Annotated in this window: 85 protein-coding genes and 1 tRNA gene (2 of these 86 cut by a window edge); 39 read left to right on the forward strand and 47 right to left on the reverse strand. The window is 51.5% G+C overall.

All coding sequences use genetic code 11. The features are described 5' to 3' along the window. Positions 1-913 carry the 5' portion of an L-glutamate gamma-semialdehyde dehydrogenase gene (pruA, locus tag BN8_RS27210; protein ID WP_009285165.1) on the reverse strand. It extends 719 nt beyond the left edge of the window, so 913 of the gene's 1,632 nt are visible here — the first part of the coding sequence; it begins with the start codon at positions 911-913; the stop codon falls past the left edge of the window. A gap of 137 nt (positions 914-1,050) precedes the next feature. Between pruA and thrC the strand changes: the two genes are divergently transcribed. After that, on the forward strand, positions 1,051-2,361 hold the full coding sequence (gene thrC / locus BN8_RS27215; RefSeq protein WP_040006589.1) for a threonine synthase: 1,311 nt from the start codon (positions 1,051-1,053) through the stop codon (positions 2,359-2,361). Positions 2,362-2,414: 53 nt separating this feature from the next. On the opposite strand, the gene BN8_RS27220 is transcribed toward thrC, so the two are convergent. From BN8_RS27220 to BN8_RS27240, 5 genes are all read right to left on the reverse strand, one after another. Continuing rightward, positions 2,415-4,223: a tetratricopeptide repeat protein gene (locus BN8_RS27220; RefSeq protein ID WP_009285167.1), complete on the reverse strand. Its 1,809-nt coding sequence runs from the start codon at positions 4,221-4,223 to the stop codon at positions 2,415-2,417. A gap of 487 nt (positions 4,224-4,710) precedes the next feature. Then, entirely contained in the window at positions 4,711-5,586 is an 876-nt protein-coding gene (locus tag BN8_RS27225; RefSeq protein WP_009285168.1) for a class I SAM-dependent methyltransferase, read from the reverse strand. A gap of 32 nt (positions 5,587-5,618) precedes the next feature. Further along, positions 5,619-7,478, reverse strand: coding sequence for a tRNA uridine-5-carboxymethylaminomethyl(34) synthesis enzyme MnmG (gene mnmG, locus BN8_RS27230; protein ID WP_009285169.1), 1,860 nt, complete (start codon positions 7,476-7,478; stop codon positions 5,619-5,621). An 84-nt stretch (positions 7,479-7,562) separates the two neighbouring features. After that, positions 7,563-10,865, reverse strand: a complete 3,303-nt coding sequence (locus BN8_RS27235; RefSeq protein WP_009285170.1) for a DUF4175 family protein — start codon at positions 10,863-10,865, stop codon at positions 7,563-7,565. Between the two features lie 27 nt (positions 10,866-10,892). Beyond that, entirely contained in the window at positions 10,893-11,237 is a 345-nt protein-coding gene (locus tag BN8_RS27240) for a hypothetical protein (RefSeq protein WP_009285171.1), read from the reverse strand. 63 nt (positions 11,238-11,300) lie between these two features. Between BN8_RS27240 and BN8_RS27245 the strand changes: the two genes are divergently transcribed. Continuing rightward, positions 11,301-12,008, forward strand: a complete 708-nt coding sequence (locus BN8_RS27245; RefSeq protein WP_009285172.1) for a ComF family protein — start codon at positions 11,301-11,303, stop codon at positions 12,006-12,008. A 36-nt stretch (positions 12,009-12,044) separates the two neighbouring features. On the opposite strand, the gene BN8_RS27250 is transcribed toward BN8_RS27245, so the two are convergent. The 8 genes from BN8_RS27250 to pdhA form a co-directional block, all read right to left on the reverse strand. Then, the gene (locus tag BN8_RS27250; RefSeq protein WP_009285173.1) at positions 12,045-13,352 is read right to left on the reverse strand and encodes an SUMF1/EgtB/PvdO family nonheme iron enzyme; all 1,308 of its coding nucleotides are present in this window, start codon (positions 13,350-13,352) and stop codon (positions 12,045-12,047) included. Between the two features lie 36 nt (positions 13,353-13,388). Next, the gene (gene mfd / locus BN8_RS27255) at positions 13,389-16,739 is read right to left on the reverse strand and encodes a transcription-repair coupling factor (RefSeq protein ID WP_009285174.1); all 3,351 of its coding nucleotides are present in this window, start codon (positions 16,737-16,739) and stop codon (positions 13,389-13,391) included. Between the two features lie 123 nt (positions 16,740-16,862). Beyond that, a complete protein-coding gene (locus tag BN8_RS27260) occupies positions 16,863-17,297 on the reverse strand; it encodes a barstar family protein (protein ID WP_009285175.1) in 435 nt (144 codons plus the stop codon). Then, positions 17,297-17,767, reverse strand: coding sequence for a guanyl-specific ribonuclease (locus tag BN8_RS27265; protein ID WP_009285176.1), 471 nt, complete (start codon positions 17,765-17,767; stop codon positions 17,297-17,299). The genes BN8_RS27260 and BN8_RS27265 overlap by 1 nt, the downstream gene beginning before the upstream one ends. 76 nt (positions 17,768-17,843) lie before the next feature. Further along, positions 17,844-18,140: a muconolactone Delta-isomerase family protein gene (locus tag BN8_RS27270; protein WP_009285177.1), complete on the reverse strand. Its 297-nt coding sequence runs from the start codon at positions 18,138-18,140 to the stop codon at positions 17,844-17,846. 31 nt (positions 18,141-18,171) lie between these two features. Then, positions 18,172-18,813: an alpha/beta hydrolase gene (locus BN8_RS27275; protein WP_040006593.1), complete on the reverse strand. Its 642-nt coding sequence runs from the start codon at positions 18,811-18,813 to the stop codon at positions 18,172-18,174. A gap of 99 nt (positions 18,814-18,912) precedes the next feature. Then, on the reverse strand, positions 18,913-19,851 hold the full coding sequence (locus BN8_RS27280) for a ring-cleaving dioxygenase (RefSeq protein WP_009285179.1): 939 nt from the start codon (positions 19,849-19,851) through the stop codon (positions 18,913-18,915). Between the two features lie 148 nt (positions 19,852-19,999). Further along, positions 20,000-21,043 (reverse strand): pyruvate dehydrogenase (acetyl-transferring) E1 component subunit alpha, encoded by a 1,044-nt coding sequence (gene pdhA / locus BN8_RS27285; protein WP_009285180.1) that lies wholly within the window; start codon positions 21,041-21,043, stop codon positions 20,000-20,002. 227 nt (positions 21,044-21,270) lie between these two features. Here pdhA and recF point away from each other — a divergent pair, with 227 nt between their 5' ends. Beyond that, positions 21,271-22,371, forward strand: coding sequence for a DNA replication/repair protein RecF (gene recF / locus BN8_RS27290; RefSeq protein WP_009285181.1), 1,101 nt, complete (start codon positions 21,271-21,273; stop codon positions 22,369-22,371). Positions 22,372-22,445: 74 nt separating this feature from the next. Here recF and BN8_RS27295 read toward each other — a convergent pair whose 3' ends face one another. From BN8_RS27295 to BN8_RS27305, 3 genes are read right to left on the reverse strand one after another with little or no spacing between them, the layout of a single operon-like run. Continuing rightward, positions 22,446-23,975: a D-apionate lactonase family protein gene (locus tag BN8_RS27295; protein WP_009285182.1), complete on the reverse strand. Its 1,530-nt coding sequence runs from the start codon at positions 23,973-23,975 to the stop codon at positions 22,446-22,448. A gap of 44 nt (positions 23,976-24,019) precedes the next feature. After that, complete coding sequence (locus BN8_RS27300; protein ID WP_009285183.1) at positions 24,020-25,486, reverse strand: sugar ABC transporter ATP-binding protein; 1,467 nt, start codon at positions 25,484-25,486, stop codon at positions 24,020-24,022. Between the two features lie 3 nt (positions 25,487-25,489). Beyond that, on the reverse strand, positions 25,490-26,530 hold the full coding sequence (locus BN8_RS27305) for a Gfo/Idh/MocA family protein (protein ID WP_009285184.1): 1,041 nt from the start codon (positions 26,528-26,530) through the stop codon (positions 25,490-25,492). A gap of 95 nt (positions 26,531-26,625) precedes the next feature. On the opposite strand from BN8_RS27305, the gene BN8_RS27310 reads away from it, so the two are divergent. The 16 genes from BN8_RS27310 (at position 26,626) to BN8_RS33035 (ending at position 44,317) form a co-directional block, all read left to right on the forward strand. Next, positions 26,626-27,630, forward strand: coding sequence for a winged helix-turn-helix domain-containing protein (locus BN8_RS27310; protein ID WP_040006596.1), 1,005 nt, complete (start codon positions 26,626-26,628; stop codon positions 27,628-27,630). 80 nt (positions 27,631-27,710) lie between these two features. Then, positions 27,711-28,502, forward strand: coding sequence for a sugar phosphate isomerase/epimerase family protein (locus tag BN8_RS27315; RefSeq protein WP_192579092.1), 792 nt, complete (start codon positions 27,711-27,713; stop codon positions 28,500-28,502). Further along, entirely contained in the window at positions 28,502-29,335 is an 834-nt protein-coding gene (locus BN8_RS27320) for a phosphogluconate dehydrogenase C-terminal domain-containing protein (RefSeq protein ID WP_009285187.1), read from the forward strand. The genes BN8_RS27315 and BN8_RS27320 overlap by 1 nt, the downstream gene beginning before the upstream one ends. Positions 29,336-29,408: 73 nt before the next feature. Beyond that, positions 29,409-30,815, forward strand: a complete 1,407-nt coding sequence (locus BN8_RS27325; RefSeq protein WP_009285188.1) for a glycoside hydrolase family 140 protein — start codon at positions 29,409-29,411, stop codon at positions 30,813-30,815. Position 30,816: 1 nt separating this feature from the next. Further along, entirely contained in the window at positions 30,817-31,764 is a 948-nt protein-coding gene (locus BN8_RS27330; protein ID WP_009285189.1) for an ABC transporter permease, read from the forward strand. 14 nt (positions 31,765-31,778) lie between these two features. Continuing rightward, complete coding sequence (locus BN8_RS27335; RefSeq protein ID WP_009285190.1) at positions 31,779-32,786, forward strand: substrate-binding domain-containing protein; 1,008 nt, start codon at positions 31,779-31,781, stop codon at positions 32,784-32,786. 171 nt (positions 32,787-32,957) lie between these two features. Further along, positions 32,958-33,590 carry a TetR/AcrR family transcriptional regulator gene (locus BN8_RS27340; RefSeq protein ID WP_009285191.1) on the forward strand — a complete coding sequence of 211 codons (633 nt, stop codon included), beginning with the start codon at positions 32,958-32,960 and terminating at the stop codon, positions 33,588-33,590. Further along, complete coding sequence (locus BN8_RS27345; RefSeq protein WP_009285192.1) at positions 33,587-35,245, forward strand: TolC family protein; 1,659 nt, start codon at positions 33,587-33,589, stop codon at positions 35,243-35,245. Before BN8_RS27340 ends, BN8_RS27345 begins: the two co-directional genes overlap by 4 nt. 23 nt (positions 35,246-35,268) lie before the next feature. Beyond that, positions 35,269-36,384, forward strand: a complete 1,116-nt coding sequence (locus BN8_RS27350; RefSeq protein ID WP_009285193.1) for an efflux RND transporter periplasmic adaptor subunit — start codon at positions 35,269-35,271, stop codon at positions 36,382-36,384. Positions 36,385-36,472: 88 nt separating this feature from the next. Further along, entirely contained in the window at positions 36,473-39,910 is a 3,438-nt protein-coding gene (locus BN8_RS27355) for an efflux RND transporter permease subunit (RefSeq protein ID WP_040006936.1), read from the forward strand. A gap of 103 nt (positions 39,911-40,013) precedes the next feature. Continuing rightward, the gene (locus BN8_RS27360; protein ID WP_040006598.1) at positions 40,014-40,433 is read left to right on the forward strand and encodes an element excision factor XisH family protein; all 420 of its coding nucleotides are present in this window, start codon (positions 40,014-40,016) and stop codon (positions 40,431-40,433) included. 1 nt (position 40,434) lies between these two features. After that, positions 40,435-40,779 (forward strand): XisI protein, encoded by a 345-nt coding sequence (locus tag BN8_RS27365; RefSeq protein ID WP_009285196.1) that lies wholly within the window; start codon positions 40,435-40,437, stop codon positions 40,777-40,779. Between the two features lie 282 nt (positions 40,780-41,061). Continuing rightward, a complete protein-coding gene (locus BN8_RS27370; RefSeq protein WP_009285198.1) occupies positions 41,062-42,342 on the forward strand; it encodes a metallophosphoesterase in 1,281 nt (426 codons plus the stop codon). A gap of 60 nt (positions 42,343-42,402) precedes the next feature. Then, the gene (locus BN8_RS27375) at positions 42,403-42,870 is read left to right on the forward strand and encodes a hypothetical protein (protein WP_009285199.1); all 468 of its coding nucleotides are present in this window, start codon (positions 42,403-42,405) and stop codon (positions 42,868-42,870) included. Between the two features lie 107 nt (positions 42,871-42,977). Then, the gene (locus BN8_RS27380; RefSeq protein WP_009285200.1) at positions 42,978-43,835 is read left to right on the forward strand and encodes a dienelactone hydrolase family protein; all 858 of its coding nucleotides are present in this window, start codon (positions 42,978-42,980) and stop codon (positions 43,833-43,835) included. Between the two features lie 161 nt (positions 43,836-43,996). Then, a complete protein-coding gene (locus BN8_RS33035; RefSeq protein WP_040006600.1) occupies positions 43,997-44,317 on the forward strand; it encodes a hypothetical protein in 321 nt (106 codons plus the stop codon). A gap of 75 nt (positions 44,318-44,392) precedes the next feature. Here BN8_RS33035 and BN8_RS27390 read toward each other — a convergent pair whose 3' ends face one another. After that, a complete protein-coding gene (locus BN8_RS27390; RefSeq protein ID WP_040006601.1) occupies positions 44,393-46,777 on the reverse strand; it encodes an alpha-L-rhamnosidase-related protein in 2,385 nt (794 codons plus the stop codon). 226 nt (positions 46,778-47,003) lie between these two features. On the opposite strand from BN8_RS27390, the gene BN8_RS27395 reads away from it, so the two are divergent. The 5 genes from BN8_RS27395 (at position 47,004) to BN8_RS27415 (ending at position 58,204) form a co-directional block, all read left to right on the forward strand. Continuing rightward, complete coding sequence (locus BN8_RS27395; RefSeq protein WP_192579093.1) at positions 47,004-50,207, forward strand: SusC/RagA family TonB-linked outer membrane protein; 3,204 nt, start codon at positions 47,004-47,006, stop codon at positions 50,205-50,207. A gap of 18 nt (positions 50,208-50,225) precedes the next feature. Beyond that, positions 50,226-51,833, forward strand: a complete 1,608-nt coding sequence (locus BN8_RS27400) for a RagB/SusD family nutrient uptake outer membrane protein (RefSeq protein WP_009285203.1) — start codon at positions 50,226-50,228, stop codon at positions 51,831-51,833. A 384-nt stretch (positions 51,834-52,217) separates the two neighbouring features. Next, the gene (locus tag BN8_RS27405; protein ID WP_009285204.1) at positions 52,218-53,243 is read left to right on the forward strand and encodes a GntR family transcriptional regulator; all 1,026 of its coding nucleotides are present in this window, start codon (positions 52,218-52,220) and stop codon (positions 53,241-53,243) included. A gap of 12 nt (positions 53,244-53,255) precedes the next feature. Continuing rightward, entirely contained in the window at positions 53,256-56,756 is a 3,501-nt protein-coding gene (locus BN8_RS27410) for a CRTAC1 family protein (RefSeq protein ID WP_009285205.1), read from the forward strand. Continuing rightward, positions 56,753-58,204 carry a glycosyl hydrolase family 28 protein gene (locus BN8_RS27415; RefSeq protein WP_009285206.1) on the forward strand — a complete coding sequence of 484 codons (1,452 nt, stop codon included), beginning with the start codon at positions 56,753-56,755 and terminating at the stop codon, positions 58,202-58,204. Before BN8_RS27410 ends, BN8_RS27415 begins: the two co-directional genes overlap by 4 nt. A 37-nt stretch (positions 58,205-58,241) precedes the next feature. Here the strand turns inward: BN8_RS27415 and BN8_RS27420 are convergent, their stop codons facing one another. After that, the gene (locus BN8_RS27420; protein WP_009285207.1) at positions 58,242-62,405 is read right to left on the reverse strand and encodes a hybrid sensor histidine kinase/response regulator transcription factor; all 4,164 of its coding nucleotides are present in this window, start codon (positions 62,403-62,405) and stop codon (positions 58,242-58,244) included. 203 nt (positions 62,406-62,608) lie between these two features. On the opposite strand from BN8_RS27420, the gene BN8_RS27425 reads away from it, so the two are divergent. The 4 genes from BN8_RS27425 to typA all read left to right on the forward strand — a co-directional run bounded on the left by BN8_RS27425 (position 62,609) and on the right by typA (position 66,204). Next, the gene (locus BN8_RS27425; RefSeq protein WP_009285208.1) at positions 62,609-63,076 is read left to right on the forward strand and encodes a YDG/SRA domain-containing protein; all 468 of its coding nucleotides are present in this window, start codon (positions 62,609-62,611) and stop codon (positions 63,074-63,076) included. Positions 63,077-63,141: 65 nt separating this feature from the next. Beyond that, positions 63,142-63,804 (forward strand): nucleoside deaminase, encoded by a 663-nt coding sequence (locus tag BN8_RS27430; RefSeq protein WP_192579094.1) that lies wholly within the window; start codon positions 63,142-63,144, stop codon positions 63,802-63,804. Between the two features lie 155 nt (positions 63,805-63,959). Further along, positions 63,960-64,172, forward strand: coding sequence for a hypothetical protein (locus tag BN8_RS27435; RefSeq protein ID WP_009285210.1), 213 nt, complete (start codon positions 63,960-63,962; stop codon positions 64,170-64,172). A 217-nt stretch (positions 64,173-64,389) separates the two neighbouring features. Next, positions 64,390-66,204 (forward strand): translational GTPase TypA, encoded by a 1,815-nt coding sequence (gene typA, locus BN8_RS27440; RefSeq protein WP_009285211.1) that lies wholly within the window; start codon positions 64,390-64,392, stop codon positions 66,202-66,204. A 53-nt stretch (positions 66,205-66,257) separates the two neighbouring features. On the opposite strand, the gene BN8_RS27445 is transcribed toward typA, so the two are convergent. The 10 genes from BN8_RS27445 to BN8_RS27490 form a co-directional block, all read right to left on the reverse strand. Continuing rightward, a complete protein-coding gene (locus tag BN8_RS27445; RefSeq protein WP_192579095.1) occupies positions 66,258-66,452 on the reverse strand; it encodes a hypothetical protein in 195 nt (64 codons plus the stop codon). Positions 66,453-66,649: 197 nt separating this feature from the next. Further along, positions 66,650-67,252, reverse strand: coding sequence for a hypothetical protein (locus BN8_RS27450; RefSeq protein ID WP_009285213.1), 603 nt, complete (start codon positions 67,250-67,252; stop codon positions 66,650-66,652). A gap of 5 nt (positions 67,253-67,257) precedes the next feature. Continuing rightward, on the reverse strand, positions 67,258-68,550 hold the full coding sequence (locus BN8_RS27455) for an LVIVD repeat-containing protein (protein WP_009285214.1): 1,293 nt from the start codon (positions 68,548-68,550) through the stop codon (positions 67,258-67,260). Between the two features lie 137 nt (positions 68,551-68,687). Further along, positions 68,688-69,122, reverse strand: coding sequence for a hypothetical protein (locus BN8_RS27460; protein WP_009285216.1), 435 nt, complete (start codon positions 69,120-69,122; stop codon positions 68,688-68,690). Between the two features lie 2 nt (positions 69,123-69,124). Further along, positions 69,125-69,574, reverse strand: a complete 450-nt coding sequence (locus BN8_RS27465; protein ID WP_083882535.1) for an META domain-containing protein — start codon at positions 69,572-69,574, stop codon at positions 69,125-69,127. A gap of 10 nt (positions 69,575-69,584) precedes the next feature. Then, complete coding sequence (locus tag BN8_RS27470; protein ID WP_009285218.1) at positions 69,585-70,025, reverse strand: META domain-containing protein; 441 nt, start codon at positions 70,023-70,025, stop codon at positions 69,585-69,587. Then, complete coding sequence (locus tag BN8_RS27475) at positions 70,022-71,263, reverse strand: serpin family protein (RefSeq protein ID WP_009285219.1); 1,242 nt, start codon at positions 71,261-71,263, stop codon at positions 70,022-70,024. The genes BN8_RS27470 and BN8_RS27475 overlap by 4 nt, the downstream gene beginning before the upstream one ends. 53 nt (positions 71,264-71,316) lie before the next feature. Next, complete coding sequence (locus BN8_RS27480; RefSeq protein WP_040006938.1) at positions 71,317-71,781, reverse strand: hypothetical protein; 465 nt, start codon at positions 71,779-71,781, stop codon at positions 71,317-71,319. 11 nt (positions 71,782-71,792) lie between these two features. After that, positions 71,793-73,508 (reverse strand): anti-sigma factor, encoded by a 1,716-nt coding sequence (locus tag BN8_RS27485; protein WP_009285221.1) that lies wholly within the window; start codon positions 73,506-73,508, stop codon positions 71,793-71,795. Further along, positions 73,495-74,046, reverse strand: a complete 552-nt coding sequence (locus BN8_RS27490; protein ID WP_009285222.1) for an RNA polymerase sigma factor — start codon at positions 74,044-74,046, stop codon at positions 73,495-73,497. The genes BN8_RS27485 and BN8_RS27490 overlap by 14 nt, the downstream gene beginning before the upstream one ends. 163 nt (positions 74,047-74,209) lie before the next feature. Between BN8_RS27490 and BN8_RS27495 the strand changes: the two genes are divergently transcribed. From BN8_RS27495 to BN8_RS27505, 3 genes are all read left to right on the forward strand, one after another. Next, a complete protein-coding gene (locus BN8_RS27495; RefSeq protein WP_040006940.1) occupies positions 74,210-75,067 on the forward strand; it encodes a sugar phosphate isomerase/epimerase family protein in 858 nt (285 codons plus the stop codon). Between the two features lie 26 nt (positions 75,068-75,093). Next, positions 75,094-78,087, forward strand: coding sequence for a PVC-type heme-binding CxxCH protein (locus BN8_RS27500; protein ID WP_009285224.1), 2,994 nt, complete (start codon positions 75,094-75,096; stop codon positions 78,085-78,087). 190 nt (positions 78,088-78,277) lie between these two features. Next, complete coding sequence (locus BN8_RS27505; RefSeq protein WP_009285225.1) at positions 78,278-84,361, forward strand: alpha-2-macroglobulin family protein; 6,084 nt, start codon at positions 78,278-78,280, stop codon at positions 84,359-84,361. A 68-nt stretch (positions 84,362-84,429) separates the two neighbouring features. Here BN8_RS27505 and BN8_RS27510 read toward each other — a convergent pair whose 3' ends face one another. The 16 genes from BN8_RS27510 to BN8_RS27585 form a co-directional block, all read right to left on the reverse strand. Then, positions 84,430-84,768, reverse strand: coding sequence for a phage holin family protein (locus BN8_RS27510; RefSeq protein ID WP_009285227.1), 339 nt, complete (start codon positions 84,766-84,768; stop codon positions 84,430-84,432). Positions 84,769-84,836: 68 nt separating this feature from the next. Next, positions 84,837-85,445 carry a bifunctional phosphoribosyl-AMP cyclohydrolase/phosphoribosyl-ATP diphosphatase HisIE gene (hisIE, locus tag BN8_RS27515; RefSeq protein ID WP_009285228.1) on the reverse strand — a complete coding sequence of 203 codons (609 nt, stop codon included), beginning with the start codon at positions 85,443-85,445 and terminating at the stop codon, positions 84,837-84,839. 27 nt (positions 85,446-85,472) lie between these two features. Then, positions 85,473-86,282, reverse strand: a complete 810-nt coding sequence (gene trpA, locus BN8_RS27520) for a tryptophan synthase subunit alpha (RefSeq protein WP_009285229.1) — start codon at positions 86,280-86,282, stop codon at positions 85,473-85,475. A 75-nt stretch (positions 86,283-86,357) separates the two neighbouring features. Then, complete coding sequence (gene trpB / locus BN8_RS27525; RefSeq protein WP_009285230.1) at positions 86,358-87,560, reverse strand: tryptophan synthase subunit beta; 1,203 nt, start codon at positions 87,558-87,560, stop codon at positions 86,358-86,360. After that, positions 87,560-88,204, reverse strand: coding sequence for a phosphoribosylanthranilate isomerase (locus tag BN8_RS27530; RefSeq protein ID WP_009285231.1), 645 nt, complete (start codon positions 88,202-88,204; stop codon positions 87,560-87,562). Before BN8_RS27530 ends, trpB begins: the two co-directional genes overlap by 1 nt. Then, complete coding sequence (trpC, locus tag BN8_RS27535) at positions 88,201-89,025, reverse strand: indole-3-glycerol phosphate synthase TrpC (protein WP_009285232.1); 825 nt, start codon at positions 89,023-89,025, stop codon at positions 88,201-88,203. The genes BN8_RS27530 and trpC overlap by 4 nt, the downstream gene beginning before the upstream one ends. A gap of 77 nt (positions 89,026-89,102) precedes the next feature. Further along, positions 89,103-90,089 (reverse strand): anthranilate phosphoribosyltransferase, encoded by a 987-nt coding sequence (gene trpD, locus BN8_RS27540; RefSeq protein ID WP_009285233.1) that lies wholly within the window; start codon positions 90,087-90,089, stop codon positions 89,103-89,105. A gap of 66 nt (positions 90,090-90,155) precedes the next feature. After that, positions 90,156-90,722: an anthranilate synthase component II gene (locus BN8_RS27545; protein WP_009285234.1), complete on the reverse strand. Its 567-nt coding sequence runs from the start codon at positions 90,720-90,722 to the stop codon at positions 90,156-90,158. An 89-nt stretch (positions 90,723-90,811) separates the two neighbouring features. Then, positions 90,812-92,254, reverse strand: coding sequence for an anthranilate synthase component I family protein (locus BN8_RS27550; RefSeq protein ID WP_009285235.1), 1,443 nt, complete (start codon positions 92,252-92,254; stop codon positions 90,812-90,814). A gap of 287 nt (positions 92,255-92,541) precedes the next feature. Next, a tRNA-Pro gene (locus BN8_RS27555) sits at positions 92,542-92,615 on the reverse strand. Positions 92,616-92,658: 43 nt separating this feature from the next. Next, positions 92,659-93,444, reverse strand: a complete 786-nt coding sequence (locus BN8_RS27560) for an alpha/beta fold hydrolase (protein ID WP_009285236.1) — start codon at positions 93,442-93,444, stop codon at positions 92,659-92,661. A gap of 32 nt (positions 93,445-93,476) precedes the next feature. Continuing rightward, complete coding sequence (locus BN8_RS27565; protein WP_009285237.1) at positions 93,477-94,817, reverse strand: family 1 glycosylhydrolase; 1,341 nt, start codon at positions 94,815-94,817, stop codon at positions 93,477-93,479. Positions 94,818-94,931: 114 nt separating this feature from the next. Then, the gene (locus BN8_RS27570) at positions 94,932-96,500 is read right to left on the reverse strand and encodes a GMC family oxidoreductase (protein WP_009285238.1); all 1,569 of its coding nucleotides are present in this window, start codon (positions 96,498-96,500) and stop codon (positions 94,932-94,934) included. A gap of 49 nt (positions 96,501-96,549) precedes the next feature. Next, positions 96,550-97,149, reverse strand: a complete 600-nt coding sequence (locus BN8_RS27575) for a gluconate 2-dehydrogenase subunit 3 family protein (protein WP_009285239.1) — start codon at positions 97,147-97,149, stop codon at positions 96,550-96,552. Positions 97,150-97,228: 79 nt separating this feature from the next. Further along, positions 97,229-98,092: a glucose 1-dehydrogenase gene (locus BN8_RS27580; RefSeq protein ID WP_040006942.1), complete on the reverse strand. Its 864-nt coding sequence runs from the start codon at positions 98,090-98,092 to the stop codon at positions 97,229-97,231. Between the two features lie 184 nt (positions 98,093-98,276). Then, on the reverse strand, positions 98,277-100,187 hold the full coding sequence (locus BN8_RS27585) for a RecQ family ATP-dependent DNA helicase (RefSeq protein ID WP_083882536.1): 1,911 nt from the start codon (positions 100,185-100,187) through the stop codon (positions 98,277-98,279). A 94-nt stretch (positions 100,188-100,281) separates the two neighbouring features. Here BN8_RS27585 and msrB point away from each other — a divergent pair, with 94 nt between their 5' ends. The 3 genes from msrB to BN8_RS27600 all read left to right on the forward strand — a co-directional run bounded on the left by msrB (position 100,282) and on the right by BN8_RS27600 (position 104,782). After that, positions 100,282-100,689, forward strand: a complete 408-nt coding sequence (gene msrB / locus BN8_RS27590) for a peptide-methionine (R)-S-oxide reductase MsrB (protein ID WP_009285242.1) — start codon at positions 100,282-100,284, stop codon at positions 100,687-100,689. A gap of 115 nt (positions 100,690-100,804) precedes the next feature. Further along, positions 100,805-103,432: a T9SS type A sorting domain-containing protein gene (locus BN8_RS27595; protein ID WP_009285243.1), complete on the forward strand. Its 2,628-nt coding sequence runs from the start codon at positions 100,805-100,807 to the stop codon at positions 103,430-103,432. A gap of 78 nt (positions 103,433-103,510) precedes the next feature. Next, on the forward strand, positions 103,511-104,782 hold the full coding sequence (locus BN8_RS27600) for a D-alanyl-D-alanine carboxypeptidase/D-alanyl-D-alanine-endopeptidase (RefSeq protein WP_009285244.1): 1,272 nt from the start codon (positions 103,511-103,513) through the stop codon (positions 104,780-104,782). On the opposite strand, the gene BN8_RS27605 is transcribed toward BN8_RS27600, so the two are convergent. After that, positions 104,767-106,107 carry an APC family permease gene (locus BN8_RS27605; RefSeq protein ID WP_009285245.1) on the reverse strand — a complete coding sequence of 447 codons (1,341 nt, stop codon included), beginning with the start codon at positions 106,105-106,107 and terminating at the stop codon, positions 104,767-104,769. The two genes, BN8_RS27600 and BN8_RS27605, sit on opposite strands and share 16 nt — an antisense overlap. 117 nt (positions 106,108-106,224) lie before the next feature. Here BN8_RS27605 and crcB point away from each other — a divergent pair, with 117 nt between their 5' ends. From crcB to BN8_RS27630, 5 genes are all read left to right on the forward strand, one after another. Then, positions 106,225-106,614: a fluoride efflux transporter CrcB gene (crcB, locus tag BN8_RS27610; RefSeq protein ID WP_040006948.1), complete on the forward strand. Its 390-nt coding sequence runs from the start codon at positions 106,225-106,227 to the stop codon at positions 106,612-106,614. A gap of 85 nt (positions 106,615-106,699) precedes the next feature. Then, positions 106,700-108,130, forward strand: coding sequence for a M14 family zinc carboxypeptidase (locus tag BN8_RS27615; protein ID WP_009285247.1), 1,431 nt, complete (start codon positions 106,700-106,702; stop codon positions 108,128-108,130). Between the two features lie 216 nt (positions 108,131-108,346). Beyond that, positions 108,347-111,235, forward strand: a complete 2,889-nt coding sequence (locus BN8_RS27620; protein ID WP_009285248.1) for a TonB-dependent receptor — start codon at positions 108,347-108,349, stop codon at positions 111,233-111,235. A 38-nt stretch (positions 111,236-111,273) separates the two neighbouring features. Further along, positions 111,274-112,974, forward strand: coding sequence for an IPT/TIG domain-containing protein (locus BN8_RS27625; RefSeq protein WP_009285249.1), 1,701 nt, complete (start codon positions 111,274-111,276; stop codon positions 112,972-112,974). Between the two features lie 453 nt (positions 112,975-113,427). Further along, positions 113,428-113,922 (forward strand): RrF2 family transcriptional regulator, encoded by a 495-nt coding sequence (locus BN8_RS27630; protein ID WP_009285250.1) that lies wholly within the window; start codon positions 113,428-113,430, stop codon positions 113,920-113,922. An 86-nt stretch (positions 113,923-114,008) separates the two neighbouring features. On the opposite strand, the gene BN8_RS27635 is transcribed toward BN8_RS27630, so the two are convergent. Beyond that, positions 114,009-115,343, reverse strand: partial view of a DUF4301 family protein gene (locus BN8_RS27635; protein ID WP_009285251.1) — the 3' portion only. The gene runs 192 nt beyond the window's last position; the window shows 1,335 of its 1,527 coding nt (coding positions 193-1,527); the start codon falls outside the window, past its right edge; its stop codon occupies positions 114,009-114,011.

Consider the following 115,343-nt stretch of genomic DNA (forward strand, 5'->3'; position numbering starts at 1 on the left):
ATTCATGAACAACTACAAAGTCTTTTCCACCAGTTTCGCCGACGATACGTGGATAACTTTTGTATTTGTGAATATTTTCTCCGATCGTCTTCCAAATTTGTTGGAAGACTTTTGTACTTCCTGTAAAATGAATACCTCCGAACTCCGGATGGTTGAAAATGCGGTCTCCTGCTACGGGACCGTCTACATAAATTAGATTTATAACTCCATCTGGCAGGCCTGCTTCTTTTAGCACTCGCATAATCACGTTTGCGGAAAACACCTGCGTGTAGGCCGGTTTCCACACAACTGTGTTACCCATCATGGCTGGCGCTGTCGGTAGGTTTCCGGCAATAGCTGTGAAGTTGAATGGAGTTAGCGCAAAGACAAACCCTTCTAATGGCCGATATTCCAGTCTATTCCACACGCCGGGAGATGAATTTGGCTGCTGCTGATAGATTTCGGTCATGTAATGAACATTGAACCTTAGAAAATCGATCAGCTCACAAGCGGAGTCAATTTCTGCCTGGTAAGCGTTTTTAGACTGCCCTAGCATCGTTGCAGCGTTTATTTGCGCTCTATACGGACCTGCAATCAAATCGGCTGCTTTGAGAAATATACTGGCGCGGTGCTCCCAACTCATGTTTGCCCAAGCTTCTTTTGCCTCTAAGGCTGCTTTTATAGCATGGTCGATGTGTTCAGCGCTTCCTTCATAAAAATAGCCTAAAGTATGCTGATGGTCATGAGGAGGGGCTATCCGTAGTTTTTGTTCTGTTCTCACTTCCTGATCGCCAATGTACATGGGGACATCCGTTTCTACGGATCGGAAGTTGGCCAACGCTTGTTTTAAGGCTATTCGCTCGGGGGAACCAGCTCTGTATTCCTTTACTGGTTCGTTTACTGGCGTTGGTACGCTGAAAAAGCCAAATGACATAATGAAGTGTTTTGTTCATACAAAGTTACGGATTGACTATTTTATCCACTAATCCACATTTGTTTTCCACATTTCATTCGCTTTTCGGCAGGATACACGTTTGATTTTCCGAACTTTGTATTTCTATCTCTTTGTATATGCGCTTTTATAGTACTAATAATCCACAGGTAACTGTATCTGCTGAACAGGCTTTGTTTCATAGCATGCCAGCGGATAAAGGTCTTTACATGCCTGCTTCCCTACCTTCTTTAGGCTCTTCCTTTTTTGACGACATTGCAAATCAATCGCTGGCCGATATTGGTTTTGCGATAAGCCATGCACTTTTCAAGGGTGAAATTCCAAAATTGGCTTTAGAAGAACTAACTCATCAAGCATTTCCTTTCGAAACCCCGGTTGTAGAACTGGAAGAAGGCCGCTTAGGGATTCTTGAACTATTTCATGGTCCTTCGCTTGCGTTCAAAGATGTTGGTGCCCGCTACATGGCCGCTCTGATGTCGTATTTTGCGCGAAACACAGACAAAGAAGTGAATATTCTGGTGGCAACCTCGGGCGATACTGGTGGAGCCGTAGCTATGGGATTCCATAACGTACCGGGTATTCGCGTTTCTATTTTGTACCCGAGTGGCCGGGTTAGCGATTTGCAGGAAAAGCAATTGACCACCCTAGGTGGAAATGTGCAGGCTTTTGAAGTGCAAGGTTCATTCGATGATTGCCAGGCACTAGTTAAGCAAGCGTTTGTGGATAAAGAGTTGAATCAACACTTGTCGCTTTCTTCTGCTAACTCTATTAACATCTTTCGGCTGATTCCTCAGAGCTTTTACTACGTAAGCGCTTATGGACAGGTACGTTCCTGTGGAAAACCTGTTGTTTTTTCCACACCAAGTGGAAATTTTGGGAATTTGAGCGCCGGCGTGCTTGCTCAACGAATGGGCTTACCCATTGATCATTTTGTTGCTGCTACGAATCTCAATCGTGTTGTCCCAACCTACCTACAAACGGGCAGTTTTGATCCACAGGCATCAGTTGCCACCATTTCAAACGCGATGGATGTAGGTAACCCAAGCAACTTCGTACGCCTTACTCACTTGTTTGGTGATTCATTTGATCAGTTAAAGCAAAATGTATCTGGGTACTATTTTGATGATGAGGAAACGAGGGCGGGTATGAAAGAAGTTTTCGGTCAATTCAATTATGTTGCGTGCCCTCACACGGCCATAGGTATTCTTGGCCTTCAGCGCTACCTGAATAGCATTACAAAGGACGCTGTTGGGGTAGCCCTTGCCACTGCTCACCCTTCAAAATTTAAGCCGTTAGTTGAAGAGGTGATCGGCCAATCGATTGACGTACCAGAACGTTTGGCTAGTTTAGCTTCCCTTCCAAAGCACAGTACCGTCATTCCAGCCAGCTATTCGGCGTTTAAAGAATCCTTATTACAAACAGCGTTGTAACTAAAAAGCCAGCTCTGAAGCTGGCTTTTTAGTTACAATACATTCTGAATTCTCTAATTGACTGTGTCTCCTCTCAATGTTCTGAAGCGTTTTCGTGCTTCTGCCCCATAGATACTTCCCGGGTATTGCGTCAACACCTTCTGGTAGGCGTCCATTGCAGCAGTCTTATCTTTCAGTCGCTCCTCGTAAATCTTTCCCTGAGTGAACTGTGCATCATCGCCCAGGATATCATAAGGGTATGTGGCTGTTATCTTCTTTAAATCGTCAAGTGCTTCTGCGTTTTTTCCTTGTTTCAAAAACGTATTGGCTCTTAACCATAAGATCTCGTCGGCCAAGCTGTGTCCTTCGAAGGTTTTCAACATTTGATTAAGCTTTTCCACAGCTTCATCTGTTTTGTTCTGAAAAAGCAATAAATCAATGGACGCATATTCCCGCATTGCGGCCTCTGTACTATCCATTCCTGTGTTATCTACAATCAGCAGGCTTAGTGATTCTGCATCATTGGCAATTTCCCTGGACGTAGCAAGCTTGAGAATATCCAGCAACTCCTTTGATAATGTGAACTCACCTTTGTAGTAATGCAGCTTGGCATTCTTCAGTTTTGCTTCATAGCCAAGCAGTTCCTCTTTTTGCGACTTTTCTACCTGAGAATATAACAAAGTCGATTCCCATGGCTCCCCTTTAAGAAGAAAAATATCACCTTTGTCCAGCTTACACCGATCAATGAAGTTTTTATCCGCTTTTCCAAGCTCTACAGCCAGATCCAAAACCGTTAAGGCCGTATCCTTACTGTCTAGGTAATAGGCGTACAGATTTGCCGTGCTACGTAAAGCCTCCAAGGTTTTGTTGTTTGTACCTATTTCCTGTAGCATCTTCTGGTAGTCGCTGATCAGCTTACGTATTTCAAGCTTATCGACAGGAAATGTGTTTTTAACCTGTTCTTCACGGGCGTTTATTACCAACCGTCGGGCAAATGGATAGAGCTGGCCTTGTGGATAAGTCGTTACAATGTATTCGAATGCCTCGGCTGCCGTTTTATATTCTTTGTTATTCAACGCCACCATACCTAGGTCATACACCCTACCCCCGTTTAGTTTCAATCGCTTATCCGTAGCTTTTTCCTGTAGCAGGGCCCGACTGAATTTCTGTTTCTGAATGAAGTACCAAATCAATAGTTCGTTGTAAGCCAATTCGCCCGGCTCAGCCTGAATCTTTGTATATAATGCTTTTTCGATTAATGGTTCGTCTTTTGTGTTCAGATACCCCTGAAGTGACGCTAGAACAGACTCTTTCTTATCTGACTGCTTACTTGTGATGATGGCTTCGTCTATGGCTTTTTCTGTTTGGCCAGTCGCTCTATACAATGCCATTAGTTCGCTGCTGTACGAACCAGGTTCTTTGCTTACGTCCCTGGCTTGCTCCAGTGATCGAATTGCCCAGCGGTTCTCTCCTATCTCACCAAAGGCATCGGCAAGCTTCTCCAGCTTAGGGACTGATGACTTACTCGATTGCAGCGCCTGTGTATATTGATTTTTTGCCTGCGTTGTATCGCCCTGCTGGCTAGCTAGCTGTCCAGACAACAAAGCGTAGTAAGCCCGATTCGCTTCGTCGGCCTTTTCCTGTTTCCGCAGGTACTTAAGTGCCTCCTCGGCTTTGTTGCTTTTTTGCAAGCTATACACGTAGCGCGAAAGCCGCAGCCAATTGACCTCTGTTTTCAGCAGCTTACCGTATTCGTTCGCTGACTTTTCGAATTCGCCCGCCTTGAAATACTCATCTGCAAGGGTTGCCCCACTTTGTGCGTAACTCTGCCCCAAGAACGTTAGCCACGTCAACAGAGTTATGATCGTTGCTCTATTAATCATTTTATAATTAATGTCTTTAAAAGAAACGTTATTATAATCATTAAGGATGTGGAAATGTGAACAATTATGTTGTCCACTTATCTTTTGACATAATGTGGACAAAAACTTAGTTTTATCAACAACCCTTCACTTGGTTATCCACCTGTAAAATGTTATTGCTTAGCTAATTAACATTTTTTCCACAGTATTGTGTTAATCACGCTGTGGGATTGTGAGTAAATCTTGCCCACATTATGTACTATGGAAATTGTGTTACGTTTTTATTCATAACGTCCAGTTTATTCTACAATTTCAGGCCGCTAACTGTCTAATGTTAATAACCTTACTAGTAGTCAACATTGGTCATTACTCTTGTTCACGTGTTTTCCACTTACAATGATTAGTTATTCACATTGTTATGCACAAAGTTTTTTCACTTTTTTTATTTAGGATTGACCTTTTACCCAGATGAAGAATTGCCCCGGACCAATGAGCATTTTTCATTCACTTATTGAAAAACATAAATGAGACTGGAGTAGTCACCTGATCTCATTGCTTTGCTGTTAGACTGTACTCCAATTTTGACACTCGCTACGTAGTTAGGAGTACCAGATTGATAACGGGTGCTTAAGAGTGCTATATAAAAAGCATCAAAGAGCATTGGCTTTTTATCAACTAAACGAAACCCGTGTTTATTGAATAGCGACTCAATCGTTTTTGGCGTGAAGTGATATAAGTGTCTGGGTAAATCATATGCAGCCCAGAATTGACCAAAATACTGAGCATCGTATGAGTTAGAATTTGGTACGGCTATTACTAAGCTTCCGTTTTTAGTAAGTAATGATTTAAGCTCATCAATTGTTTGGTTCAGTTCAGAAACATGTTCTAAAACATGCCACATTGTAATAATGTCGAAGGTTGGCTTAATCTCCAGTTCGTTCAAGGAGGGTTTTATTACGTTACCCAGTTTTTGAACAGCAATGGCTCTTGCATCCTGATCTGGCTCAGTGCCACTCACCTGCCAGTCACCTTGCTTACACGTATTTAGAAAAGCCCCAGTACCACAACCTACGTCAAGAATGTGGCCGGGTTTTCCATGTAATTTATTAATTAAGGAGAGTTTTGTGCGAAGGGTATAATTTCTAACGAGCCGATATGCTGAATTTATGAGGCCGGCCCCGGTATCATTATGGGAAACGTAGTCGGCAGATTTGTAATATTTCCCAACAACTTCAGCCTCAGGTCTTGGGTTTGTAAACCTGAATCCACACTGTTTACACTGCTGAATGTTGAATGGCTCAGTACTGACTAAATAATCGGTACAAGTCAGAAATGGCTCAAATTGCCCGGTTTCACAAACCGGACATTGTGTTAGTGTCTCCAAAACTTTGCGTTAAACTATAGGGTCGGTACTGATTACCGACCCATGTAGACGAGTAAGATAGAAATGTCAGATGGGCTTACCCCGCTGATACGTGAAGCCTGACCAATGGTCGCTGGCTTCAAGCGCTTTAATTTTTCCCGGCCTTCAAACGATAACGCTTTAAGACGGTCGTAGTCGAATGCTTGATTTATCTCCAGCTCTTCCAGCCGATTAAGTTTTTCTGCGTTCAGCTTTTCCCGGCCTATGTAATCTTCGTACTTAATTTCAATTACTGCCTGCTCAAGCACTTCTTTGCTTATATCTGAGGAAGCACTGACAGTACTTAATAAGTACTGTACGTCATGCTGATCTATTTCCGGCCGTTTTACAATAGAATATAGGCTGGCTTTTTCGCGAATTACCGCGCTACCTTTTTCAGAAAGCCATGAATTGATGTCTTCTGGTTTAAGCTTCACAGACTTTACTGTACTCAGTAACGCAGCAATGTTATCGCGCTTTTGTTGCATTTTTTCATAACGTTCAGGTGATGCTAACCCGATTTCGTAGCCTTTTTCAGTAAGTCTAAGATCAGCATTATCCTGACGAAGCAGGGTCCTGTATTCAGCGCGTGAGGTAAACATTCGGTACGGTTCTTCTGTACCTTTCGTAATCAAATCATCTACGAGGACGCCCATATAAGCTTCTGATCGCTTGATCACGAAGTTTTCCTGCTCATTGATTACCCGATGTGCGTTGATTCCTGCTATTAATCCCTGGCAAGCCGCTTCCTCATACCCTGTTGTTCCGTTGATCTGTCCTGCAAAAAATAGGTTATTGATCAATTGCGTTTCCAGCGTGTGTTTCAGTTGCGTGGGCGGAAAGTAATCATACTCCACAGCGTAGCCAGGGCGGAACATGCGAACATTCTCGAAACCTGGAATACGTCTTAACGCATCATATTGAACATTCTCCGGCAATGATGTAGAAAACCCGTTCACATAAACTTCAACGGTGTCCCAACCTTCTGGCTCAACAAAAATCTGGTGACGATCTTTATCGGCAAATCTGTTGATTTTATCTTCAATTGACGGGCAGTATCGAGGGCCAAGTCCTTTAATACGTCCCGTAAACATTGGAGATTTTTCAAATCCCGTACGCAGAATATCATGGACATCGTCGCTGGTGTACGTAATCCAGCAGCTACGTTGTTTTGATAAAACAGGAGTGTTTAGGTAGGAGAACTTTCCTGGACTTTCATCACCCGGCTGTTCTTCCATTGCATCGTAAGTTAAGCTTCGGCCATCAACTCGGGGAGGAGTGCCCGTTTTCATACGACCTGCTTCAAAGCCTAAAGTGACCAGTTGTTCGGTCAAACCAGTCGATGCGCGTTCGGCTGTTCGTCCACCTCCAAACACTTTTTCGCCGATGAACATCTGGCCGTTTAAAAACGTACCGTTTGTTAAAACCACGGCTTTTGCGGTGAAGGTTATTCCTAATGAAGTTTTTACTCCTATCGCATGTCTGTCCTTGACAAGTACTTCCTGAACTGTATCTTGCCAGAAATCGATGTTGGAGTTTGATTCAAGTGTTTTGCGCCATTCCCAGGCAAAGAGATTACGATCGCTTTGGCATCTGGGGCTCCACATCGCCGGACCTTTTGAGCGATTCAGCATGCGAAATTGAATCATGCTTTTGTCGCTGATAATGCCCGACATTCCACCCAAGGCATCGATCTCCCGAACAATTTGCCCTTTTGCAACTCCACCCATTGCCGGATTACAGGACATTTGGGCGATGGTTTGCATGTTCATTGTAATGAGCAGGACTTTTGAGCCCATTGTTGCGGCAGCATGTGCTGCTTCACAACCGGCATGTCCTGCCCCTACCACAATCACATCGTAACTTGAATGCATTTTTGTGTTTTTTGTAAAATGTTTCACGTGGAAACTTTTACAAAAATGCTGAAAGTCGATGAAAAGTTCAGATACTGAGCCCTATCATTTACTGACTTTCTGCAAATACTGGTTCGCTTCTTTTTTATAAAACGAATTATAATTTGGGCTAACTGAACGGAGCACTTCAACCTGCTTAACCTTTTGCATCGTACCAGCAGAGTCGAAAAACGACGGTGTACTACGTTTTGTTGACTTAGCAGTTTCAGCTTGACGTTTTGGATCTTCTTCCTGTTGTTTTAGTGCTTTTTCAGATTCCAGCAATCGGGTAAGAATCTCGTTCTGCCGGTTAATGGTGTTTTGGTTGACACGTTTGTTGACCAAATCTGTTTCTGTCTCATCCATCTTTTCCATTAACTCCTGGACCTGCTTCTCCTGTTGCTTCCCGGCTTCAGTTCCTTTTGAATTATCCTGGAGCTTTTTCAGCATATTCCGAATCATGGCCTGTTCAGCAGCAAGGCGAGACAATTCTTCAGATAGGCCCCTACCCGATTTGCCGCTCTGTTGTAATTGTTTCATCTGAGCATTGAGCTGTTTCTGCATCTCGCCCATACCCTCTGATTGTTTACCTTTACTTCCACCCTTACCAGCGCCGGGCATTGCCATTGCATTCATCTGCTGCTGCATTTGCTTCAAAACGTCACTAAGCATAAGGGCAAGGTTGTTAATAGAAGTCATGGCAAATTGCTGTTTTGATGCTGCCATACTCAGCCGTCGCTCTTTAAGTTGCTGAACACTTTCATCCATATACGATTTCATGTTCGTTAATTCGCGAGTAACGAATGACTGAATTTGAACAACGCGGCTTGCCAGCGCATTCAGGCTATCTTCAATTACTTTGGCATCATCCTGAAGTTTTAGTTGCTCCTGCGATAGTTTTGTAACACGTGGATCCTGAAGGCTCATACCCTTAAACTCCTTCATGACACGCTCCTGACCAAAGGAGAGAGTGATTAAGTTTTCAAGCAAATTGCGAAGGTCATCCATGTTTTCCTGCATTTCCTGCATCTCGGCTGATTGCATGGATTCCTTTAAAGCTTTACTCATGCTACGCATCGACTTGGATGTTTTGCTTTGAGATGAAGCTGCTTTTTTGTTCTGCTTTTGCTTCATCTGCTGCATAGCCTGCTCCATCTGCTGCTCAATCTCTTTCTGAAGATTTTCCTGATTATCGGGTTTATTCAGTTCATCTTTTTCAGCTTGTTGTTCAAGTTCTTTAAGCTGCTCCTGCGTATTCTTGAAATCTTCCTGAGCTTTCTCCTGTTGCTTTTGCTGCTCTTCAGAATTGACGTCTTTGCTGTTATTTTTTTCAGCCTGTTCCTCCTGCTGCTGAGCCTGCTTTTCTAAGTTTTCTGCTACATTGTTCACTTTCTGCTCAAGCTGCATCTGCTTAAACAACTTTAAAGCCCGCTCTAAATCACGCTCCAGATTACGTTCTTTGCGACTGAGCTTGTTAAGAAGTTCAGATGCTTTCTCATCCTGTTTGCGCTCAAGCATCTGCTTCAACTGCTCGTACAATTGCTTAGACTCAGGGTCCATCAGCTCATTGAACAGCTTCTGAAGTTGTTCAAGCTTATCCTGCAAGGCTTGATTTTGCTCAGCAAAACGCTGCTGAGTATCGTTTGTCTTTTGAAATTGTTCCTGTAGCTTCTGCACTTCCTTCAACAGTTCGTCGCGCTTCTGCAATACGTCCTGGAGCTGTTTCTTGTCCTGGAAGTCGGAGGATTTTTTGGTACGAAGCCGGTTCTCCATGGCGTTCAATTCCTTCTTGATCGCCTGAGTTTTGTTAAGGGCGTTGTCAATCTGTTGTTCGGTTTGCTCGGCCGATTTATCGACCTGCTCCTGAATCTCCTTGTTGGACGGAATGACAAAGTTCAACTGATTAGATCGGCTTGATTTAGGACCGCTAACGCCGTCGTTATCCCAAACCTGAACGTAGTATTCGAGCCGGTCTTCCTGGCCAAGTTTTAAGCTATCAAGCGACCAATTGTACACGAAATTCTGTGACGTAGTAGTGCGATTGAGAGGAATATCGCGTGAGTACAAAGGCGACTGCTTACCATTGCGATTCACACGGTAGTTCAGTTTCATGCGCGTGAAACCGTAGTCATCAGAGACAAGACCCGACAGAGATATGTAGTTGTACGTAACCGTATCCTGAACCCGATCGACCGAAATCTGAGGGTAACGATCCGGAATTACCTGTGCATTGTATTGGATAGAGGATGGCGAAGCAACCTGACCATTTTTAAGTGACACCGTATACGTAGCATTCTGCATCAGTCGACGGTTTACGGCAAAGCTGTTTTCTTCGACCTGTCGGGCCAGAACGGGAGCCGGATCATTGTTGAAACGGAGGGTTAACGAATCAGTATGGTCGGCTATAAATTTCCAGTGAACGACCGTACCCTGAGGAACAAGCAGGTTTCCAACGTTCGACAGTTCCTCAGATGGTTTGTTGAGATAAGCGGGATAATCTAGCCGTACGTCGAAGGAAAGCACCGCCGGCCGATCAATCAGGTTTACGCGGTACGACGACGATTGGAAGCCGGATGCTTCCAGGTAAAAGTCCAGATCACGCTGAAGATTGTCAAACGTATACTGAAACTTGTCGCCAATCTGATCCAGTTTAAAGCGTGTTCCATTAGCCACAACGTATACTGCCTGCGGAATTGCTTCGCCGGTAAGCTTTACGGAGAGTGGGAAATCCTCATTCCGGAAAGCTTTCAATGCCTTATTCTCAACAACAAACTGGAAGGGTGCTTCCTCTACAAACTCCTCATTGTAATTGACAATACGGTTTGACGACTTTGTAAAAAAGGCGGGATTGAGAATTAAAATAACCAGGATCAATGCCAGCGGAGGAATGGCATATTTTAATAGCTGGCGGTTCCGGCTTATTTGGATGGCATTGGCGAACCGATTGATCAGAAGTTGCTGCGACCGCTGATTTAAACTGGCCTGAAGCAGATCACTCTGTTGGGCAGTGATACGTTGAAGTTGTAAGGTGTTTAACAACTTATCCCCTACTTCGGGAAAAAATGTACCGATCTGACGGGCTGCCTCATCGTTTGTGAGTGGCCTGCTCAGCCCGTAAAGACTTAGAAGTGGCCGAAAAATTAGAAAATAGAAGCCAGCCATAACGGTAAGGAGGAAGCCGAAAAACAGAGCTCCCCGCCCAACAGAATTAAAGCGGCCGACAAATTCGGCGGTGTTGATTAGCAAGTAAAGGCTGCCAGCCAAGGCGACAAAAAACAAACTACCTTTCACCAACTGATTTAGATAGTATCGTTTCTTATATTCTTCAATGCGTTGCAGCAATACGTCGTATGAGTTCTGCGAATGCATAAAACCAGTTAGTTTCAGTTTGAATGATTAAACCAATTCAGATTCAAAATAACGGATGATGTGTTCCTTCAAAAGGTCTTCCTGCTCCAGCAAATCGCCGTGAGGAACTGGTTTTGAAAGGGTCCATTGTGGCCAGCCGTCTTTGTCATACCCATCAAACGTATAGTAGCCCGATTGACTAAGAACACGGCAGACGGCCAAATGCATTAAATCCTGTTTTTGCTCTTTACTAAAGCGCTTGGGTCCTTTACCCAGTTCCTGCACACCAATCAGAAAGAGAACCGCATTAAGATCGCCAGGACGTTTTCCGATCAGTGTTTGAAGCCGGTCAAGCAGTTGATCCCATGCTTCATCAGTTGTTTTTTCCTCCACGCGCTACAACACATTTATCTTCTCTCTAAATTACAAACTTTTACCTTTAAACGAACATCAGCCATGTTTCGGTTTGTCCGATCTGTCATCACAGATTTTGCTGATCTGCTTTTTCCTACGTTGTGTCTTAGCTGTAATCAGCCGCTGGGGGACAACGAACGGATTTTGTGTACGGATTGCCGGATAAACCTACCAGAAACAGGTCAGCATCAGGAATCTAACAGCCAAGTATTGAATAAGTTTGCCGGGAAAGTACCCATACAGTTCGCGGCTTCTTATCTCTACTACACTAAAGGGGGAACAGTTCAAAAATTAATCCACCACATCAAGTATAAAGGCAAAAAAGAAGCGGCTAAAGAAATAGCTAACTGGTACGGTTACCAGCTTAAAGACAAGAGTAATTGGCTAAACGTTGCAGACCTGATCGTTGGTGTTCCACTGCATAAGAACCGCCAGCGACAGCGAGGCTATAATCAAGCCGATTGGATAGCTGAAGGGCTTTCTGAATCACTGGAAATTCCCTTCCGGACCGACGTGCTGATCCGTACTAAATTTCTCAGTTCGCAGACGCGTAAGAACCGGATTGAGCGGTGGGAGAATGTGAGTTCTGTATTTGCCGTTCAGAACACAGATGTTGTTAAGGACAAACACGTCGTTGTCGTGGACGATGTCTTAACAACCGGCGCTACGGTAGAAGCCTGTGCTGCCGAATTACTGAAAGCCGGTTGTAAGTCAGTTGGTATATTAACGATTGCGGCCACCCATCGCTGAGTGGCCGCATCGTCGATTACGTTTATGTCAGGTATGTTACCGGTTCCGGCCTACGCCGATCATGGCGCAACGGAAGCCGATCATAGCCGTAGCAGAATCCTGATCCAGGAACCGGCGCGTTCCGGGCGCTAACCAGTATGATACGTCATTCCACGAACCGCCTTTGTAGACGCGCAGCCGGTCGTCGATAAGCGACTGGTTACTCTTCTTGTCGTAGTTTTTCGCGTCGTCCAGATACCCATTCCGGCGAATTGGGTTCAGATCATTTACATCCTGATAAGACAGCGGACGATATACGTCATACACCCATTCGTTTACGTTACCCGCCATGTTATACAGACCGAAATCGTTGGCTGGATATTTATAAATTTCAGTGGTGATGATTGCTCCGTCGTTTGAACGACCAGCGATACCGGCGTAGTCACCACGGCCCCGCTTGAAGTTAGCAAGCATTTGGCCTTGTTTACGACCTTTGCGTGAGTTACGTACTGACGAGCCATCCCACGGATAGATCCGCTGGTTAATCTGATTCTCGTCCATGTACTGCGTTCCAATCAGCGCTTTAGCTGCGTATTCCCACTCGGCTTCTGTCGGCAGGCGATAGTCAGGCAATACCAGACCGCTTTCCAGGCTTGGGCGAGGAGGAGCAGCCGCTGCAATGGGATTTCCGGCCGAATCGGTAGCCGCTACTTCGGCACCACCAGCTTCAGCCAGAGCTGGGTCCTCACGCTTCGACTTACGTTTCAACGAGAAGCCACCTCCTTTTTTCTTGCCCTCTGAACCACCCTTTCGAGCCAGCTCGTTGTTGACCGCATTAGTCCGCCAGATAGCGTAGTCATTGGCCTGCACCCACGATACACCAACCACCGGATAATACCGGAAAGCCGGGTAACGGAGGTACTGCGTTACGTATGAGTCATTGAATGATAATGGGTTAGCCCATACAGTTGTATCCGGTAAGGCAGCACGTACCACCTCTTCAGATGAATCACGCTGAATGGCGTTCAGATACTCGAGGTAGTGGATGTTGGCAATTTCCGTCTCGTCCATGTAGAACGACTGAATACTCACCGTGCGCTCCCGGTTGTCGCGGGTGTTCATCACATCCTCTTCCAGCGCTCCCATCGTAAACCGACCGCCTTCAATGAAGACGAGGTTTGGACCACCATTCTGCCCCGCAAATTTCTTTACCTGATAACCATCTTTCTGGTTGTAAGCAATACCCGTCGCCGTACTCTTCTTACCTGGCTTCACGCTGGTTGGGTGCTTGGACTTACAGGATGCCAGAGCCGCCACCGCCAGCAACACATAAGCCGCTCGTTGCAGGTGATTCTTTTTAATCATTGCGCTATTTGTGTAAATCGTAGTAACAAAGTTGGTTTAATCAGTTAAAGCACCCAAAACATCATTCAACTGGTCGACCGTAGTCACATCGTTGTGCGTAAAAACAGGCCGGTTTTTTGACTCTTTCAACGAACATTTAGACGGGTTTCGCTTAATGTAGTCAATTACCTTGCCAAACTGATCGGACGTAAAGAATGCATCGTTCCCGTTAGAAACGAAGTATCCTTTCAGGATATTATTCTTTAACGTCAGTTTTTCAAGGTATAATCGCTCAGCTTTCCAACGAACGTTGACCATCTTGATGAGGTTTTCGACTTCTTCGGGCATGGGACCAAAGCGGTCCTGTACTTCCTGCCTAAACGCCTGAAGCTCTTCGTTGTTCTGAATACTGTCTAAGCGGGTATATAGCGCCAGCCGTTCTGATATGTTCGATACGTATTTTTCCGGAATGAGAACCGGTAGATCGGTTTCAATCTGGGTATCGGGCAACGAGGGTTTCAAATCGCCGACGTTAGGTTCAAACAGGTCTTTGAACTCGTTTTCTCTCAACTCCTGAACGGCTTCGTCGAGCACTTTGTGATACATCTCGAAGCCAAGGTCGTTAATGAAACCACTCTGTTCAGCGCCCAGCAGATTTCCCGCCCCGCGAATATCGAGGTCGCGCATGGCAATTTTAAAACCTTCTCCCAAATCAGAGAAATCTTCCAGGGTTTGCAGGCGTTTGCGGGCGTCGGCAGTCAGCACTGAAGGCGGTGGGGTTAACAGATAACAAAACGCTTTCCGGTTGGAACGCCCTACCCTACCCCGCATCTGGTGCAAATCGGAGAGGCCAAAGAAGTGCGCCTGATTGATAATAATCGTATTGGCATTCGGTATGTCCAAACCCGATTCAATGATGTTCGTTGATACCAATACGTCGTAGTCGCCTTCAATGAATCGGGTCATGACCCGCTCAAGCTTTTCGCCCTCCATCTGGCCATGCGCAACACCAATCCGGGCTTCCGGAACCAGACGCATGATCAGGTTGCCAATGGACTCAATGTCGTTGACTCGGTTATGCACAAAAAACACCTGACCTCCCCGACGTATTTCAAAGCTGATGGCGTCGCGAACAATTGCCTCATTAAAGGCGTGAACTTCGGTTGTTACGGGCTGGCGATTAGGCGGTGGCGTTGCGATCACTGAAAGGTCGCGGGCACCCATGAGCGAGAAGTGCAGTGTTCGTGGGATGGGTGTAGCGGTCAGCGTCAGTACGTCCACTTCTACACGCATTTCCTTTAACCGATCTTTCGTTTTTACGCCAAACTTCTGCTCCTCATCAATAATTAACAAGCCCAGATCTTTAAACTTAACGTCTTTATTAACAATTCGATGAGTGCCAATCAGAATGCCAACTTCACCGGAGGTGACCCCTTTCAGCGTATCCCGAATTTGCGCAGTCGACCGGAAGCGGTTAATGTATTCAATACGTACCGGAAAATCGGCCATACGCTCTTTGAACGTATTGTAATGCTGCATGGCAAGGATGGTCGTTGGCACTAGAACGGCAACCTGCTTATTGTCCGTAACGGCTTTAAAGGCCGCCCGGATGGCAATCTCAGTTTTGCCAAAACCAACGTCACCGCAAACAAGCCGGTCCATTGGGTGCGGCCGTTCCATGTCGTCTTTAACATCGTTGGTAGCTTTAGCCTGATCGGGCGTATCTTCATAAAGGAACGACGATTCAAGCTCAGCCTGCAGGAAACTATCGCGGCTATACGCAAAACCTGGCGCATTCCGGCGTTTGGCGTATAGGGCAATCAACTCGCGGGCAATGTCCTTGACCTGCTTGCGAATCTTCGACTTTTTCTGCTCCCATTCCTGCGAACCAAGTTTGCTCATGGTCGGCGGACCACCCTCCTTGCCACTGTACTTTGCGATCTTGTGCAGACTGTGGATACTGACGAGCAGAATGTCATTATCGCGGTAGATCAACCGGATGGCTTCCTGCTCATTGCCGCCTACCTCAACCTTTTCCAGCCCCGCAAACCGACCGATTCCATGATCAACGTGCGTGACGTAGTCGCCCGGCTGAAGCGTCTTCAGCTCCCGGAGTGTAAGGGCTTTCGACTTGGAAAATTTGTCCTGAACGCGGTACTTGTAGTAGCGGTCAAAGATCTGGTGGTCGGTGAAGCATGCAATTTTGAGGGCTTCGTCGATGAAGCCCTCCCGTAAGCCAATGTTCATCGGCTGAAACTTCACAAACGGGTCAAGTTCTTCAAAGATGGTTCGTAGCCGTTCGAGCTGTTTGAAAGATTCGGCCGCGATAATATTCGTAAAACCTTTCGACTGGTTTTCGCCCAACGTATCGACCAGCCGCTTGAAATCCTTGTTGAACGACGGTTGCGGCTTAGCGATGTATTGCTGTCGGCCTTCGGTTTTAAAGTAAAATTTTCGACCAAATTCGACCGTCCGAAAATCCTTTAACCGGTTAAGAAAAGACCGGCGGGTTTCGAACAGTTCATTGGGATCAGAAACGACCTGGATACCTCCACTGCCGGCCAGCACAGACGCAAAACTTTGCTCGGCTTTCTCGAAGCACTTTTCTATAATTTCAAGTGAGAAATCAACGTCTTTCAGCCAGATAGTCGTGCTGTCGGGCAGAAAGTCCAGAAACGGTTCCCGGGTTTCTTCAATCAACTTGGTCTGGATATTCGGAATGATGTTGATGAAGTCGACCGGATCGGTCGAAAGCTGAGATTCCGGGTTAAACTTCCGGATGCTTTCTACCTCATCGCCGAACAGATCGATCCGGAACGGAAACTCACTGGCAAACGAAAATACGTCGATGATTCCCCCCCGAACCGAAAACTGACCCGCTTCGTATACAAAATCAGTTTTCTCAAAATCATAATTCTGAAGTAATTCGGAGACGAAGTTGGTATCGAGCCGATCGCCAACCCGCACTGTCAACGTATTGGCTTGCAGCGATCGTTTGTTGATTACTTTCTCAGACAGCGCTTCCGGATACGTTACCATCAGTAAGCCGTCTTTAGGCGCTGGATTCAGTCTGTTCAGGACTTCGGCCCGCATCAGTACGTTAGCATTCTCGACTTCCTCGTATTGATACGGCTTTTTGTACGACATCGGAAAAAGCAGTACTTCGCGGCCGAGCAAATTCTGAAGGTCATTAAAGAAATAGGCTGCTTCTTCGCGGTCGGTCAGTACGTAGAGATGGTTGCCTCCTACTGACCTGAATATGGCCGAAGCAAGCACTGCATCCAGGCTACCAGCCAGGCCTTTAATCTGAAGGCGCTGCGACTCGGCTGATTGCCGGCTGAATGGCTCAGCCAGTAATTTGATAAAGCTATCGTCGGCATAAAGACCGACTAATTCGTCCGGTTTCAAGCAAAATCAGGTTGTAAAGAGTAAACACGAAAAGCCGCTGAGAGTAATTTCTCAACGGCACGATGAAGTAACAGCGGTCAGGGCGAATTTGTTGCAGTGTGGGCCGGTCTAATTAGGCCACAATTAAAGTTGGTCAAATTCTATGTTTTCTTTTTCGAGCAGGGTCCTGATCCGGGGGCTATCCTCAAAGACAAGCACCAGCTCTTTTTTGTCGGCCAGATCATCATCGTCGTCTGCCCATTTCCAGTCCTCGGCCGTTGCATCCAGAATGTTCAGCACACTACTGAGTTTGGCTGGGTCACGTTCTTTACTAATCAAGTCGACCGTATTCGTAAAGTAAAGAACGATCCGATCGTCTTCGAGCCATTGAAGATCATTGAGCGCATCGTTAAGTGCATCAAGGTTAAAACCAAACGTAGGAAACTCAAGTAGTTCAGCAATTTCCTCGTAAAACTGCCGTAAAGTAACGGCTTTCTGGCCGTCGATATGAGCGATAAAGTAATCAGCAAAGCGCGCTTCGAGCTGGCTTTCAGATGTTGATAAGAATACGTTTGGCATTAGTCAATTTCAATGAAAGTGTTGTAATGATCACGCGTATAGTAAGCCCGGCCGTCGGAGCCGGTAACCAGCCGTTCGGCTCCCCGGTTTTGGCCCCGAACCTTCGGGTTCACATCCCATTCCTGGTAATTGATCCGACTGCCTGACAGATCCTGCCGGGGCAGATGACCTTCGAAGTTGCCAAACCGCCGGCCGCCTACATACCCATCAGGAGCGCGGCCGTGCTGACGAACGTAATTCAGTACGTCGTAAACTTTTCTGGGTATTCGGGACGACCGCGCTTTTGGCTGAGTTTTCTGGTGGCGCGAATCATACCGGTTTAGCCGCTGGCTATGCCGATTAGAATGTTGCGTTTGGCTAACTTCCTGCGTAGGACGACGTTCGTCGTTGCTGCGGCAACTACTCCCCGTCAGAAGGGCTGTTACTAAAAGAAACAGGTAGCCAAAACGGCGAAGGAATTGAGCGGCCATAGCGATTGTAGTTCGACGGCCAAAAATACGGAAAGGTATATCCAACAAAAAAGCCCCGCGAACGAGGCTTTCAAGCTTAATTCAATGAAAAAAGCGGAATTCGCGCTGCAACCATATTATGGAACATGAGTTCAGTGATGGCCGGGCTCATGAAGTCGATCAGCGGAAATTCCGAGATGGCTTCCATAACCTCAAGCTCTGAATCAGCTTTGCAGATGCACCAAAGCTTCTGCCGATCAATTGAGAGCGAATATGACAGTATAATTCCCTTCTCCATGAGTTCCTCCACTTTAAGCCGCTGGGCCGGAATCCGGTTTGCAAACCCTTCGTCCATTGTGTCAGGGAGATCAAATTCAACCATGTATTGGCTCATAAGCGATGTTGTTAAGCGTGGACCGCATACGCTACTGGTTCAATGACGTACCGGCTATCAGCAAGTTAACAACGTTTAACTCATCTTCGTTGATTGTGTGCGCGAAATTTGGATATAATTTAGCCGTTACGTCGGCACCCATTGTCCGAAATACTTGCTCTGATTCTAAAACGCGTTCTTTCGGAACATGCGAGTCAACATCACTGCACCCCAGGAAAATTGGCGTATTGCTGAAGGAGCCTTCATAGTTGCGGGGGGTATTCGGAGGACCGATCAGGCCACCACTAAGTCCAAAAACACCGCCGTATTCCATCGCATTCCGGGCAACAAATTCAAGCATCAGACAAGCGCCCTGCGAAAACCCAAACCAGTATATCTGGGGCAGCTTAAAATTATAATCAGACTGAAGCCGTCCGCGAAGGCTGGTCAATACCTGTAAGGCTGACGACAGATACGGTTCGTTCTCCTGCATGGGCCTGAGAAACGAATAGGGGTACCACGTGTTGTTGTGGGCTTCGGGAGCTACGAACGCAAAGTCTTCGTCATTAATGTATTCAGATAATGACAGAATATCGCGCGCTGACCCTCCCCTACCGTGGACCATCACCATCACCTTAGACGCTTCTTCCAGCGGCTTTCCGGCTGTTACTATGTTGTTGGGATTGTGTATCATAGCGTTTGTTAGTAACCGCAAAGACGCCAGGATTACGCAAAGGGCGCAAGAATAACTTAGCGAACTCTGCGTTTACTTAGCGTCTTTGCGGTTCACAAATTATTTAACTTGTATAACCGGTAACTCAGCTTCAATTTTAGCCCGGCGGGGTTCGTACCACTCCGGCAGTTTCAGATGCGTTCCTAATTCCGAAACCGGTTCATCAACCGCAAATCCCGGCGGGTTGGTGGCTACTTCAAACAAAATGCCACCCGGCTCGCGGAAGTATATGCTGTGGAAATAGTTTCGGTCCTGCACTGGCGTTACGTGATAACCTGCTTCTAACAGCTTCTCGTGGATTGATAGCTGCGTTTCGTCAGTATCGGTCGAGAAGGCGACGTGGTGAACTGAACCAGCGCCCTGCAACGACCGGACACCGTTTGGCTCGTACAATACGTCGACGAAGTTACCGGGGCCACCTTTCCCTGCTTTAAAGCGGAAGCGACCCTCTTCTTCAGCTACCAGGGTATGGTCCATCAATTCGGTCAGCAGCTTCACCGTCCGATCCGGATTTGACTCATTCAACGTAACCGTGTGGAATCCCCGAACGGCGTACTCAACCGGGATTTTAGTGTTGTCCCAGCCCGCCCGTTGATCCTCATCATTAAAGACCAGTTCAATACCCATACCGTCGAAATCCTCGAAGCGCAGGTACGATTCATTATACCGTTTGTATGGACCGGCATAAGGAATGTTGTATTGGTGAAGGCGATCCATCCAGTAACTCATCGCAGCGGTTGGTACCGAAAACGCTGTGTATGTCAACTGGCCTGGTCCTTTGCGCCCCCGTGGCAGTTGCCCGTACGGGAAAAACGTCAGGATGGTGCCGGGAGAGCCGGTTTCATCACCATAGTACAGGTGATAGACATCAGGGGCGTCGAAGTTGATTGTCTTTTTAACCAGACGCAGCCCTAAAATGTCAGTATAATAATCAACGTTACGCTGAGCATCACCAGCTAATGTCGTTACATGGTGCAGTCCGTTAATCAGAGTTTCCATATGCGTTTAAGCAGGATTAAAGGTGAAAAGTTTTAATTGTTATTACATTTAATGTATATACAATTAATCGGCTCAGTTAGTTCAAAAATAAATGCCTGAGGTAAATACCCCAGGCATTTTCTAAAATCGGATTTCATGTAAGAAATTACTATTCAGTAAGATAAGGATAGTCTTTCTGAACATATACATCCTTAAAGGCTTCTTCTGGAGAAGGATACGGCGATTCCTCCGCAAACTTAACGGATTCATCAATGATGCTTTTTATCTTCTGATCAATGGCAGTTAATTCATCTTCCGAAGCAATACCCAGCTCGAGAATGTGTGCTTTCACCTGCTCAATTGGATCACGTTGCTTGTATTGCTCAACTTCTTCTTTCGTCCGGTATTTTTGCGGATCGGACATCGAGTGACCACGATACCGGTACGTACGGAACTCAAGGTAAGTCGGCCCTTCGCCGGCGCGTGCACGTTCGGCAGCCCGGGTAACCGCTTCATAAACAGCCTCAACATCCATAGCGTCGACCGGCTCAGAAGGCATGTCATACGCTTCGCCAAGGGTGTACAGATCGGTAACGTTCGAGGTACGGGCTACTGATGTTCCCATGGCGTACCCGTTGTTTTCAACCACGAAGATTACGGGTAGTTTCCACAGCATCGCCATGTTGAAAGCCTCGTGGAAAGCGCCTTGCCGTACGGCCCCATCACCCATGAAGCAAATGCAGAGATTCTGCGTCTTGTTATACTTTTCAGCAAAGGCAATGCCGGCACCCAGGGGAATCTGTCCACCTACGATACCGTGACCACCCATGAAGTTGACCGACTTATCGAAAATGTGCATAGAACCGCCCTTACCCTTCGACGAGCCGGTTTGCTTAGCAAACAACTCAGCCATAACGGCTTTCGGGTCAGACCCCAGTGCGAGTGGGATGCCGTGGTCGCGGTAGGCAGTAATCCACTTATCATCTTTTGTCAGGGCAGAGCAGGCTCCTGATGAAGCAGCTTCCTGACCAATGTAGAGATGGCAAAAGCCACGAATTTTTTGTTGTCCGTAAAGCTGGCCGGCCTTTTCTTCAAACTTCCGCTGCAATTGCATGGACTCATACCAGTACATGTACCGCTCTTTTGGATGCTGGGTTTTGGCTGCCACTGGCTTGTTATTAGTTTGTTTTGCTTTCTCTTTGACGCTTGCCATGAGGAGTGAGTTCTGTAAAATCAGCAATCGTTTTAGTCGGTCTACTAACCTAACAAACCGACCGTATCTTTGTTGCCAACTGAAGCAGTTTGTCGTTTGTCGTTTAAAATTTGTGGTTAACTGTGCCGAAAGCAGTGAGATGACTAACTACAAATCCCGAACGACAAACGACAAACTAAATATTGACGGCCGCGAAATTACGCAATATCGCGTTAAGCACCACACGTATGCACCTTGAAAAGCTGAGCCTTACCAATTTTAAAAATTACGAGGATGGACGGTTTACGTTCGGGCGACAGGTTAATGTGATTGTGGGGCCGAACGGCAGCGGCAAAACAAATCTGCTCGATGCGGTTTACTTTCTCTCATTAAGCAAAAGTGCGTTTCAGACGCAGGATGCCCTCAGTATTCAGCACGATTCAGATTACTTCATCATAGACGGTATTTTCGACGAAAATGAAGGCTCGGCACACGAACGACACGTGCAGATTACGATCAGCCTGCAACGGGGGCAGCGGAAGGTCCTGATGGCCGATAAAAAGCCGTATGAGCGGGTAAGTGAGCACATTGGCCGGTTCCCGGTTGTACTGGTGGCCCCAAATGATACCGATCTGGTCCGTGAGCATAGCGAGGATCGACGACAGTTCTTCGATGGCGTCCTATCGCAACTGGATTCAGATTACCTGCGCGATTACCTGATGTATCAGCAAGTGTTGAAACAGCGTAACAGCGTTCTTAAACTTTTTGCGGAACGTCGCCAGGTTGATCATGAACTGCTGGATACCTACGACGAACCACTGCTGGCCATCGGGCAACGCATATTTGAACGTCGGCAGCGGTTCGTAACCGAATTTTTGCCGCAGTTCCAAAGTCATTACACGTACCTGAGCGACGCCCGTGAGACCGTAAACATCGTCTACGAATCTGACGCTGGTAAGCTGGGGTTTGCGGATATGTTCCAACAGAACCGGTCGCGGGATGTACTGCTGCAACGTACAACAATGGGCGTTCACCGGGATGATTATGAGTTTCAGATTGACGGTGTCGCCCTCAAACGATTCGGCTCGCAGGGGCAGCAGAAAACGTTCGTGATTGCGCTTAAGCTTGGGCAGTTTGAGCAGATCCTTGCTGAGAAAAATAGTAAGCCAATTCTGTTGCTGGACGATATTTTCGACAAGCTCGATGACCGCCGAATTGGTAAGCTGGTCGAGTTAATGGAGCGCCAGACCTTCGGCCAGACGTTTATCACCGACGCCCGGCCCGAGCGTACGGAAGAGCTACTCAGGGCGATCAATGCTGATGTTAAATTCTTTCGGGTTGGGGAGTAATCAACCACACCAAACGTCTGACCGCAGGTCTGACGCAATCTCTTGCTGACAGCCGAATACCGTCTGACCGCAGGTCAGACGGCCGGGTCAGGCTGGTAGCTTCGGAATACCTCAAACACCGGATATATCTCTTCCTCATTCAGGAGTCCCCGCGGTCCATGCGTCTCAAAATAGGTGATTGAGGTGGCGCCCGCCTTGCTCAAGGCCTCTAAGCTCCGACGGGTCCATTCTGCATTGAAGTCGGTTTTGTGTCGTGAATCAGTGGGTGGTATCCCCCGCCCTATACCTGACGTTGCACTGGAATTAAAGCGGGGAAGCAGCGTGATGGGGGAAATGTGCACCGGCTTGCCACCCGATACATGTCTGGCAGAATGTACTGCATCCGCCTGGGCTGCTACGTTCTCCATCAATGTTTGATCGTCGAAGGCGTGGACTTGTGGGTTGACAGCGAACGTAACGAAATCCACCTGGTCGTAATTGAAGCGCTTGCGATTGAATTCTGCAAAATTAGCATCGGTGCCGCCCCCCAATTTAACGTCGGGGAGGTATTCCCGGAAAATCGGTACGACCTGAGCCAGGAGGCTGTCTGATGTTGTCCATGTACCTGATTCAAACAGTAAAACTGAAAAGACCGAGGCTCCCTGCTTCTGTAGGAAGGCAATAAGCTGTTGCACGTTAATTGCGGGTTCTGAACCGAAAATCAAAGCGAGTTCTAATGGTGTTCCGAGCGCTTTTGCATCCAGTAGGGCAGTGGTCAGGTTGATCGGCCATTGGTCATCCGTGAAGAGTACATCAACGCGCAGATGAGATAGATTTAGTGGTAGCAACTGCTCAACCTCAATAGACGACAACGGAGCCCCATCAGCGCGATAGCCTAATCCAATACGTGGTTTTGTAGGATGCTGTTCAGTTGTTGTGCCAGCTTGAGACGTTAAACTCCAGAAAGATGATGCGGTACTCAAGTCAACGGGCTGGAACGTAACACGCTGACGTATTTCAGTGCCAGCCAGCACTTCGGCGGGGAAAGGGCGTTCGAGCGGAGTACTGTACGTTTTGAAAGAAGCGTCGGTCCAGTTACGCTGGTCTTCCGTTTCAAATACATCGCCTTCAAAGTCAAGTTGCAAGCGATGGCCGGCTGTTGTCTCCCAGGTCATCGTCCTGATATTGAAAAACGGTTGATGCGGGCTGATGTGATTCGGGAAGGTAGCTTCTATTTGCTGGCCGTCCGGGCTGCCAATGACACAGGGCTGACCTGCTACGCCTTCGATTGGATGCAATACACAAATTCCGACTCGATTGCGCCAGAACGTATTGAGCGCTTTTCCGTAAAAATCAAACGTAATGCTTCCGTCGGCAGATCCTTTTATCTGAACATTGCCCGCCATCTGAATCCCTAAATCATCCACCCGCCACTCGTATTGTACAGAGAAAGAATCGTTTTCGTTGACAATCGTCTGGTCTGACAAAACGATTTGGGCTGTTTGCCAGTCGCGGTCGCGCAGGGCGAAATACACCATCCGCAGAACCTCCTGGCCTTTGGCCGTAAGCGTACGAAGAAAACCGTTTTGATACGTTACCTGAATGGGACCGGCAGTCAGCAGCATAGCATAAGAGTTATTGGACGGACAAATATGAAAACGATCGCCCGTTAATGAGTAGCCAGCGCCATAATTTGTTCTTCTGTGGCCTCGGAGCCACTCAGTTCTCCACTTAAACGACCCTCGCGGATAACCAGAATCCGGTCCGAAAGCGCCAGCAACTCGGGAAGTTCGCTGGAGATGAGCAGAACGCCTTTGCCTTGTTCGGCTACTTGTCTGAGCAGGTCATAAATCTCGGCTTTTGCTCCAACATCAACGCCGTGCGTCGGTTCATCCACAATCAATACGTCCGGATTCGTCCGTAGCCAGCGGGCCAGCACAACCTTCTGCTGATTGCCCCCGCTGAGGTTGGCAATCCTTTCCGTAATGGTCGGTGTTCGAATAGTCAGGGCTTTTCGATACTCCTCGGCAAGGGTACGGCCAGCGTCGGCATCGTACCAGCCTGTTTTATTCGTTGGCGGGTCGGTAGCCAGCAGGTTATCAGCCACAGATCGATCTGCGAAAATGCCCAGCGTTTTGCGTTCTTCGGGCAGGTAGCCAATCCCCAGTTTAATGGCGTCGGCGGGGTGTTCAACGTTTATTATCGTACCGTTTAACTCAATGGTGCCGCTGTGAGCCCGGTCAGCTCCAAAAATGGTCCGGGCAATCTCCGTTCGTCCAGCGCCTACCAGTCCCGCTAAGCCCAAAATTTCGCCCCGGTGCAGTTGGAAACTGATCTCATCGAAGCCAAACCCCGATAGATTTTCGACGGCAAGCAGCACCTCGTCGGTTGCAGACGAAGTAGTATACGTATTGATGATATCGCGCCCTACCATGTGCCGGATTAGTTGATCCGACGTGATGTCGGACACGCGCCATGTACCCTGATAACGTCCGTCTTTCAGTACCGAGACGCGGTCGGCAATGGCAAAGATTTCGTTCAGGCGGTGCGAGATATAAACGATGGCTTTCCCGGCCGCTTTTAGTTGACGAATCAGTTGAAACAGTGTCTGTGTTTCACGCTCAGTAATGGAAGCCGTGGGCTCGTCTAACAGCAGAATGTCCGGGTTTTGTGACAACGCTTTGGCAATCTCAACCATCTGTTTCTGCCCCGGCGACAGTCGGCTGACGGGCGTTTCTGGCCGGATGCTTGTCAGATTCAACTGCTGCAATAGTGAGCGGGCGGCTTCGTTCAGCGCCCGGTAGTTAACCATGCCCCAGCGGTTATGCGGTTGCCGGTTGGCGAATATATTTTCGGCCACCGATAGGCCGTCGACCAGACTCAACTGCTGATAAACGATGGCTAAACCAAGTTCAGTTGCGTGAGCAGGGCCGGATATCATGATGGGCTTGCCATTCAGGTTAATAGTACCTCCGTTGGGCTGCAAATTCCCTGTCAGGATATTAAGCAGGGTACTTTTTCCAGCCCCGTTTTCGCCACAAAGCGCATGAATCTCGCCCGGTTGAACTTCAAACGATACGCCATCCAGTGCTTTCACACCGGGAAACTGCTTGCTGATGTTGACGAGTTGGAGCATACCTCAGAAGTGAATCACTATGTTTTGGGCCGCTGAATCATACGCTGCATACACCAGTTCTACCGTCTTCAGATTGTCTTCACCGGTTGTTTCGGCTTTCTCCTTACCTTGTAAATCGCTCAGCAGATTGCGATTACAATCAACGATGGAGGAATGTACAACTGCGTAGTCAGGGTCTGCCCAGGAGTACATTGGTGGTTTGGCAACATACCGTTCGGTTTTGCGCTGTCCGTCTGCACCTCGCGTAGTCGTTTTGATAACAAAATCGTTGGTCAGCACCACAGAGCCAAATTCACCTTCTACGCTGACTAACGTTTGTGGAAATGCTTCTTTTTCAAGTAGGGATGCATACGACATCTCGGCATAACACGTAACACCGCTGCTCATTTTCATCAAAACGTTCGCTACGTCTTCGCCTTTGATTTTTGGATTAACCCGCGCGGTCTGGCAGTACAGTGATTGGGCTTCACCAAATAGAAACCGGCAGATATCCAGAATATGCGAGCCAATATCGGTAAGAATAAACTGATCGAGTTCGGCCAGAAACGGCTGGTTGTCGAACACCGGGAAAGCTGAACAAAACGTAACGCGTGCTTTGAACGGTCGGCCTATGATGCCTGAATCGAGTACAGATTTTAATTCGCGAATAGGCGTTTGCCACCGAAAGTTCTCGTGGATGTAGAAGCGTACCCCAGCACCCCGGCAGGTCCTGACCATCTGTCGGGCGGCATCCCGGCTGGGACCCATCGGTTTTTGGCAGATCACGTCGAGGCCTCGTCTGGCGGCTTTTTCGGTGAATAACGGGTGGGTGTCTACGTCGGTAATGATGTCTACAAAATCAAGTTCGTTAGCGTGGCGGTCCAGCAGCTCATCAACATCGTCGTACACGTTTGGGATGCCAAATTGCTGCGCTACCGATTCGGCTCGTTGCCAGGTTCGGTTATAGCAGGCTACGAGTTCTATGCCAGCCAACTCCTTCCAGGCGGCTATCTGATACGTTGACCAAAACCCCGTACCGATCACTGCAAACTTTAAATTTTGCATCTTCTTGCTAAATAATTACTAAAAGTTGTAGCTTCGCATAACTCTACTGTACTCTACTGTAATGCATGTAAACAAATATACTGATTTTTGATCTCGTGATACAGATTGACACGATAACAAACACGCCAAAATACCGACAAATCATTGATGCGGTCGTGGGCGCTATCGAAAGTGGAACGATGGTGCACGGGCAGCAACTACCGTCAATCACCGAATTGTCTGACAGTCAGCAGATCGCACGGGTAACCGTTGCCAAGGCCTACGAAGAGCTTCGGCAGCGGGGTGTCATCATAGCTCAGCATGGCAAAGGCTTTTATGTTGCCTCTACTGAAGTGCGAACGGCGTTGAATGTGTTCGTTCTGTTCGATACGCTAAATGCTTACAAGGAAACACTCTACTATGCGTTCAAAGCGTCGCTACCGGCAGATACGGCGTTCAGCGTTTTCTTTCATCATTACAATCGGGAGGTTTTCGACAGCCTGATTCGCAACAACGTAGGGCGGTATAACTACTACGTGGTGATGCCCCATTTCAACGAGGACGTATCGGAAACGGTAGGCCAGATACCAGCTGACAAACTGCTGGTTATTGACCAGAGTATTCCAACGTTGAAGGGAGACTACGCAGCCGTTTATCAACCGTTCGAGCAGGATGTTTACAACGCGTTGGTGGCTGGCCTTGATCGCATCCGCCATTACCATCGGTTAACCCTGGTTCTTGCCGAAGATCAGTTTCAGTACGTACCCCGGGGCATTGTTAACGGCTTCAAACGGTTTGGTCGCGATTATCATGTACCCTGTAGTGTGGTCGAAAGCTATACCGACGAATTGGTATGGCCGGGAGAAGCGTATCTACTCTTTGCCGACCTGGACCTGGTCCGCTTTGTCAAGCAGGTGAACCAACGCAGCTGGAAACTGGGCGACGATATTGGACTCATCTCTTACGACGATACGCCGATGAAGGAAATCCTGGAAGGAGGTATTACGGTCATTTCAACGGATTTTGCCGAGATGGGCCGGACCGCCGGTCAACTCATTTCAGAACGATCTCGGGTGCAGGTTGCGAATCCGGGAGGCTTGATTTTGCGCAAATCACTATGAGTGGCCGTATGAAACTGGGAATTAGCACATATACGTTTCCATGGGCTATTGGAATACACGGGTACGAGCCAACAAAGCCTATGACTGCACTGGATGTTATTATCCGAGCAAAATCAATGGGAGTTCAAGCTGTTCAGTATGGCGACAATTTACCGTTACACTTACTGACAGATGCCGAATGGCAAGTGCTTAGACAACAAGCTAAGCTTAACAATATCGAAATACAAGTGGGAATGCGAGGGCTGACTCCTAACCAGCTTAAAACGTACATCAAATTAGCTTGGGAAGCTCAGTCACCTTTTATACGAGTCGTGATTGACGACGGTGACTACAAACCATCTGCCGACGAGGTAATCGATATTATACGTGACAAGCTGCCAATTCTTAAAGCTGCTAATGTCATATTGGCTATTGAGAATCACGACCGTTTCAAAGCCGCAGAGTTATGGAGGATAGCTTCTGAAACTAGTCTGGATTGGGTAGGCTTTTGCGTTGATACGACCAATTCTTTTGGGGCAGGTGAAAGCGTTTGGGATGTTTTGTCTGCCTTAAATCACGCTTCAGTCGTCAATTTACATATCAAAGATTTCAGGGTTGATCGAGTAAAACACAAGATGGGTTTCCGTATAGAAGGCTGTGAACCTGGAACCGGCATGCTTCAACTAGATGAATTACTATTAAGTCTATCTAATTTTTCCAAGGGGAGTGACTTTAGCTCATTCAAGCTAAATAAGCGTGAGTACCCTATTAGGTTAACTCTTGAGCAGTGGCCTCCATTCATAAACACAATTGGCGAAACTGTAGCAACAGAATCAGTCTGGGCTGAAAAAGGAATCAAATGGATTAATGAAACACTAACAAAGTTATTCTAATGACCAAGATTGCATTAATCGGGGCGGGTGGCAAAATGGGCTGCCGCCTGACCGACAACTTTCTGAAATCGCCGGCGTATGACCTGGCATACCTGGAAGTAAGTCAGCAGGGCATTGAAAACCTTCGGCAACGGGGTGTTTCGGTGAGCGAGCAAGCCGAATCCGTCGCCGATGCTGACGTAGTGATTCTGGCGGTTCCGGACGTAGCGATCGGCAAGATCTCGGAAGACATCATTCCGCAGATGAAACCAAACTCATTGGTCATGACCCTCGACCCCGCTGCTCCGCTTGATGGCGTCATTGCGCACCGCGACGATCTGGGGTATGTTATTGCTCACCCCTGCCATCCCTCGGTGTTCAACTGGGAGCCGACTGAGCAGGCCTTCCGTGATTTCTACGGGGGGATTTCGGCGAAGCAGTCAATCGTCGTAGCCTTGATGCACGGCACCGAAGAGCACTACGTCCTCGGTGAGAAAGTGGCGCAGGACATGTATGCACCCATCAAAGACACGCACCGGATCACGCTCGAACAGATGGCGATTCTGGAACCGGCGATGGTGGAAACGCTGGCTCAGACCTGTATGGAAGTTGTAAAAGAAGGCTACGACCGTATCGTTGAACTGGGCGTTCCTGAAGCAGCCGCCCGCGATTTCGTACTGGGTCATCTGCGCATTCAGATTGCGGTACTGTTCAAGGAAGTTAACGGTACGTTCTCCGATGCGGCTTACAAGATCAGTAAGCGGGCTAAGCCCATCTTGTTCAAAGACAACTGGAAGGGCATCTTCGAGATGGACGACATCCGCGAGCAGGTGAAAGATATTACAACAAAATAAACCGCGTCTATCAACGGGTGATTTTGACGGACTGTCGTTACGGTCGCCGATTGATAGAAAACAGACCCTTAACATGAAAAAACACATTCTTTTAGCTGGGTTCCTGGTCTTACATGGCTGGGCAATGGCGCAGAAGCCTTTTGCGCATGGGCCGTTGAAAGTATCGGACAATAAGCGTTACCTGGTGCACCAGGACGGTACGCCCTTCTTTTACCTGGGTGATACGGCCTGGGAGTTGTTCCACCGGACCAACCGCGAAGAAGCTGATCGGTATCTAAAACGCCGGGCGGAGCAGGGGTTTACCGTTATCCAGGCGGTGGCGCTGGCTGAGCTTGATGGTTTAAATGATCCTAACGCAAACGGAGATAAACCTCTGCTTAATAATGATCCAACGACACCCAATGAAGCGTATTTCAAACACGTTGATTACATCATTGACAAAGCGGCTGAATACGGTCTGGTCATTGGTTTATTGCCGACCTGGGGCGATAAGGTCTTTAAAGATCGTTGGGGAAAAGGCCCGGAGGTGTTTACCCTGCAAAATGCGCGTACGTACGGCAGATACCTGGGCAACCGGTACAAAAACCGCCAGAATATTATCTGGGTCATGGGCGGAGACCGTATTCCCCGCGATGGTTCGCAGGACGTGGCTATCTGGCGGACAATGGCCGAAGGAGTTCAGGAAGGCGTTGGAGGGGCTGATAAAGCCCTGATGAGTTTTCACCCGCAACCAAACTCGCTGGAAGATGGTGGCTCGTCGAAGTGGTTCCATCAGAACAGTTGGCTGGATTTCAACATGCTCCAGAACGGCCACTGCCGCGATACGCCCACGCACGACAAAATTGCCTTTGTGTATAACAACCGGACGCCGATCAAGCCGGTGATGGATGCCGAACCGATCTACGAAGATCATCCGGTTTGCTTCAACGCCAAGGATTTGGGTACGTCGAACGCGTACGATGTCCGGAAGTACGCCTATCTGGATTTATTCGCTGGGGCCCACGGCCATACCTATGGCTGCCACGACATCTGGCAGATGTACGCGCCCGGCCGCGAACCGATTAATGGCCCACATATGGCGTGGTTTGATGCGCTGGAGTTACCGGGTGCTAATCAGATGAAGTTCGTTCGGAAACTGATCGAGTCCCGGCCAATCCTGGATCGGGTTCCTGATCAGTCGTTGATTGTTGAAAACAATTACCCGACCGCCGAGCGTATCCAGGCTACACGTGGGAAGGACTATGCGTTTGTGTACTCTTCAGCCGGAAAGCCGTTTACAGTCAACATGGGTAAAATTTCGGGTGGTCAGGTAACAGCCTACTGGTTCGATCCGCGTAAGGGTGAGGTAAAGCAGGCCGGCTCGTTCACGAATAAAGGGCAGCAAAAGTTTGCGCCACCAGCGGCCGGTTACGGTCAGGACTGGGTACTCATCCTCGACGATGCCGCCAAACAGTATCCGATGCTTACGATGAATCCGTAACATGGCAAAGCTGCTGCAAGATCGCGTATATACACTGGCCATAACGATCGTGTTGGTAGGGATTGGGGCTGCGGTTGTTTTCCCGCAAACCTTCCCGACGTTTGGCAACATGAGCCAGGTCGTACTTAACCTGTCCATTGATACCATTGTGGCCGTGGGCATGATGTTGCTGCTTGTTACCGGCGTGTTTGACCTGTCGGTTGGTTCCGTGGTAGCGTTCTCGGGCGGATTGGCGGCTTACCTCATGTTTTTCTGGAACTGGCCGGTGCCGCTGGCCATCCTGACGGCGGTAGGCGCGTCAACGCTTATTGGTGCTGTCAATGGTTACCTGATCGCCTACCAGGGAATCAATCCCATGATTCAGACCCTGGCCATGATGGGCATCGTTCGTGGGGGCGCACTGATGGTTAGCGGCTCTGGTATTCAGAACCTCCCCTACTGGTTTGGAGCCATCGGGCAGTCGCGGTTGTTGGGTGTACAAATGCCGGTGTGGTATATGCTCCTGGTTGTTGCGGTGTTTTCATTCCTGATGGATAAGTCGGTGTTCTTCCGACGTTATTACTACATCGGTGGCAACGAACGGGCGGCAGATCTGTCGGGCATTCGTGTCAAACGAATGAAGTTGTATGGCTTTATGCTAACAGCAACCCTGGCCGGTATCGCCGGAATCCTGCTGGCGTCGCGGTTAGGGGCTGCCTTATCAACATCCGGTCGGGGGCTGGAACTACGCGTGATCACGGCCGCGATTTTAGGCGGGGCAAGTCTGACCGGTGGTCATGGACGTATCATCGGTGCGTTGCTGGGAGCTGTGTTTATGGGCCTGGTCAGCAATATCATGATTCTGGCGCGGGTATCGGGCTACTGGCAGGAAATCATTTTAGGCCTGATTTTGATCACGGCCGTCTGGACGGACCTGCTGGTACAACGGCGCAGCCGTTTGCGGGCGTAGCTAATGGTGCGACAATGAAAAAGACGATTCTCTCTTTCCTATTGCTTTTAACCGCCTGCGAGCTGCCACCCCGTCAGGCGCAGACCAACACAGCCCTGCGGACCATGGAGGCCACCACCACCGAAGGTCGCACAAATGAAGAATACGTAATGGTTACTACGGCCGTAACTATGCCGATGTACGTCAACCATGACCAGGCGACGTTCAAGCGATGGGGTCAGGAGCGGGGCGTTAAGGTGTCGATTCTTGGCCCGGCGGAGTGGGATGTCCCGGCACAAATCAATACCATTGAAGAAGTGATCGGGACCCGGCCTGCTGGCCTGCTCATCAACGGTACCGACCCCGCCATTGCTCCCGTGATTAACAAAGCCGTTGCTGCCGGAATCCCAACGGTCGTGTATGACTCGGATATTCCAAATTCAAACCGTCACGCTTTTCTGGGCACCGATTGGTACGAAATCGGCAAGATGCAGGGCGAAGAAATGGCCCGGCTACTGAATGGTAAAGGCAAGGTTGCCTACATGGGTATTCTGGGACTGACCAATATGGAAGATGGTTTTCGGGGCCTGCTTGACGTATTCAAGAAATACCCGGGTATTGAGGTAATCGGTAAGTACGACGACAAAGCCAATGTGGAGGAAGCTGCGCGTATTACATCCGACCTGTTGGCCGCTCACCCCGATCTGGCCGGTTTATGCGGCTTCGACTCCAATTCCGGCCCCGGAATGGCACTATCCGTTCGGGAAGCGGGCAAAGCCGGTAAGGTTAAAATAACAACCGTCGACTGGGAACCCGAGCATTTGCAGTTGGTCAGGAACGGCGTCATTCAGATGCTGGCTGGTCAGAAACGTGAGCTTTTTACCTGGTACGGTGCGCAGTTCCTTTACGACATGGTTCATCAGACTAACAGGCTGTCTGCCAACGATGCTAAAGCCGGATTGACGAACGTACCCTATGAGATTAATACGGGGTTGATTAAAATCACAAAGGATAATGTGGATGAGTTTTTGAACAAGAAGTGATCGTAGCAGCCATACTAAAATCAGGCCCGGCAACCTCGCGGTTCGTCGGGCTTTTTTGTGGGTTCGCACCTGATTTCGGGCCGTTCGTCATTTAACAGAAAATAAACCGGAAACTGAGAACTATCTTTGAGTTTCCAGAGTTCACCTCGTAAAAGTTCTATTTCCCGATAAATGAAAGAGCGCATACTGGCCGAGGCTGAGCAGTTATTCTGGAAGTACGGAGTGCGATCGGTAACGATGGAAGACATCGCCCGGCGATTGGGTATATCCAAGAAAACTATATACCAACACTTTAGCGACAAAGAAGAAATTCTTCAGCAGGTTATTGCTGGAAATATTAATGAAAGTGAGACGAAAGCGGAATGCTTAACGACTCACGCAACCAATCCGGTCGAAGAAATTCTGATGGTGCTGGATATGATGCGGAAGAAAAGTGTCAAGGTGAATCCCAACTTTCTGATCGATATCCAACGGCATTATCCCGATGCATTTGCGCTGTACAAACAGCACAAAGAACAATACATAAGACGCTCTATCCTTGAAAATATACAAAAAGGTATTGATCAAGGACTATATAGGAGTGACATTAACCCATCAATTCTGGCGCGTCTTCGCGTCGAGCAAATTGAATGGGCGTTCAACAACGATTTTTTCCCCACCGACGAATACGATATGCTCGAAGTGCAGCACGAACTCATGCACCATTTCGTGCGGGGCATACTCACCGAAAAAGGCTTTGCCGTTTACAATCAATACCTCAATCAATTCAAACACGAAGTAGAACGAGTACAACCTAACGCATGAAAACAACTCGTACATTCCAGATTGCCGCGTTTTGGCTGTTGTCTGGCTGGCTGGGTGTGTGGGCACAGGTGCCTACGCAACCCTCCGTTGGCCAACAACCAACCGGAGCCGCGGCCAGCGGTCAGCAACCCGGCGCACAGCAGCCCGCCGGAACAGGGTCGGTAGTGGCGCAGCCCGGCACCACACCCGGCACCGGCGTTAACGTACCGTCGCAGCCTGGCTCAAACGTAACGACGGGTTCGCCCTCCCTGACATCCCCAGAAGGACCTGTGAACCTTCAGCCGGGCGTAATCTCGACGTTTAATTCTGGTTTGGGACCGGCACCTACGGGCTTGAAGCCGGGCAATCAGGCTGGTAACGGAAAGCGGTTCACGTTGCAGGAAGCAATTGATTTTGCTATCGAGACGAATGTAAACGTGCGCAATGGTAAACTTGACGCCGTAAGTGCAGAAGCCCGTATTCGCGAGATTAAGGCATCCGCTCTGCCGCAAATTGCGGGGAGTGCCTCGTTAACGGATAACCTGATTATCCAGCGAGCGTTTTTGCCAGCCGTTTTTTTCGATCAGAACGCACCGCCCGATGCTCCAGCCATTCCTGTTCAGTTTGGTGTAAACTATTCGGGCAATGCCACCATCAACCTGAACCAGGTCATTTACAGCGCCAGCCTGAACGTGGGTTTACGGGCGGCTGCAACGTACCGCGAACTGGCCCAGCGCAACCTGCAGGCCACCAAAGTAACGGTAGCCGAGCAGGTCGCCAAAGCCTATTACAGTGTGCTGGTAGCCCTGGAGCGGGCAAAATTGCTGGACTATAATATCAACCGGATTGATACGCTGCTGATTGAAACCCGGGCGCTCAATAACCAGGGGTTTGTTGAAAAACTGGATGTGCAGCGCCTTGAGGTGCAGGCTAACAACCTGAAAGCCGAACGGCAGAATGTGCAGAACCTGATTGAGCTGAGTTATGCGCTGCTGAAGTTCCAGATGGGATTAGGCGTCAACGATGAAATCACCCTGGCTGAACAACTTCAGGATCGCGCTGTCGATGACCTGCGGCCGTTGATTTCGCCGGACCCAACGTTTCAGTATAGTAGCCGAATAGAGTACTCAACACTGGAAACACAGATTAAGCTGGCTGAGCAGGACATAGAAGTTACGCAGAAGGGCTACTTCCCTACCCTGGCTGCTTTTGCCAACTATGGATACAATACAGGACGCAATAAAATCGACCAGTTAGTTACGACCCCCTGGTTCAATTTCTCTACGCTGGGTATAAGCCTGCAAGTACCCATCTTCGACGGGTTCCTGAAAAAGAACCAGATTGCTCAGAAGCGCATCACGTTGCAGAAGGCTCAGAACAGCGGTGAACTGCTCCGGAACTCCATCGATCTGCAAATCCGGCAGGCCAGCATTACGCTCCGGAACGGTCTGCAAACGCTCCAGACCCAGCAGCGCAACCGCGATCTGGCCGAAGAAATTGTTCGGGTAACGCGGATTAAATACAAAGAAGGTGTCGGATCGAGCATTGAGGTGCTGAATGCTGAAGCCTCCCTTCGCGAAGCACAGACTAACTACTTCGCATCATTATACGATTTCCTGATTGCCAAGGTAGATCAGGACAAATCGCTGGGGCGGTTATACACCGGCGGCAATTAAATACACTGAAAAAACTACGGTCAATGAAAGCATACTACGCTATAGCAATGTCAGCCCTGCTGGCTGCCTGCTCACAGGAAAAGAAAACACCGAAGGAGGAACTGGCTGAACTAAAAAAACAGCAGTCGGAGCTGACAGCTAAAATCAAAACGCTGGAGACTGAGGTGGCTAAGACGACCCCGCAGCAGGCTCAGCAGGCCCGTGTTAAAGACGTATCGGTTTCTCCCCTGAATCCGGATACGTTCCGCCGGTTCGTGGAAGTGCAGGGTACAATTGATGCCAAGAACAACGTTCTGGTGAGCCCCAAATCGGGTGGGGTCGTAACGGCTGTGTACGTCAAGGAAGGTGATAACGTACGGGCTGGCTCGCCCATCGCCAAGATCGACGACCAGATTCTGCGCGAGTCAATCGCTGAGGTTGAAACCCAGCTTTCGCTGGCCAACACGGTTTTTGAAAAGCAGGCAAATCTGTGGAAGCAGCAGATCGGTACGGAAATTCAGTACTTACAGGCAAAGAATAACAAAGAGTCGCTCGAGCGTCGGCTAGCTACGTTGAAAGCACAATTGAGCCAATCGACCGTTACGGCACCGATCAGCGGAGTTGTTGATCAGGTCAACGTAAAAGTAGGTCAGTCGGCTGCCCCCGGCGTTGGCCTGGTACGTGTCGTGAACCTGTCGCAGTTGAAAGCGGTGGCCAAAGTAGCCGATACGTATTCGGGTAGCGTTCGCAAAGGCGATGAAGTTGTTGTGCGGTTGCCGGACCTGAACCGCGAGCTGCGGACACGCATCAATTTCGTGTCGACAACCGTTGATCCGCTTAGCCGGACATTTACTATCGAAGCGCCCCTGCCGTCGGATCAGAGTCTGAAACCGAATATGCTGGCGCAGATCAAGATTAATGATCTGACAAAGCCGAATGCGCTGGTAATTAACCAGAACCTCATCCAGAATACGGAGGATGGTCAGTTGGTGTATGTGGCCGTGAACGAAGGCGGCAAGAAGGTAGCAAAAGCACGGCCGGTAAAAACCGGACAGTCTTATGGTGGCAAGATCGAAATCACGCAGGGCCTGCAGGCCGGTGATCAGTTGGTGACGGTCGGGTATCAGGATCTGGTAGATGGACAACCGATTCAATTTTAGTTTAATAGTTTGTGGTTTGTAGTCCGAATGGGCAGCCATGCGCTCAGCAATGTCGGACTACAAACTACAAACCACAAACTACTTCAACATGAAATTTGAACAGTATAAAACCCTCGGCTTTACCAACTGGTGCGTTGAGAACCGGACGGCGATCTATATTTTCACCGTCTTGATTACGTTGGGTGGATTGCTGGTGTACAATAACCTGCCCAAAGAGCAGTTCCCCGACATCAAGATTCCGCAGGTGTACATCAACACCATATACGTCGGTACGGCTCCAGCGGATATTGAGAACACGATCAACAAGCAGATCGAAAAGCAGCTCAAGTCCATTTCTGGAGTGAAGCGGATTAAGTCGAATGCACTGCAGGACGTATCGGTCATCCTGGTCGAATTTAACCCGGATGTACAAACGGCTGATGCCCTTCAGCGGGTGCGGGACGCTATCGATAAAGCCAAACCTGATCTGCCGCAGAAACTGGATGCCGGCCCAACAGCGCAGGACGTGAACTTCTCCGAGTTTCCGATCATGAACATCAACATGGCCGGTAATTTCTCGCTGAAGCAATTAAAAGAATACGCCGAAGATTTGCAGGACGCTATCGAAGCGATGCCCGAAATCCGGCGTGTGGACATCGTTGGTGCCTTGACGCGGGAGATTCAGATCAACGTTGATCTACCGCGGATGCAGTCGGCTGGTCTGGCGTTTTCGGACATCCAGCAAGCCGTTCAAGGCGAAAACATTAACGTATCAGGCGGTGAGCTGAACGTCGATGGGGTACGCCGGACAGTACGGGTAAAGGGTGAATTCTCCGACGTTAGTCAGCTCGAGAATTTGCAGATACGTACGGCCACGGGGGCTACAATTCGCCTGGGCGACATTGCCGAGGTGCAGGATAGCTTTGAAGAACAGCAGGATTTTGCGCGGCTGGATAACAAATCGGTTGTAACGCTGAACGTCATCAAGCGGGCGGGTGCCAACCTGATTTCGGCTTCTGACCGCATCGAAGAAACCATCAAAGAATACAAACAGGATCGTTTTCCGCAGGGGCTCGACGTTAAAGTAACGGCCGACCAGTCGGAGCGGACCCGCGCTGATCTGCACGACCTGGTAAATACGGTTGTGCTCGGCTTTATCTTTGTGGTGCTGGTGCTCATGTTCTTCATGGGTGTGCGCGACGCCATCTTCGTGGGCTTATCGGTACCGTTGTCGGCCCTGGTCGCATTCGTGCTGATGCCGGTTGTTGGACCGGTTGTCGGTACGGCTTTCACGCTGAACACGATCGTGCTGTTCGCCTTCCTGCTGGGTCTTGGTCTGGTGGTAGACGATGCCATTGTGGTTATCGAAAACACGCACCGGCTCTTCAACGAGAATAAAAAATGGAACATCAAGCAGGCAGTGAAAGCGGCTGCCGGCGAGGTATTTATACCGGTATTGTCTGGTACGCTGACAACCATCGCGCCATTCTTTCCGCTGCTGTTCTGGCCGGGTATTGTGGGTGAGTTCATGAAGTTTTTGCCGCTCACACTCATTCTGACCTTGTTCTCATCCTTGTTCGTTGCGTACGTAATCAACCCGGTGTTTGCCGTGTCGTTCATGAAGCGCCACGACGAGAGCGGTCATCACGAAAAGCCGACCTTTAAGGAAATCCAACGTCCGCTGATTATCCTGACGGTGCTGGCTGGTATCGGCTATATCATTGACCGCGGTATTGGTAACCTGTTCGTTTTGTTTGCCGTCCTCTACGCGCTGAATCACTACGTTGTGACGCCGAAGCTGATCGTGCCATTCCAGGAGTCGCTGTTGCCGAAGTTGAAAAATGGGTATCGGGGTGTTATTTCATTCCTGCTGGTAGGTTGGCGGCCGGTCTGGGCTATTGTCGGGATGTTTGGTCTGTTCATTTTCACCATTTTTCTGCTGGGCATTGCGCAGCCAAAAGTCATTTTCTTCCCCAGTGGTGAGCCTGATTACGTGTACGTGTACAACGTCATGCCGGTGGGTACGGATGCTCGCGTAACGGACTCGGTGACGAAGGTGATTGAGAAGCGGGTTTTTAACGTGCTGAAGGAAAATAAGGCCGAAGACATTGTAAACTCGGTCATCTCAAACGTTGGTAAAAACGCCGGTGACCCATCCAACCCGGATCGGTCGGCAACTCCGCATAAGTCCAAAGTGACGGTAGCCTTTGTGAAAGGCGAAGAGCGGCATGGTATTTCAACCGACTCAATCCTGAGCAAAGTACGGGCCTCGATGCAGGGAATCCCGGGAACCGAGATTTCGGTTGAGCGTGAAGCCAACGGTCCGCCGACGGGTAAGCCGATTGCTATTGAAATTGCCGGGGATGATTTCAAGGTACTGAGCGACCTCGAGAAGCAGATTCGCCAGCGTATTACGCAGGCCGGCATCCTGGGTATCGACCAGTTGAAATCCGACCTGATTACGAATAAGCCGGAGATTGTTATTGACATCGACCGCGAAAAAGCCGAACGAGAAGGTATTTCATCGGGTCAGGTGGCCATGACAATCCGGACTGCGTTGTTTGGTCTGGAGGTATCGAAGTTTCGAGATCCGAAAGATGAATACCCCATCATGGTTCGACTGAGACCGGACGACCGCAGCCAGATTGACCGGTTGCTGAGTCTGAACGTAGTGTACCGCGACATGAACTCGGGCGGTCAGCTTCGGCAGGTGCCAATTACGTCAATTGCAGACATCAGCTACTCGACTACGTTCAGTCAGATCAACCGCAAAAACCAGGAGCGGCTCGTAACGTTGAGTTCTGATGTGGTTCCGGGCTACAACGCCAACGAAATCAACCAGCAGATTCAGCAGCAGGTGATCAACCAAATGGATATCCCTAATGGGTATCAGGTCCGGCTGGGTGGTGAGCAGGAAGACCAGCAGGAGTCGTTCATGTTCCTGGTTAGTGCACTGGGAGTAGCGGCCTTATTGATCTACCTGATTCTGGCAACGCAGTTCAACTCGGTGGTGAAACCAATCATCATCTTCGTGACGATTCTGCTGTCGTTCATTGGGGTATTCCTGGGCTTTATCATCTTCGACAAAACATTCTCAATCATCATGTCGGGGGTTGGTATCATCGCCCTGGCTGGTATCGTGGTGAAAAACGGTATTCTGCTGATTGAATTCATCGAAGAATTGCGTGGCCGTGGCATACCTCTCCGCGAAGCCATTATCGAAGCGGGCGGTATTCGTTTGACGCCGGTGTTGCTGACGGCTTCGGCCGCCGTACTGGGTCTGATCCCGCTGGCACTTGGCCTGACGGTCGACTTTGTCGGGCTTTTCCGCGATTTCGATCCGCACATCATTATCGGTGGCGACAGCGCCGTGTTCTGGAACATTCTGGCCTGGACCATCATTTTCGGTCTAACGTTCTCGACCGTACTGACGCTGGTCATCGTACCGTGTATGTACTGGGTCAATGAACGCATCCGGATGAAGTGGTTCGGTAAGAAAGATCCGGCGCTGGAGTTGAAAAAACAGCCTGAGGAAGAACTGGTGTAACTTCCTACATGCAGACTAACAAAGAATGCGCAGGGAGTTGGAAAAATTTCTGACTCCCTGCGCATATTCGTCAGTTCTGGACACTTTGTAAAATTGATTAGCGTTGGCAAAAGATTTATTTCATGAGGCTGTAAAAGTTGCTCTTCAGAGAGATGGTTGGGAAATCACGCACGATCCATATTTCCTGGAGGCTTTGGGAACCGATATTCAAATTGATCTCGGTGCTGAAAAACTCATTGGAGCCCAACGAAATAAAGACCTGATAGCTGTCGAGGTGAAAAGCTTCATTGGACCATCCCTGGTCTACGACTTTCATTTAGCATTAGGTCAATACATGAATTACGTACGAGGTCTTCGAAAGGCTGATCCCACCAGATTGTTGTATTTGGCTGTGCCTGAAACGGCGTACGTATCGTTCTTTGTAAAGGCAGATGTAAGTGAAGCAGTAAAGGAGTTCAAGATTAATCTGCTAGTTTACAGTGATTTGAAGCAGGAGATCGTTAATTGGTTTAAAGCTTATTAGTATGAGCGAAAAACGGGAACGTTATAGACAGATTTTACTGGATTTACTCCAACAGTGGGCTGCCTATACGCCAGTTAATTTAAGCGAAGCCGAAGGGCAAATCATCGCCGATCTGCAACGGGATCATTTTCAGTTGGTGAGGTTAGGGTGGCAAGGTGATGCCTTTGTGCACAACACAGTCTTCCATTTTGACATTAAGGAAGATGGAAAAATTTGGATACAGGCCAACTGGACCGATACTGACATTGCTGCTGACCTGGTAAGCCGAGGTGTAGAGAAGAATGACATTGTGCTGGGTTTTCAGCCTCCTCGGTACCGACCGTACACTGGTTACGCTACTGCCTGACGTTCTCGACCGTACTGACGCTGGTCATCGTACCGTGTATGTACTGGGTCAATGAACGCATCCGGATGAAGTGGTTCGGCAAGAAAGATCCGGCGCTGGAGTTGAAAAAACAGCCTGAGGAGGAACTGGTGTAAATGCTAAAAAGTTTGAATACATCAGGAGGGCGCAACGGGAAACCTTGTGCCCTCTTTTTTACAAGTAGATGGCCGAGTCCCGCTAATTCACCGCAACAAAGAACAAAACAGCATCTGCTCCGTTAATCACCTACCCACAATAAACGTCATGAATCGTACCGCCTTTTTTTTGATCGTTCCGGCGATCTTCCTGCTGATTGACGCCTATGTTTATCAGGCAATTAAAGCGTTGACCAGAAACGCTACGGAAAGTACCCAACGTACCATTGCGCTGATCTACTGGGGTTTTACGGCCCTGTCTATTCTGACGTACGTAGTGATGCAGGTGATTCCGCCGGATTCGATCAGCCGCAACACCCGTACGTTCATCTGGGCTAGCCTGGTGATTCCTTATTTTTCTAAAGTCTTCGCGGTGCTGGTCATCCTCATTGATGATGTGGGTCGCTTTTTCCGATGGGTTGTATCCCTCTTCTACCGCCCCGAAGTACGGGAGGCTGCGTTAGACAATACCCGCCCTAACGTACCCCAAACGGATGTTATACCGCGATCGGAGTTTCTGATGAAAACGGCATTGGTGGCCGGCGCTGTACCACTGGCAGCATTTACGTGGGGAATTGTATCGGGAGCCCATGACTACCGGATACGGCGCGTTCGGCTGGCGTTGAAAAATCTGCCATCTGGTTTTGACGGGCTTAAAATCGCTCAGATTTCGGATATCCATTCGGGTAGCTTCTTTAATAAGACGGCCGTGAAAGGTGGGGTTGAGATGCTGCTGGGCCAGAAACCCGACATTGTATTCTTCACCGGCGACCTGGTCAATAGTACAGCCGACGAGGTTAACGGATACATTGACATCTTTTCCAAAGTAAAAGCACCATTGGGTGTATATTCAACGCTGGGTAATCACGATTACGGAACGTATGTACAGTGGCCCAGCGAACAGGCCCGGCGACAGAACATTCAGAATCTGATTGCGGCTCATCGCCAAATGGGCTGGAACATCATGCTCGACGAAAACAAAATTCTGGAGCAGAACGGCGATCGCATCGCGCTGATCGGCGTTCAGAACCTCGGATTTGGACCGGCTGCGCTCCGGGTTGGTAATCTGGCCAAAGCGTATCAGGGCACTCAGGAGTATCCCGTAAAGCTGTTGCTCTCCCACGATCCTACGCATTGGGATGCCGAGGTCCGTCCCAAATACGCTGACATTGACGTCATGTTTTCTGGTCATACCCACGGTGCCCAATTCGGGGTAGATATTGGTAACGTTCAGTGGAGCCCGGCCCAGTATTTTTACAAACAATGGGCTGGTTTATACGAGGACGGCGATCAAAAGTTGTACGTAAACCGCGGCTATGGCTACATCGGCTATCCGGGTCGGGTTGGCATCTTACCGGAGATCACAATTTTTGAACTGAAGAAAGCGTAAATCTCTAGGTCGCCTGGCTTATTTGATAATAGCCACCATCGGCTACTTAAAAAGCGACCTATGAAACAAATTCTAAGCCTGATCGCCGTCAGCACAACATTGCTGGCCTGCCAACCCGAAACTTCGCAAAACACCGCCAATTCTGCTGGCAATCCGCTTATCGGCACCTGGCGGTTAGTGAAAGGTACGTTGATCGAGAAAGGCGATACACTCGTAACCGATTACACCAAACAACGCTCCTTTATCAAGGTCATAAATGATACCCACTTTGCGTTTCTGCTCCATGATCTAACCAAAGGGAAGGACTCAACAGCAGTTTTTACGGCGGGTGGTGGTCCATATTCCCTGAAAGACAATGCATACACGGAGCATCTGGAATACTGCAGTGATCGGGGGTGGGAAGGGCATGATTTTCCCTTTATGATTACAATCAGGGAGGATACGCTTGTTCAGCAGGGCGTAGAGAAGGTCGAAAAAGCCGGCATTGACCGAATTAATATTGAACAGTATGTGAAAGTGAAAAATTGAAATCCTGTTGGTATCCAACGGCTTATACGCCTGTGGCCTCGGTTTCTAACATTTTCCTCAATCAGTCAGTTACCCGTTACGGAATACGTTCTAACCATCAATTCACTATGAAAATCGTTCTCATTACAGGCTTGTCGCTTTTTCTGTCACTCTTTACATTCCTGATGCCAAAAAAGCAGGAAGCAACGCCAATTCCGGTTTGTCACACACCCGCCAACGATATGGCTATGATGGCCACCGATCCGGCTTTTGCGGCATTACATGCCAATCCCCGCGTATTCAGCTATACCGGTGCGGGCGACATGGTTAAATTCTCTACCCCCGATGGTAAGTCGGCAAGCGGGTTCCTGCTGAAAGCCAGGAACAATTCCGATAAGTGGCTGCTGGTTTATCAGGAATGGTGGGGCCTCAACGATAACATCAAAAAAGAAGCCGAGACGTTCTACAACGATCTGAAAGACGTTAACGTACTGGCCGTCGACATGTACGACGGCGAAGTGGCCACAACGCGCGAAGAGGCCATGAAACTAATGTCGTCGGCGAAACAGGATCGCCTGGAAAGTATCATGAAAGGAGCGATTGCCTACGCTGGCCCGAAAGCACAGATTGCCAGCATTGGCTGGTGCTTTGGCGGTATGCTATCGCTGAAGTCGGCGATATTGGAAGGCAAGCAGGCGAAGGGCTGCGTTATGTACTACGGTCGCCCGGAGCAGGATGTGAATAAACTGAAAACGCTGGACACGGACGTGCTGGGTATATTTGGCAGCAAAGACAAAGGAATTACGCCTGCAATGGTGAACGAATTTGAAGGAAACATGAAAAAGGCTGGCGAAAAGGTAACGGTCAAGATGTATGATGCCGATCATGCCTTTGCTAATCCGAGCAATCCAGTATATGACAAAGCGGCTGCTGAAGATGCGTATAAACTGGCGCTGAACTATTTGAAAAGCCGGCTTAAAGCGTAAGGAAACCCCTACGTTCAGGATACACGTACAATACCCACTCTTTCAAAAAACAAAACCCGGGGCACCATATGCCGCCGGGTTTTGTTTTTTAATAGTGCAATTAAACCATTTGTCGGCCGGGTGGTCTAATAACAAACGGTTGATTTTAAATGACCCTAGCTATGAAAACGTTCAAAATACTGCCGGTAGTTACGGCGCTGCTCTTGGTCGTACTGATGACTAGTTGCGGTCCGTCGTACGTTGGTGGACGGGTTGACTATGGTCCCCGCTACCGTCCTTACTATGGGTATCGTCCATATGGCTATTATCGTCCGGCACCGCCCGTAATTGTGACGCGCCCACCAGTGGTCGTGCGCCGTCCGCGTTATGTTGCACCTCGATATAAAAATTACGATCGTCGTTATTCAAGCCCAAATGCCCGGTCGGGAGCCCCCTCCTACCGAAACAACGGCGGGGCCTATCGCTCACGCGGGCCACGCTAGACTGAGCATTTTAGCTTACAAACAAAAAGGCATGCCGCTTAGGTATGCCTTTTTGTTTGTAAGCTCATGAGGAGATTAAGGCTGACGAATTACATTACGTCCCTCCCGAAGTGGTATTGACCGGCCATTCCATAGGAACGTCCCGGTCAGCCCAGCAGGCAACGTTACTGAACCATCAATGCCAGTCTGACCGGTACGTTTTAACATAACGCGCATATCGCCCCGCGGATGAGGCATCGTACATTCAACCCGCGTAAGTGGCCCTAAAGCGGGTTGAATGCGTACTGTACGGAAGCCGGGTGCGGCCGGCAGTATACCACTCACCAGTGAAAGCAGGTAGTAGTTCGGACTGGCACTCCAGGCATGACAGTCCGAACGAGGTTGTACCTCCCACTCCGAAAACGTAGACAAGCCCTGATCGATCATGTTGCGCCAGGCCTGAAGGCTGGGCAGATACTGGTCTCCTAAGCCCGTTTTCTGCAAGGCCCTGGCGTTATAAAACTGAAAATAAGTCTCTGAGGGTATGAGACTGGTATCACGCAGGGCGCGCTCCAGAAGCGGACGCTGGTCTGCCTCAGGAACCGTATTGGTTAATACGGCCATTACGTTAGCGTGCTGGCTAAAAAAGGTCTTACCCGGCGTATCTGAAAAAAGTCGACGCTTTGGATCGTAGCAGTGTCGGTACGTAGCCTGCCGGAGTTTGTCGGCCAGTTGTTTGTAATAACGACTCTCGTTTGGCCGACCAAAGGCATCGAGTAGTTGAACGGCGTGGTCCAGGGCGTAAACATAGAACAGCGTGTTTACTGTCATTCCGTCCCGACCCTGCTCGTCAGCCATCTTGCGCAATGGATAGTGCGAGTCAATAAAATCATAGTACGGTAACGCTCTGACCATTCTACTCTCGCCAATCTGCGTTTCAAACCAGTCGAGGACGTTGCGGATTCCCGGCATAAACTGACGAACAAACGCGTCATCGGATCGGTGCATCCAGTAATCATGTATCATCAGTATCCAGGCCAGCGAAAACGTGGGCGTAATCTGTACCAGTTCGCTTGGGTATCTACTTTGTGTGATGCCCTCGGGAATACGGGACTGATTGAACTGGGCGATGGCGTTGCGCATCAGCCGGTCGTCGCCGGAGTTATAAAGAGAAATGAGTGCCTGAATGCGGGTATCGCCAATGTATTGCAACTGCTCGTAGTAGGGACAATCCATATACGTCTCGTTGGCGCACAGCCGGGCCGTTCGCCAGCCTACGTCCCAGATGGCTTTCAAACTGGTATCACTGCTGGTAAAGGTGGCCCGCTGCTGAAACGGATAGGCCGTAAAGCGACTATCAAAACGGTGGAGTATCAATGGCTCAGTGCCAGTTTCTATATCGAGTTGAACGTAGCGGAATGTTCGGTACCAGAGTGGCATGAACTCGCGTCGGGAGCCACCATCGGGCCGAAACCGGTCATAGTAGCCGAGAAGCTGACGCCCGTTGATGTCATTCCGATTACCTTTTTTGTTAGTTGTTGAATCGAACAGCGCTTCACTATAACTGATCTTAATGTTTGCTGCCCGGCCACCACTAATGACCAGATGAGGGTAAGCTGTTGTTAGTTCACCCTGATCGAGCAGCATCGAAACGGTTGTGCTGGCTGGGAGGGTTACGTCGCCATTACCCGTAAGCAGCGCGCTGGAAGCTGGCAGACCGGTAGTCCGTCGGATGGCCGCAAAGGCTTGCCATCGTGATTCGAGGGGCGGAATACGGCGGGGTACCAGGTTCCAGTTTACATCGCCCGCTACACCATCGGTCTTACCCTGGGCCAGTAACTTCGGCTTTTGCCAGCCACTATCATCGAACGTAAGCGTTTGCCAGCCCCACGGATACCGGTCGGCATCCAGGTCGTCGCTGGGGCCTACCACAAAATACCAGTACTTCTCAAACTTGACGACTGGCCCCCATGGAATAGGTGAATAAGCAGGGTCAACGTATACTTTCCACTTGTCGTCGGTATTGACCAGCGATTCGGTCGGTGAATTGCCCTGCATAATAAATCCTGTCTGGTACGACATCTGCGCCAGTGGAGCATGCGGTCCGAAATTCCAGACCACGGCCGCCAGTACGTTTCGCCCGGCTTTCAGGTGAGGGGCAAGATCAACCGTTTCAAAATGCCAATGATTAACATCACCCCGGGCTGGCCCCAGACTAACCAGTTGCTCATTAACAAATAACTGATAGCGATTATCGGCCGATAGATGAACGATGAACTGCTCCGGTTTGGTCGGCAGGTCAATTGTCCGGCGAAAGTGATATATGCCGTAATCTTTCAACGATACCGACGGAGGGGCAATCCAGCGGGCCGGCCACCGCTTTGTCAGGAGGTCCGGATTGATGGGGCTGGTAAGGGATTGCGCCAACGCGCATACGAGCGAACTAAGTATAAAACCGGCGGTCAGTGTGAACCGTCTCATTGCCAGATGAAAAGGGGTTAGTGGCATACTACTTATCAAAAGTTCGGTACTGTAGCTTTTCTAGTCCGATGAACCGCGTCTGGAGGGTACTGTGGGGCCGGACTGCAACGCTGCAAGTAGGAGAAAATAAGCACATCAAGTACCGCTAATCAGGTCAGACCCACCCAGAATGTCGGACTTAAATCTTCTTCTTTATGCTCAGAATACTATTTATAACCCTATTTATATGAATCCAATACGCTACTATTCACAGGGTGTGTTGTGCGTACTGAGCCTCTTTCTACTGGCGGGGCTATTTGGAACGGCACAGGCACAAAACCGCACGCTTACCGGTCGGGTAGTCGATGCTGCCGACAGTCGGGGGCTTCCCGGTGCAAACGTTCTTTTGAAAGGTACGACAAACGGAACGACAACCGATGCCGAAGGTAATTTTAAGCTTTCTGTACCGAATGGCAACGCCACCCTGGTTATATCTTCAGTAGGCTTTCTGTCGCAGGAGGTGCCCATAGGGAACAGCAATACCCTCAACGTAAGCCTGCAGTCCGACACCCGGGCGCTTAACGAAGTAGTTGTCGTCGGTTACGGTCAGAAAACCACCCGTAAGCTAACCGAGTCAATCGGTACGGTGCAGGCCCGCGACATCACCCGTCTGCCGGTTGCCAGTCCTGAAGCCGCTATTCAGGGTCGTTTGTCCGGCGTTCAGATCACGAATGTCGACGGAACGCCGGGTGGCCCTGTGTCGATCCGGATACGGGGTGTCAGTACGGTGGGTAACAACCAGCCTTTGTTTGTTGTAGATGGCGTTCCGATCGGCGATGGTACGAGCAATCAGATCAACCCGGCTGATATCGAAAATATATCGGTGTTAAAAGATGCCTCGTCCGCATCGATCTACGGCCTGCGGGCTGCCAACGGCGTAGTACTGATCACGACCAAGCGCGGCAAACAGGGTAAACCTCGGGTTAACTTCGATGTCTACACCGGCATTCAGAATTTCCCGAAGGAGTACAACATGCTGAGCACCGCCGATTACCTGGCCCTGGCGCAGGAAGCGCAGGCGAATGCCAACGCACAGGCTGGCCTGCAACCCGGCGACAAAGACTACCTCGTGCTGCATCCGGATCTGCGTCCGGGAAGTAAATACGTAAACATTGATAACCGGCAAACGTTCCGCGATGCCGTCATTAACGATAATGCACCCATCAGCAACTACAACCTGTCTGTTTCGGGTGGCAATGAAAACTCAAATTATTTTGTATCGGGCGGCTACTTTCAGCAGAACTCAATCGTGAAGAAATGGGATCTGGATCGGTATTCGTTCCGGGTCAACAGCGACCACCGCATTGGCAAGCGGCTGAAAGTCGGCCAGGCCCTGACCATCTCCTACACGCAGACTAAACGGGGTAGCAATGCTGGTGGCGACGGCTTTATCTATGCAGGGACCATTAACCAGCCGCCTTTTTTCAGCATATACGATACAGATCGCTCGGTACCAAACAATCGCTATGGATTTACGGGTAATGCAGGCGTAGCGGGTCTGACGATCCTGAACGTAGCGGGTATTAACCAGGTAGTCGACAACACCGATCGCAATGCCCGATTGCTCGGCAACATTTACGGCGAACTGGAGATCATCAAAGGGTTGCGGTTCCGGTCGGTAGCGGCCCTCGATTATGGCGTATCACGTAATACAGCCTGGCGCCCCGGCTACACGGCGGCCGAACTGGGCCAGGAACGTAACACGAACGAATTCAACGATTCGCGGAGCGAAGGTATTCAGAAGGTGTTCACCAATACCCTATCCTACGACGGCGTGTTTGGCGGCCACACGGTCAATGCCATTGTTGGTACAGAGTATCAGGAAATTCGCGGTAATTCGCTGGCCTACACAGGCTTCAATTTTCAAAGCACAAACCCGAATTTTTACCAGAACGTAAGCAACCAGCAGGGTAACTCCGATGGGAAAGGTGGTTTTCTGTTTAACAACGCGAGTGCTGGGTTGTCGCAACGCGCCTACGCGGCTTACTTTGGCCGGATTAGCTACGATTTCCGGGATAAATACCTCGTTACACTTACCGCCCGCTATGACCAGTCGTCGAATTTTGCGCCGGAAAATCGGGCCAAACTGTTCCCGTCGGTATCAGCAGCCTGGCGCATTTCGAGCGAAGAGTTCTTTAAGGACAAAGTAACGTTCATCACTGACCTGAAACTACGGGGTAGCTGGGGGCAGTTAGGAAACGATAAAATTGCCCTGGATTTTCCGTACGTAGCGCGGGTTGTGCAGTCACCGTGGTACACGCTGGGTGTAAATCAGTCGTCGTTCAAAGGGTCGGGGATTCCGGCGCTGATTAACCGCGGGCTGCGCTGGGAAACGAACGAAAGCATAGACGTTGGCTTTGACGCAACTTTGTTCGGCCGACTGAATATCCTGGCGACGTACTATAACCGGAACACCAAGGACTTCCTTTATAGCCTGCCGGTCAACCTGTCGTCGGGCTTTGAAAACATTCCGGTCAACCTCGGTCAGGTCAACAACCGGGGTATTGAGCTGGAGACAAGCTACCGGACTCAGCTAAGCAAAGGGGCTACGCTCGAACTGTTCGGCAACATCACGACTATCCGTAACCGGCTGGTCGCGCTGGCACCGGGTGTGCAAGAATACTCGAGTGGCAACTACCGTACGGCCGTTGGCTACCCTATCGGCTATTTCTACGGCTACAAAGCGCTGGGCGTTTACCAGACTCAGGAACAGGCGAATGCAGCCCTGCCCGACGTAACGGTAAACAAGCGCCAGCCGGTGCCAGGCGACCTGATTTTTCAGGATAACAACGGCCCTGGCACGGATGGAGCGCAGTTCAGTGGCCAGCCTGATGGTCAGATCACAGTCGAGGACCGGACGTATCTGGGCAAATCCATTCCTGATTTCTTTTACGGATTCGGAGCCAACGCTACGTTCAAGGGCTTTGATCTGGCAATTCTGTTCCAGGGTGTAGCGGGCAACAGCGTGTACAATGCCTTCCGGGTTGGCGCTGAGAACCTGCTGGGTGGTGGTCGTAATGCTCTGACGTCGGTAAATGAACGCTGGCGGGGCGAGGGCACCAGCAACGAGATGCCCCGGGCCACGGCCATTGATCTGAACAGCAACAATCGGTTTTCCAGCCGCTGGATTGAAAGCGGTAGTTTCCTGCGTTTCAAAAACGTCCAGCTTGGCTACAGCCTGCCGCGCGTTGTGCTCGACAAAGTTAAGGCGTTCCAGTCGGCCCGTGTTTACGTAGCAGCTACGAACCTGTTCCGCATCACGAACTACAGCGGTCTCGATCCCGAAGTGGTTTCCTACGGTAGTGCCGCGTCGCAGTTGCAGGCCGGTACGGACAACGCCAATATTCCACAACCCGTCACCGTGCAGATCGGTGCTAATCTAACCTTCTAAGCGTCATTCGATAGCTGTATGAAAAAGCGATTTCTTCCGATAGCCATAGCCGCGTTAATGACCAGCGGCCTGTTTACGCAGTGCGAAAAGAAACTGAATCTATCGCCCCTGGGTACGCTTGATGAGCAAACATTCTACCAGTCGGAAAATGATTTCAAAGGAGCAGTGCTGCTGGCCTATTCTGCTCTTCTTAACTATACCTATGAGCAGTTCGACGGTGGAGGCTGGTTCAAAGGGGTTCTGTTGACCGACGATGACACGACGTATCCGAATAGTTCAACTGATAATGTTGATCTCTTCAACTGGGCCTCGACAGATGGTACCTGGCGGGCGTTGTGGCAGACGACGTATAAGGGCGTGCAACGGTCAAACATCATTCTGGAGAAGTTACCTCAGGCAACCGGTCTGACAGATGCCCAGCGGAAACAGTTTGATGGCGAAGCCCGGTTTCTGCGAGCGTACTACAACTTTTTTCTGGCCACTCAGTTCGGACAGGCTCCACTGGTCGAAAAAACGGCCCGCAGCCTGGATGAAACCCGCTCTGGTAACTCGGCACCGGGTCAGTTGTGGGACATTGTGATCGCTGACCTGAAAACTGCTAAGGAAGGACTACCCGAAAAGTGGGACGACGGCAATCTGGGCCGGGCTACCAAAGGAGCCGCTACGGCCCTGCTCGGCAAGGCACTGCTCTACCGGGCGCAATGGGAAAACAAGCCAGCCCTGTACACCGAAGCCGCCACCGAATTACAGAGTCTCGTAGGCAAGTATTCGCTGGTTAAAAACTTCCAGGACAACTTCACCCCAACGACTGAAAACAACGCAGAGTCCATTTTTGAGATTCAAATGGGGCTCGGCGGAGGTAATCCCTGGCTGCCGGCCGACTTCAACTTTTCTGCTGGTGGCAATAGCGTCGGCGATGCTGGAACAGCCCGGTTGATTTACTTCCGGGCTTCCTGCGGACCGAACAATGACTGTGCCCCCGGTTCCAATGCGCAGGGATACGGGCAAATTCAGATCACGACACCCTTGCAGGGTGAGTTTGAGAAAGGTGATCCCCGCCGATTGGCCACTATTTTCCTCGACGGCGACGCGTATGATACGGGCGAAAACGCCGACGGGTCGAAGAAGTGGGTGTACAAAGGCATTTACTCCGGCACTGGCTCCTCGCCCGCTAAGTACGTCCGCAAAGACGCCAATATCGATTTCCGGTCGCCCCTGAGCGTAAACAACGAACGGGTTATTCGCTACGCCGACGTATTGCTGATGCTGGCCGAATGCAAAATTCTGGGACCGACCAAAGATCTGGGTGGTGCTGTGTCGCTGATCAACCAGGTGCGTCGGCGGGCTGATCCTTCGGGGGCGATTCTGCCGGATGTAAAAGTGGGTAGTGAAACCGATCTGTTCAAAGCGTTGATGCACGAGCGTCGGGTAGAACTGGCGCTGGAAAGCCACCGGTACAATGATCTCGTTCGATGGCACCGGGCGGGCAAGATTAACATCAAGCAGGACGTCAACTTTGGTCGACAGGCGGCCAATACCAACTGGAGTGAAAAGAATCTGCTGAAGCCAATTCCACAGAGCGAGCGTGACCTTAATCCTGCTCTACAACAAAACCCGGGTTATTGAAGGTTAATTCATAGGTTAGAGTGAGAACAACAGGCCGGAATTCCGGCCTGTTGTCTTAAAAACGCTGTTTGCAAACAGTTTAGGACGATTTTGCCGAAATTGTACTATCAAACAACGAATCTGTACTACCGCTAAGGAGGGATTTAGAGGCACTTTTGTATCACTTTACCAAGAAAAATTTCAACATAATGAGCGGTAAAGTTTGGAGCAATCATTCAGTCCGAATCGCCAGGGCGACAAGGAGTCTGTTCAGGAAAGCTCCAACAGTAAACCAGCGGAATATCAGGTGGCTGGAGTCAATAGCGATGGTTCTGCTTTTTGGCCTACTGCTGCTACTGCTCTGGCTGGTATTACCCTGATACGATACCCTACTCTCCTTTTCCTATGAAAAACTCGTTTGACATGACCGAAAGTCAACGGTCGCCCAAGTATCTGCAGGTTGTTAACGCTGTCATCAGCGATATCGAAGGCGGAGCGCTACGGGTGGGTGACCGGCTGCCTTCTATCAACGAAGCCTGCATTGAATGGTATCTCTCCAAGGACTCCGTTAAGCGGGCTTACGAAACACTGTATCAGCTTGGCCTGATTACGTCTGTTTACCGTAAAGGGTATTTCATTGCAGGGAAGGCCAATCGGCGGGCCCATCGGGTGCTGATGATTACCGGTCAACTGACCGAAAGCGTCAAACAGCTACACGACGCCATTGTCCGGCATGTGGGCAGCGAAGCCCGAATTGACATCTGTACCTTCAACTACCGGCAGGATCTGCTGTGCCAGGTTATCGATCAGCACGTTGGCAACTACCATTATTTCCTGCTCATGCCGCACCTGATCGAAACCAATCCCGCTACGGTTCAGTGCCTTCGCAACCTGCCCGGTAATCAACTGATTCTGGTTGGCAGCCAATGGCACAATGTACTACAGCACGGTCATCAAATCCACTACGGGGGCGAGGAAGCCCTTTACAATGCCCTCGAAAGTCAGTTAAAGGTGCTGCGCAAGTACGACCGGCTCAATCTGGTGCTGCCGAATTTCGACTTTTTTGGTGCCGATCAGATTCGGGCTTTTCAGCAGTTTTGTCTATGCCATACGTTTGATTACCAACTGCTCGACGAGCTGACGACCGACGACATTACCCTGAACCAGGCCTACTTTGTAACAGACAGCTCCGATCTGGTCACGCTGGTTGACTACAGCGAGCAACGGGGGCTTCGGCTCGGCCAGGATCTAGGCGTAGTCAGCTTCACCGACAATGAATACACACGACTGCTGGCGGGTGGTGTTTCGGTGATTTCAAACCCGTCGGCGGAGATTGGCCGGCTGGTGGCCCAGATTCTGGGAGGGCAGCACGGACCTTGTCCGACACCGTATTCAGTACCCTTACAGCTTCAGTTCCGGGCCACCTGCTAACCCCACATCGTCATGTTGCTGTTATCACAGAACCGACTGGTGTGGGTAGTCATCGGCGTAGCCGTATGGCTGGGAAGCTGCACGTCCAAAGAAAAGCTGTTTGTTCGGCACGTATCCTCGCAAACAGGCATAACGTTCGCCAACCGACTGACGGAAACGGATTCGCTCAACGCGCTGACGTTCGAATACATGTACAACGGCGCGGGCGTCGGCGTCGGCGATTTTAATAAGGATGGGCTGACCGATGTGTACTTCGCGGGTAATCAGGTTTCCAGTCGGCTGTATTTGAATCAGGGTTCGTTCCGCTTCAGGGATATTACCGATGAGTCGGGTACCAGCACGAACGTCTGGTGCACGGGCGTCAGCGTAGCCGATGTAAACCAGGACGGATGGCCCGACATTTACGTATGCGTTGCCGGCCCCACAAAAGACTCAACCCAGCGGGCCAACAAACTTTTTATCAACCAGGGGCCGACGGTCGACGGCGTACCGGTATTTACGGAACGGGCGGCCGAATTCGGTCTCAACGATATGGGATATAGCACCCAGGCCGCCTTTTTTGACTACGACCGCGATGGCGACCTGGATTGCTACCTGCTGACCAATGCCCTCGAAACCATGAATCGAAACGCCCTCCGTCCAAAACGGGTAGATGGCGAAGCACCGAGTACCGACCGGTTGTATCGATGCGAGGGAAAACTGCCAAGTGGTAGCGAACAGGGCAAAGCAACGGTATCATTTGCTGCCAGGCATGTTTCCCGGGCGACCGCTACAACGCCGTATGTCAACGTATCCCGGCAACTGGGGATCCTGACCGAAGGTTATGGGCTTGGTCTCTGCATAAGCGATCTGGACGACAACGGCTGGCCGGATGTGTACTGCGCCAACGATTTTCTGTCGAACGATCTGGTCTGGATGAACCGGAACAATACGGTCAAACCTACCTTTACCAATCAGGCTGCGGCCCTGTTAAAGCACCAGACGCACAATGGTATGGGCGTCGACATCGCCGATATTAATAACGACGCCCTGCCCGACATTGTCGTGCTTGACATGCTTCCCCCGGACAACTACCGGCAAAAAATGATGCTGCCCGGTTCCAACTACAACCGCTTCCAGATGGATCTTAACATGGGCTACCAACCGCAGTACGTACGGAACACCCTCCAACTGAATCGGGGGAAGGTAGTGATGAATCAGGAGCAGGAGGGAGGTGGACCCGTTTCGTCGAACAATGATCAATTACCTGTTTTTAGTGAAATCGGGCAATTGGCTGGTATCGAGAAAACCGACTGGAGCTGGGCTCCATTGCTGGCCGACTTTGACAATGACGGCTGGAAAGACCTGTTCATCACAAATGGCTACCGTCGGGACGTTACCAACCTGGATTTTATTGTATTCAACCATGAGCAGGCTTCGTTTGGAACGCCGGAAGCCCGTTTCCGCCAGACAAAAGAGGAATTGTACCGCCTGCCCGAAGTTAATCTTCCTAAATATGCGTACCGTAATCAGGGTAGTGATCCCGCCAAGGCCTTAACATTCGAAGACGTATCGGAGGCCTGGGGGCTGAACCTGAAAGGATATTCCAACGGTGCGGCCTACGCCGATTTGGATAACGACGGCGATCTGGATCTGATTACAAACAACATTGATGATGAAGCATTCGTGTTGGAAAACCGGCTCAATCAACGCGAAAAGCACCCGCACTGGCTCCGGCTGACGTTTACGCCAGCACCCGGTCTGCCAGTCACGATTGGAACCAAGGTATGGCTTTACGGGGATGGGGATGGACAGGTGCAGATGCAGGAACTTTCGCCCGTGCGGGGCTTTGTGTCTACCGTAGAGAACGTACTGCATTTTGGATTAGGCGCTGCCACCCACTTCGATTCGCTGGTGATTCGATACCCGAACGGAGCCAAACAGACCATTCGCCAGGGGGCTGTTGATCGGCTGCTGGCGGTGCAGTATGATCCCGAAGGTGTCTGGCAGGAACCGGCTCCGGCAACACAGCCACTGTTTGCGGAGGTGGATACCGCTCAAAGCCAGCTAAGGATAACCCATGAGGAAAACACCGTAGTTGATTTTAACCGGACGCCTTTGCTGCCCAATCAGTATTCGCAGAATGGACCATATGTGGCCGTTGCCGACGTAAACGGCGACCAGCTTGACGATTTCTTCATGGGAACGGATGTTGAAAAGACCTCCTTCGTTTATGTCCAGCAGCCTGACGGCCAATTCAAAACCGTATCGTTGCCCGGCAGTGATGCTTACGAAGACATGGGCGCTACGTTCTTCGATGCAGATGGTGATGGCGATCAGGATCTTTACGTAGTCAGTGGGGGCAGTCGGGAAGAGGGACTGTCGACCGCGTATCAGGACCGGCTTTACATCAACGACGGCAGTGGACAGTTTCAGGCTACGGTCAATGCGCTTCCAGCCACCCGGTCGAGCGGTTCGTGCGTCACGGTCGCCGATTTTGATGGCGACGGCGATCTCGATTTGTTCCGGGGGGGACGAATTATTCCGGGGCAGTATCCGAAACCGGTGCCCAGTTATTTGCTTCGAAATGATAGCCAAAAGGCCGGTGGCCCCCGTTTTACCGACGTAACGGATCAACTCGCCCCCGGCCTGCGACACGTAGGGTTAGTAACGGCCGCTCTCTGGACCGATACGGACAACGACCGGCAACCTGATTTGATGCTCGTCGGGGAATGGATGGCCCCAACAATTTTTACCAACAACGGCGGTAACCTTACTCAGGCCAATATCCCCGAGTTTACTGGACAAACCGGATGGTGGTGTTCACTGCTGGCCTGCGACCCCGATCATGACGGTGATACCGACTACGTTGCTGGAAATCTCGGCCTGAACAGTAAGTTCCGGGCGTCGGCAGAGGAGCCCGTGCAGGTCTTTGCCGATGATTACGACAAAAACGGTCGGCTCGATCCCATCCTGACATTTTACCTGAACCACGAACACGTGCCGGTGGCCCAGCGCGACGTTATCATGACGCAGATTCCGGCCATCAAAAAACGCTTTCCAACCTACCACGACTACGCCAACCACCCCTTCGAGGAGATGTTTACCGACGACGAACGAGCCAGTGCACTAGTGCTGCGTGCCGAACAAATGGCCAGTTGTTACATCGAAAACAAAGGCAAAGCGGGTTTTGCCGTGCATCAACTTCCCATTGAAGCGCAGATGGCACCGATCTATGGCCTGCAAGCGGCTGATTTCACCGGCGACGGTCGGATCGATTTATTACTGGCCGGCAATTTTTACGGCGCCGAGACCATCAGTGGTCGCTACGATGCCGGAAAGGGAATGCTCCTCGCGGGCAATGGAAAAGGACAGTTCCGGGCGGTTTCCAATACGGGTTTAAACCTTGATAAGGACGTACGGGCAATTGCCCCACTCCGCCGACCCGATCGTTCTACGTGGTGGCTGGTGGCTAATAACAATGGACCGCTGCAGGTTTGGCGGTATACATCAAAACCCACTACTTCATTATGATCGCTAGTAAACGTATTGGTATTACTCTCTGGCTACTCCTTTGCTCATCGTCCCTGTTTGCCCAGAAGCTCATTACGTATCCCGCACCCGATTCTGCACGTCGCGCGGCCGACTTTCAGGTTGCCATTAATGGTCAGGATGTGTTTGTGTACGACAACGCCGTGTCAGCATTTTCTAATTTTAGCTTTGAAGGCACGGTAACCGTCACAGTAACGTCAACCCGTGACATTCGCTGGGTGGAAATCCGGCCGAAGAACGTAGGCATTCCGGTTTCGTTTACGAAAAACAAGCTGACCTTTCAGCTAACCAGGCCCGCCCAGTTATCTATCGAGCTAAACGGTGAGCATACGCGGCCGCTCTACGTATTTGCGGCTCCGCTGGAGAAAAACGTGCCCCGGCCTGATGATCCTAACGTGCGCTATTTTGCTGCCGGTAAGGTGTACGATGTTGGCAAGCTCGTGCTGAAGAGCAACGAAACGCTCTACATTGCCGGTGGTGCCATCGTTCGGGGAAGCATCGAAGCTACTAACGCACGTAACATTGCGATCCGGGGTAGGGGATTGCTGGATGGCACGCAACTAACGAGTGGTCGGCTGGTGCGGCTGTGGCAATGCCGGAACGTAGAGGTTGAAGGAATAACCATTCAGAACAGCCCTGGGTGGACGTTAGTCCTGCTCGACTGCGACACAGTTCGGATTCATGGACTGAAGCAGGTATGCTGGCGGAACGGTTCCGATGGAATCGACCTCGTCGGTACATCCCATGTACGTATTTACGACTGCTTTCTGCGCAACAACGATGATAATATCGTCGTCAAGAGTTTTAACGTCAATCCCGAGACGTATTACAGCCAACCCGGCCCCGGGCGCGACGTAACCGATATTCAGGTCGACCGGTGCGTGATCTGGAACATGCCCTGGGGAAACGGTCTGGAGATTGGCTTTGAACTGCGTTGTAAGACGGTCAATGCCATTAGTTTCCGCGATTGTGACCTGATTCACGTTGATCGCGGAGCCGCGTTGAGCATCCATAATGGCGACACCGCTACGGTCGAGAATATCGTTTACGACAACATTCGGATAGAAGATGCTCCGCATAAGCTGATCGATCTGGCCGTGTTCTGGTCGCAATACAGCATTGACCGGCCTGCAACGCAGCAGGAGCGTACCCGGCTTTACATGCAAGGGGCATGGGATGGCGTACTGCGCGTGCCGCCCGGTCAGGAAGCGGTCCACGCCGGTAGCCGAGGGCATATTCGCAACATTACGTTTCGTAATATCGCGGTCACCGATGGGCAATTTCCGTTTTCTATCCTGGCTGGATACGATGCCAGCCACCGCGTCGAGAATGTGACGTTCGAGAACCTGACTATTCACGGCCGCCCGATTCGCTCAGCACAGGCAGGACACGTATCTATCGAACACGCTACCGGAATTAGCTGGAAATAAATCAAGCCAGTCGAGGCCACGCAATAGCGAAGAGCCGCTATTGCGTGGCCTGTTCAGAGCCCCCAACTGATGCGATTGAATCAGTTTCTGCCTGTTTCCCGTACTCTCCCGGCGATACGCCAAATTCTTTTTTGAAGGCCCGAATGAAATAGTTCGGATCATTGAAACCAACCGCGTAAGCTACCTCGGCCACCTGTCGGCCACCTGCCTGTAGCAGTTGAGCGGCCCGTTGCAGCCGGACATTACGAATCAGTTCATTCCCTCCCTTGCCGGTCAAGGCTTTTAGCTTCCGGTATAGCTGGGTGTTGCTCAGGGCCAGTTCCTGTTCGAGCCGTTGTACGTCCAGTTCCGGATCAGCTATGTGGGTTTCAATGAACGCGAGCGTTTTTCGCAGAAACACCTCTTCAGCCGATTCAACGACGATGTTGCCGGGGGCAAGGGTCAGTAGTCGGCTGTATCGAGCCCGGAGTAGCTGTCGACTGCGAATTAGGTTTCTGGCCCGGCTGAGCAGAACATCCAGGTTGAACGGTTTGGTTACGTAGTCGTCGGCACCGGCGGTTAGGCCTTCAACCTTGCTTTCGTTGCTGGATCGCGACGTCAGCAAAATCAGGGGAACATGACTCGTTCGTTCGTCGGCTTTCAGGGCTTCACACAATTGTACCCCGTCCATGTCCGGCATGAGCCAGTCGCTCACAACCAGATCCGGAATTTCGGTCCGGGCGCTGGTCAGGGCCTCTGCGCCATTGGTAGCCTGCAAAACCCGATAATGCTGCCGGAAGCAACCAACCAGGTAATTGCGCAGGTCATCGTGATCTTCAACCACCAGCACCAACGGAACATCTGGCCCCGGACTACTCATCGCATCAGCTGCAGATAAGGCATTGTTGGCCGAAGACATCAGGTTTGGCTCGATCTCATTATCACTAGCTACCAGGGTGTTTGGGGTAGGAGCCGCCAGCCAATTGGCGGGGAACGCCGACGCGTTGACAGGTAACCTAACAACGAAAGCCGTTCCTACGCCGGGCTGACTTTCTACGTTGATACGACCCCGATGCAGTTCAACTAGTTCACGGGTGAGCGCCAGGCCGATACCGGTACCAGCTTTTTTTGCCTGATTTTGGCCATTAACCTGAAAAAAACGCTCGAAGATGTGGCTTTTATACTCGGCTGGTATACCGATGCCCGTATCGTCTACTTCCAGAAGTAACTCCGGTTTATGATCAGCGTTATCAACCCGGCACCGAACCGTGATCGTACCCCCGGCGGGCGTAAATTTGAGGGAATTGGCAATCAGGTTAAAAAGAACCTTCTCGACAATGTCTGGATCAAACCAGGCCATGCACGCTGAAGGAACGGTCTCAATGGTCAGCGTGATTGATTGCCGCTGGGCCTGCGAAGAGAACGAGGCCACTACGGTCCGCACGAACGCAATAACATCCAGCCGGTTAATGTGCGGGCGTAGTGAATCTGACTCCAGTTTGGATAGATCGAGCAACTGGTTGATGAGCCGCAGCAATCGGTTGGCGTTCTGGTGCATGGTCTGAAACTGCGGTCGGCGGCTGTCGGGTGCCGGATCCGTAAGAAACTGCTCCAGGGGCGTCAGAATCAAGGTCAATGGTGTACGGAACTCGTGCGAAATATTGGTAAAAAAGCTGGAACGGAGCCGGTCGAGTTCGCGGGCTTTTTCGGTTTCGAGGTGTTCGGCGCGTAGCTCGGTTTTATACGCTTCCCGAATCTGAATCAGTCGGCGCATGCCGAGCAAAAGGACGGCTACCAGCAGACAGTACAATGCATACGCCCAACCTGTTCTATACCAGGGCGGTAGTACAGTTAGCTGTAGTACGGTCTGAGGGGCGTTTCGAAACGTATCGGTCAGGGAAGCTTTTACCCGGAACTGGTACGTACCTGGGCTGAGGTTCGTATATGTCGCAGAGTGTTGCGGGCCGACGTAGTTCCAGCTATCCTCAAAGTCATCCAGGCGATAGGCGTATCGTACATTGCGGTGTGCCCGGAACAGCACGGCCGCAAAATCGAACGTGATGACTGACTGGTTATACCGAAACGTAAGCTCTTTCGTATCACTAAGGGCTCGCGTCAACGGCGAGTCTGACGCGCCAGGCTGCACAACCTGGTTAAATAACTTCAATTCGGTCAGGTACACGGGTACGGGCGGCTCAGCCATCTCCAGCCGGTCTGGCTGAAATACGGTCAGGCCGTGCTTACCTCCCCAGAACAGCGTTCCGTCGGGGCATTGGCTTACGGCCTGTTCCGTGAAATCATTACCCGCCAATCCATCGCCCCGCCGATAGACACGCATGACGTGTCCGGTTTCGCTGAGTCGGCACAGACCTCCGTTTGTCGCCACCCAAAGGCTCCCGGCTTTGTCCTGGCTAATACTCATGATCGCATCATTGGGCAGACCATTGCTGGTAGTCAGCAGCGTAAACTGACGGGTGCGGGGATCGTAGCGGTGCAGGCCATTCATCGTGCCTACCCAAAGCTGGTGGCGCCGGTCCTCAAACAGATACGTAATGTGGTTGTCAAACAAGCCGCCGGGCTGCTGATTACCCAGGTGATGCCGTGTTCGATTGCTCTTAGGAAGCCGTTCGAGCAAACCATTGTCAAATGTGCCGCTCCACAACGTACCATCGGCAGTTTTGAGCATGGACGTAATGGCCGATGCCGGTCGATTCAACCAATCGCCCAGATAAAGTTCACCGGTTTGCCGATCAATCAGCCAGCGTTCACCCCGCTGCGTCACGATGGCAACCTGATCTGCATTAGCCGACGTAATGGACTGGATGTGGGCTGACCGCAACGGCTTTAGTTCATGCAATACCGCACCGGAACGGGTATCAAACACCACCGTGCCTTTCTTCCAGACAGAAACCAGCAATAATCTGTCAGAAAGCAGGCATACGCGGGTGATGTCATTGCCGGGCAGGGAGCGAGTATTGCCCGGCTGGTGCCGAAAATGTTGGAATCGGTTCGTGTTTCGGTTCACGTACGTAAGCCCCTGCGTACAACCCACCCAGGCATTTCCAAGTGAATCGGCCGAGACCGTAGATACTGTTTGACCCAACAGGCTGTTTGGTTGGCCAACCTGATGCGTATACAGATCAAATGGTGGTGGGTGGGCATACAACACGTTCAGGCCACCCTCCCACGTACCGATCCAGATGTTGCCGTACCGATCACCCCGGACGCATACAGTGGCGTGCGTACTGATACTGTTGGGTACGCTACGGTCGTGCTGGAAATGACGAATCTGCCGAAAGTCAGCCGATTCGGCGAGGATCAGACCATCATCCGTACCTAGCCAGAACCGTCCGGCGGCATCTTCGTAGAGACTTCGTGCGTTGTTAATTCCCTCTACAACACCCGATTGATAGAATATAGATCGAAACGATGAGTTGCCCGGATCGCAGCGAAACAAACCCTTATCCGCCGTACCAACCCATATGCGGTTACGGTTGTCGCACCGGATGGTCATGATCATAACCGGTGCCGTCGCTTTTGATACAGGCAGGGGAACCGTAGATACCCGAAAATTGCTGAGCTGCATTCGGGCCAGTTCGTGGCCCTGGTAGCCAATCCACAGATTACCGGTTTTGTCGGAACAGATTCGTTGAATGAAATTGGTCGGCAAGCCATTTTTTTCGGCCGTAAACCGTCGGATTTGGCGGGTATTCGGGTCAATCTGCAACAACCCCTGGCCAAACGTAGCGGCCCATATTTGTCCTGACGGGTCCTGCGCCAGATCCGTTATACTTACGTTGGATATATCCAGGTTGTCAATGGTATGGGTCAGGCGATGAAATCGAACACCCGACGAGTCGAGTTGATTCAACCCACCGGAATTAGTGCCAACCCACAAACGATGCTGCCGGTCTTCGAGCAGGCATTTGATTTCATTGCTGCTCAGGCTGCGGGGGTCACGAACCGAGCGTCGGAAAACCACGAACCGTTCGCCGTCATACCGATTTAATCCGTCGGCCGTTCCCAGCCACAGAAACCCTTTATGGTCCTGCATAAGGTCCATTACGATGTTGTGCGACAAACCATCGCTGGTGGTCAGACATCGGAAAGTAGCCTGCGCCAGACTGTTGTAGCTAACTACACAGCACAGCCAGGGCAGGATAACCTGCATACAGGTTAACCAAAACGCATTCCGGCCATGTTGGGTGGTCGCAATAACCATATGAGTTAAGAGATGGTATAGTGTTTTATCAAGCTACAATTAGATAAAACTAACCAATATTTTATGTAGAATTACTATGAGTGCCTACGGCCGCTCCAAAATATCGGACAAGAACTAAAAGCCGAACATATTTTACTAGCTTTCTTACCCAGTGCTGAGGCCAGATTTGGGTACACCAAGTTCGCTGGTTAGTTATATGAACTATGTCAGTGCAACGGATAAGTCATGAAACCAAACCTATCGACGATTTTCGGCCGGGAGATACGTTCCGAAACCGGATCGATTTGTCGTTGAGCGGATTACATCGCCCTCGTCGGGCCGGAATCAGCGGTACCGGAAAAACAGGGGCTAACTCAATTATCCTGGCCGGTATGTACGAAGATGATGTAGATTTGGGTGATATAATCTTTTACGCTGGTCATGGCGGACGGGATCAGAAAACGGGGCGTCAGGTAGCCGACCAGGTGCTTGATACGTATAATCTGGCCTTGATGCGTAGCCTGGAAACAAACCGCCCGATTCGGCTGATTCGGGGGGCTAATTTGAAGAATGAATTTGCACCGGCCGAAGGCTATCGCTACGAAGGACTGTATCGGGTAGAACAAGTGGAGCGGGTACGGGGCAAATCCGGATTTTGGGTGTGGCTATTTAAACTTGTACAGATCGTATGATGAAACAGCAATACGCTACATGGCTACTCATTGCATTATTTTGCATCAGTAAACCTGTCAGTGCTATGCCAACCGACTCCCTCGATTGGGATAACGTAACACCCGACCGAGCCACGCTGCTTCGAAAATTACAGGCGTTGCCCTGCGGCATTCGGGCTGCCGACTCAAAAGCGACCGTACTGCAAAAGATCGAAGTGTACTTGGCCGGCTACCGACCTGATCCAGCTTTTCCGGAGGATACCTATGCAAAAGCCGCCGTTGAACAAGCCTTGAGAGGTGCCAAAACGGGCGGATACGGTATTGGCGCGGTGCTGGTCGACACCAAAGGGAAAATTATCCACGGCGCTTATAACGAACAATTACAAACCGGCCGTTCGGATTTACACGCCGAAATGGCCTTGCTGACGCAGTTTGAAACGTTGCCGCAGTTCAGGAAATACCAGACAAAGGGAAACTTTACCGGCGAGGGAAACACGATTTATACGGAACAGTTAACGCTCTACACCTCGGCCGAGCCGTGTCCGATGTGCTTCATTCGGGTGGCTATTGTAGGCGTAGAAACACGCTACGTCACTACGGGTCCCGATGATGGCATGAACGCCCGGGCATCGTGCCTGCCGCCATTCTGGTACCAGTTAAGCCAGAAGCATAAGGTGCTGGCTGCGCGATCGGCACCGGTCCTTCAAAGGATGGCACATTGTTTGTTTTATTCGTTTTTGTTAGATTGACAGAATATTGATGAGTACCGGCAACTCAGACAGATTTGAATTGAAAGACCAGCGTAAAGTCGTGACTAGTCGTCTAACGACTGCTTCTCAGTAAATTTTTTACGATTCTGCACACAACTTGGCCGAATCTGCGTTTAAAAGAAAACGGTATCGCAATGAAAAAAACGAAGATACTCTTGTTGTTGGCGGCATCGCTGGTGTTGGTGGAGGTTCCGGTAGAAACGATGGCGTCGGTGAAGGCTACCAAAGAGGTGACAGTAATTGGCGGCCGGAAGCGAAAAGCAAAGGGCTACAAGCCTAAGCGGGGTGGACTGTTCAATACGGGTCTTTTCCGTAAGAAAAACCCCTGCGGTTGCCCCAATCATTAAGGGATTGTTAAGAAATTGTACTTCTGTTATAGGAAGGCCCTATTAAGGGCCTTTTTTCGTTTTGCAATTTGTAAATTTCTGTGTTTCAGCCTAAAATTTATTATCTTTGCGCACCATTTGTCAGAACCCGGGATAGATAGATTATGTTGAGTTTATACACAAATCCGGCAAAACTGACCGATTCATTCTGCACCGCGGCAGCGGTTTACTCATTTGTATGCAATCAATTCGCAACATAGCAATCATTGCTCACGTTGACCACGGCAAAACAACACTGGTCGACAAGATTATCCACGCATCCAAAATCTTCCGGGAAAATCAGGAATTTGGTGACCTGATTCTGGACAACAACGATCTGGAGCGTGAGCGGGGCATTACGATCGTATCGAAAAACGTATCGGTGCGATACAAGGACGTTAAAATCAACATCATCGATACACCGGGCCACTCCGATTTTGGTGGCGAAGTAGAACGGGTGTTGAAAATGGCAGATGGGGTTTGCCTGCTGGTCGATGCTTTTGAAGGACCGATGCCGCAAACTCGATTTGTACTGAGCAAAGCCCTGTCGCTGGGTTTGAAGCCAGTGGTGATCATCAACAAGGTCGACAAAGAAAACTGCCGTCCGGACGAAGTGCACGAGCAGGTGTTCGACCTGATGTTTAACCTCGGTGCTACGGAAGAGCAGCTCGACTTCCCGACAGTATACGGGTCGTCGAAGCAAGGCTGGATGGGTCCGGACTGGAAAACCCCAACCGACAACATTACGTATCTGCTCGACACGATTGTCGATCACATTCCTGCGGCTCCGACCAATGAAGGGGCGCCCCAAATGCAGATTACTTCGCTTGATTACTCGGCCTTTGTGGGCCGGATCGCGATTGGCCGTGTTCACCGGGGTACCTTACGCGAAAGTGCCAACATGGCGCTGGCGAAGGCGGACGGATCAATTAAAAAGGTTCGGATTAAAGAACTGCACGTTTTTGAAGGACTCGGTAAGCAGAAAGTGACCGAAGTTAGCTCTGGTGAAATCTGTGCCGTAACCGGTATAGAAGACTTTGAAATTGGCGATACCCTGACCGATGTAGAAAATCCCGAAGCACTGCCACGGATTTCGGTCGATGAGCCGACAATGAACATGCTGTTCACGATTAACAACTCACCGTTCTTCGGTAAGGAAGGTAAGTTCGTGACGTCGCGTCACCTTCGTGACCGGCTGTTTAAAGAAACCGAGAAAAACCTCGCCCTGCGCGTTGAAACAACCGATAGCGAAGATCGCTTCCTGGTATTTGGCCGGGGTATCCTGCACTTGTCGGTCCTTATCGAAACCATGCGTCGCGAGGGCTACGAACTGCAGGTGGGCCAGCCGCAGGTACTGTACAAAGAAGACGAAAACGGGCAGCGGCTGGAGCCGATTGAAACGCTCGTGGTTGACGTACCGGAAGAAACGGCCGGTAAGGTTATCGAACTGGCTACGCAGCGTAAAGGCGAACTGCTGATTATGGAGCCGAAAGGTGACCTCCAGCACCTGGAGTTCGAAATCCCGTCGCGGGGCCTGATCGGTCTACGTTCCAATGTCCTGACGGCTACGTTCGGGGAAGCCGTGATGAGCCACCGATTCAAGAACTATCAGGCGTACAAAGGCCCCATTCAGGAGCGGATCAACGGTTCATTGATTTCCATGAACAGCGGAGCGGCAACTGCCTACTCGATTGATAAACTTCAGGATCGGGGTGTATTCTTCGTTGACCCAGGCGAGGAAATCTATACTGGTCAGGTTATAGGTGAACATAATCGCCAGAACGATATTGTGGTAAACCTGCAAACCGCCAAGAAGCTGACAAACATGCGGGCTTCAGGCTCCGACGATAACGTAAAGATTGCGCCGAAGCTCAACTTCTCGCTCGAAGAGGCTATGGAATACATCCAGAAGGATGAATATCTTGAAGTGACGCCGAAGAGCATCCGGATGCGTAAGATTTTCCTTGATGAGAACGAGCGCAAGCGGAACGAGAACAAAATGGCTATGGCCTGATTGTTAGAAAGCTACTAACGAAAAAGCCCCGATCGCAGATCGGGGCTTTTTCGTTAGCGCCAGGTGGCTACCTGATAATACGAAGAAGATTCGGTTTCTGTCTGATTGGATTCGGAGGGTGAAGCAACCGGAGTGGCCACTTCGCTGGCCGCTGACTGAGCGGCCATGTAATTCAGTTGCTTCCGGGAATGGTAGTAGCTGATCACAAAAAGTGCGATACCGATAATAAACATCAGCCCTTTTTTCATAACGTGTAGGTTTTTATTCAAAATGCTGTCGAGTTTCTTGTATGAATGTACTTCCTGATTATACTCTGCGTTCATGGGGGTTACTGTGTCGGTCAGTGAACAAACCCCGACCCGTTCATTAGATTGTTGTTGTAGTACCATTGGCGTATAGTGTGAACGTAGGGACTGATTAAATAACATGAAACGAAAAAGGTTGTTCAGAAAGCAATACCCATTCTGAACGTAATTCGATTGTAAACTCGATTTTCATCACGTCTGACGTAAAAGTTGTCTAAAGGTTTCGAAACTGCGCTCTCCTGCCGTTTGTACGAGAACGACAGCACAAAATTGCCTCTATTGGGTTGCCCAAGCCGCAAACCAACGCCTGGCGATACGTACAGTCCACCGCTGGTTCGGTAGTTGGGTAGGTCGCGATGCAGCCAGGTAAATCCGTAGCCGGCATCCAGGCTGAAAAACAGGCCAACCCCTTTTTTTGATTGAACGGCTATATCATACCGTAAGCCCGCACTGACCGGCATCAGCAAAGAAGCCAGGTACCAGTCAATACCAACGGTGCCACCCACCGCCAGCCGTGGCCGAAGCCGAATCCCGTTGAATGTCTGGGCCGTAAACGAAGTCCGGTTCTGCGTAGTCTGCGCCCATTGGTTACCAGACGTTACCCGACCCAGCGAAAGCCCTACCTCTGTCATGTTCATGAACGTTGGTTTGAACCCTGGCTCCTGCGCTACGGCGTCTGGCGCGGGACAAAAGTATAGTAATAGCAAAAGCGCTGGCCATCCATTCTTATTGAAAGGTTTCATAACGGTTAGAATGGTCGGTTTACGGCAATTTTGCTGAGCAGCCGCAATTGTTGCGGGTTGGTGTAGTCGTACTGGTAAAGCCCATCCTTACCAATCATCAACAGGTGTTTGGAACCCGCGCTGGTGCCCATCGGAATCACGTCGTAGGCATTCATGCCAGACATATGTTCGAGCTGTTTGACATCGAGCGCATTCCGGGCATCCAGCGATTTCAGCCCCGACTGACCTTCGCAGATGAATAAATTTGGAAAGTCGACGCCCAATCCATGCGGATTCTGCATTGGGTAGCTTTTCAACAGCTTAGGGTTGTAAAGGTCTTTGATATCGACTACGTCCAGTTGGTTCAGATTACCCCCGCAGTTTGTACCTGAGCGGAGGGTTACGTAGGCGATGTTGTCGTGAACAACCACCGGATCACACACCCGGGCGTGCTGGAAAACCGACATCCGTACCGGTTTGGCGGGGTTGGTATTATCGTAAATCATCATGCCGGTTGTGGAGCCAATGAAGAGCTTGTCTTTATAGGGGAAGACGGTTTCAATGCCCCAGCCCAGATTGATCCGTTCGCCCTGACGAGGTTCGGCCGGCGTTCGAATATCGAACAGTTGCATGTCCTGCTGCCCAACCGTGTAGAGATAGTTGTCGTAGAGTGTAAAGCGGGCCATTGAACCCCCAACGCCATTGGTGTTGGGGGCCGGAGCCGCCGAACTTGACCGGTTGGCAAAATCAAGGAACATACAGTTTGGACACGAGTTCTGGCGTGTCACCATCCCGTCTTCGCAGTTGGTTTCAACTGTTTCGGTCACGTATCTGGCCCGCTGGTCGCTCAGCAGTGACGTACTTTGGTTAAACGACCACCAGCCACCGTCAAACTGGCCGTTTGGAAATACGTTTTGCACCCGGTTAACTTCTTTGATGTCGGTCAGGCTACTAATGTCGAGCGCCACCAGGTCCATGTAGCTGTCGACATACAAAATATTGTTCCGGATGGCCATGTCGCCATTGCCAGGGATGTGAATGAACGCCACCGGCCTGGGATTGGTCGGATCTCGGTTGTCAATCAGGTGAATACCTTCCTTAATCTCGTTGATAAGCAGGTAACCATCTTTCGTGTAGATCTTGCCAGGGTTTACGAGCGCCCGGGGGGCATCCTGTTTTACGCCGTTCCGAATCTGTTCGGCTGTGAACGTAACGGGTGTGTACTGTCGATAGGTACGGGTTTCCCGGCAGGTATCATTGCAGGCCGTCAGGCAAACCAGGGGCAATAGCAGCAGAATAAGTAGAAAGTTGGGTCTCATACTGGTATGGTTAGTGGTTCAGTCAAAAGACCCGTTTGTCGCTGGAAGCGTTGGAAGCGTATAAAAAAATTACCCGGCCGTAGAAAACAACCGGGTAATCTGGGTCATACACAAAAGTCAGCAATTACCTTCCACTTTTACTTTCGTTGATATTCATACGTAGCGCCATCGGCCATAGTAACGCCCTGTGGGCTACGTTCCGAGAGGTACAATAGCTTACCATCCCGAATCTCGAATGACTGCTGGGTCTTGTCGTTGTGGTACATCACAAACCCGTTTGTCGTGCCGCCGTCCGGAAAGCTCATCGAGAAGTCGCTTGCTTCTACTTCGTTGCCATTCCGTAGGCGCTTAAACTTGCCGGCCTCCACGTGTCCGTCATACGCTATCGTTTCTGTATAACCGGCTTCCGAAGCTGTTATCTTTTTCTGGGTTAAGCCATACGTAATGCTCGTTAGCTCCCAGGTACCATTCACGGGGGCAGGAGGAAATACGCAGCCGCATACGGGTCGCTCACAGCTTAGTGCAAGCAGGACCAGAAACGTAGTAAGAGCGATTGGTTTCAGCCGGTTCATGTTTACTTATCCCGTTCGTAAATCAGTACCTTAGTCCCATTCTCGCCGTAATACAAACGCAGGCGGTTCTGATTTGTCAGCTCGTAGCGCGTTATAGCACTCAGATTACTGAAATAGGTTTGCTCAAATTGCATCGCTTCGGCCGGGCCCGCCTTCTTGGTAGCGCCGATGCCACCGATGCTCACATCACCATTGGCCGAGGTAGTCAATAACGCGAAGTAATTGTTGACCGCCGACTGCCCCGTAACGTCGAATGGCATTACGCCCGGTATTGTACTGGCCGATACATTTACCGCCAGTTGCAACGTAATGGCATAGGGCGATGTAGGGGCAATAAGACGCCACGTTCCTGTCAACTGCGTTGGGTTAGTAGGATTTAGCAACTCCTCCCGATCGCAGCCCGTAAACGACATCAGGGCGAACATAAAGAGGCATATCACGATCTGTTTCATAGTTGTGTCATTACTTTCGTTCGTACACGTATACGCCCTCGGGGGCGGCCCGGTAGTATAGCCTGAGCCGATTCTGGTTCGTCAGTTCGTAGCGATAAGCCGCCCGAAGGTTAACAAAGTAACTTTGCTCAACCTGCATCGCTTCGGCCGGGCCAGCGATTTCGGTGTTCGCCAGGTCCCTCACCAGAAAAGGGAACTTCTCACTGGTGAAAATTAGCCCTGGATCGGCCACCGTACCGAGATACGTATTGACCGGTGCACTGCCGGATAAGGCATACCCACTCGGGATACGTTCGCCAATTCGGAGCGTAACGACGTAGGGCGACGATGGGTCAACCAATTGCCATTCGCCGGTCAGTTTATCGATGTAGGCCGGCACAGCCTCTTCTTGCTTTGGCTCGCAGGCCAAAAAGGTCAGTGCCAGCGCTATCATCGTTACAATTCGTATCATAGGTTCGCCTGCGGATCAACGATTTTGCCAACAAACAGCACGGTGTTTGAGGTTTTTTCGTGAATTACGAACACAAATGGCCGGTCGCAAAGCAGCGGCATCGGTGCCGACGTGACCGAAATACCACCGGTCGTAACGGCTGCGGCTTCGGTACCTTTCTCATCAACAGCTACGAACGTGTTCTGCTTGACAAAGCTGAGCGTAAGCCCACCTTTTGAATTGATGCGGGTGAAGTCGGCCTGGTCTGTGAACGCCGTTGGCATACCCATCGCTTTTAGCACGTCGTTCAGCTTGATTTCATAGCTCAATGTGAACTTGGGGAGGCCAATATCAATCTTGCCGGTTTTAAGCTCCTGCTGCAACTGCTTCCAGTCTGCATCGGTCAGGCTGTTCAGCACAGCGTCGGCGTTTGAATTCTGAGCCGGCAGCAGTACCGTCATCGCGAACTTGTCGTTCCCATAAGGCAGTTCAAAGGCCGAGTACGTAGGCCGGGAAGCCCGACGCAGCTCTGTGTTCAGGCGCATCATCCGTACGGTTTTCTGCTGACCCGACGCGAGCGTAAACGGCGCGTCAATAGTTTGCCCGGGGTTGAACTGAGTTTTCCAGTCGCCTTTGAAATACAGCGCGTTCATCAGGAACATGACGTTCTCGGGCTGAATCTGATCCAGTACTTTCGGAATTTTACCGTTGGTTTTCTCGCTGGCCCAACTGTTGATCTTACCCAACGTAGCCGGGTCATCAAAATCCTGCGCGGAAACTTCGGCGTTGAACGTTTCTTTCAGCAGATCCTGAAAGGACTTTTCAACGGTGAACGTATTCCGATACCAGACTGAGTTGGCCAGTGCCAATGTAACCTTTGGATCAACCGAAGGCAGGTTCTGCATCAGATTTTTATAGGTCGTGTTTGCCTCGGCGAGCGTCTGAGCGTCCAGATTCAGGGTTTTCTGAATTTCACCTGCTGTCTGTCCGTTCGCGCCGTTCATGATCATCCCCAGCGCCATGTGCAGGCTCAAGGGGGAGATAAACACGTTTTTATTTTTCTCCTGCTCGCCGACCTGACGGGCAAAATCAAACGCAAATTCAGTTGTTTGACTGGCAAAGGGGGCCGAGATGCGAAGATCGGCACCAGTGCCGGGCTGATCAGGGCCGGGGGTTGTGTTGGTTTCCTTGCAACTGACAGCCGTCAGCATTAATCCAGCCACCGCTAAGGCGACAGTGCCAAACATGGTGTTGTTCATAAAGCATTCAATTAGTTGTTGTTCACTTACGTATCAAGCAAGGGACTGCCTGCTTATTTGCAGTCGGCAAAGGCGTTGCGCTGCTGCCGGACAGCACTGACCAGGTCCTCAAATCCCGGAATGGTCTTGTTATATTCGAAGGTGACGCGGTGGCGGCTGTCGTTGAGTTGAATCTCTACGTACTCCGCCCCACCATCGGCGCAGTCGGGGCAGCCAAGCGTTTCGGGTACTTTCTGGAAAGCGTCGAAATTAACCTTTGTGGCGATTTCATTCCATGTACCCGTATCAGTCTGCTTCTGGCAGTTGATGGTCGGGTTTTTAGCCGGTTCCCGGCTGGTTTTGGTAAAAACAGTGTTCTTGTTGTCGATCACAACGTCCTGCTGGCAATAGCCAACGCACATGCCAAAACTAGTTCCCGACCGCACGGTCAGCGAACTTCCATTAGTTCCGGGGTTGAAATCCTGCTGGCAGCTTCCCAGAACTAACAGCATCAGGGCACTCACAATTGTCTTCTTCATCGTCAAGCACATTAAAAATGGTAATCCAATCCAAAACTCATTCCGGTCGCGGTCGGGCGGTTCGACACCCCGGCTTGCGGTCGTGTGCCGCTCTGTAATGAGGGCTGATACATACCCGCCAGGGAAGCCGACCACCGTTGCGTAGGCCGGTACCGGAACCGCAAGCCCATCGTAGCCGCCAGCGATACGGGCCGGTAAACCCCATCGCCGGCCGAGATGGTTAAGTCGTTGGCCACGGTGTTCCGTACGAACCAGTTGGTCAGCATACCGCCCAGTACGGTAAAGCTCAGCCGATTACGGGGCCGAATCTGATAGCCAACCTGCACCGGTACCTGTACGTAGACATAGTCATTGGCCGTAGCTTGTCGGGTTTTCTCGTCGTAAACGTTGGCCGCTACGTTCGGGTTTGACAGCATGGTGTTGCTGACAAAACTGCCCTTGTAGTCCGAAGCAGCGTTCAATGCATTGCCAGCACTGGTGACCAGACTGTTGCGCAGCGCATCCACGTACAGATTTGACGAATTCCCCGAAGCTGCCTGCAATTCGGTCGTGCGGACTACGTATGACGACGACAACTGGGCCGGGCTCTCGACCGTTGAACGCCCCTGCAAGTAGCCTACACCGGTTTCAATCGTCCAGTGTTCATTCATCTGTATACCCGCCGTAGCCTGGTACGCTACCGAAAAGTTGGCCCGGCTAGTTACCGTTGATCGGTCGTAGGCCGGTGTGTTCTGTACGAAAGCGTTGCTGTTCATAGCGGTCAGCGTTGGTGTCGGCATCGCCTGACGAACCGATACGGAGGAGTTGAACGCCCCCGGCATCACACTGACCGATGCCCACAATTCCCGAGACTGGTTTTTAGGCTGCTCAGATTCGGGGCTACTCGTCGGCTCGGGCGCGCGGAACCAGATGATGCGCTGCGTACCGTACAACTGCTTGAACTGCACCGGACGATTCGCCAGCCGTTCCAGGTTCATGGACGATACCTGTAAAACAGTTGGTTCCGGTATGTTGTTGGGTACCACCGACGGAGCCGTTGGCTCGGCGAAGGTCGTTGCATTCATCCGATTCTCTTCGCCCATTGCTGGCGTTGACGTTGTCCGCGACGGTCGGCGGCTCGTTGAACCAGCCAGCAAATCACGATCCGTAACCTGCCCACGTCGCCCCGCATACCGATCCGCGGGTAGCTGGTAGCCCGGCCTCCCACTGGCAGGAGCGGTTGAGGGACGTTCGCTACGGGCTTGATCCGATGTGTGGGCCGACTCGGTTGGGCGTCGACTTCCGGCGACGGATTCGGTCGGGTCGTTTTGGGCTATGTCTGGCGTTGATGGCCCGACAGGTACGGTTGCTGCCTGGCCGGATGCCGGGGCTTCGGTTGCTCCTTTTCCAGTTGTGGCCAGATTTGACTCGGTGTCTTGTGGAGCGGGAGCTGACTGCTGCGCAACCGGCTGTTCACTGAGGCCAGGCTGCTGGAAAGTAGCCCACCAGCCCACCAGCAGCAGGACCACCGCAGCGGCAATACCTACGCCCCAGACTACGGGTCGGGATGCGCTCCAGCCCAATCCCCACAGCGGTAGGATCTTTGGATTCTCCGACTCGTCTAACTGGCGTTCGATCGCGTCCCACACACGGGGTGGGGGCGTTTCGGCCGCTTCGTCGAACGCATTTCGCCAGGCTGAATCAAAGTCTGACGAATCGTCGGGTGTATATTCTTCAAATTGACTCATCTCTTACGCGTTGTTCATTTCTTAGTTTCTGCTGCAATAAAGTTCGCGCCCGGGCATATTGCGATTTGGATGTTCCTTCCGCAATCTCAAGCATCTCGGCAATCTCCGGATGGTTATACCCTTCGATCGCGTACAGGTTGAAGACCGTCCGGCAGCCCGGCGGCAGCTCCTGTATCAGTTGAAGCAGATACTGGTAGTTCAGCGACGGTAAACTTTCGTCGGCCTGCGGCAGAATAGGGGCCATTTCCTGCACATCGGCAGTATGTTCCCAGGGTTTTTCCTTGCGCAGGTGTTTCAGCGCTGTGTTAATGACCACGCGCTTCAACCAGGCTTCCAGTGGGCATTCGAATCGGAACGATCCAATATGCCGGTATATTTTTACGAACGAATCCTGCAGGACATCTTCTGCTTCATCGGGGTCTTTGACGTAGCGTTTGCAAACCACAAAGAGCTTCCCGGCAAACCGCTCGTAGAGCTGTCGCTGTACAGTTCGATCCTGACGTCGGCATCCTTCGACTAGTGCGTATTCATCCAGCATATCAACGTTGATAACGCAAAGACCCAGGGTTTTAGCAAACCGTTGGAAGTAGAATAAAAAAAGTTTAGTATTTTACATAGAGAAGATTGAACGCTGTATCTATCTTCTGCTGAGTTATTGACAAACCTTACCTTTTCAGCCATTTTTTGCAATGACATTCATCATGAATCGTAGAAATGCACTACGTTATTCGGTAGGAATAGGCTTTTTATCGTTTATAACCCCTGGATTTTTCTGCAATTCCGCACCTGCCCGCCGGTTCAGCATTGGTGCCTGCGACTGGTCGATAGGCAAGTCGTCGGATGTGGGCGCGTTTGATGTAGCTAAGCAAATTGGGCTTGATGGTATACAGGTGAACATGGGCTCCGAAGCCAACAATATGCACCTGCGTCAAAAAGAGGTACAGGCCGCGTACAAGGCAGCGGCTCAGCGAACGGGCGTGCAGATAGGTGGCCTGGCGCTGGGAGCGCTGAACGACGTACCGTATAAGTCGGACCCGCGTACGGAACAATGGGTGCAGGATAGCGTGGACGTTGCCAAAGCACTGGGAGTCAAAAACATTTTGCTCGCTTTCTTTAATAAAAATGACCTGCGCAACGACCCGCAAGGACAGCAGGTTGTCGTTGAACGGCTGAAGGCGGTAGCGCCCAAAGCCGAAAAAGCGGGTGTTATCCTGGGCATCGAATCATGGCTGTCGGCACCGGAACACCTGGCCATTATCAATGCGGTCGGTTCCCCGGCCGTCAAGGTCTACTACGATGTCTGCAACTCGTCGGTCATGGGCTATGATATAGCTAAGGAAATCCGTGATCTGGGTAAGGACATGATCTGCGAATTTCACCTGAAGGAAAACGGCTACCTGCTCGGTAAAGGCGAGATTGACCTCATTAAAGTTCGGCAAACGATCGACGACATTGGCTATACCGGCTGGCTGCACATTGAAGGAGCTATTCCAAAGGGTAAACCAATGCTCGAAAGTTACGTAGAAAACAACCGGACCGTTCGGTCGCTGTTCAGCTAACCAATACATCCTGCCTCCATACGTGTATGAAAATGACATTACCAGCATTTTACAGCCCGCTTCTTGCGCTCGCCACGGCTGGCTTGCTATACGTAGCAGGCCCGACAATGCGGCAACCGCAACCCACGAAACCAATGCCGGAACGGGTTGCGCTGCACGGCCTTGTGGTCGATGATGATTCGAACCGGCTGTATTTGCCGGACGACCTGGAGGCTACGCTTTGGGCCGAAGCCCCCATGTTTTACAATCCTACAAACATGGATATTGACGCCAGGGGGCGGGTCTGGATCACCGAAGCCGTGAACTACCGGAAGTTTAACAACAAGCCGGAAGAACGGCTGGATCATCCCGAAGGTGAACGGGTCGTGATTCTGGAAGACACCGATCAGGACGGGAAAGCTGACAAATCAACGGTGTTTGTGCAGGATAAAGAGTTGGTTTCTCCGCTCGGTATTGCCGTCATCGGCAAAAAGGTGATTGTATCCTGCGCTCCCAACCTGGTGGTGTACACGGACGAAGATGGCGATGACCACCCCGACAAAAAAGAAATCCTGCTGACCGGATTCGGCGGTCTCGATCACGATCACTCGCTGCACGCGCTGGCGGTTGGTCCGGATGGCAAATACTATTTCAACACCGGAAACGCTGGTCCGCACATCGTAACGGACAAAAGCGGCTGGACCCTTCGCTCGGGTAGCCTGTACGTCGGTGGTACGCCTTACAACAAAATCAACCACGGCAACCAGATCAGCGACGACGGCCGGGTCTGGGTGGGCGGGCTGGCCCTGCGCATCAATCCCGACGGAACGGCCATGAAGGTGATGGGTCATAATTTCCGTAACAACTACGAAACGGCCCTGGATTCGTATGGCAACATGTGGCAGAACGACAACGACGATCAGGTGGTTGCCTGCCGCACGAGCTGGCTCATGGAGGGCGGTAACGCTGGCTACTTCAGCAGCGACGGTACCCGCTACTGGCAGGCAGATCAGCGACCGGGCCAGGACGTACCCACGGCTCACTGGCACCAGGATGACCCGGGTGTGATCCCGGCCGGCGACATTACTGGGGCCGGTTCGCCGACGGGCATGGTCGTATACGAAGGCGACGAACTGGGACCGCGGTACCGGGGGATGCTCCTGAGCGCCGAGGCTGGTCGGAATGTGATTTTTGGCTATAAACCCGAGCCGGTAGGAGCAGGGTATCGGTTGCCCCGTACCGACCTGATCAGTTCGTTTCCAACGGTTGATGAAAACTACAAATGGAACGATGTTGATAAAGACACCCGCAAGTGGTTCCGGCCCAGCGACGTAGCCGTTGGTACAGACGGTGCCCTGTACATCGCCGATTGGTATGACCCGATTGTGGGTGGCCACCAGATGAAAGACGGAAAAGGCTACGGCCGGATCTATCGCATTACGCCCCGTGGTAAGAAACTGAAAGCGCCCGTTATTAACCTGAAAACCACGCAGGGGCAAATTGCTGCCCTGCTGAACCCAGCCGTGAACGTGCGGGCGCTCGGCTTTGAAGCGCTCAAAGCTCAGGGCGATAACGTAGTGGAAGCGTTGCTGCCGTTGCTGTCGTCGGATAATCCCTACCACCGGGCCCGGGTTGTATTTCTGATGGCCAATCTGGGACCGGAGGGTGAGTATGAAGTAACGCGGCTATTACGTTCGGAGGTGCCCATGCTGCGGATTGCGGCCATTCGGGCGTTGCGGAGTGCCAGCGCGGGTGTATCCATCCGGCCGGGGGAAGAACTAACCCGGGCCGAGAAAGCCTTACTGCCCCTGCTCGGTAATCTGGCCGATGACCCATCGCCCGCAGTGCGTCGGGAGGTCGCCATTGCACTACGGGACGTTCCGTATGCCGATTGCCGGTTTATGCTGAAGAGCCTGATCAAGGGATATGATGGTAAAGACCGGTGGTATCTGGAAGCCCTCGGGCAAGCGGCTGATGGTAAGGCGGAAGCTCTGTTTGCCGAGCTGCGCCCCAGCTTACCCGAAGACCCTACGCAGTGGGACCAGCGGATGGCTAATTTAATCTGGCGACTGCATCCGGCTTCGGCTGTTACGTTGCTGCAACAGCGGGCTGCGTCGCCTGCGTTGACGGCTGATGCCCGGCGACAGGCGATTACCGCACTAGGTTTCATTAAAAACGTGCAGGCCGCTAACGCGATGGTGGCCTTAGCTAAATCGCCGGACAAAGAAATTGCTGATCAGGCTACCTACTGGGCTGGATTCCGGCGCGGCAACGATTGGGCTACGCTGATCAACTGGGAGGAAGCTATGCCTTCGAAACTGTCGGCTGCCGAGCAGGCTATGCTGGCGAAACGGCAGATCCTGCTGGATGAGTACAAATCGGATACGGAAAAACGTCGGGTCGCTCTTGAAATGGCCCGCAACGCCGAAGGGGGAAAGGTACTGGTTGGCCTCGTAGCTGATAATAAACTGCCGGATAATCTAAAGAAGGCGGTTGCGCAGGCTATCCTGAAAAATCCGGACCAAAGTGTACGTACTATGGCGAAGGAGTATTTTGCTGAGAACGTAGAAAAAGTAACCGATGCGGACAAGTCGTCGGCCGGAACGCTGTCCGTTGAGCAGGTAGCAGCCCTGACCGGCGATAAAACCGCCGGGCAATCGGTATTTAAGACCAATTGTGCAACCTGCCACCGCCATGGTAAACAGGGGAACGACATTGGCCCCGAGCTGACCAGAATTCACCAGAAATTCGACAAAAATGGTTTGCTCGATGCCATTATTCACCCCAGTGCCGGGCTGGCATTCGGCTACGAACCCTGGTTAATCACGACTAAAGCGGGTCAGACGTACTACGGCTTTCTGATCAGCGACGGAACGCAGTCGCTGATAGTTAAGGATGCCGCCGGACAGAAACATACCATCCCGACCAGTAAAGTCTTTTCGCGCAAGCAATACAAAACCAGCCTCATGCCCGACCCGGTATCGATGGGTCTGAATCAGCAGCAACTGGCCGATCTGGCGGCTTATCTGCTGAAGCAATAAATGGTATAACTCTCTACCGGTGGTCTGGGAGCGAAAGGCTGATCGAATTGGTTAGACAGATAAAATTTTAATCTGCGAAATCAGTCTGATCGGCCTTATCTGCGTTCTATTCTATGGAAAACTGCTTCTTCGGGCATCTGTTTTAAACGAATGCCCGGTTTCGTTGTCTCTCCGAAAACGGATCGCCACTATGCATAAGCTTGTCGTTGTTCTACTCACCCTTTGCCCGCTATTAGCCATCGGGCAGTCAAAAAAGTCCATGCCAACGTATCAACGAGAGTGGAAGGAGGTCGATTCGCTGATTGCCCGCGGCTTACCCAAGTCAGCGCTGACTCAGATTAACAAGATTTATCAACAGGCAAAAGAGGCTAAAAATTACCCGCAGGTAGCCAAAGCGGTCATTTATCGTACCAATTACCAGTTCGTGCAGGAAGAAGAAGAGTTTGTTGCGTTGGTGCGGACAACAAAACAGGACATTCAGGCTACTCCCGAACCAACCCGGTCCGTGCTTGAATCTGTATTAGCGGACACCTATTGGCAGTATTACAATCGAAACCGATACAAGTTCTATGATCGCGCCACGGCAGGCCGGGCCACGATTCAACCATCGCCCGGCACTGCCTCGCCGGATGACCCTCGTACGTGGGATGCGCGTCAACTGATTGATGCTGTTACGTCAGCTTATCTGGCTTCCGTTCAGGAGAAGGCGCTGTTGCAGCAAACGCCCGTTTCAGCTTACGACGCCTTACTAATTAAAGGCGACGCTGAAGCGCGTGCACTACGGCCTACGTTGTTTGATTTATTGGCTCATCGGGCTATTGATTTCTTTAAGAACACGGAACCTGACCTGCACAAGCCCATTTTTCGCTTCGAAGTAGACGATGTCCGCTACCTGGCTGGGCCAGACGTATTCGTTCAACTGCCGTTACAGTCGAAGGATTCGCTATCGGGTCGTTTTCAGGCATTGCAGCTTTATCAGCAGCTTCTGCGCTTTCACGTGTCCGACAAAAATCCGCAGGCATTGGCCGATGCGGACGTACAGCGGCTTCAGTTCGTGCATACGCATAGCACAGTACCTAATAAAGACTTACTGCTCCACCAAACACTCCGGCAACAAAAGGTCCGGTACGCCGGACAGCCGGCCGAAGCTACGTATGCCTACGCACTAGCGCAGTCGCTGGTTAGTCTGACGGACCCTTACCAACTGCGCACGGATGAAGGAGATACGGTAAGTGCCAAAAAATGGCACCGGAAGCAGGCTGCGGATATTTGCCGGGACCTGATCAAACGCTTTCCCAAAACCCGGGCAGCAGCCGAGGCCGATGAATTGCTTACTCAGTTGCTTCGCCCTGAATGTACGTTAACCGTAGAAGAGGTGAACGCTCCGAAAACACCCTTTCGGGCTTTGCTGACGTACCAGAACGTAAAGCAGGTTAGATACCGGATTATCCGGCTCTCGACCAGCGAATGGCAGGCGACTCGGCAGTTTGCCGGAGAGATGAATCAGCGTAAGCAGAAGCTCCAGCAGTGGCTCAAACGGCCATCTATAGTAGAAAAAACAGTGGTGCCTCCTGACGATGGTGACCTGAACAATCATTCGGTCGAGATTCCTATTGAAGGATTACCACTGGGACAGTATCTGGTACTGCTGAGCCAGGCTGAAAAATCGGCGAATAATGCTGAAGCGCTTTCCTTTGCCACCTTTACCATTTCGTCGCTGGCGTTGCTGGAGCCTGACCGTGGTAAGTTCGATCAGGACACGCTGTTCGTTGTAAACCGCCTGACGGGCCAGCCTCTGGCTAATGCTACCGTTCAGCCTATTCTTGAGAAACGATTGCGGCCAACCGCCAGCCAGCCCACTGTCCGCACAAATGAAGAAGGGCGGGCCGTTGTTTCAACCCGCGGGATTCCTCGTGAGAGCACGTATTGGTACCAGGCGACATGGGCAGGCGATACCCTGCTGTCGGATACGCGGTACAAAAGTGACTATTATCCCGCACAAGAGGACCCTGCTCACTCGAGTGTACGCTTGTTTACCGATCGGGCCATCTACCGACCAGGCCAGGCCATCTACGTTAAAGGGCTGGTATTTGGTGGGTCCCGAAACCGGTTTGAAATTGAGCCTAATCGGGAGGTTAAAGTCACGTTCAGAGATCAGAACGGAGAGGAAGTTGCCCAGAAGGAAGTACGTACCAACGAGTTTGGTACGTTTGCCACGACGTTTACTGCCCCGGTCGGGCGGGTTACCGGCATGATGACAATCAGCACGGAGCATGGCAGCACCTACGTTAGGGTCGAAGAATACAAGCGGCCCACGTTTGAGGTAGTTACGCAACCCATCCGGCAGTCGTTTAAACTTGGTCAGACAATTACCCTCACGGCGCAGACCAGGACGTTTGCCGGGGCGGCCGTAGACGGTGCTTCGGTGCGGTATCGCGTTGTCCGCTACTACCGGCAGCCTTGGTGGGGGTGGTGGGAGATGGATGAGGTTTCGTCCAGCAAATCACTCCCGGGCCGACGAATCGACAAGACCGAAATTGCCAATGGTGCAGTACAAACGGATGTTCAGGGGAACGTAACGATTTCGTTCCCGGCAACGCCTGATCTGACAAAACCCAAACGCGACAATCCAGTCTTTGTCTTTGAGGTGACTTTCGACGTAACTGATCGGGCTGGCGAGACCCGAAGCACAACTCAGACGCTGCAAATCGGTTATACAGCGCTGCAGGTAGAACTGGCCGTACCAAACTCAGTCGACAAAAGCGGGAAAAACGAGTACTCGCTAAAGGTAACCAACCAGTCGGATCAGCCGGTCCGGGCGCAGGGGCAGCTCACCGTTTATGCGTTGCAGGCCCCAGACCGGCTGCTGCGTACACGCTTGTGGAGCCGTCCGGATCGTCACTTGCTCAGTAAGGCGGAGTATCTGCGCTTATTTCCCCATGACATTTACGCCAACGAAAACGATCCCCGTACGTGGCCTAGAGGACAAGCGGTAGAACAACAATCCTTTCAAAGCCCGGCTGACTCAACGTTTCGGCCGGATCTGAACCGCTATCAGTCAGGCCAGTACGTAGCCGAAGTGGTTGTGCGGGATTCGACCGGCGAGGAAACTACAGAGCGAGTTTATTTCCGGGTGATGGACAACCGCCAGCCGACGGCGTCCGTTCTTCCGGAAGGCTGGTTGCAGACAACTAAAACGACCGTAGAACCGGGTGAGGAACTTGTGTTCTGGGTTGGCAATACCCAGCCTGGCTGGGTGCTGATGCAGGTCGAAGAGAACCATCGAATCACCCGGCGCGAATGGCTAAAAACGGATGGTACGCCCCGGCGGGTGTCGTTGCCGGTTACGGAAAAGAACCGGGGAGGGTTTGTTGTTCACTTCGCAATGGTCCAGAATAGTCGGCTGTATGAAAAAGCACAAACGATTACCGTGCCCTTTTCAGACAAGTTGCTACGTATCGAAACGCAGGTGTTCCGGGACAAGCTCAAACCTGGCCAACCGGAAGAATGGACGCTGTTGATCAGCGGCCCAAAGCAGGATAACGTGCTGGCTGAACTAGCCGCGACTTTATACGATGCGTCTCTCGATCAATTCAGTGTCTTACGTTGGCAAACGGATATTTATCAGACTTATTTCCAGTATTATACGAACAACGGTATCGGCTTTGGCATTAATATGAGCCAATGGTGGATTTACCCGACGCCTGTACAGACGGGTAGGGTAGACCCGATTCAGTATGATGCCTTGCGAGGCCAGGGGGGAATGGGCTCCAGAGGACCGGGAAGGGAAATCAAAATCAGAGGCTATGCGCGGGAAACTATGATGGAGAGCGCCGTAGCACCGTTGTCAGACGCAATGGCGGCTGCACCGTCGGCGGCCAGGAATATGAAAGGGGGTAGTGGTGCTGAAAACACGCCTTCTAGCAGTGAACGCGATCAACGTGGGCCAACAATACCGATTGTTCCCCGCCGAAACTTTACTGAAACAGCCTTCTTCTTTCCGCAGTTGCACACCGATCCGCAGGGGCGTGTGGTGTTGAAGTTCACCATGCCCGATGCTCTGACCCGCTGGCGGCTGCTGGCGTTTGCACATACGAAAGACCTGAAAATTGGTACGCTTGAACGGGAAATCGTGACGCAGAAGGAGCTGATGATTACGGCCAACGCGCCCCGCTTTCTGCGCGAAGGCGATACCCTCCGCCTGACCGCCCGGCTGAACAACCTGACGGCAAAGACCCTGACGGGGACTGCCCGGCTGGAACTGTTCGACGCACTGACAAACGAGCCAATTAACCAGAAACTCGGGAACAGCGCCGGAGCATTAACGTTCACCGTTGCGGGTAAGCAGAGTACGGCTCTCGGCTGGACGTTGGTTGTACCGGCCGGTTTGGAAACAGTGACGTATCGATTGAGTGCCCAGGCAGGCGATTTTACCGATGGCGAAGAACAAACGCTGCCCGTATTGCCGAACCGGATGTTGGTAACCGATACGCAGCCGTTCTGGGTAAACGGTGGCAAGGAGACCAAGGAGTTTAAACTAACGGCATTAACCAATCAGAATCCCGAGTTACCCAGTCAGCACGAGCGCCTGACGGTTGAAGTGACGAGCAACCCGGCCTGGTATGCCTTGCAGTCGCTGCCGTACCTGATGGAGTACCGCTACGAATGCGCTGAGCAACTGTTCAGCCGGATCTATGCCAATACGCTCGCGGCTCATATTATTACCAGCAAACCGGCATTCCGGCAGGTAATAGACGAATGGAAACGCAATCCACCCCGCAACCCACTTCAGGCGAATGAGGAATTGAAAGCAGTAACCCTCGAAAATACGCCGTGGCTGGCTCAGGCCCGTAACGAAGCGGAGCGGCAGGCACAACTCGGCCAGTTGTTCGACCAGAACCGGATGAACAACGAATTAACCGCGAACGTGACGAAACTAATCCAGCTACAGACACCCGAAGGTGGTTTTAGGTGGTTTGGCGGCATGGCCCCTAACCTGACTATGACGCTTCACATTCTGGGTGGATTCGGACACCTGCAAAAACTGGGGGTTGCGCTGCCTCAATCAGTACAAGCGGAGGTGCGTTCGATGACGGAGCTGGCCATAGCATACGTTGATGCAGAACTGGCAACCTGGGTCGCCGAACAAAAGAAAGCGAAAACGGTGGTTCCAAATCCCTATCTGCCGGTTCAGTACCTTTACGCCCGCAGCTTTTACCCCGGCAGACCAATCAACGGCGACGTAATGGCATACCTTCGCCAGCAGTTAGCCGCTAATTGGCTGAAGCAAAGTTTACAAGGCCAGGCGTTCACAGCTTTAGCCTTGTACCGCTTTGGTGATCGGCAGGTGCCGCAGCAGATTTTAGAGTCGCTGACAGAGCGGGCCAAGGTTTCCGAAGAGTTGGGGATGTATTGGCCGGAGAACAAAAGCGGCTTCGGCTGGTACGAAGCACCAATTGAAACCCAGGCTTATCTGATCGAAGCATTTGAGGAAATAGGAAAGAATCCCGCCGTTGCGGACGATCTTCGGCGGTGGCTCATTCGTCAGAAACAAACGCAGGCCTGGCACTCGACCAAAGCCACCACTGAAGCCGTATATGCTTTGTTGCTGCGGGGCACTGACTGGCTTGATACGAGATCAACCGCTGAAGTTCGGGTGGGCGGTCAACGTATCGATAGCCGGGTGACCCAAACCGAGGCTGTAACCGGATATCAAAAGGTTACGTATGCGGCCTCCGAAATCAAGCCCGAAATGGGTGTCATCCAGCTTTCAAAGAAGGGGGCCGGACCGGCCTGGGGCGCTGTGTATTGGCAGCATTTTGAGCCGCTCGACCGAATCCCGGCTGGTAGTGCCGGCTTATCGGTGCAGAAAGAATTATACGTACAGACAGATTCGCCCGCAGGTCCGGTAGTTACCCCTTTATGGTCGGCAGGGTCGTTGAAACCCGGTGATCTTGTTACGGTCCGGCTGGTGCTTCAAACTGATCGCACGATGGAGTACGTTCACTTGAAAGATGGTCGTGCATCGGGTTTTGAGCCAGTCGATGCGCTTTCAGGGTTCAAATACCAGAATGGTCTCGGCTACTACGAGTCGCCCCGTGATGCCAGTACGGATTTCTTCCTGAGCTACGTGCCCGTGGGTACCCATGTGTTCGAATACAGGCTGCGGGTGGCTCACACCGGTGATTTTTCGGCGGGTGTGGCTACGGTACAATGCTTTTACGCCCCCGAATTTTCGGCTCATTCGACAGGAGAGCGAGTGAAGGTGAAGTAAATGATTCTGCTAAAAACAGGAAAGCCAGGTTTTGCGTACCTGGCTTTTTTCGTGTGTCGTACCGTCGGTCAGCTAACGATAGCATCGATTAAATAAGTCACTACAGATACAACAAGGCTGAAGAGCAACGCCGAAATAAACCCAGCCACATCAAACCCGGCAATTAACGAATCTGCCAGGTAAACCATCAGCACGTTAATGACCAGGTAAAATAAGCCAAGCGTAAGGATGGTGATAGGAATGGTCAACACGACCAGTATTGGCTTCAGAAAGGCGTTCAGAATACCCAGCACGATTGCTACGATGAGGTACGTGCCGGCTCCCCCCGTAACAGTGACACCCGGGATGAAAATACTGGCGATGTAGACAGCCACCGCGCTGATGAGAATACGGATGATAAGGCCCATGTGATTGAGGTTTGTGGTTGCGTCGATATGGTTTCACTACCTGACAAACTCAAACCTGAAACATCAGGCTATTGTTTGGCGTGCCTTTTCTGCAAAACGGCAATTATATCATCGAGGTCCAGGTTTTTCTGTTCCAGCAACACCAGAAAGTGGAAGAGCAGGTCAGCCGCTTCACCTTTGAACAAGTCGTCGTTGTCGTCTTTGGCCTCAATCACCAGCTCAACCGCTTCTTCGCCGACTTTCTGAGCGATCTTGTTAACCCCCCGGGCAAACAATTTGGTGGTATAGGATGCATCAGAGGGGTTTTGCTTCCGATCCCGGATAACACCCTGCAAATAGTTAAGGAACTGGCCCTTCCCCTGGTTAATCTCCTGAAAGCACGTATCGGCGCCCGTGTGGCAGGTCGGACCGGCCGGAGCAGCCTTAATCAACAACGTATCGCCGTCGCAGTCAACGAGTATGTCGTGAACGTGCAGAAAGTTACTGGAGGTTTCGCCTTTTGTCCAGAGCCGCTGTTTGCTACGGCTAAAAAAGGTGACAATACCCTCGGCCTGCGTTTTCTCATAGGCTTCCTGGTTCATGTAACCCAGCATCAGTACCTTGCCGGTTACGGCATCCTGAACTACGGCCGGTACAAGTCCATCCGGCGATTTATCAAAATTTACGGGAGAATCCATGTACAAATGTAATCGGTCTGGCAGTCATTACGCCCGAATTGTCTGCACGAACGCCCGGATACTCTCGGCGGAGGTGCCTTCCTGCTGCAAATGCCGGATAAAGGCACTGCCTACAATAGCTCCGTTGGCATACTGGCACGCAGTTTCAAATGTTTCGGGATTGTTGATACCGAAGCCGATCAGTCGCGGGTTTTTCAGATTCATGGCCTGAATGCGCTCGAAGTAGGCCCGCATGGTATCGCTAATGCCTTTAACCGAGCCGGTTATGCTGGCCGACGATACCATATAGATAAATCCTTCGGTCTCGCTGTCGATCAAGCGAATGCGGCTCTCGGCTGTTTGAGGGGTGATCAGAAAAACGTTCAGGATACCGTACTGCCGGAACGTAGCTGCGTACTCGCTCAGATACAGGTCGAGGGGCAGATCGGGCAGGATAACGCCGTCAACGCCCACTTCCCGGCATTTCTGACAAAAAGCTTCTACGCCAAATTGCAGCACCGGATTAATATAGCCCATCAACAAGATGGGTACGGTAACCGGATCGCCCGAACGCTCATCGCGGCAGCCAGCCAACTGCTCAAATAACAACTTCAGCGTCATGCCGTTGTCAAGCGCCTGCATATTACTCTGCTGAATTGTTTCTCCATCGGCAACCGGATCAGAATACGGCATACCAATCTCGACCAGATCAACCCCGGCTTGCTGCAAACCGCGCAGTACCGTACCTGTATCACCGAGATTTGGAAAGCCAGCCGTGAAATAAACATTAAGCAGTCGTTCGCTTTTTTGTGCAAACAGATCGTTTATGCGATTTTGGGTAAGAAGTTCTTGTGTCATGGCCCATAGCCCAAACCTTGGTCCGGGTGTGCTAAGCGTTTCATTCGCCCAGACCGAGGTCGAGGCTAACGTTTATTAATCCAGATATTTGGTGTAGGTACTCAAGTCCTTATCGCCCCGGCCGGATAGGCAGACGACCACTACGTCGTCCTTCGTCATGGAAAGCTCCTCCAAAGCCGCCAGTGCGTGGGCCGATTCAAGCGCCGGAATAATGCCTTCCAGTTTGCTTAGTTTGAAACCTGCCCGCACGGCCTGTTCGTCGGTGATGCTGTGGAAATGACCACGACCCGACTCAAACAGATGAGCGTGTAATGGCCCGATGCCAGGGTAATCCAGACCTGCCGAGATGGAGTACGGTTCAGTAACCTGTCCGTCGTCGGTCTGCATCAGAATTGTGCGGCTACCGTGTAATACACCCGGTTTACCGAGTGCAGTAGTGGCGGCTGAGTGTCCGGTTGCTATGCCCTGACCGGCTGCTTCGGCGGCTACCAGCTTCACCGAGGGTTCGTTGAGGTAGTGAAAGAAGGCACCGGCTGCATTGCTTCCTCCGCCAACACAAGCCACTACGTAGTCAGGTGTTTCGCGGCCTTCCTTGTCCAATAACTGCCGTCGCGTTTCTTCTGAAATAACCGATTGAAAGCGAGCTACCATGTCCGGGTAGGGATGCGGCCCGACCACCGAGCCAATGATGTAGTGCGTATCTACCGGGTTGTTGATCCAGTGGCGCATCGCTTCGTTGGTAGCATCCTTCAGGGTCTGGCTCCCACTGGTGGCCGGTACAACTATAGCGCCGAGCATCCGCATGCGATCAACATTAGGCTTCTGGCGTTCCATATCGATTGAGCCCATGTAAACGATACACTCCAGGCCCATCAGCGCACAAACGGTGGCCGTAGCGACGCCATGTTGACCAGCACCGGTTTCGGCAACGATGCGCTTCTTACCCAGGCGTTGGGCCATCAAAATCTGGCCAATGGTATTATTAACCTTATGGGCGCCGGTATGACAGAGGTCTTCCCGTTTGAGGTAAATGGTGGCACCTATATCTTCTGATAACCGTTTGGCCAGAAACAGAGGGGTAGGGCGGCCTACGTAATCGGTCAGTAAGGCGTAAAACTCAGCCTGAAAGGCCGGATCAGCCATGATCTGGCGGTAGTTTTGCCGAAGCTCTTCGACATTCGGATATAGCATTTCCGGAATGAACGCCCCGCCGAAATTGCCGTAAAAACCCTTATCGCTGACCTCAAATGAGGTAGCCTGTTCAATCAATTGCTCCATTAGACTATTTCTTCGTGCTCAACGGGCCGCAGCCGGTGAATGAGCTCTTTTACTTTCTCCACATCCTTAACCCCTGGTGCTGTTTCAACCTGACTGTTGACATCCACACCATACAGCTTCATATCTTTCAGAGCGGTGAGTTGATCAAGATTGTCCAGCCCAATACCTCCGCTGATAAAAAATGGCTTTTCGTTGTCGTACCGGTTCAGCAGGCTCCAATCAAAGCGAACCCCATTGCCGCCGGGCTGGTCCCCCTTCGCATCAAACAGGAAGAAATCGCACTGCATTTTATAGTTGTTCAGCATGGAAAAGTTGAACGACTCATCAACGCGGAATGCCTTAATTAAGCTGATACCCCGGTTGCGCAGGCTGCGGCAGTATTCAGGGGTTTCGGTGCCATGAAGCTGCACATACTGTAGATCATACTTTTTAACGTTACGCAGGATAAAGTCAGGGCTGGCGTTTACAAATACGCCCACTTTCCGGATCGAGCGCGGCAGCGCCTTCACCACATCTGCATCCAATTCTTCACCAACAAACCGGGGTGACTGATCGTAAAAAATGAAGCCAACAAAATCGGGGCTTAGGGCCGCAATTTCTTTGATGTTTTCGGCGTCGCGCAGACCGCACACTTTAATCTTCATGGTGTAAACGTATTTGATGGGGTAGGTAGTTGCGAAGTATAATCAGCCACCAGACGCGCCAGCGATGCTGCCGGGTCGGTTGTTTTCATAAATGCTTCTCCGATCAAAAAACCAGTGTACCCTGCCTTCCACAGAGTTACCATAGTGGCTGCTTCATGCAGGCCACTCTCCGTTATCTTCACAAAATCGTCGGGAATGCGTTCGGCTAGCTGTAGGGACGTATCAATCGATGTCACGAACGTCTTCAGGTTCCGGTTGTTTACACCTACCAGATCTACCGTATCGGCCAGGCTGCGGTCCAGCTCGTCTTCGTCGTGAACTTCCAGCAGCACTTCCAACCCCAGATCATGGGCTTGCCGGCTTAAGTCGGACACCTCTTCGGGCGTTAGACATGCCGCAATGAGCAACACCAGATCAGCTCCCCAGGCTTTTGCTTCGAGCAACTGATACGCATCAATCACGAAATCTTTGCGCAGAATGGGCGTATCAGGATTAGCCTGACGAGCCGTTTGTAAGTCTGCCGGTGTACCGCCGAAGAACGGCTCGTCTGTCAGAACGGACAGGACAGCCGCACCCGCCCGGACGTAGCCCTGCGTTGTGGAGGATACGTCGGCGGTGTCGTTGATGATGCCTTTGGATGGAGACTTGCGTTTGAACTCCGCGATGATGCCCGATGAACCGGGAGCCAGCAGGGCAGCCCGTGCTGAATTGGTTTGCCGACCGAAGAGTGGGCTGTTTTCAAGGGCAGACGCTGGGGTGGTAGCCTGGCGCTGGGCTACTTCAATTCGTTTTTGTTCAATGATCCGGTCTAAAATTGTCATTCGTTCGGTGGACCGCGTCTATCATGCCTTACGTTGCAGCAAACTGCAAACCGGCAACTGTCAGTATGATGAGAACGTTATGCAATCAACTTCTTAAAACAACTTAACGCCTGTCCGCTTTCCAGGGACTCACGAGCCAATGCAACGGCCTCTTCCCGGGTCGCAGCCCGGTCGGCGGCTAACAGGGCCATGGCCGAATTGGCCAGTACGGCCTGCTTTTGTGCCGGGGTAGCTTCGTCGTTCAGCACGTTCATAAAAATCTGCGCTGATTCGTCGACCGTAGCCCCTCCGGCCAGCGATTCGGGCGTTAGCGTGCTCAGACCTAACTGGGTCGGTTCCAGCACCTGCTCCGTCTGGTTACTAATGACTTTGAAAGCGCCCGTCAGCGAAATCTCGTCGTACCCATCCAGCGCATGAAGGATCATGAAACGCTTGTCGGTTTGCTGATAAAGGTACGCATATAATCTGGCTAATTCAAGGCTAAACACGCCAACGAGCTGTTTCTGGGGCATTGCCGGATTAACCATCGGTCCGAGAACGTTAAAAAATGTTTTCACGCCAAGGTCTTTCCGGATTGGACCAACGTTTTTCATGGCCGGATGGAACAGCGGAGCGTGCAGGAAGCAGATACCGGCGGTTTCGAGCTTGCGCTCCAGCTCACCAGCATCGTTGGTAAATCGATAGCCCAGCCGTTCCATAACCGTTGAGGAGCCACAAAGGGACGAAACGCCGTGGTTACCGTGCTTGGCAACCCGCTGCCCTGCGCCAGCCACCACAAATGCCGAGAGCGTTGAGATATTGAACGTATCCTTGCCGTCGCCACCAGTTCCGCAGAGGTCCATCGGATCGTATGCCGACAGATCGATGGGCAGACACAGTTCCAACATGGCGTCGCGAAATCCTTCCAGTTCTTCCACGCGCAGGCTGCGCATCATGTAAACGGTCAGGAACGACGCAATCTGCGCCTGGTTGTACTCGCCCCGTCCAATGCCCAGCAGCACTTGCTTGGCCTGATCTTTCGTCAGGGTTTTGTATTCGAATAAGTGGTTTAATATTGCTTTCATGATTAATGAGTGAAAGAGTGAATGAGCGAAAGAGTGATCCAGCAATTCACTCTTTTGCTCTTTCGCTCATTGTTTAAGCCAGTTTTGAATCATCCGGACGCCATTCTCGGTCAGTACGGATTCCGGGTGGAATTGCAAACCTTTTACGTCGAATCGGGTATGTGTCAGACCCATCACCCGCCCGTGCTCATCGACGGCCGTTACGCGGAGGTCATCAGGTATCGTGTCGGCAACGACAGTCCAGGAGTGGTATCGCCCTACGGTTAACTCATCTGGAACACCACTGAACAATGGCTCATTGCGGTCCGTAACAAAGGTTCGGTGCGCCACACCATGTAGTACGTCGCCCAAGTTCTCGAGTTGGGCTCCGTACACTTCGCCGATGCCCTGGTGCCCCAGGCAAATGCCCAGGATGCTTTTGGTTGGACCGTATTCAGCGACCAGGTCCTGCATAATTCCGGCTTCGGATGGTATCCCCGGCCCCGGCGACAGCATGATTTTGTCGTACTGCCCGATCTCTTCCAGGGCGATCTTGTTATTCCGGATCACATCCGGCCGCTCACCCAGCTCACGCAGGATATACACGAGGTTGTAGGTGAAGGAGTCGTAGTTGTCTAAAACGAGAAGTTTCATTTTTCAAGGAGAAAGGGGAGGAGGGAGGAAAGGACGGAAAGGGAATGCTGCTATACCCTGCACCTTGTTACCTTTTCTCCTCCCTCCATTTAAATATTTTTTGCCTGCTCGATGGCCATGCGTAGCGCGGCCAGTTTGTTATGTACTTCCTGTAGTTCGCTCTCAACAACCGACTTGGCTACAATGCCCGCGCCGGCCTGATAATATAACGTATTGTCGCGGCTCATGAATGTCCGGATCATGATGGCGTGATTAAACTCGCCATCGAATCCCATATAGCCGATGCTTCCTGAATAGAAGCTCCGGCTGATGCTCTCGTAGCGATCGATAAGCTGCATAGCCATGTGTTTTGGTGCACCCGACAACGTACCCGCAGGAAACGTTTCGGCTACGATCTGTAGAGGATCGGCCGTTTCGGTCAGCTCACCAACAACTTTCGAGACCAGGTGAATGACGTGTGAATAGTATTGTACCTCCTTGAATGTCTCAACCTTCACAACATCGCAGTTGCGGCTGAGGTCGTTGCGGGCCAGATCAACCAGCATTACGTGTTCCGCCGATTCTTTAGGGTCATCGTAGAGCTTCTGGGCCAGTTCAGCATCATGCGCATCGTCGCCCGTCCGGCGGAACGTACCGGCGATGGGGTAGATGGTCGCCTGGCGGTTTTTAACGACAATCTGTGATTCTGGCGAAGAGCCGAACAGTTTGTAGTTACCGTAGTCGAAGTAGAACAGGTAGGGCGATGGGTTCAGCGACCGCAAGGCCCGGTACACGTTGAATTCATCGCCCACAAACGGTGTTGAAAACCGGCGCGAAAGCACAATCTGGAACACATCGCCCCGCTGGCAGTGATCTTTCCCTTTTTGAATAACCGCCCGGAATTCATCGTCGGTGAAGTTAGACTGCTCCGGCCCGGCGGGGCTGAAGGAATAGGTCGGATAGTTGCGACTGGTAATCAGGTCGCTGACATAATCAAGATTACCTGCCGGCTCGTCGGCGATGCCGGAATCGGGCAGGTAACTGTGTTCGAAAAGGTGGAGTTCGTCTTTAAAATGGTTAATGGCAAGCACGTAGCGGTACACTGTAAAAACGGCCGCCGGGATCTGGTTTTCGGATGGGACAGGTGCCTGCAAGGTAATGTCCTCAAAACTTTGAACAGCCGGGTAGGCAAAGTAACCGAACAGGCCATTGGTGATGAACGGGAATGAATCGGGCTCTGGCTGGAAGCTGTCCTTGAACTGCTGCAACGCTTCCAGTACATCGCCAGATTCTACAGTTTTGGTCTGTTCTGCCTCATCGGGTAACTTGATCGTCAACTGGTTCGAGTTGTATTCAAACCGGGCTACCGGGTCGAACGCGATGTAGGAGAAGCTGTTGTCGTTGCCGTGGTAATCGGAGCTTTCGAGCAGAATGCTGTTTAGAAAGCGGTCGCGGATGCGAAGATAGATGCTGACCGGCGTAATGATGTCGGCGAGCATCCGCTTGTGGCGGGTACGGACGTGGTACGTAGAGGGCTTTGTCAAGGTTTGCATAGGAGTTACCGGGTTCGTTAAAGACAAAAAAATAAGGCCTACCGGGATGAACGGTAGGCCTTGATTAAGTTCGTTTTACACAAAATGGTGGCTCCATTCATCCCAGATGAGAAGAATGCCACCACCAGATCATGTTATTTGCAATAGCGCGGTTCACAATGTTTGCGTTTCAATAATGAGCGTTAGGCTCTGAATTTTCTTAAGTCGGGGTGGCGGGATTCGAACGGCAGCGGCCGACCGTCCACAACCTCTACGTCCCGACCGTAGCCCCTGGTCAATTTTGTAAGTCGGGGTGGCGGGATTCGAACCCACGACCTCTACGTCCCGAACGTAGCGCGCTACCAGGCTGCGCTACACCCCGAATTGGGGTACAAAGGTAATAGTTCAGAATCCGTATTGTAAAGTCAGTCAGCAATTTTTTTTGAAATGAACGCGGCTACAACATCTGGAACCTCCCACGGTAGCAGGTGACCGGCACCGGGAACGATGTCGACAGTAGCTTGTGGTACGTATGGCAGGACCAATTCGGATTGAACTTCGGGTGGGAGCGCCTGATCGTCGGAACCAACCAGAATAGAGACCGGAACTTGAATCGACGACATACAATCCGAAATTGTTTCCAAACTCCCTTCCTGCAACCAGGCTTCCCAGGCTGGCCTGGCGCTACGGAGATCATCGGCAATAATCTGCTCCCGGGCAGTGTCGGAAATGGGCTTGGCTGTAATGTTTTTCAACGTCTGCTCAGCCGACGCGCGCTGACCGTGCCCTGTGAGCAGCTTTTGTCGCTCATCGTCGGGAATGGGTTCCGGCACCGGTGGCGACGGCGATAGCAGCACGAGCGCCTGTAGACCCGCCAGTTCGGCCCGGGTGGCCTGCTGGGCGGCTACGAGTAAAGCCACTTTGCCGCTCATTGAGTGACCAACCAGGGCAAAATTTTGAATGCCCAGCTTTTGTACCAGACAGGTGATGTCTTCGGCCATGTCGCCCACCGAGTAGCCGGTATCCGGTGCTTCAGAATCGCCAAAGCCCCGTAAATCAACAGCCACGCAGCGGTATCGATCAGACAGCAGGTTCATGACCGACTGCCATTCGAGTGCTGATCCGCCGAAGTAATGCAGAAAAATAAGCGTCATCGGACCGCTGCCCTGCTCCCGTACATTTAACTGAATGCCGTTTATGAAATGCTTCATGAACAATTTTCCGGTTTTTATGCAGAACAGAACTAGACTACCACTTTCAAACGGGCCGGCCGATCGGTCATTTCAAGCATCTCTCCGTAGGGTACGATCGTGATTTGACCAAATTCCTTCAGCAGATCGCGGTAAGCCTGCGCAACCGGTCGGGGTTTACGGTCGAGGTCGTAGAGGCCACAGGCGTTGACGCGGTTATTGACTTGGCCTAGCTGGCTGTCCCAATCAATCTGATCAATAAGACTGTACCACGTAAAGCCCAAAACCGGTACACCGTCTTTGCGCATTTGGAGTACGTTAATCCATTGCTTCCAGAGCCACATAGGGGCATCTTCAGCCTCAAACACGTTGGTTTCCGTGTGCATTACCGGCTTGTGATACCGTTCGTAATACTGGCGGGTCATCTGGTACCAACCCAGCACGTCCATAGAATGGTGAATGGAGCCATCCGGTAGTTTAATTCGTTCGTTACGACCGTAATAATCGTTTCCCATGATCTGGTAGCCGGGCGGCTCGCCGGTCATGAACCAGTCGTACTCCTTTCGGGTCATACCGTTGTCAAGCAAATACATGCACATGGTTGCCGAAGGTGGGTTGGCGTAGAGCAGATCAAGCGCCAGAAACCGGCTTTCATTAGCCAGCATGGTTTCCTCAGAAGGCGTTGCACATACTTCGTGAATGTATTCGGCGCTTTCACTCTGGACAATGACGCAGTCGTTCCGGTATTTGGCTATCTGTTGGTTACCCATAATACTGGCCGCTACCAGGTGTTTGAGCGCCGTTACAAAGGCCTTGTCTGTTTTGAGCTGTTCATTCCAGACGCCATCCTTTGCGCTGATGCGGGCTGTTACGTACACTTCATTGACCGGAGTGTAGTAGCGCACCCACGGGTAGCGTTTGGCTACGGCTCCAGCGTAATCAGCAAAGTGAATGGGTAGCTCGGGGTTCTGAAAATTGCCGATCCAGTCGGGTACACCGAAGTGCATCAGGTCAAGGATAGGAATGATTTCCAGTCGTTTAATCTCATTCATTACCTCATCGGCGAAGCTCCAGTCGAACTTGCCTGGACCCTGGTGAATGGCGTAGTAAGGAAGGCCGTAGCGAAGGACGCGCAGCCCCATGTCTTTTACCAAAGCCAGGTCTTCGCGCCAGCGGTCGTAGTGGCCGCACTCCCGGAGTTGATCCCGGCGGACGGTTCCTTTTTTGATGGTAGGGTAGGAGCACTCAATACCCGTCGCGAACATGAAATTGCCCGCGTTGCCATTCGGCAGGCCCGTACCGTCGTGACCACCGGCTCCGCCAAACTGATCACCGTCGTAATTGCCATCACCGTACTGTTTCTTAATAATGTCTAAAAATCCTTTCTGTGCCATGTTGCTACGATGTTAATACACTGATCCTGACGCAGAATGTCTCCGCCAACAGTGCTGAATTAGTTTACAGAAGAGGAAGTATAGGCCAACGATGCCCCGTTGACAGGTATCCGATTAATCCAGGCGATTCGACCGAGTCAGAAACCGGTCGGCCGTACGGAGCGACAAAGCCATGATTGTCAGCGCCGGATTGACACTCAGAGCGCTCGGAAATGTTGAATTATCGCTGATATAAAGGTTAGGTATATCGTACGACCGCCCCTCGGCATCGACGACGGCCCGATCGGGGTCGTTACCCATCCGGCACGTACCGATCACGTGTGCATTGCGCGGAAATGCCCAAAGGTTTTTTGCCCCGGCCGCTTCCCAGATACTCCGCATAACCTGATTGGCATGAGAAGTCATGCGTTCTTCGTTTTCGCCGTTTGAAAAGTAGATCCGGGGCTTTGGCAAACCCCGAACGTCTTTTTCGTCCGAAAGCTCCAGGTAGTTATGGGCGTAAGGCAGGCAATCGCCCAAGATGTTGATCCCCGCTACGTGATTATAGGTCGTTGCCGCCTGTTTCAGCGCATCGCCCCACAGCCCACGGGCGCGGGCCATCTGCGACAGATACGTTAGAGGCATGACCCCAATCGATTGCAGCAGGTAGCCACCGGCGAAATCAACCGGCCCGGCGATCTGATCGGAAGGGCGGTGGGTATCCTCCGAAATCAGCGCGCCAGGAATGCCTTTGTATGGCCGGATGTCTTCATCAAACTCCCCCCAAATCTGAAGAGCCGTATGGGCCATTACGTTCCGGCCGACCTGTCCGCTTGTGTTGGCTAAGCCGTTCATAAGCAGCAACCGTGGTGTTTCGACGGTTCCGGCGCAGAGAAATACGTAGCGGCAGCGCTGGCGTTCTTCCTGGCCGTTTCGGATGTAGATCACCTCACTAATCTTACCCGACGCATCCTTAACCAGTTGCGTGACAAAACTTTCCGGCCGAACCTCGGCACCGTGGTGAATAGCCAGTGGAATATACGTTACGTCCATGCTGGCCTTCGCTCCGATGTTACAACCGGCCTGGCAAAACCCCCGGTTCGTGCAGGCCTGTCGCCAGCCGACTCCTTCCTGAAAGTATGGGGCCGACAGCGCGGCATTGGCGGCCGGCGAGGTTCGAATGCCGAGTTCCCGGCATCCGCGCTCCATCAACTGCCCCGGGGCATTGATCGGTAGTGGCCCCAGCGGATACTGCCGCTTGCGGACTGGCCCCCAGGGGTAATTGGCCGGCCCGGAAACACCCAGAAAATGCTCAATCTCATCGTAGTACGGCTCAATCTCCTCAAAGCCGAATGGCCAGTCTTCGCCGACGCTGAATTCTGACCGCAGGCGTAGGTCGTCGGGCTGAACGCGGGGCGTGTAGGCTGTATAATGAAGCGTAGAGCCACCAACCCCCGTGCCGGAGTTATTGTTTCCGAACGGTAGCGGATCTTCGCCCGCGCTTAGTCGTTCATCGTTCCAGAAGAGCTTGCTTTGCGCACGTTCGTCGGTCGGAAAGTCATCGTATGGTGTCCAGTGCTTACCGGCTTCGAGGGCGACGACTTTCAGGCCGGCAGCCGCCAGTCGGGCTAGTAAGGGGGCTCCGCCGGCGCCGGTACCAATCACGACGGCATCGACAGTTTCAGATGTTGTGTAGTGTTGCATGGTGCGTAATTACCAGCCGGCAAAACGTTCCCGGCCGTATATTGGTCTGTTATAGGGGGCGCGGCTCCCGATCGTCCAGTGTGTTTAAACCTAATCGCTGCCAGGCCGGTGTATCGGCCATACCGACGTATCCAATCGCTTCCTGCGCCAGCGGATGACTGTAGTAATTCTCTACCGCTTCGGCCAGGATTTCTTCAAAAAACCGCTCGGCGGGCAGGCGATCCCAGGGTTCTCCCTCCACCTCGGCTTGTTGTATTAGTCGGAGCAGATCGTCCTGTTGCGCATCAGGCAGGTGCAGAAACGACTGCTGGTGGCGGCTCTGCGCCGTGGCTTCCAGACCGGCCAAACCTAGCTGATAAGCGTCCTGATCGGGCGGCATGGAATCATAGCGCCAACCGTTGCTTTCGTTTCGGGTTAACCGTTCGTCAATGCCGCGGGCGATGTTGATGTAGTCCGTATCCGAACCAGTTTGCGGAATAAGCCGGTCGCACACCGCTTTCAGCAGAACGTATTCAGACGCTGTGAAAAACTGTGGTTCATAAGGAGCATGCAACGACAGACGTGCTTCGAGCGTAGTACGGGTCGCCGGGGTGACATGGTCGGTGTTCAGCAGGGCGCGGACCGTACCTTCGGGGTAGTGATGGTGCATGACGTTAAGGTTGCGTGTTGATTGTATGGACGATAAAGCTGGTGGTCAGACGTACTGTACAGACCACCAGCTTCAGTATCTATCCGAGTTTGCCGCCCGTTACCTCAACAATGCTGCCAGTCATGAAACTTCCGTCGCTCGATGCCAGTAATACGTAGGCCGGGGCCAACTCCTCTGGCTGGCCGGGCCGGGCAAGCGCTACCTCATGACCAAACTGCTTTACTTCGTCTTTCGGCATCGTAGCCGGAATATTGGGTGTCCAGACTGGTCCGGGTGCAACGCAGTTGACCCGGATTTTTCGCTCGCCCAGTTGGATAGCCAGGGATTTGGTAAAGGCATGGATCGCACCCTTAGTAGCGGTGTAGTCCACAAGAATGGGGTTGCCGACAATCCCGACAATGCTGCCCGTATTGACGATAGCATCATCTTCGTGCAGATGAGGTAAAGCCGCCTGCGCCATAAAGACGTACCCGAAAATATTGGTTTCAAACGTCCGGCGAAGCTGTTCTTCGGTGATGTCTTCCAGCTTTTGCTGCGACATCTGGAAAGCCGCATTGTTGACCAGAATATTGAGCTTACCATATTCAGCAACCGTTTCCTGAACGGCTCGTTCGCACTCGGCTTTCTGCCGGACATCGCCCTGAATGACCAGGCACCGGCGACCTTTCAACTCCACCAGGCGTTTGGTGTATTTGGCATCGTCGGTGTTTTCGTTGTACACTATGGCTACATCAGCTCCTTCCATAGCAAACGCAATGGCTACTGCCCGGCCAATCCCGGAGTCGGCACCGGTGATGATCGCTACTTTGTCGGTTAGTTTTCCGGCTGGTTTATAGTTAGACAGATCACTGTCGGGGGCGGGGTCCATGTCCGACTGACGAGCCGGATACGGGAGCTGCTGGCCGGTCATTTCTTCGGCCGTGGGGCGAAACTCTTGCTGCATAAAGTCGTTGAGTGAATTAAATGACAAGCTACTGAGGTAATCGCGGTTGTCACAGGTAGATAAACCGTTGTTCAACGGTTTTGTTGCCGACCTCTTATAATCATAAAATGAGTTGGGCAACCCACTAAGATTTCATTCACAACCACTTTTGCAGCAAGCGTTTCGGCGGGCTGCGTTGGGCGATTTATGCGTTCAGGGTCAGATTTCCGGCTTTGTTGTATTTAATTTCTTCTTCGGCGAGCATCAGCCGGATGGTTTCTGCCAATGTATCGGCGTCGGTTTGAGCGAAGTGATAGGAAAGCTGCCGGGGCGAAACACCGGGGCCATTGGCCAGGGCAACGTACTGGCGAACCTGCTCCCGAACTTCGCCGAGGACCGAACCCGCCTTCTTCTTCTGCTTAAGGCAGTTGTCGCAAATACCACAGGGATCAGCCGGTTTTTCGCCGAAGTAAGCCTGAAGCAGTCGGGTGCGGCATTGAGTAGGATGTTCTACGTACGTAGTGGCGGCCTGGACTTTACGCAACGCCCGCTGTTTGCGCTCGTTCAGCTCCGGTACGTTGACCGGCAACTGGGGTGCATCAAAGCGGGGCGTCAGAAACACGAGCTGTGGTTTATCCTTCTGTTTCTCATACACGACTACGTTCCGCTGGTGCAATTGCTCCAGCAACGTAACGATCTCCTTCTGATCAACCAGAAAGGCCCTGGCCAGCGCCGATTCCGAAATGGTGACGAAATCTGTAAACAGTTCGCCCCCGTACATCCGCAGCACCAGTTTGAGAAACGGATCGAAACGGGGATTCATGACCTGAAACTCATACAGCTCCCGGTTGTCCAGCGTCATGCTCAGCCGCGACGGATGGAAGTACGTTTCGCTCAGTTCGATGAACCCTTCCAGTTGCAGTTGCTTCAGCGCGTAATGGGTTTCCTGAGCCGGTAGTTTAAAATTGGTCGTGAAGGTTTGCAGGTCGAAGTCGTAGCTGTTAAACTCTCCTCCACCAACCGGCACGGCCGTGTAGTTGGCCAACGCCTGATATACCCGACGCAGCAAATCAACGGGCGGATAAAGCTGTTCGGTTTTATACTGCAATCCGGACAGGTCACCCTGGTTGTAGAGCAGAACGGCGTAGGCTTTCTGCCCATCGCGGCCGGCCCGGCCGGCTTCCTGGTAATAAGCTTCGAGCGTATCCGGTACGTCCAGATGCACCACAACGCGAACGTCGGGTTTATCAATACCCATCCCAAAGGCGTTGGTCGCCACCATGACGCGCATCCGGTCGTGAATCCACGCATCCTGCTTGTCGCCACGTTGCTGGGTCGTTAGGCCGGCGTGGTAAAAATCGGCGGAGATGCCGTGGCGGGTCAGCCAACTGGCTACCTGCTGGGTTTGCCGCCGACTACGTACGTACACGACCGCGCAGCCGGGTACGTTGGTGAGCACCCGTAGCAGCCGGTTTTCCTTGTTTTCTTCCTGAATGACCGAATACGACAGATTGGGCCGGGCGAAGGTCTGCCGGAAAACAGTAGGCTCGCGTAAGGCCAGTTTATCGACGATGTCGGTTTGAACTTCGGGCGTGGCTGAGGCCGTCAGGGCGACAATGGGCGTTTCCGGAATCAACTCCCGGAACTCGGCAATCTGGAGGTACGGCGGGCGGAAGTCGTAGCCCCAGGCCGAAATACAGTGCGCTTCGTCGACGGCCAGCAGGCAGACCATCATCTGTTTGACACGCTCGATGACGAGTTCGGTCCGCAGCCGCTCGGGCGATACGTACAGAAATTTAGTATTGCCGTAGATACAGTTGTCGAGAATGGCGTCAATCTCGCGGTAGTGCATGCCGGAGTAGATGGCCGCAGCCGGAATTCCCCGCCGACGTAGCTGCTCCACCTGGTCTTTCATCAGGGCGATCAGGGGCGTCACCACAATACATATACCCTTCATAGCCAGGGCGGGCACCTGGAAGCAGATGGACTTGCCCCCACCCGTGGGCATGAGTACCAGCGTATCCTGCCGGGCCAGCACCGCGTCCACTACGTCTTCCTGCATAGGCCGGAACGACGAGTACCCCCAAAACTGCTGTAAAATCTGTCGGACAGTCATACTGACTGCGAAAATACAACCGAGATCAGACAATTCAGACCAATTATCGTTGTACATTTATACGTACAACCCAGCCACAGGCTGATCATTCATTATGATTCAGAAGGTTATCAAATCCGACGAAGAATGGCGCCGGATGCTGACCCCGGAGCAGTACCGGGTTGCCCGCGGGAAAGGAACCGAGCGGCCATTTTCGGGCGAATACTGCGAAGCAAAAGACCCCGGCATCTACGCCTGCGTCTGCTGCGATACCGAGTTGTTTGAGTCAACTACCAAATTTGATTCGGGTACGGGCTGGCCCAGCTTCACGGCCCCCATCGAGGAAGAGCGCATCCGGCTGGAAAAAGATTTCAGTTACGGCATGATCCGAATTGAGGTGCTATGCAACGTTTGCGATGCTCATCTTGGTCATGTCTTTGACGACGGCCCTCCGCCCACAGGCATGCGGTATTGCCTGAACTCGGTATCATTAGTGTTGAAGCGAACTGCGGATACGGAATAAGCAAAAATGTCGTTAATGGTAAGTCAGTACCTGTTGTGGTTGTGAGCCTTACGGCCAGCCGCAACAGGCTATCTAAATTAAACAGTCTATTTATTGACCCTAAGTTTACATCTGCATGTACTATTGGAAGTTGCTGGTACGATTCGTCGTTGCCGGCCTGGCGCTGGCCGGCACAGTGCTGGCTCAGAAAGCCCCGACTCACCGTTCGGCGTATGAGCAGTACGTCCTGAAGACCAGGACACTGCCTGCCCCCCAAAGCATTTGCTACAAACTGGACCGGGATGTATTTACTCAGATTCTGCCGCCCGAAACGTTCCTGAAAAACCGCCAGAATCCACGCGCCCGGACTTCGGCCACGGCCAGTTTCAGCGTAACGTATTCCAACTTCTCACCCGAAGCCCGTACCGCATTCCAATATGCCGTCGACATCTGGTCAAACCTGCTGTCGTCGCCGGTACCCATTCGAATTCAGGCCAACTGGACTACCCAGAGCGAGGGCGTACTGGGGTCGGCCAGCCCGGCAGAAGTTCGGCTCGGTTCGGATGGTACCCAGAAAGGGCGGGGGATTTATCCTATCGCGCTGGCGGAAAAGATTGCCCGGCGTCCGCTGAATAACCCGAATGATCCCGACATCGTCGCCAGCTTCAACCGAAACAACAACTGGTACTATGGTCTTGACGGCAAAACGCCCCAGGGGCAGACGGACCTCGTTACGGTAGTCCTGCACGAGATTGGTCACGGGCTTGGAATGACTGGCTTCTTCAACGCATCGAACAACCGGGGCGAATACCTGGTCGGCTTTCCGTCCGTTTACGATCACTTCATCGAAAACAGCCAGGGGCAGCGGATCGTGGCCGAAACAGGTCGTTTTCCGGATGGCTCGCTGGAGCTGTATCAGCAGTTAACCGGGGGCAATCTGTTTCTGAATGGGCCGCTTCTGCAACAACGGTCTGGACAGCGAATCAAAATTTACGCGCCGTCGCGGTATGACCGGGGCTCAAGTATCTACCACGTTGACGAAACGACCTATCCGGCCGGTAATCCAAACTCTCTGATGTCGCCCCAGATCGGGCAGGCTGAGGCCATTCACTCACCTGGTCCGCTGGTGCTGAACATCTTCCGGGATATGGAGTGGCGCACCACTTCTGTGCTGCACGAACCATTGCCCGACGTTGAGGAAATCGCTGACCTGCGATTTACGGTCCGAATCGTGAGTGATACGACGGTTCAGGCGAACACCGTTCGGATGTTCTACCGGAAAAGCGCCCCGTCAGGCGCCGACACAACATACACCAGTGTGACGCCGACGCTGGTGGCGGGCACAACTGATACGTACGCGTATACACTGCCCGCTGCGCAGGCTCGGGGTGAGGTGTGGTACTACTTCCTGGTGCAGGACGTAACGGGTCGGGCGTATACCAACCCCGGTAAGGCACCGGCGGGTTTCCAACTGCTGAACGTAGTACGGGTTGGGCCAGACAATATTCCACCTACGATTCTGGCGGGCCCCACCCGAAATTTTATCTTCAACCCAGCCGTCAACGACAGTTTGCAGGTACTGGCGGATGTATCCGACGATCGGCAATCAATCGATACGGTCTATGTCGAATATCAGGTTAATGGCCAGATCCGGCCGGCGGTTCCGTTGTTCCGCACAACAACCCTGAACGGGATTCGGTATGATAGTTTGTTCAGTGCCAAAATTCCGTTTGCCGCCAATACGTTGAAAGACGGGGATGTGATTACCTATCGCATCGTGGCGCGGGATTCATCGCGGGCCAGAAACCAGACAATCAGCCCACGTACGGGTACGTACGAAGTGCGCGTAACTTCTGCGTTGCCGACGCGCGATAGTTACGCGACTACCTTCCAGGATCAGGCTACGGCCAATGAGTTCGTGGGAGCCGGATTTAGCATTGCAACACCGTCTGGCTTTGCCGACCCGGCTATTCACTCGGAGCACCCGTATCGCAATGGTGCCGACTTCGAGTATCGGAGTAATTTCGAGATGGTGCTGCGAACCCCCATTCGCATCAAAGCCAACCCCGATAGTGCCGTTATGCGGTTTGACGAAATCGTACTGGTTGAGCCGGGCGAGCCAGGTAGCCAGTATGGCGACGATGATTTTTACGATTATGTGATTGTAGAGGGCTCGAAGGACAACGGGCGTACATGGTTGCCCATTACGACCGGGTACGACGCTAACGACCAGACCGACTGGATCAACGCGTATAACCGAAACCTGGTGAACGGCGCGAACGCTAATGAACGAAATTCGACAACGCCCGGTACGCCAAGCCTGTATAAGCGCCGGGACGGTATTTCATTGACCAGCAACGGCAACTTCCGACCGAATGATCAGGTGCTGATCCGATTCCGGCTGTTTGTCGATCAGTTGGCGCATGGCTGGGGCTGGGCCATTGACAACCTGCAAATTCAGGTGCCGCCCCCGCCACCGGTGCTGGGTGTAGAGCCGGTCAATATTGGTTCGTTTGCCGTGTACCCGAACCCCGTGAGCAACGGCTTGCTTCGGGTAGAAGCTCAGTTAACCAAGTCGTTTGCCGAAGCTGGGCTGACCGTAACCGGAACCACCGGCCAGACCGTCCGTCAGCAAACGCTGAAGGTAAGTGGCTCGAAAATCAACGAGCAGCTTGACCTGACGCAGTTGCCAACCGGCTTGTATTTTGTTAAGCTTCAGGTAGGCGAGACCCAGTTAACGAAAAAGATTATCGTAACGAAATAGCGTAAACACACGCCGGAGTACATAAAAGCGGGAAGTTGTCAGTACGTTTGCAAACGTCTGCTAACTTCCCGCTTTTGCATGAGAGTCGTTTTACTACTGCTTACAGTTCTGCTGCTCATAACGGGCTGCTCGCCAGTTTACCGGATTAACCGCGACCTGCGGACCAAACCTACCTACACCGATCATTTTACCGGGGTTGCCCTCTACGATCCAGCCTCGAAAAAAACGCTGATTCAGCACAATGCCGATAAAGCCTTCACGCCGGCATCCAACACTAAACTATTCAGCTTTTACGCGGGGCTGCTGCTGTTGCCGGATACGTTACCTACACTCCGATACGTCGTTCGACAGGATTCGTTGATCTTCTGGGGGGCGGCTAATCCGTTGTTCCTCCATCCAGAAATGACCGATACAGCGGCACTGGCATTTCTGCGAGGACGCCCTGAACGACTGTTTTATTCTCCGTCGAATTATACCGGCAAACGCTTTGGCGCGGGCTGGGCCTGGGATGACTACAATGACGATTACTCGGCCGAGCTGGCTCCCTTACCCTTGTATGGCAACGTCGTTCGGTTTATTGGTCCGCCTGCTGGTCGGCGTGTTGTTCCAACGTTATTTGCCGACAGCGTGAATACCGTAACAAAGGAGGGAGGCATTCGGCGGGATGAGTTTGTAAACCGGTTTAATCGGCCGACTGCGCAACGTTCCGGTCAGCAGGATGTACCGTTTCGTTGGTCGCCCGCGCTGGCGGCTCGGTTGCTGGCCGATACGCTGCACCGGCCTGTTGGTTTGGTTAACCGGCCGGTACCGGCCGATGCCCGGCTGTTGCGGAGCGGGTCGGCCGACTCACTTTATAAACGCATGTTGCAGGTTAGTGATAATCAGTTTGCCGAACACGTCCTACTCATGGCCTCGGCCGAACGGCAACGGGATCAGTTATCGTCAGCCTCGGTACTACGCTACATGGCCGACAGCGTACTGCGTTATCCGGCAACGTCGGCCAAGTGGGTTGATGGGTCCGGCCTGTCGCGCTACAACCTCTTTACACCGAACGTATTGATTGATCTGCTGGGACGTATCTACGAAAAAGTACCGCAGCAGCGCTTGTTTGCCTTATTGCCGGCGGCCGGACAATCGGGGACGTTACGAGGTATGCTTACTACACAAAAACCTTATGTTTTTGCGAAATCAGGATCGATGAGTGGCGTTTACAACCTAAGTGGCTATCTGCTTACCCGGCGGGGAAAGCTGCTGTTCTTCAGTATTATGCACAATAACTTCACGCAGCCGGTGGCCGACATGCGCCGACGCACCGCCGAATTGCTGCAACAGCTTCACGACCGGCTTTGACTGACCATCCCGACGCTTCGCCGGAGCAGCCAGTACAGCGGATAGCTGATCAGAATAAAGCCAATGGCGTAGATGCTACTGTTTAAGTCGCCGATGACAACACCCAGCAAAAAAGCCAGCGACGCGATCAGGAGCGTCCAGGTGGAGAACGGGTATCCCCAGGCCCGTACTGGTCGGGGCAAATTCGGCTCGGTCTGGCGTAACCGGATCAGCGACGCAAAACCCGACGCATAGCAGAGCACGAAGAAGAACGTAGCGATGTCGGATAGCTTACTGTACGTATTGGTCAGTATCAGCGCGATCGACGCCGACGCTGTCAGCAGAACGGCAACGGCGGGCGTACCCCCGGCATTGACGGGTGTGACAAACCGAAAGAACAGACCGTCGCGGGCCATCGCAAAAATCACCCGCGGGTTAAACATAATCTGCGCGTTGATAATCCCCATGATGGAAATCATCAGCAGGAACGTAACGACCTGAGCGCTGCCAGGGCCAAACAGCAGTTGAACGGCATCGGCTGCGGCCAGCTTTGAGCCCGCCAACGTATCTATAGGTAGTACGTACAGCAGCGCGAGATTAACAAGTACGTAGATGCCAATGATCAGCAGTACTCCACTGATCATGGACCGGGGTAGATTGCGGCTTGGGTCAACGTCTTCTTCCGTAAAGTAAGCCGCCGTATGCCAGCCATCGTAGGTATAAAAAACGGATTGTAGGGCTGCCAGAACGCCCAGCCAGACACCCCCCTCGGCCAGCGGCCGAACGGCGTTTGAGGAAGTCGCCGAAGCGGTTGCAGGCGATACCGTGAAGCAGGCAACAACAAAAGCCAGTAAGCCCACCGCTTTCAGTACGCTCATAATTTCCTGCGCCCGGCTTGCCGACCGAACGCCCAGCCAGTGAAACGCCACAAAGGCCAGCAGAATGCCAATTGCTACTAGTTTTTCGTAACCGGCCGTACTAGGTAACAGGAGAGCAATGTATTCGCTCATAACCGACGCGCCAAACGCCATAGCCGAAACGCTGCCGAGCCAGCTACAAATGCCGATCACAAATCCGGCATAATCGCCGAAGGCCCGCCGGGCGTAGACGTACCAGGCACCGGCCTTGGGCAGCATGGTTCCCAGTTCAATCACCGACAATGAGCCAATCAGGGCATACAAACCTACCAGCAGCCAGACAACGATGATGATCGTTGGGTCGCCGATATCCTGAGCAATCGGGCCGGGCTTACGCAGGATGCCTGTACCAATGGTACCTCCTATGGTTACTGCTACGCCAAAGCCGACGCCGAGGAGTTTGCGAAGTTGGGTGTTGTCTTGAGCCATGAATCAGGTGGGCCGTAACCCGCTTGCCGGGGCGGGGTGATTACAATGATAACGAAAATCACTTGTATCAGCGCGGTTTTCGGGCCACCTGACGGTTTTTTCGTAAGTTTGGCTCCTATGAAAACCTTGCTGAGCCATCCGTACGCCCTTGTATTCATAGGCGGTGGCCTTGGCAGTTTACTGCGGTTCGGAACCGGTCGGCTCATCCCGGCAACCCTGGTGGGTTCTGCCTTCCCGCTCGCCATCTTGGTCGTCAACGTAGTGGCCAGCCTAGTGCTGAGCTGCGTGGCCGGGTGGCTGCTGGTACGGTCGGCGGGGGAGGAGGTACGTCTGCTGGTTGGGGTCGGCTTCTGCGGTGGTCTCAGTACGTTTTCCAGTTTTAGCCACGATACACTTGTGCTGTTGCAAAACGGCCGGATAGGGGCTGCGTTTCTGAATATCGGCCTGAACGTAGTGCTGTGCCTGCTGGCATCGGCCGGCGGGTTCTGGCTCGGACAAAAAGTATGATTAAGAAGTGCCGGAGATGGAAGCTTTCACTTGCTCTATCGCGCGTGTCTGCGAAAATCCAGATAATCTGCGGCAACAATGATTTATGACGAATTCTTCAGCTGAGACGGCCCGGCGTCTCTTTGATGCATACACTACGTATAAAGAGAAAACGCTGACGCACCGGCGATTTAAGCATATTGACATAGTTCCGCTACTGGATGAACTGCGTCCGCAGCCCCTCTTTGAGGTCAGTCAGGTCGGTGAGTCGTTTGAAAACCGGGCAATCTACCAGGTTAAAACTGGTACCGGCCCGGCCCGTGTGTTACTCTGGTCACAGATGCACGGCGACGAAGCCACGGCTACCATGGCCCTGTTCGACATTTTTAATTTTCTGCGGGCAACCGGCGATGGCTTCGACGATCTTCGCCAGACGATTCTCCAAAACACCACGCTGTATGTCGTGCCGATGCTGAATCCCGATGGAGCCGAGCGGTTCCAGCGCCGGACGGCTACGGACATCGACATGAACCGCGACGCCCTACGTCTACAGACACCCGAAGGGGCTTTGCTCAAAAAACTGCAACAAGAGCTTCAACCACTCGTGGGCTTTAACCTGCACGACCAGAACCCGCGCTATAGCGTTGGAAAAACCGGACGACAGGCGGTAATGTCGTTTCTGGCAACGGCCTACGACGAAGAGCGTACGATGAATGAGGTACGTAAGCGCTCCATGCAACTGATTGTCGGCATGAACCGGGTGTTGCAGCAGTTTATTCCGGGTCAGATTGGCCGGTTCGACGATGAGTTTGAGCCGCGGGCGTTTGGCGATAACATCCAGAAATGGGGGACAACCCTCGTTCTGATCGAATCAGGCGGCTACAAAGGTGACCCTGAGAAAATGGCTATCCGCCAACTCAACTTTGTTGCGATTCTAACGGCTCTGCTTGCCATTGCCAATGAATCATATCAGCAGGAAGACATAGCTACTTATCAAACTATTCCTGAAAATGGGCGTTTGCTGTTCGACGTACTGATCCGCAATGCGACGGTTATGCAGAATGGAAAGCCGGTCGTCCTCGACATAGGTATCAATCGTTACGAGGTTACGACCGACGCCGGGCCGTATGAAGCAACACCGGGCTTTTACTACCGTAGTGTCATTGAGGACCTTGGCGATTTATCCACCTTTAATGGCCTGGAAGAGATCGATGCAACCGGTTTGACGCTGGTTCCTCTTCAGGTTTATCCTGATACACTTGAATCCGCAGTTGATCTCAATCAACTGGATATTGATGGCCTACGTCGGCAGGGTGTGGCTGCATTTCGGGTTAAGCAGGGTGACCCGGACGTAGCCCCGAAGCAGCCCGTGCATCTACTTGTTACTGGAAAGTTGCCAGCTGATCCATTGTCGATTGGTCAGTTACCCTCATTCCAATTGTTGACAAATTCTCAACCTGCTTTTGTATTTATCAATGGCTTTTGGGAAGATAGAACGATAAATGTCAATTTACTGGCGAACGGAATCGCCGAATAATCAATGGTAATTCATGATAAATAGATAATAAAAACATCAATTTCGTTTGCTTTGTTTTGTTAAAATTTTGTTTTTTTTGTAAACACATAATTAATTGATTTTTAACACTTTGTGAAAATTATAAATATAATTCAAGGGTAATATTAGGATAACATTCTCATAATATTGGAAAAGTAGCTTTGCGACGCAAAATAGCATGCGATAGCTACTGCCAATATGAAAATTAACTCCTTACTTGTATTTTTCTTATTTCTCTCCGCTACGGCTCTGGCTCAGACCGGAACCATACGTGGGTCAATTAAAGACGCCAAATCAAAAGAAGCCCTGATCGGTGCGACCGTCCGCGTAGATGGAACGCAGCTTGGCGCATCTGCCGACGTTGAAGGCAATTTCACCATCGCTAACGTACCGGCTGGCACCCACAAGGTGCTTGTTTCGTTCGTATCGTATAAGACGAAGGAAATTCCTAATGTTCGGGTTGAGTCGGGCAACACCACAGTGATCGACACCGAACTAGACGAAGAAGGAACGGCGCTTCAGGAAGTTGTTGTTCGAGGCAACCGCGCTACCAACACGGAAGTAGCCGTAATCACCGAAATCAAGCAGTTGAAGCCGATTGCGGTGGGTATCTCAGCCCAGCAGATTCAGAAGTCGCAGGACCGCGACGCAGCCGCAGCCATCCGGCGCGTACCAGGCGTCAGCATCGTGGACAACCGCTTCGTACTGATTCGCGGATTGGGTAGCCGTTATAATAACGTACTTATTAACGACGTGATTACGCCTTCTACCGAAGTTGAATCGCGCTCGTTCTCATTTGACATTGTGCCGAGCAACATCCTCGACCGGATGATTGTCTTCAAATCCGGCTCGGCTGACCTCCCAGGCGATTTCGCGGGTGGTATTATCAAAATTTATACGAAGCGTCGGCCCGAACAAAACTTCACAGACCTCGGCGTGACAATAGGTTACCGTGGAAACACGACGCTGCAAAGTGTACAGACGCATAACCGCAGTGGGCTTAACTTCCTGGGACTTTGGGCACCGGATCAGCAAATTCCGAACAGCTTTCCGGAACGGGCAGGAACATTTAACAGCCTGAACAGTGCACAACGTGCGGCCTATGCTCGGTTGCTGCCAAACTCGTGGGCGTTGAAAGACATGACGGTTGCGCCCGACCTGCGACTAGCCCTAAACCTCGGCCGTCGGTTCGATGCCGGTAACGTACGAATCAGCAACCTGACCAGCATTAACTACAGCCTGACGAACCAATTTGCAAATATCGACCTGAAACTATATCAGAACGGTGCTGTTGCAAACGATGTCGCTCAGCAGTATGTCGACGACAGTTACGCCCGCCAAACCCGTCTGGGTGTTCTGCACAATTGGACGTTCCGGCTCAACCCGGATTTTACACTTGAATGGAAAACGTTATACAACCAGCTAAGTACTACCGAAACCGTAATTCGAAATGGTCGTAACATTGACCAGGGTCAGGACATCCGGGCTTTCTCGGAGCGGTTTGAGAACCGGAGTATTCTGAATACCCAGGTATCGGGTGAGCATTCACTGAGTGAGCTGACTAAAGTGAACTGGATCGCCAGCTACGGGTACTCAGGGCGTTGGGAGCCGGATTGGAAGCGGGCCCGGTATATTCGTACGACTGGGGCAGTGGGCTCTGATGGACAGGAGGAACCGTTCCGTCTGTCGATTCCGAACCAGCCGAACCCGATTGATGTGGGCCGTTTCTACTCACGTCTGAATGAAAACGTCGGTTCACTAATTGGTAACTACGAACATACGTTCGGAAACCCAACCGATCGCGAGCCGAATCGGGTGCGGGCAGGTGTCTATGCCGAGCAACGGGTTCGTAATTACTCAGCCCGTTTCTACGGATACGAACGGGTTGGCGATGTGTCAAGTATTACAGGGCAGGATCTTGGTTCAATTTTCACGCCGGCAAACGTAGACGGTCAGCCGGGCGGTCTGTCGCTGCTGGATGGAACGCGTGATCTGGACTCATACAAGGGTACAAACACTTACCTCGCAGCGTATGCTACCGGCGATGTATATTTCGGTCCCCGCGCTAACGTAACGCTGGGTTTCCGGGGTGAATTCAATAATCAGTCGCTCGAATCAGTAGTCAATAATGTAAACCAGCAACTGGTTGACCGGGACGTTTTCAGTCCGCTGCCTTCGGTTAACTTCACCTATAAGCTGAACGAAAAGCAAAATCTTCGGTTAGCGTATTCATCAACGGTTAACCGTCCGGAGCTTCGCGAATTGTCGCCGTTCACGTACTTTGATTTCAATCAGTTAGCCAACGTACGTGGTAACCCCTCGCTGCTGACGGCCACTATCCAAAACATCGACGCGAAGTGGGAGCTGTACCCAACGCCGAACGAGCTGATTTCCATCACAGCCTTCTATAAGTACTTCAAGAATCCGATTGAAACGTTCCTGATTCCGTCGAGCAACGGGCTGGACTATACGTTTATTAACGCCCAATCTGCTCAGAACTATGGGGTTGAAGTTGAATTCCGCAAAGGATTTCCGAATGCATCAAGTGTATTCCTGCAGAATCTACAACTGGTTGGTAATGCGTCCATCATCCGCAGCCGCGTAGAACTCGGTCAGAGTGTTACGGGACCCGACCTCAGTGGTTTGATCGGACCGTATGACCTGACAAACATTACTGCCACTAATCGTGCGCTGGCAAACCAGTCACCTTACCTGATCAATGCCGGTCTGTATTACGCTGATCCCAACACTGGCTGGCAGGCCAATGTGCTCTATAACGTAGCTGGTCCGCGCATTTTCGCTGTGGGTAACCAGAACAATCCAACTATCTATGAAATGCCTCGGAACGTGATCGACCTGAACATCAGTCGGACGTTTGCCAAGCAAATTGAGATTCGGTTGGGTATTCAGGACTTGTTAAACGCCAAATACCGGTTTGCGCAGGACTACAATGAGGACAATAAAATTGGGTCTGACGTAACCTCGCAGAACGCTACCGCCGATCAGAACTACCGGACGTACCGCCGTGGACGGTACATCACCGCAACGGCTGTTTACACCTTTGGTAGGAGAACTGTCATCCCTTAATGTGTGCACAATAAAAAGTAAACTAAAACCAAATCTCTATGCAGTTAATGAAGCGTTGGCAGTATATGCTGCTATTAGTAGGGGGAATGTTTGTAACGTTGACCGCCTGTGACAACAATGATGAGCCAGAGGCTGTGCTGAGTATCACAGGTATCAACCCCACAACCGCCCCAGTTGGCTCAACGATTGTGATAACGGGTACCAATTTCAATACCAATCCGTCAAGCAACACGGTTACGTTTGGTACGGTACCTGCAACGGTAAACACGGCGACGTCTACTCAACTTAATGTTACAGTGCCTGCTAATGCTGGTAGTAACATTTCAGTAACGTCAGGTGGTCAAACTGCACAAGCTCCGTCAACTATTCAGTTCCAGCTTGGCAACAAGCCGGTTATTGAGGTTACGTCTAATATCACTACGAACACAACCTGGTCAAGAAACAATGTTTACCTGATTCGTGGATTTATCTACGTAGAAAACAATGCTGTACTGACTATTGAGCCCGGAACCATTATCAAAGGTGGTGGGCCTGCTACAGACCCATCAGGGCAGCAACGGGGTGGTACGCTGATTATCGACAAAGGTGCTCGGATTGAAGCGAAAGGTACGGCTCAACAACCGATCATTTTCACGTCGAACGCAGCACCGGGCCAGCGTAAATACGGTGACTGGGGTGGTATTGTCCTGATCGGTCGGGCGCCGACCAACCGACCGGCTTCACAGACGTTCGAAGGTGGTATCCGCGGTACGTTCGGTACGGACAACCAGCCCAATGATAACTCAGGTACATTGCAGTACGTACGGATCGAATTTGGTGGTATTGCCCTGACGGCAACCGCTAACAGTGAGATCAATGGTCTGACGATGTATGGTGTAGGCTCAGGTACGACCATTGACCACGTTCAGGTTTCTTATTCAGGTGACGATTCATACGAGTGGTTTGGCGGTACGGTTAACGCAAAGTATCTGGTTGCTTTCCGTGGTTTTGACGACGATTTCGATACGGACTACGGTTACACGGGTAAAGTTCAGTTCGCGCTATCGCTGCGTGATCCGCAGGTAGCTGACCAGTCTGGTTCTAACTGCTTCGAGTCTGACAACTTTAATCCGGGTGAAAACACGGCCGCTCAAGGTGCTGCTGCTCCGAATAATGGTCTGCCACTGACTCAGCCGATTTTCGCCAATGTCTCAAGCTTCGCTTTCCAGTCGGCGCCGGTAAACACGAACGCTCCTCAGGGTAGCGGTCCGTATCAGTCGGCCATGCACCTGCGTCGTAACACAGCTATCAGCATTTATAACTCAGTATTTGTAGGCTGGCCGGAAGGTCTGCGTCTGGATGGTACGGCAACCGGTACGCTGGCTAATGTAAATTCAGGTGCCCTGGATCTGCAAGGTGTTACGATTGCCAATTCATTAACTGCAGTTCGTGGTGCTGGGGCCATTACTAATGATCAGGCTACGGCTTTCTTCAATACGGCAAACAAAAACAACCGTGTAATTTCGACGGCTGATCTGGCTACGCTGCTGCTGAATGCACAGACGTTCAACCTGGCTGCACCAAACCCGCTGCCGCAGGCTACGTCACCGCTGGTTACGAACGCTGCTACTGCAACGGGAGGTAAACTTGGCGATTCGTTTTTCACGGCTGCTCCCTACCGGGGTGCCTTTAACGGAACGGATAACTGGCTGACCGGCTGGACAAACTTCGATCCGCAGAATACCAATTACGACAGATAAGCATTCTTTTTTTAATTTTCATATTGGTGTCGCACGAAAGGGCCGGGGCTTTGCACCGGCTTTTTTCTTATATAGACAGGCCTGGGCAAACTGGTCGACGCGAAACCAAAAAGGAGGTGCGGACTGGTCGATTACCTGAGGAAAATTATTACGTATAAGAAGGAGTGCAATATTCTGATGTAATAGGTGTTACCAAGCAGTAACCCTTCCGTCTAACACTAATTAAAAGCTGTTGAACTTTTGGCTCAATTTATGCTGTTTGTCCATGAACATAGTAGTTTGTTCAGGGACATTTGTTGCTGATAAGGCAATCTTTCATACATTAGCAGTGAAATAAGGGTTAAAAAGTTTGCTGATAATTAAGAGCTTACTAAATTGGCCCTTTGAATAGTTATAAAATCACAGTTTACATCAATTAACCTTTAATCACCGCAACCTCTTAGGTACCGTAACATGATCTCTAAGAAAGCAAAGTACGCCATCAAAGCCCTGAAGGTTTTGACCGAAGAGTACGGGAAGGGCCCTGTACTGATTTCCTACATATCGGCGAAGGAAAACATCCCGAAAAAATTCTTAGAGGCTATCCTGCTGGAGTTACGGAACCATGGTATCCTCCAGAGCCAGAAAGGGAAAGGCGGTGGCTATCTGCTGCGGGTGGACCCGGGTCGGGTAAACCTGGCTCAGGTACTGCGCGTAATTGATGGCCCGATTGCCCCAACGCCTTGTGTTTCGTTTAACTTCTACGTTCGCTGCGACGACTGTGAAGATGAAGTTACGTGCGCCCTCAAACCCATCATGGAACGCGTGCGGGATGCGAACCTGGGCGTTTACGAAAACACAACCCTGCTGACATTTATGAACCCGTCGTCGTTGGAGACGAAGGAAATTCCCATTGGCAGCAAAGCCAACGAATCTGTTGACAACTCAGCCAAGCGCATGACAGCCTAAGCTGGACGGTGTGCACTATAAATGGGTGAGGCTGAATCGAACGTTCGATTCAGCCTCACCCTTTCGTTTGTTTGATGCACTACAATTTATTGGGGCTGATGCTCTTTCCGGAGCAGATCGTTTACGGTCTTAACGGGGTTAAACGTAATCAGCGGTACTTCTACAAAGATGGTATTCCAGTCGGCCATGGCTCCATTCCAGAGGCCGGGTAGCTCCTGCGCCTTCAAATCTTTCCCGTCTTTTGACTTCTGGGTAATAAAGCCCGTCTGTGGATCGCGGTAGGCAGGCAGGTCGAATTTGCGACCGTGGTGATCTTTCAGACCGCAGACAAGATCGACGGGGTTGAAGTGCGTGGCAGCGTCAAAAATGGCTTTCTGGTCGGGATCAGCCAGGTCAATCTGGGCCGACTCAACGATCTGGAGCGAAACGGAGCCGTCCTGGTTTCTCGCCCAGAATGGCCCACCACCCGGTTCACCTACGTTCTTAACCATACCGCAAACCCGTACCGGCCGGTTTAGCTTCTGGCGGAAATACGCGAGCTTTTCCGCTTTCGACCTGCTTTCGAAGCCATCAGGAGGTAAGGTAAACAAGGTACGCCGGAACAGTTCGTCGGCTTCACTCAGATAGCCTTCGCTGACGTCGTCTGATTCGAGCAGCCCCTGCAACCGGGCTACCTGCTGTTGTGCATCCAGCAAAACGGCCGCCAGCACTTTCTTGTACGTAATGGTTGGCTCTTTGAGTTCATCGGGTACTACGTTATCAATGTTCTTGATGAACACGATGTCGGCGTCAATGTCGTTCAGGTTTTCGATCAGAGCGCCGTGGCCCGCCGGGCGAAACAGTAGCGTATCATCGGCATTTCGGAAAGGCGTGTTGTCGAGATTTACCGAGATGGTATCGGTTGATTTCTTTTGCTCAGAGAACGTAATATCAAACGTAACACCGAGCCAGGCTTCGTAGTCCGCTTTTTCGGCCTGAATAAGCTGCTCAAAACGCTCACGGTGTTCGGGGGAAACCGTAAAATGAATACGAACCAAACCGTTCGAGTTGGCATACGAAGCCCCTTCAACCAGATGTTCTTCAACGGGCGTTCGAGGGCCATCAGGATAGCGGTGGAACTGAAGCAGCCCCTTGGGTAAGTTTCCGTAGCCAAGGCCGTCGTCGAGCAGCAGGAACCGCAGTACGGTCTGCCGCAATAAAGGTTGCCAATCTTTATCGGCAACAGCTTTGTCGAGGTCAACGCCTTTGGTGGCCAGTACCTCTTTCAAATCGTCATAAAAGGCAAAATCCGGCAGACGGGCGAAAAACTCGTCGGCGGCTTTATCGGATTTGCCGTCGAGGGCCGAGAACAGCGATTTGAACATTCGGGTAGCGGCCCCGGACGCGGGCACAAACTTGAGCAGCGAACGGTCCTGCGCGGC

The organism is Fibrisoma limi BUZ 3 (assembly GCF_000296815.2).
Taxonomy (GTDB): Bacteria; Bacteroidota; Bacteroidia; order Cytophagales; family Spirosomataceae; genus Fibrisoma; species Fibrisoma limi.

Coding starts and splice junctions, on each gene's coding strand:
- msrB (WP_009285242.1), top strand. CDS start 100,282: ATGATTCAGAAGGTTATCAAATCCGACGAAGAATGGCGCCGGATGCTG.
- BN8_RS27585 (WP_083882536.1), bottom strand. CDS start 100,187: ATGACTGTCCGACAGATTTTACAGCAGTTTTGGGGGTACTCGTCGTTC.
- BN8_RS27530 (WP_009285231.1), bottom strand. CDS start 88,204: ATGAAGATTAAAGTGTGCGGTCTGCGCGACGCCGAAAACATCAAAGAA.
- BN8_RS27490 (WP_009285222.1), bottom strand. CDS start 74,046: ATGCTGGATGAATACGCACTAGTCGAAGGATGCCGACGTCAGGATCGA.
- BN8_RS27260 (WP_009285175.1), bottom strand. CDS start 17,297: ATGCCAAACGTATTCTTATCAACATCTGAAAGCCAGCTCGAAGCGCGC.
- BN8_RS27485 (WP_009285221.1), bottom strand. CDS start 73,508: ATGAGTCAATTTGAAGAATATACACCCGACGATTCGTCAGACTTTGAT.
- BN8_RS27350 (WP_009285193.1), top strand. CDS start 35,269: ATGAAAGCATACTACGCTATAGCAATGTCAGCCCTGCTGGCTGCCTGC.
- BN8_RS27315 (WP_192579092.1), top strand. CDS start 27,711: ATGACTGCACTGGATGTTATTATCCGAGCAAAATCAATGGGAGTTCAA.
- BN8_RS27550 (WP_009285235.1), bottom strand. CDS start 92,254: ATGCAAACCTTGACAAAGCCCTCTACGTACCACGTCCGTACCCGCCAC.
- BN8_RS27370 (WP_009285198.1), top strand. CDS start 41,062: ATGAATCGTACCGCCTTTTTTTTGATCGTTCCGGCGATCTTCCTGCTG.
- BN8_RS27475 (WP_009285219.1), bottom strand. CDS start 71,263: ATGAACAACACCATGTTTGGCACTGTCGCCTTAGCGGTGGCTGGATTA.
- BN8_RS27410 (WP_009285205.1), top strand. CDS start 53,256: ATGTTGCTGTTATCACAGAACCGACTGGTGTGGGTAGTCATCGGCGTA.
- BN8_RS27495 (WP_040006940.1), top strand. CDS start 74,210: ATGAATCGTAGAAATGCACTACGTTATTCGGTAGGAATAGGCTTTTTA.
- BN8_RS27470 (WP_009285218.1), bottom strand. CDS start 70,025: ATGATACGAATTGTAACGATGATAGCGCTGGCACTGACCTTTTTGGCC.
- BN8_RS27565 (WP_009285237.1), bottom strand. CDS start 94,817: ATGGCACAGAAAGGATTTTTAGACATTATTAAGAAACAGTACGGTGAT.
- BN8_RS27270 (WP_009285177.1), bottom strand. CDS start 18,140: ATGAGCCAATACATGGTTGAATTTGATCTCCCTGACACAATGGACGAA.
- crcB (WP_040006948.1), top strand. CDS start 106,225: ATGAAAACCTTGCTGAGCCATCCGTACGCCCTTGTATTCATAGGCGGT.
- BN8_RS27305 (WP_009285184.1), bottom strand. CDS start 26,530: ATGCAAAATTTAAAGTTTGCAGTGATCGGTACGGGGTTTTGGTCAACG.
- BN8_RS27235 (WP_009285170.1), bottom strand. CDS start 10,865: ATGCATTCGCAGAACTCATACGACGTATTGCTGCAACGCATTGAAGAA.
- BN8_RS27600 (WP_009285244.1), top strand. CDS start 103,511: ATGAGAGTCGTTTTACTACTGCTTACAGTTCTGCTGCTCATAACGGGC.
- BN8_RS27450 (WP_009285213.1), bottom strand. CDS start 67,252: ATGAAACCTTTCAATAAGAATGGATGGCCAGCGCTTTTGCTATTACTA.
- BN8_RS27390 (WP_040006601.1), bottom strand. CDS start 46,777: ATGAGACGGTTCACACTGACCGCCGGTTTTATACTTAGTTCGCTCGTA.
- BN8_RS27245 (WP_009285172.1), top strand. CDS start 11,301: ATGTTTCGGTTTGTCCGATCTGTCATCACAGATTTTGCTGATCTGCTT.
- BN8_RS27545 (WP_009285234.1), bottom strand. CDS start 90,722: ATGAAACTTCTCGTTTTAGACAACTACGACTCCTTCACCTACAACCTC.
- trpA (WP_009285229.1), bottom strand. CDS start 86,282: ATGACACAAGAACTTCTTACCCAAAATCGCATAAACGATCTGTTTGCA.
- BN8_RS27575 (WP_009285239.1), bottom strand. CDS start 97,149: ATGCACCATCACTACCCCGAAGGTACGGTCCGCGCCCTGCTGAACACC.
- BN8_RS27435 (WP_009285210.1), top strand. CDS start 63,960: ATGAAAAAAACGAAGATACTCTTGTTGTTGGCGGCATCGCTGGTGTTG.
- BN8_RS27325 (WP_009285188.1), top strand. CDS start 29,409: ATGAAAAAACACATTCTTTTAGCTGGGTTCCTGGTCTTACATGGCTGG.
- BN8_RS27425 (WP_009285208.1), top strand. CDS start 62,609: ATGTCAGTGCAACGGATAAGTCATGAAACCAAACCTATCGACGATTTT.
- BN8_RS27300 (WP_009285183.1), bottom strand. CDS start 25,486: ATGCTCCAACTCGTCAACATCAGCAAGCAGTTTCCCGGTGTGAAAGCA.
- BN8_RS27460 (WP_009285216.1), bottom strand. CDS start 69,122: ATGAACCGGCTGAAACCAATCGCTCTTACTACGTTTCTGGTCCTGCTT.
- BN8_RS27625 (WP_009285249.1), top strand. CDS start 111,274: ATGCAGTTAATGAAGCGTTGGCAGTATATGCTGCTATTAGTAGGGGGA.
- BN8_RS27405 (WP_009285204.1), top strand. CDS start 52,218: ATGAAAAACTCGTTTGACATGACCGAAAGTCAACGGTCGCCCAAGTAT.
- mnmG (WP_009285169.1), bottom strand. CDS start 7,478: ATGCATTCAAGTTACGATGTGATTGTGGTAGGGGCAGGACATGCCGGT.
- BN8_RS27605 (WP_009285245.1), bottom strand. CDS start 106,107: ATGGCTCAAGACAACACCCAACTTCGCAAACTCCTCGGCGTCGGCTTT.
- BN8_RS27480 (WP_040006938.1), bottom strand. CDS start 71,781: ATGAAGAAGACAATTGTGAGTGCCCTGATGCTGTTAGTTCTGGGAAGC.
- BN8_RS27330 (WP_009285189.1), top strand. CDS start 30,817: ATGGCAAAGCTGCTGCAAGATCGCGTATATACACTGGCCATAACGATC.
- BN8_RS27510 (WP_009285227.1), bottom strand. CDS start 84,768: ATGGGCCTTATCATCCGTATTCTCATCAGCGCGGTGGCTGTCTACATC.
- BN8_RS27465 (WP_083882535.1), bottom strand. CDS start 69,574: ATGAAACAGATCGTGATATGCCTCTTTATGTTCGCCCTGATGTCGTTT.
- BN8_RS27620 (WP_009285248.1), top strand. CDS start 108,347: ATGAAAATTAACTCCTTACTTGTATTTTTCTTATTTCTCTCCGCTACG.
- BN8_RS27335 (WP_009285190.1), top strand. CDS start 31,779: ATGAAAAAGACGATTCTCTCTTTCCTATTGCTTTTAACCGCCTGCGAG.
- thrC (WP_040006589.1), top strand. CDS start 1,051: ATGCGCTTTTATAGTACTAATAATCCACAGGTAACTGTATCTGCTGAA.
- BN8_RS27395 (WP_192579093.1), top strand. CDS start 47,004: ATGAATCCAATACGCTACTATTCACAGGGTGTGTTGTGCGTACTGAGC.
- BN8_RS27340 (WP_009285191.1), top strand. CDS start 32,958: ATGAAAGAGCGCATACTGGCCGAGGCTGAGCAGTTATTCTGGAAGTAC.
- BN8_RS27445 (WP_192579095.1), bottom strand. CDS start 66,452: ATGAAAAAAGGGCTGATGTTTATTATCGGTATCGCACTTTTTGTGATC.
- BN8_RS27365 (WP_009285196.1), top strand. CDS start 40,435: ATGAGCGAAAAACGGGAACGTTATAGACAGATTTTACTGGATTTACTC.
- BN8_RS27505 (WP_009285225.1), top strand. CDS start 78,278: ATGCATAAGCTTGTCGTTGTTCTACTCACCCTTTGCCCGCTATTAGCC.
- BN8_RS27380 (WP_009285200.1), top strand. CDS start 42,978: ATGAAAATCGTTCTCATTACAGGCTTGTCGCTTTTTCTGTCACTCTTT.
- BN8_RS27570 (WP_009285238.1), bottom strand. CDS start 96,500: ATGCAACACTACACAACATCTGAAACTGTCGATGCCGTCGTGATTGGT.
- BN8_RS27420 (WP_009285207.1), bottom strand. CDS start 62,405: ATGGTTATTGCGACCACCCAACATGGCCGGAATGCGTTTTGGTTAACC.
- pdhA (WP_009285180.1), bottom strand. CDS start 21,043: ATGGCAAGCGTCAAAGAGAAAGCAAAACAAACTAATAACAAGCCAGTG.
- BN8_RS27580 (WP_040006942.1), bottom strand. CDS start 98,092: ATGCAGCAAGAGTTTCGCCCCACGGCCGAAGAAATGACCGGCCAGCAG.
- BN8_RS27355 (WP_040006936.1), top strand. CDS start 36,473: ATGAAATTTGAACAGTATAAAACCCTCGGCTTTACCAACTGGTGCGTT.
- BN8_RS27595 (WP_009285243.1), top strand. CDS start 100,805: ATGTACTATTGGAAGTTGCTGGTACGATTCGTCGTTGCCGGCCTGGCG.
- BN8_RS27430 (WP_192579094.1), top strand. CDS start 63,142: ATGCCAACCGACTCCCTCGATTGGGATAACGTAACACCCGACCGAGCC.
- BN8_RS27375 (WP_009285199.1), top strand. CDS start 42,403: ATGAAACAAATTCTAAGCCTGATCGCCGTCAGCACAACATTGCTGGCC.
- BN8_RS27615 (WP_009285247.1), top strand. CDS start 106,700: ATGACGAATTCTTCAGCTGAGACGGCCCGGCGTCTCTTTGATGCATAC.
- hisIE (WP_009285228.1), bottom strand. CDS start 85,445: ATGGATTCTCCCGTAAATTTTGATAAATCGCCGGATGGACTTGTACCG.
- BN8_RS27630 (WP_009285250.1), top strand. CDS start 113,428: ATGATCTCTAAGAAAGCAAAGTACGCCATCAAAGCCCTGAAGGTTTTG.
- BN8_RS33035 (WP_040006600.1), top strand. CDS start 43,997: ATGAAAACGTTCAAAATACTGCCGGTAGTTACGGCGCTGCTCTTGGTC.
- BN8_RS27275 (WP_040006593.1), bottom strand. CDS start 18,813: ATGATACACAATCCCAACAACATAGTAACAGCCGGAAAGCCGCTGGAA.
- BN8_RS27455 (WP_009285214.1), bottom strand. CDS start 68,550: ATGAGACCCAACTTTCTACTTATTCTGCTGCTATTGCCCCTGGTTTGC.
- BN8_RS27500 (WP_009285224.1), top strand. CDS start 75,094: ATGAAAATGACATTACCAGCATTTTACAGCCCGCTTCTTGCGCTCGCC.
- BN8_RS27415 (WP_009285206.1), top strand. CDS start 56,753: ATGATCGCTAGTAAACGTATTGGTATTACTCTCTGGCTACTCCTTTGC.
- BN8_RS27345 (WP_009285192.1), top strand. CDS start 33,587: ATGAAAACAACTCGTACATTCCAGATTGCCGCGTTTTGGCTGTTGTCT.
- BN8_RS27250 (WP_009285173.1), bottom strand. CDS start 13,352: ATGATTAAAAAGAATCACCTGCAACGAGCGGCTTATGTGTTGCTGGCG.
- typA (WP_009285211.1), top strand. CDS start 64,390: ATGCAATCAATTCGCAACATAGCAATCATTGCTCACGTTGACCACGGC.
- recF (WP_009285181.1), top strand. CDS start 21,271: ATGCACCTTGAAAAGCTGAGCCTTACCAATTTTAAAAATTACGAGGAT.
- BN8_RS27560 (WP_009285236.1), bottom strand. CDS start 93,444: ATGAAGCATTTCATAAACGGCATTCAGTTAAATGTACGGGAGCAGGGC.
- BN8_RS27400 (WP_009285203.1), top strand. CDS start 50,226: ATGAAAAAGCGATTTCTTCCGATAGCCATAGCCGCGTTAATGACCAGC.
- BN8_RS27265 (WP_009285176.1), bottom strand. CDS start 17,767: ATGGCCGCTCAATTCCTTCGCCGTTTTGGCTACCTGTTTCTTTTAGTA.
- BN8_RS27280 (WP_009285179.1), bottom strand. CDS start 19,851: ATGGAAACTCTGATTAACGGACTGCACCATGTAACGACATTAGCTGGT.
- trpB (WP_009285230.1), bottom strand. CDS start 87,560: ATGGAGCAATTGATTGAACAGGCTACCTCATTTGAGGTCAGCGATAAG.
- BN8_RS27320 (WP_009285187.1), top strand. CDS start 28,502: ATGACCAAGATTGCATTAATCGGGGCGGGTGGCAAAATGGGCTGCCGC.
- trpD (WP_009285233.1), bottom strand. CDS start 90,089: ATGAAAGCAATATTAAACCACTTATTCGAATACAAAACCCTGACGAAA.
- BN8_RS27220 (WP_009285167.1), bottom strand. CDS start 4,223: ATGATTAATAGAGCAACGATCATAACTCTGTTGACGTGGCTAACGTTC.
- BN8_RS27295 (WP_009285182.1), bottom strand. CDS start 23,975: ATGCTGCTGACTGCCGGTCCCATTCAGGTAACGTATCAAAACGGTTTT.
- trpC (WP_009285232.1), bottom strand. CDS start 89,025: ATGACAATTTTAGACCGGATCATTGAACAAAAACGAATTGAAGTAGCC.